The organism is uncultured Algoriphagus sp. (genome assembly GCF_963974835.1).
In the GTDB taxonomy this organism is placed as follows: domain Bacteria; phylum Bacteroidota; class Bacteroidia; order Cytophagales; family Cyclobacteriaceae; genus Algoriphagus.
This window is the reverse complement of record NZ_CAXBET010000005.1, coordinates 230,687-337,805: the sequence shown is the minus strand read 5'-3', so window position 1 is coordinate 337,805 and position 107,119 is coordinate 230,687. Positions and strand designations below refer to the sequence as shown.

The window sequence follows — 107,119 nt, the reverse complement described above, 5'->3', positions numbered from 1 at the left end:
ATATGGATTGCCATTCGTGTGGCATGCACTTCCAGGATACAAGAGCCTCATTTCCTTTTCCTCTTCCTTCCTTCAGTCTGAATCCCGGAGTTCTTTTTGCCCGCTGCTTATATGCATCATAAGTGATAGCAGCGATAGAATGAGGATGTCTCTTGTCCGAATCAGCGATGAGATAGCTAAGCCTTACACCGATTTGATTTTCGTGAATTTCGTATGGTAAAATCTGCATGGTTACTAGTGGTTATTGAGTGGTTATGCTATTTCCAGTACAGCCTTTAGTTTGGGAATTATATTCACACCCTTGTAGTGGCCATTGATGGTTTCATTTAGAACTTTTCGAGAGCAGCCAATGCGTTCTGCAAGCTCCTCCTGCGTTAAGCCTGACTTGAATACCTCTATAGAGAGATATTTATTTTCAGGATACTTGGGCTCTTTGATTTCCATATTTGTTGTTTACATTTGTAACTATTAACACAAAGTATGTGAATCAAATTCACATAAGCAAGTCATAATGTGAATTATTTACACAATTTTTAAGAATGGATTTTTTACGCCTGAATATCAAACACTTAAGGACTCTTAATGGCCTTACACAGGGTCAATTGGCTCAAGTTTTAGGAGTTTCAAGGGATAATGTCGCCAGTTACGAGCGCGGAACTACGCCTCCTGTGGATGTGATACACGTTCTTGTGAATCATTTTCACATCAAGTTTAATGATCTGATGGAAAAGGATCTTTCACTTTTTGAATCAAAAAATGTTGAGGGGGTTATAATCGATACGGAGAGAAAGAATGCTAATTCTCCAAATACTTCTAATGAGGTAAAGGATTCTCAAGATCCAGCTGATATATATAAAATCAAGAATATCCAATCATTGGAAAGGGTAATAGCTGCTCAAGAGATTACCATACAGTCCCAGAAAGAGACCATTCAAGCACTTAAAGAGGTGATTGATGGGAGAAAGGTTTCCCAATAAAAAAGACCACACACACTTTTTTTAAGTAAAAACTCTCAAAAATCAATTTAAATCTCTGATTATCAACTGATTAATGTTTTTTACTACGTGTTCAAATATGGTTTTATAGGGGCTCGAACAAGCTTTAATACTGGCTTTAAACTCATTATTTTGTGAATAAAGGGAGTTGAAAAGGATTTTTTTCACGCTTTTTTGTCACCCTAAATGTCACCCTAAGTGTCACCCATACCCACACAATCACCCGATTTACCTAATTTGTAGAAGTGAATTTTGGCTTTCCTTTTTGGCGATTCCAAGCACTTTAATCGGCTTTTAAAACCGCTTTATTAGCCCTTTAAATGCCTATAATGGAAGTTTTCTAGCCGTTTTGGGCTATCTTAGGCTTTGTGATGATAGCACGATGGAAGAGGATGGAAGAGATGGACGTTTCGATTTCAGCCGTTTGAATAGCTAAAAACACTAAAAAAGCCTCTCCATTTGCTAGAGAGGCCGTTTTTCTACCGTTTTATAAAAATGCCGTTTTAGTACGGTTTGTTTTGTGCCCTATACAAGAAATCCAGTCTTAATAAATCTTCTTTGTCAATTTCCCAACCTTCAAAATCGATTTCCCATCTTTCTTCTAGAAATGAGAGCATTTTTTTACCTCTGCTTTTAATTTCAGTTGGTGTCCAATGTTCATAGCTTGAAACTTCAATCTCACTATATGCTCCATTGAAAAAACCAACTTCATTATTGTCACTATTTCGGTGCTTTTTCTTAAAGTCGAAGCATTTGTTTTGAAATTCAGAGTTTTTGGACTGACCTAGCAAAACTAAGTTACCTAAAGTGTTTAACAGTATTTTCTTTTCCTTTTTCGAGTGTTTGTTGAAAACAGAAGTCCAACAATCGTCTTTTGGTGTTTGAGGATAGATATGCTCAATTGTATCTTCTTTTTTTCGTTTGTTAAAGTCTGACCAACTCACTTTTTGATTTCCATTGGCTTTTTGTTGAAGAAATAGTTCATATTCAAAAAGGAAATACCTTAAACCGTTCCAAGTATAAAAGCCATCTCCTTTGTTATATTGGTCTTTTACATAATTATCAAATTTTGCAAGGTCAAACCAACCATAATAAACATAATCGTCTCCTTTTCCTGATTCTCCTTGTGTCATCCAATCAATATTCATAATAGCGGATTGAATAGTTGTTGAGTCCTTATTGAAATAATAAGCGTTTGCAAGTCTATAAAAATGACTGTTTTTTGTGTTTGATGGTCGTTGTGAAAGTCTGAAAACAAGGAAAATAAATCGCTCCGCTGACTTTAAAAGTGGTAAGAAATCAGTTTCATCACATTTAGTCATAGCAGCCATAAGTAAAGGTGGAAATGCACTCATTCCTAAGCGATTGAGTTTCTGTATCCATTCTTTTGTTTCATCTAGATATTCAGAGAATTGTGGGTTAAATAAATAAAACCAAGATTTAACGCACTTTGAAAGACTATCTGTATAATCTTTAATATCAGAAATAAGAATGTTTCCTTTAATTGCATTTTTTGCAGTAAATTTTTCATTTAATAAAAATTTAGCGTAAGAAGCAGATTCTTTTCTATCGTACTTGAAGTAAACTATCCAATGATTACGTAAGAACTCGTCATCATCCATAGCGAGATATTTGTTCTTGCCTAAATACTCATAAATTGTTTTCCAAGTTTCGTTTATGTCCTTTCTTATCCGGGCTCTAGTTTGATTGTTAACATCCAAAAGAGTTGACAGGTAAATTAATCTGTTTTTTAGGAGTTCTAAATTTGATAATGGTTTCCCCCTGTTATTCATTGTCTCAAAGGTTACATAAACATCTAATTCATCATCTATTTCATAGAAATTGAATTTAAACTTAGCGGTAACTTTCTTGAATAAATCTTCAAGTTCTAGTTTTTGGAGTTTTTCTATTTTTTTTTGAAAAAAAAATTTTGCCGTTTTTAGATTGGAAGTATATAATGTTTGTTCTGGAACTTTATCGGCAGTTGAGGAATGTTGTTCTAAAATTTTGGTTTTAAAATACTCATCACTTGGATTGTCGCGCTCATAACCAAATATGTAAGATTTATAATTTTCTCCATATGCTTGAAATAGAAACTTGTTTACCCAATATGCCTTTTCCTTAAAGTTTATTCCTTCGCTATCAGTAAATTGGTTTAGGATTTCATTGATTAGGATAATTGAGGTTGTAAGTCTTTGTTGACCATCAATTAGATAATACGCTCCAAGTTCTCTTTCAAAAAGCCATAAGTCGTCTTGCCATTTTTCTATGTTCACAACACTTGATTTTGAAATTGGCTCAACAGTTAAAAGCCCTGTATAATGAATTTTGTCTCCTTTTAGATTTATTAGGTCTTCCCAAAAGTCTTCGAGTTGGTTTGTTTGCCAAGAATAACCCCTTTGAAAATCAGGTATTCTGAAAAATTTCTCGTTAAATATCTCCGTTAACGATTGAAGTTTATTGTCTGCCATTTATGTTGTTTATTAATGAATACCATCTTGAATTTTTAAATTTATCTTATCACTAGTATATTTGGTAGGCTAATTTCAGGATGATTAATTTTTATCCCTCAAAAAATTTCCGTTGTATTCTTCTATAAAGCTGCTGAAAATACTTCTATAATTTTAGGTTTGCAAGGCCAGTTTGAAAAGTCAGAAAGCTGAAAAGAAAATTCTGAAATATGAAGTCAATAATCTAAAAGCAGAGGAGGTATAGAATTTTTAGTTAAGCTCTATCCCCTTTTTTATTAAATTCATATTAGGTGTTCGCTCCATCAATCCATTCATTTATAATCATTGTTAATTCAGCTTTTCCATTTTCTATGTCTGTCAAACTTTTGAAAGTTGCGACAGCTCGGTCATTCTCTTTCCAGACTAGCAGTTTACTTTCATTGGCTATTAATCTAGCGCTTGGTTGTACTTGCTTTTTTGCACCTCTATGAAAAATTAATTGTGCTTGTTTCTTAGGTGGCTGAATCCTCATGGTGATTCTGTCTTCGTTGTCGAAACAGTAGTTAGGTCCGTTCCATTTAATATTTTCAGTCAAGCCCGAATTTGCAGATAAAATGCAATCCCGTAACTGGTCAATTTCGATTTTGAACGGATGGTTTTGCTCCTCCAGAAATTGGCTTACTTCTTCGCTTTTATTTAGCATTTGCTTAGTTGTTGAGGGATGTCTATGGTTTGCAGCCAAGTTTTATCTTCGATTCCAATAAATCTTCAAATTATTCGTAGCTCGGCCTGAAGCGATAATATCCAATTTTCCATCACCGTTAAGATCAGCAGCAGTTAGGCTCTCGGTTGCCATTCCGTTTTGATCAATCCAATGGGATTTAAATTCGGTATAGTTCTCGTTTACAGGTTCGTATAGTTTGATGCCTATATCTCCCGCTTCATTTGGCATGCGCCATGCAGCCACGATTTGGATAGTGCCATTTCCCAGAAAATCCCCTGTGACAAGTCCATGTCCTTCCTTCAAGCTTTTGTCCAAGACGATCCGCTGCGGCTCAGTTGATTCCTGGGTTGCTGTGTATGCTGTCACTTGATTGCCATGCATGGGTTCTATGCCAGCCAGCAGCATACCGCCTCCGGGTACAGCTGCAAGAGACAGTTCACCATAAGATTCATGTCCGGGAGGTGACTCGGTTGTAGGTCCGGCAAACCACTTGTCATCCTTAAATGAAAAGCTTTTTACTCCTTCTTTGCCACCAATAAAAATCGTCTCTCCTTCACCCACGCCTATTTCTGGGGTGATCATATTATGCGTCAGATGCATGGATTCATCGATCAAGGTTATTTTCCATGGATCTTTTGGATTGGCGGGTTTTTCATAGGCTAATACCTTTACTCCCGCACCTTCACCTGCTTTATTTCCCCGCCCGTGAAGGGGAAGCACGATAAGTTGATAGGCCGCACTCCCTGTTTTCACCCAATACATGCGATGCACTGTTGGCTCATGTGGAAGTTGCACTGGGGTCCAAAGTTGAGTAGGATCGTCTGGCCGGATCAGGTAATGTACAGAACCTGACTGGGCTTCATCGCTTGTTTCACCTGGATTCCATTGCGCTCCGACGGCTATCTCCACCATTCCATCCCCATCGATATCCCGCGCCGCTATGCAGACATTATCCCGCTCGGTCAGGTTTTCTGCCAGTACAAAGCGCTTCCAATCACCGTTACGGTACCACACAAATTGTTTTTTATCTGCCAAAATCAAATCCGGCTTTCCGTCTCCATCCACATCACCTACGACGATTCCATATCCTATGGAGACATTGTCGTCAATAAGTTGGGGTTCAAAGTTTGGGCTGCCTTGGGAAAATAAAAGTGCAAGCCATGGGAGAATAAGGAAGTTCATAGTTCAAAAATTTTGCTGTCTTCTAAAGTTATAAAAATTGAGTTGAATTTATTCGGTATGGAAATGTCATTGCTTCACCTCGGTCTGTGTCTCACAGACCGAAACAAAATAAACTTAAAAGTGGTCTGTGGGACACAGACCACGGGGACAAAAAAATGGCTTTTGGGACACAGGAGAAGTGTAAATGGAGGGTTTATCCGCAACTTTGCCTAGGTCAGTTCTGTTTAACTACCATGCATACGCTTGAGCCTTATTTTAACTGGAGACATCTTTACATCGCTTCGGAGGATCCTCAATCTCCATTTTTTGAATATCAGAACAGTGAAGTTCACTTTACGGATCAGATCTATAATTTTCTGATTCACCCGCAGTGGGATAGCATGGAATCTGAGACGCTTTTTCTGAAAGTTCTCTATGCAGACTATCACCTGGGTTTTGCTGTGATTGAATTTATCGGTGAGTGGAATGACCTGCTGAACAATGATATTATGACCTTAAAGCGGAATATCATCGAATTGATGATCGCAGAGGGCATCAATAAATACATACTGATTTGTGAGAATGTGCTCAACTTCCACGGTGATCTGGAGGCTGATGATTACTACGAAGAATGGCAGGATGAATTGGAAGACGGCTGGATCGTCATGCTAAACTTGCAGGATCATGTTCTGTCTGAAATGAGTAGGTTTGGTGTAGACCGGTACTTGGTCATGGGAGGGAAGCTAAACGATGTGAGTTGGCGTACCCGCCACCCCAAGCAACTTTTTGAAGCAATTGATAATGTGGTGATCAGGAGATTAGGTGGTTAGGATTTTAAATACCTCGGTCTGTGTCTCACAGACCGGAAGGAAAGTTTTTAAGTGGGCTGTGGGATAGACCATGGTCATAAACGGTCATGGTAGAGGACATAGACAATGGGATAATAATAGTGGTCTGTGAGACACAGACCACGGGGTAATTAGGCACAGACCACTGAGACAGGGTAATAACAATGGTCTGTGGGTTACAGATCATTGTTAAGAAGGACCATTTTTTTTAATCAATGTCACGAGATTAGATTAATTTTAGGATAGAGCGTATACACTTTATTTTTTTAACAATAAGACAGTGGAACATCAAGACAGCAAATACCGCAACTCCCGGATGGAATTTGATTCTGTATATTTTTGGACAGATACTATCAAGGACTGGAAATGTATTTTAAAAGATAATTACTTCAAAGAGATTATAATCTCATCGTGGCGAGAATTGGTTTCAAGAGGTATGGTGGTAGTTTATGGGTTTGTGATCATGCCCAATCACCTTCATGTGATTTGGGAAATGAAGGAGCCAAATGGTAAAGAAATGCCTAATGCTAGTTTCAATAAATACACAAGCCATATGATTATCAATCATTTAAATTCAGTTAGCCCAAATAGATTATCTGAATTTAAAATTGATGACAATGATCGCCTATTTAGAATTTGGCAGCGAGACCCACTGGCAATTTTGATGGACTCTAAAGAGAAATTGGAACAAAAGCTAACTTATCTCCACAATAACCCACTACAAGCACATTGGAATCTTGCTGATAGCCCTGAAAACTATAGATGGTCTTCAGCTATGTTTTATGAGAAAGGGGCTGATGATTTCGGCTTTATAACTCATTATATGGATAGGTTTTAGGTTTCAATGGTCTGTGGGAGATATATCACGATGCGAAATTCCTTCGCTGTCACCTCGGCCTGTGTCTCACAGGACGAAACGAAATGAATTAAACTGAAAGTGGTCCTCCACCCACCTCGGTCTGTTTCTCAAAGACCGAAATACAAAGTGGTCTGTGAGACACAGACCACGGTTGTGAGACACAGACCACGGTTGTGAGACACAGATCACGGTTGTGAGACACAGACCACGGTTGTGAGATACAGACCATGGCTGGGGAAGCTAAACGATGTGAGCTGGCGAACCCGTCACCCCGAGCAACTTTTTGAAGCAATTGATAAAGTGGTGATCAGAAGGTTGGGTGGTTGAACCTACTTTATAGACTATGCTTCTGTTTATTCACTTCAGTACTTTAAGCAAGGTATAAGGGGTATTTTCCGATTTTGCTGAATATACTTTTTGCATAGGTCGTTACGGAAGAGAATGGGACTTTAAATGTTTTTTTAAGAGGATTTTGACCATCTGGCAAAGTAGTATCATCCAGAACTGAAGATGCTGAAAGGTCATTAGGTCCGCAGTATGCTTGTTTTAATTTGTGACGATAAAATCTCGCGTCGATCTAAGGAGCGGTAGATTTATAAGCACGACCGAATCAATAAAACCCTAGTTTCCGATTCATTTTTTTCGTCCGAAACCGAGCGAAAGTCATCAAAGTCGGACAAAGGAAAAAATTGTAAATCCTTTTCTACATCGACCCAAAGGCATTTTCGCCTCATTGGCACTGGCTGTGCAACTGTTTGGGGGCAAGATGCATCTTTAAAGTGTATCAGGTGATAAGTATGAAGTACAAAGTATCTGGTAGAAAGTACCAGGTATGAAGTACCAAGTATGAAAATTATTATTCCACAGGTGACTCTATTCACACTCCCAACTGCCAACCATGATCAAAAACTACTTTAAAATCGCATTGAGAGGTTTTGCAAAGCATAAACTCACCTTTTTTATCAATCTTTTTGGGCTATCACTGGGTCTTTGGGCAGCGATTCTTATTGGCCTTTGGGTGACTTCTGAGATGAACGTAAATAAGGAGTTACCCGAGGTGGAGCGGGTCTATCAGATGATGGAGCATCAATCCTATGGAGCTGATATTTTTACCACGGCTTCCACGCCCGGTGTGCTGGCGGAAAGTATGAAGGAAACACTGGCTGATGTGGAATATGCTGCCACCTATACCTGGTTGCAGAATTTACTGTTTGTTCAAGGTGATAATCGGATCAAGTTGGAAGGCCTCTATGCCATGCCTGATTTCCTTAAAGTGTATGACTATGGAGTAGTAGAGGGAGATCTGAATTCCATGCTCACAGCCGACAACCATGTGGTCTTGACTGAGAGTGGGGCTATTTCGCTTTTTGGCAGAACGGATGTAGTGGGCGAGGATGTAGAGATAAAAGGAGGAACAGATTCGGAAAACTTTATAGTTCAGGGTGTGATCAAGGACTTCCCAAACAGTTCATCCTTGCAGTTTGATTTTGTGCTTCCCTATTCCATCTTTTTTGAGGAAAATGACTGGCTGGAAGAATGGGGAAATAACGGTCCCCAAACCGTCGTACGACTGCGTGATGGCGTAGATGGCGACAAGTTTTCTGCCAGCATGGAGAACTATATCAAGGATAGGAATGAAGAATCCAATGTGCGGTTGTTCGCTTATCCTTATGCTGACTACTACCTGCATGGTAGCTGGAAAGACGGTCAGAAAGTAGAAGGAAGAATCAAAAACGTGAAGTTGTTTGCGATGATAGGCATCTTTGTGCTGCTTATTGCCTGCATCAATTTTATGAATCTCAGCACAGCAAAATCCCAAAAGAGAGCCAAGGAAGTGGGGGTGAGGAAAGTGGCCGGAGCGGACAAGGGTTCCTTGGTTATGCAGTTTATGAGCGAGTCCTTATTGATCACATTTTTCTCGGCGATTTTTGCAGTGCTTTTGGTAGAGGCCAGCTTACCCATATTCAATAACCTCACTGGAAAATTGATGACCGTACCTTACGGCTCAGGTTTTTTCTGGCTGGAACTGGTCGGTATCATCCTTTGTACCGGGGTAGTTGCGGGAAGTTATCCTGCGTTTTACCTCTCCGCTACTAAGGTCGTATCCGTATTCAGATCATTTACCAAAGCCGGAAGAGGCGTGGTGATGGCCAGAAAGGGACTGGTGCTATTCCAGTTTATATTGGCTACTATCCTGATTGTTTCCACGCTGGTGGTGTACCAGCAGATCAATTTTGCGATGAACCAGGATTTGGGCTACGCCAAAGATCAGCTGATTCAGATTCCTCTGGAAGGAGAGCTGTTGGAGAGTTTTGATGTATTTAAGGCCGAACTGGAAAAGAATGAAAATATCGAATCTGTGAGCAGATCTTCCTTTGGATTTCTGGGAAGAAACTCAAATACCGGTGGCGTATCCTGGGAAGGAAAAGACCCTGAAAACGCAGCACTATTTGAAATCATCCGGGTGGATTATGAATTTCTAAAGACGGCAGGTTTTGAGTTGACAAAAGGACGGGATTTCGATAGAGTCAATGGTGCAGATTCTACTTCCGGCGCTATCCTAAATCAAACTGCTTATGAGCTGATGCAAAAAGACCACGAAGGATCTGAGTTTTTCAGACTTTGGGAAGATGAGCGGGCTATTACCGGAGTGGTCAAAGATTTTCATTTTGAGAGTTTCCGCCAGAACGTAGCCCCAGCCATTTTTCTGCTGGACCCGAAGAACACCTGGCAGGGCTATGTGAAAGTGAATACTTCAGATATTCAGGAGACGGTTGCCTTTATAGAAAATCTGGGGAAAAACATGAATCCTGAGTTCCCATTTGAATACAGCTTTATGGATGAGAATTATGCGAGGCTCTATCGGGAAGATGTGAGATTCCGGGATTTGGCGCAGTACTTCAGTATTCTGACGATCATTATTTCCTGCTTAGGTCTGTTGGGTTTATCCGCACATATCGCCGAGCAGAAAACCAAGGAAATCGGAATTAGGAAAGTGTTGGGAGCTTCCACTTTGTCTATTCTTCAGGTGATCAACAGGGAGTTTATCCTAATCGTATTCTTATCCATTCTCATAGGTTCCGGGTTGGCATTCTGGGTAATGCAGGACTGGTTGAATGGTTACCAATATAAGATCAGCTTTGAATGGTGGTTTATTCCCCTTGCCGCTATCACGATCATGGGAGTAGCGTTGATGACGGTAACTTTACAATCCTTGAAAGCCGCCAATTCCAATCCGGTGAAGGCGATAAAGAGTGAGTAGGGAATTGGTTTTGGGATTTTTGATACAGCTCTATATGATTATCCGCAATGATGGTAGTCACCTTAGATTCTTTGCTTATCAGGTTGGAAGGCCGATGACCGAAGACTCCCGCAGTGGCGGGACAGGCAGAAGTGGCCTCAATTCTTAAGTTTAGCATATCTTATTGCTTTTGACACCTTACTGGTAGAAAAGCGGATATACATATAGCTTTAAAATGTGATGTGCTGGGGCGAAAAATGTTTCGACCCTAAAAAGGAATGGTTACGACAGACTCAAATAATACGAATTGCATCCTTCCTCGCGATGACGTATTTTTAAAAATCCTGAAATAAACTTAACCAACTCATGAAATTCCTTTCACTTTTTGCCCTGAGCATAGCTTTTTGTTTTTGTACCACAAAGCTTCCTGCCAACCAGCCTGAAGCGCCCCTTCAAGAAATCGAAACAGGCGCGGAGCAAACTGAATTGTACCTGCCGCTTTTAAAAGGCAAACGTGTGGCTGTACTGGCCAACCAAACCTCAATTATCGGCAAAACCCATTTGGTGGATAGTCTGCAAACCTTGGGAGTTAACATCGTGAAAGTTTTTGGCCCGGAGCATGGATTCAGAGGTAATGCCAGTGCTGGCGCAAAAGTGAGCGATGAAAAAGACGAAAAAACGGGAATTCCAATCATCTCACTTTATGGTAGAAAAAATAAGCCAAGCAAGGAGGATTTGGCAGATGTGGATATACTGATCTATGATCTGCAGGATGTGGGAGTTCGATTTTATACCAATATCAATGCCTTGGCCCGTCTGATGGAGGCTTGTGAAGAGAATGGCAAACGCCTAATTATCCTGGACAGGCCAAATCCAAACGGGTATTTGATCGATGGTCCGGTGCTGGATATGAAGTATAAATCAGGGATCGGGATGTTTCCTATTCCCATGGCTCACGGCCTTACAGTAGGGGAGTTTGCGATGATGGCAAATGGGGAAGGTTGGCTGGCAAACAAGGTAAAAGCTGATATAGAAGTGATTCCTGTTGCAAATTATGCACATGATATGCCTTACGTTTTACCGGTTTCTCCTTCACCAAACTTGAATACTCCTCAGTCTGTCTTGCTTTATCCTAGTCTTTGCATGTTTGAGGGGACTTATATCAATCTTGGTCGCGGTACTTATTTTCCTTTTACAGTTTTGGGAAGTCCTGCTTACCAAGGAATCTACGAGTTCAGTTTCACCCCAACAGGCATCAAAGGAATGGCAGAAACGCCACTTTTTATGGATCAGGTTTGCTATGGAATTGACCTTCGGGAATACGATACAGAAAAATTAAGAGCTAGTGGGCAAATCAATTTTGAATGGATCCGTGAACTTTATAAAGCTAGCCCAGAGAAGGAAAAGTTTTTTGATTCGAAGCTCAGCAACCAGATGAATACCATCGAAATGCAGATAGGTAGGGGAGATTTCAGACAGCAAATCATTGATGGTGTTCCTATGGAAGAGATTAGAGCAGGTTGGGAACCAGGGCTTACTGCCTATAAGGAAATGCGAGAAAAGTATTTGCTTTATCCTTGAGGTTAATCTCCATAAAAACCTTTGTCTTTTTGCCCTCGGTCTGCGTCTCGCAGACCGAAATGAAATAAATTAAAGTGGTTTGTGGGACACAGACCATGGATTGTCCAAAAATTGTATTCGACCGATTGCGGACAAAAACGTTCGGTGAATATCTTGAGATTTTTTATTTTTTGGCTTTAATGTGCTGATTTAAGGGTTTTTGACTGGCACAGAAGTGGAAATAGTAGTTCCGTCATTGTGAACGACTTATGGGGAGGGCAATCTTATCGCCTCGGTAAATGTTTTCAGATATTGAATATGTGGTTTGTGGAGACACAAACCACGGCGGGAGACTGAACTTGTGGTTTGTGAAGATACAAACCAAGGCGGGAGACTGAACTTGTGGTTTGTGAAGATACAAACCAAGGCGGACTATTTCACTCACAGTGGCGAGAAGCGAATGATGAATATTGAATTTTAGAATGCGAGGAAGCTTCACATTATTTCAACTAAGAAACATTACAGCGTTATGTGGAAAAACTATCTTAAAATCGGCTGGAGAGTACTGAAGAAAAACAGGCTTTACACCATACTCAATGTACTCGGACTGACTATGGGTATTTCCGGGTTTCTGATGATCATGCTTTTCATTCAGGATGAGATTAGTTACGATCGCTTCTATCCTGATTCCGAGTCAGTTTTTAGAATCACCTCCCACTGGGGAGATTACAGTACTTCCAGTTATGCCACTGCGCCCCCATCACTTGGACCAAGGATACAGTCGGATATTCCAGAAGTTGAGGCGGTCACCAGATTGCTGAAATGGAATGATTTCACCATACAGCCTGGCTCCGGACAAAATAAGGATCAAGTATTCCGGGAAGAAAGTATCTTTTATGTAGAGCCAAATTTCTTTAAGGTTTTTGACCTGAATATGCTGGCTGGAAATAAGGAAACGGCACTTTCGGATTCCAAAAACGTGGTGATTACCGCGAGTTTGGGGCATAAATACTTCGGTGATCTCTCCCCAAATGAGATGGTTGGCAAGACTGTGATGATAGGAAGCAACGATCCCAATCCGAGGCAAATCGCAGGGGTGGTCGAAGATCTGCCTTCCCAGACGCATTTTCAGTTTGACATGCTAGTGTATGAGCCTTGGATGAATGCGGAGATTTTTGATATGGAGAGCTGGTCATGGCCTATTCTTTATACCTATGCGAAGTTTCCATCGGTTAAGCAGGATGTAGTCGCAGCAAAGCTGGAGAAGATCGTAGCCGATTATGCCATTCCCATGCTGGAGGCTGGCGATGAGAATTCGGATTACAATCTGAAAGTTATGCCCGTACAGGATATTCATCTCAACTCCCATTTACTTCGGGAGCATGAGGCAAATGGATACCAGAGCTACATTTACATTTTCTCTTTTGTAGCTGCATTTGTGCTGCTTTTGGCCTGTATCAATTTTATGAACTTGGCTACTGCCAAAGCTGGACTAAGATCTATGGAATTGGGTGTGAGAAAGGTGATGGGTTCACAGAAATCCCAATTGATATACCAATTCCTCACTGAAGCTTGGATTCTTGTGCTGATTAGTGTGGTCATTTCCCTAGTGGCGGTGACACTGTGTAATGGTGTTTTCAATCAACTTACCGGCAAAGAACTTCAATTTGAGCTTTGGAAGAACCCGATGATCCTATGGATGATACCATCTCTGGTGATTATCCTCACGCTTCTTTCTGGCTTTTATCCTGCATTTTATCTTTCCTCTTTTAAGCCACTTCAGATTATTAAGCGGCAATTGTCTTTTGGGAAAAACAGCAACAGTCTACGACATGGGCTGGTAGTATTTCAGTTTGCTACTTCACTTACCCTGATCATTTGCACACTGTTGGTGCAGCGGCAGATGAGTTTTATCCAAAATTCTGATCCGGGTTTTGAGCGTGATCAGCTGGTCATTATTCATAACGACGGAGAGATCCAGAACAACCAGAGGGAGGATTTCAAAGGGCAATTTACCTCAAGCACCAATGTGCAAACACTGAGTTTCTCCACAGGAATTCCCATGTCAGGTCAGTTTCAGATGCGTTCATTTTCGCTTCCAACCAGTGATCAGGAGCAGGGTATGAATTGGTACGAAGCTGATGCTTCCTATCTGGATACCTATCAGTTTAAGCTGATCGAGGGGAGGAATTTTGCAGAGACTGAGGGAGCTGATATTAACAAAATCATCATCAATCAGACGGCAGCCAGACAACTCGGGATTTTGGATGATCCTATCGGGCAGTTGGTCGTCAAAAATGCTGGAGCCAATGACGAGGCTACACAGGAGGTAATCGGCTTGGTGGAGGACTTCAATTTCGAATCTTTTCGGAATGAAATCAAACCTCTGGTGATTGAATACATGCACGATTATTTCCTGCGGGATTACATTTCGGTGAAAGTCCAAGGTGGAAATATCACTGCCGGAATCGCGGAATTGGAAACTGCCTGGAAGAAGTATGAGCCAAGAGTTCCCATGAATTACAGTTTCCTGGGTGAGGATTTCAACAGGGTTTATAGATCCGAATTGAAGATGGCGAATCTACTTCAGGTATTGACGGGCATTTCTATTTTGATAGCCTGTCTAGGACTGTTTGGATTGACTGCCTATACTACGGAGCGGCGATTTAAAGAGATAGGAATACGCAAAGTCTTTGGAGCGACTTTGTCCGAAATATTCCTGATGCTTTCTCTCTCTTACCTCAAATTAATCCTGATTTCCATGCTGATTGCGGTGCCGCTGGCCACGGTGTTTATGAATAAGTGGCTGGAAGAATTTGCCTATAAAACAGGAATAGAGATTTGGGTGATTGGAGTGGCTATACTGGCATGCTTTGGACTTGCTTTAGTGACGATCTACTTCCAAACCTATAAGAGTATCCGTGCGAATCCGGTGAAATCGCTGAAAAGCGAGTAGTCAGTTTACAGTGATCAGTAGCAATAATGAGTTGAGAGTCAGGAATCAAGAACCAAGAATTCGGATTATCAGATTGCTTCAGGGCAAGAATTCTGATGTGACACTAAGGATCGGGATGCTTTTCTCAATGAAGAATAGATGGAGGAAGAGAATATTTCAATCTTCAAATATTTCAATTTTTAAATCAGTAAAAAATGATAAAAACCTACATCAAACTAGCATTTAGAAACTTATTGAGAAATAGGACTTCGACCGTGATTCATATTGCTGGATTGAGTGTGGGGATTGTCTCTACTTTGATGATTTTGTTCTATGTGGATTTTGAACAGAGCTACGAGAACATGCATGCCAAGGCAAAGAACATTTATAGGATCACACTCGATATTTATAATGGAAATGAGTTTGTGCTGAATGACTCGCAAACCTACCAATTGATAGGTCAGGAACTGAAGGAGCAGATGCCTGAAATTCTGGATTACGTGCGTATGTATCCTATGGAGCCAATCGAGGTAAAAGCTATTTCAACTGATGTGAAAAGCTATGAGTCTAAGGGTTATCTGGTAGATGAATCCATTCTGGATATTTTCACTTTTGATCTGATTGAAGATAAAGGGATATCCAAGTTTTCGGAGCCTTTCAAAGTGATTGTTTCAAAGTCGTTAGCGGAAAAATATTTTGGAAAGACAGATGTGGTAGGAGAGATGCTAAGCTTTCCATATAGTACAACTCCCTTGGAAGTTGTGGCTGTAATGCAAGATTCTCCGCAGAATACCCATATCAAATATGATTTACTGATTTCGCATTCTACTTTGCCTATCACCCAAAGTTGGTATGATAAAAACCTCTGGAATGCCAATAACGAGTACACTTTCCTCCTGATGAGTGATGGAGTTAATCTCGCAGATTTCAATAAGAAATTGGCGAAATACTCTGAAGACAATGTGCAAATGGAAGATAGAATAGTGCTCGCTGAGCCTATGGAAGATATTCATTTGTATTCCAATAAAACCTATGAGCCTGAAGTGAACGGTAGTGCCCAGACGGTTAACTTCATGTTCGTGATTGGCATTCTCATCTTGGTTCTGGCCTGGATTAATTACATCAACTTATCCACTGCCAAAGCCATGGATCGTGCTAAGGAAGTTGGGATTAGAAAGACGATTGGTTCTTCTAAAAGTCAGTTGGTTTTCCAGTTTTTCACTGAAGCATTTCTTACGAATTTGCTAGCTGGAGTGACTGCATTATTGATTTTTATAATGCTACTGCCATATTTTAAGGAGTTTACCAAGCTGGATCTGAGTATTGCTCATTTCGGAGAGCTACGATTGATGCTCTTGCTTTTGGGAGTCATCATTTTCGGAACTCTATTCTCAGGTTTTTATCCTGCTTTGGTATTATCCGGTTTCAATCCAATATCAGTTCTAAAAGGCAAATTCAGCAATACGACCAAGGGAGTTGCACTTCGCAAAGGATTGGTTTATGTACAGTTTATTGCTTCTGTAGTTTTGCTTTGCGTCACCATGGCGGTTTACAAACAAATGGATTTTTTGAATTCCCAGGATTTAGGAGTGAAAATTGACAATTCCCTGGTGATCAGAACTCCTCAGGGGATTGAATCTGACTCTCTTAAACTTAGTTTGATGAACGCTTTTGAATCAGAAGCTTTACAGAATTCCTGGGTAAAAGAAATAACCAATGCTGGCTCGGTGCCTGGCTCAGAAACAAAGGATATGAGTTCATCTTCCAGAGTCAAAAAATTAGGAGCTGGTGAAAGTGACGCGAACTATACCTACTATCATTATTCCGTCAAGGAGAACTATCCCGAAGTGATGGGATTAGAGCTATTGGCAGGGAAATCATTTGAAGCAGAAACGCCTTTTGAAAGTGTTTTGATCAGTGAAAAGGCCATGGAAAATATAGGTTTTTCAACTCCTGAAGAAGCAATAGGCCAGAAAATTACTTTCTATAGAGGTGAGACCCCTTCTGAAATTCTTGGAGTTTTTAAAAATTTTCATCAACGGTCTCCTAAGGAAGCATATATGCCATTGATTTTATATCGAGGCAATAATCCAGACAATATCATTGTCAAACTGAATACTGCCGATTCAAAAATGGCTGTGGCTGGTTTGGAACAAATTTGGAATAAGGTGTATCCAGAGTCCAGCTATGATTATTACTTTCTGAATGATACCTATAACGCACAGTATCAGCAGGAACAGCAGTTTGCAAAAACAGTCTTACTCTTCACATTATTGTCTATCCTGATTGCAGGATTGGGCCTGTTTGGTTTATCTGCATTTATGGTTCAGCTGCGCACCAAAGAGATTGGAGTTCGCACAGTTTTAGGCGCTTCCAAGCTTTCGCTAGTATGGATTCTTTCCAAGGGATTTATGGGAATAGTTGCACTATCAGGATTGATCGCAATTCCGATTTCGTACTATTTTATACAGTCATGGCTGGGAAATTATGCTTCACAGTTTGATATCAACTGGCAGCTCTTTGCAATTCCGCTGCTGTTTATAATCATGGTAGCAATGCTGACAGTAGGCGCTCAGACGCTGAAGTCTGCTTATGCAAATCCGGTGGATAGTTTGAAAAGTGAATAACCAGTTTGCGGTGTTCGGATTACAGTGATCAGCCGCTTTAGTGAAGTGAAAATTAAAAATTTAGAACCAAGAAATTGGGTAATTAGATTTTGCTCTCGGAAGCTTTTGGTACAAAATTATAAAGCAAATTGAGTTGAGGAGATGAAATACTTGTCAGTCCGAGCGAAGTCGAGGACAAAGATTTCACCTGAAGTTAAAAGGGTTTCGATTTCGCTCAGCCTGATACCAACTTCGCTCTTTTGTAAACTCTAAATTTCACGTACCCGCAATGACGATTATATAAGATTTAATATTTCACGCCCGAGTAAAAGGGTGGAATAAAATAAAATTTCCAATGCTTGAATCAGTGAACTATGTGGAAAAACTACCTTAAAATCGCATTTCGGAGCTTGATCAAGCGACGGCTATTCACTGTGGTCAATTTGCTAGGGCTGGTGCTGGGTTTGGTTGCCTTTCTTGGTCTGTTCGCCTACGTAGCAACTGAATGGAGTTACAATGATTTCCATGCGAATAAGGATAGAATCTATAGGATTGTGGTCAATGATGGGGACGAATCATTTGAGACTTTCCTTCCTCCCGGTTATGCAGGGGTGTTGGAAACTAACTTTTCGGATATTTCTTCTGCAGCCAGAGTGGCTAACGATATTGCAGGTGGACTGATTGCAATTCCCGAAACAGATCTGGTTTTCAGAGAAGACGCGATAAACTTTGTAGAAGGCGACTTTTTTCAGACTTTCTCCTTTCCAATCGCAAGAGGAACTGCTGATCTAACTGCTACAAATACTGCTGTAATCACACAAGGTATGGCAGATAAGTTTTATGGTAATTCAGACCCAATCGGAGAGAGCTTTTTTCTAAGTAATCAATTTGGTAAACAGGAGTTTATAGTCACTGGTGTTCTTGAAGCGATCCCGTTTCGATCAGACATTAAAGGGAATGTTTTTTTATCGATCAGCACTCTGGAAAATCCTGACAATCGCTCTGGGAATGACTGGGCAGACCCAAATGGCTTTGATTCAGGCTTTGTCAATCTTTTTATTTTGGCTAAAGAAGGTGTGGATCAAAATAAATTGGCTGAACAGCTGACCAGTTTTATCCGCCAAACCCCTAATTCCGAGGAGACGACCATAATTCTTCAGGACTTGCCTAGTATCCACTTGGGAAATTCTATTTCTGATCCCTTACCTACGACCTCCGAGATGGGCGCAGTATTGGTTTTTCTTGCGATCGCAATTTTGATTTTGGCTATTGCTTACGTGAATTACCTCAACCTTTCTTCAGCGAATATTTTGACGAGGATTAAGGAAATCAAGATGAGAAAAGTACTGGGAGCACATGCTTGGCAACTTGCTCAGCAGTTTATGACCGAGACGCTTCTCATTCTGCTGGTTTCACTCTTTATTTCCATTATTGGCTTGAATTTATTGGCTCCTTTTGCCACTAGTATTTTTGGGAAAGAAATTTGGTTTGGAGCCTTGAAGACGCCTCAGACTATACTTGTGATCACTGCAATTATCGGGGCCTGCGCTCTGATTTCAGGGTTTTATGTGGTTGTTCTTTCGGGGAAATTTGAACTGCGATCCCAATTGAAATTTAAGCCTGAAAGCCAGTTGCTACGCAAATCCCTGGTTGTTTTTCAGTTTGTGATATCTATTGGAATCATCATTTGCACCATGGTCATCCGCGATCAACTTTCATTTATGCAAAGTCAAAATTTGGGAATGAATGTGGATCAGAAACTGGTCGTGTCAGGTCCAAATGACGTTGGAGAAAACCGATCCTCAAAAATGAATGCCTTCAAACAGGCTCTGGAATCTCAAACTTTTGTAAAGAAAATAGCCGGTTCTAATAATCTGCCGGGGCAGGGATATAATTTTTCTACAGGGGGAATTACCCCTATGGTTGCCAGACCTGAGGATAAGGAGAACAATTATTCCATGTTTATTATTGACGATCAGTTTATCCCGACCTATGAAATTGAGGTTTTGGCAGGGAGAAATTTCACTTCAGGTGAAGCCGTGCAGGGTTGGAGTGGAATTAATAAAGTATTGCTCAATGAGTCTGCCGCTGCTCAACTTGGCTTTGAAAATCCGGATGCAGCAATCGGTCAAAATATTCTCTGGGGAAAAACTTTTGAGGTTGTTGGGGTAACGGCAGATTACCATCACATGTCTTTGCGTGAAGCTATCAAACCTATGATTTTCCTTGCTTCCCAAGCTGATGGGTTTTTTACATTGGTCGTTGATCCCGCTAAGATGAAAGAAGCCATTGCTTCTACCCAGGAGACTTACGGATCCATATTTCCAGGAAATCCTTTTACCTATTCCTTTATGGATGAAAAGTTTGCTGCGCAATATGAGCAGGAAGCCCAATTGAGTTTGGCTTTTTCCATAGCGGGCATTTTGGCAATTATGATATCCTGCCTGGGATTATTTGGTTTGGCAGCTTATGCGGTGCAGCAGAGAATTAAGGAGATTGGTATAAGGAAAGTGTTGGGCGCAAGCACAGAAAGTCTATTAAGCCTGATCAGTAAGGATTTTGTCATACTGGTTTTCTTTGCTATGATCTTCGCTTTCCCACTAGCCTGGTATGCGATGAATTCCTGGCAGGCAGACTTTCCTTATAAAGCAGGTCTTTCCATTTGGACCTTTTCCTTAGCTGGGATTTTGACCTTGGTGATAACACTTCTCACTGTAGGATTCCAAGCTTTAAAAGCTGCCTGGGCTAATCCTGCGGAGACATTAATAAGCGAATGATGAATTTTAAAAAGTCGGTAAACTTGACAACCTACCAACTATAAACATTAAAACAAGATGTGGAAAAACTATATAATAATCGCTTGGCGTAATATTCAGAGAAGCAAGGTTTTCTCATTTATTAATATAGGCGGACTGGCGCTGGGTCTAGCTTGCTGTATGATGATTTTATTATATGTGAAGGATGAAGCGAGCTTTGATAGATTTCATGAAAACGGTGATAATCTTTACAGGATAAAAGTTACCATGAGCAATGCCGAAGGTTCCAATACCATAGCGAGCACCAATGCCATCCATGGACCTACGTTTCAGGAGGAAATTCCTGAAATCACCGAGGTCATCCGAACCCAAAGTCAGCCCTTTGTGATGAGAAAGGGAGATGAACTTTTGAATACAGATGTTTTATTCGCTGATCCCGAGTTTTTTGAGGTTTTCACACTTCCTCTGCTGTCAGGGGAACCCACTAGGGTGCTTGCTGATATTGGATCTATCGTAATTACTGAGGAAGTAGCAAGAAATTATTTCAACACCACTGATGCTGTTGGGAAAGTAATAGAGCTTAAAGTCAGAGATGAATTTATGCCATTTACGGTTTCAGGTGTGGCAAAATCCATTCCTCAAAATTCTTCCCTACAATTCGATTCTGTTATCTCTTTTGCTTTTCAGGAAGTAAATGGATGGACAGATAGCGAGTGGTTGGGATTTTACATGAATACCTTCGTGCAAGTGGATGAGCAGGCAAATATTGAGGAAGTTGCTGGGAAAATGGATAAGATCTTTGCAAGAAACGCTGCAAAGGAATTGGAAAACTCTCAAGGCTTTAAGAATGAGATCTCTTTTGGGCTACAGCCTTTTATGGAGATACATCTGGATACGGAAATCGGTAGTGGCAGAAATGGGATAGATAAAGCAAGCAGCCCAGTTTATTCATACATTCTATCCGGTATTGGACTGTTTTTGCTGACTATAGCCTGTATCAATTTTGTTAACCTGGCGGTAGCTAGGTCACTGAAGCGGGCAAAGGAAATCGGTATCAGGAAAGTAATCGGGGGACATAGAAAGCAATTAATATCCCAATTTCTAACTGAGTCCTATCTGATGACTTTCATCGCCTTTTTGCTGGCCCTTATCCTTACTCAGTTATGTCTTTCTGGATTCAATGAATTGGCAGATAAGCAGTTGTCGCTTTCCTATTTGCTAGATTTTCAATTAGTATCCGTATTTATCGCCTTGCTACTTGTGACAGGTTTGGTGGCTGGATTTTATCCGGCTTTGGTACTTTCCGGTTTCAGTCCTACGAAGAGCTTGTATAAGCGGGCGAAGCTTTTGCAGCAGAATTTCCTGACCAAAGCTTTGGTAGTCTTTCAGTTCACACTTTCTATTTGTCTGGTCGTCGGGACCATCGTAATCTTCAGTCAATTCAATTATCTGACGAAAGTAGATCTGGGGTATAATGATGATAATCTGATGAAACTTGGCGGTTTCAGGGGAATTGAAGGTGGGGTTAGCGGAATCAAACAAGAAATTCTTGCGCTTCCAGGAGTAGAATCTGTGGGGGCATTTAATGGAAATTATAATGGAACTGGAGCAAAAGTCGATGACGTGAGTATAGACTTTGGTTACATAGGCGTGGACGATGATTTCCTCAGTACGATGGAGATTCCGTTGGTGGAAGGAAGAAATTTCTCAGCTGAGCATAGTACAGATCCCACGGATGCCATTGTGGTGAATGAAGCATTTTTGAGGGAATTAGGCTGGACTTCCGGAGTAGGAAAAGAGGTAGACTTTTTTTGGAAAAACAAAAAGATGAACATCATCGGAGTGGTGGAGGATTATCATTATGCTTCGCTAAAAGAAAAAATTGCACCGCTGGTGATGACACAGGATCCCCAATATGGTCTTCAGTCGCTTTTTATCAAACTGAATCCCACTATGACGGTGGAGACGATCAAATCGATTGAGGAGATATTCAAAAAATTTGTTCCTTATATGCCATTCAGTTACAGTTTTGAAGATCTGAATAACCTCAATCGATACGAACGGGAGCTTAAGTGGAAGCAGATCACTACTATTGCGGCCTTGCTCTCCATTTTCGTGTCCTGCATAGGGTTGTTTGGCTTGGCAGCGTTCAATGCCGAATCCAGAGTTAAAGAAGTTGGCGTTAGAAAAGTGATGGGAGCTTCCGTTGGGAGCATTGTTGCCTTGCTATCCTCTGACTTTGTGAAACTGATCCTGATAGCCATAGTAATAGCTTTTCCTATTGCCTACTACGCATCACAAATTTGGCTGGAGGAATTTGCCTATCAAATTCAGCTCCAATGGTGGTTCTTTGCGCTTGCTGGTGTGATGGGAATTAGCATTGCTATGCTGACAGTAGGTATAGAATCCTTTAAAGCAGCATTGATGAATCCGGTGGATAGTTTAAAGAGTGAGTGATGGAATTTTCGATTCTTCCTTATGGGTTTAGCAATAAAATATGTTGAAGAAAAGGCGACAAATTCTTCATGATTTGTAACCTCATGCGGTAGTTTTTTATCTAAAAGAATATGCTCAAAAACTACTTAATTATCGCTTGGAGGAATTTGATCCGAAATAAGTCTTTTAGCTTGATCAATATCCTTGGATTAGCAGTCAGCATGTCTGTTTGCCTGCTAATTATCATGGTCATTTTGGATCAGTACAGCTATGATACTTATCATAATAATAAGGATAGGATATACAGAGTTCATACCACTCGCTATCAGCAAAACAATGGGGAATCAGCCAGTTCTGCTTTGCCATTGGCTGAGAAACTAAGAACTGAATATCCTGCTATCGAAGAGGCAGCTGCAATCAATAAGGAAATCGGCGGAGATATTATCTATGGTGATAAATTCGCTTCGGGTGGAGGTTATTTTGCTGATGAAAATCTCTTCAAAATTCTTGATTTTTCCTTCAAAGAAGGCAACCCAAATACTGCTTTAAAGGAACCGTTTTCCTTAGTGATTACCTCGGATTTAGCTGAGATACTTTTTGAAAACGAATCAGCGCTTGGTAAGGTGGTGGCTTTTCATGATAAGGATATTAAAGCCACTGATATTGAGGAGGGAAATATAGAAACAGACTTCGGGTATTTCACGATTACGGGCGTGCTGAATCCAACTCCTGGCAAAACACATCTTCCTTTTAAATTATTGGCTTCTTTGAATACCATGAAGTCTTTACCCCAAGGGGCCATTATGTCTACTGCGGAAAATGATTGGGATAACGTTTGGACCAATTACACCTATGTTTTACTGAAAGAGGGAAGCGGAAAGGAAGTATTACAAAGTGACTTGGATCAAATATCTGAGGAGATCTATGGACCAAAGTATGAGAATAAGCATTCGTTCAAAGCCATGGCTTTAGGGGACATTACTCCAATTGGGTTTATCGGAAATACTACCCACGTTTCCATTCCTAAAGTCGTCTTGTTGATTTTGGGTGTATTATGTCTGATTGTTATGTTTTCGGCTTGTTTGAATTACACCAATATGTCCGTTGCCAGAGCGCTGACAAGGGTGAAGGAAGTTGGTATAAGAAAGGTATCCGGGGCAAATAAGAAGCAGATATTTGCTCAGTTTATTACTGAAGCTGTGGTCATCTCTTTATTTTCCTTGGTTTTCGCTTTTATCATGCTGCTGGTTTTGGAAAGGGGTGTTGACGGATTGACATTCAATCAATATTTGAAAATTTCCTTTCAGCAAAGCCTGCCTGCGATGCTGATTTTTATAGGGTTTAGTATTCTGGTAGGAGTTGTGGCTGGATTACTTCCGGCTATGTATGTGTCCAAACTTAATCCGGTGAACCTCTTCAATAAATTAAGTGGAGTGAGGTTTTTTAAAAGCATGGGCATCCGAAATATTCTACTGGTAATTCAGTTTTCGATCTCTTTGATCTTTATCATTTCTGTGGTACTTATTCAGTCTCAGGCAAAGCACATTCTTAATTTTGATTATGGGTTTGACAAGGATAATATAGTTACGGTTAAACTCTTTAATCCTGACAATTACCAGCGCTTTGCCCAGGCAATATCTTCAAATCCCGCTGTATCAGAGGTTGGTGCTAGTTCTTTGATTCCAGGTGGTGGATGGAATTTTGGTGGAGAAGTTCTCAATTCTGATTTCCCACTTGACAGTATATATACCAATTTTTTCGATGTTAATAGTGGGGCAAAAGATGTGTTAGGGTTGGAAGTTATCGCTGGAGAAAATCTGCCTGTAGAGGGAAATGACAATCTAATCATGATCAATGAATTTGCTGTCAAAGACTTCAAGTTAGGGAGCAATGAGCAGGCTATCGGCAAGCAATTAGCAATTCAGGATGGGGATGATTTCAAAAATGCCCAGATAGCAGGTGTAGTAAAAGATTTTCAATTTCTCTCTCCGGATAGGGAAATGCAGAGTTTGGTTTTGCGCAATAGAAATGATGCATTGGGTTTTGCTTTGGTAAAAGTGTCCGGTGAAAACCAAGCACAGACACTTTCCGCTTTGGAGACCGCCTGGAAGGAAGTGAATCCAGCCTCCAAGTTCTCTTACAAGTACTTGGATGAAGAGCTTTTGTTTATACACCAAGTTCTTGGGGATGTAATGTCCGTCATTGGGTTGATTTCGTTTTTGGCGATTTTTGTTTCCTGTTTGGGTCTCTTGGGCATGGCTACCTACACTGCTCAAACACGCACCAAAGAAATTGGAATCAGAAAAACCTTAGGATCCAGTATTCCCCAGATTATTTATTTGCTTTCAAAGGGATTTCTAAAACTACTGGGATTCGCTGTCCTTTTGGCCGTGCCTGCAGCTTATTTTATCAATAACCTTTGGCTGGAATTCTTTGCATCCAGAGTAAGCATAGGAGTGATTCCTATTGGAATTGGCGTGGGTTCGATTTTGGTTATCAGTTTGGGGATTATTTTGTCCCAGGCTTATCGGGCAGCACAAGTGAATCCAATTGAAAGTTTGAAAACTGAGTGATGGGAGATTTCGGATTTATTGGACACGTTCCAAAACCAGCAACCGCACTTCGATAAATTCCGGGCCTTTTATTTCTGAAGCTTTCATGATAATAGGATGATGGCCTTTATCCAATTGAATTACTCCGATTTCCAAGGGTTTGTAATCCTTCTCATAGGATTCATCCCGAGGTGAACGATCATATTCCACGGCTAGATAGTCTGAGTCATGCGCTTCATTGATGAGAGTGCTGACTTCATTCGCTCCTTGTTTCAATTGTAGCGTCGAACCTACTGCTGAAGGCTTACAGGTATAATAAACGGTTGCTTTGTACTTACCTGAAGTCAGAATATCTGTATCCCAAGTGATACTATCGGTAGTAGATGTCCAATTGGTGAAAAAGGAGGAATTGGGATGAATGCTGGATCGCGCTATGCCGCCATGGGGAATCCCATCTCGGGCTGGTAAGAGTGTGTACTTGCTGTCTTTGAATCCTACTGGAAATATCTCCTGCCTGTCGCAATCAAGCTCTGATAACACAGAATTGATCCACTCTTCTTTTGCTTTGGATAATTCACTATAAGCAGCAGATGTATCCTGGGGAATAGGCTGATCCTGTCCAGGATCTGCTTTTAAGTCATACAACTGATTATCGCTATCCAGGATATAGTTTTGGTTACGGACACTGACTCTGCCATTCCAATGGCTATACACATTTCGCTCCTTCCATTCTTCCTCCGAACCCATAAGCAAGGGCTTCAAGCTTAGGCCGTCTAATGGTTTTTCAAAAGGGTTTGTGATGCCTGCCAAGTCCATTAGCGAAGGTAAAATATCGATGGTACTCGCCAGCTGAGAGATGATCTGTGGTTTTAGAGTTTCCTTCCAATACATGATAAATGGAGAACGAACCCCTCCTTCGTCAGTGCTTCCTTTAATGCCTTTTAGTCCATCATTCCATCTCCAGCCATTTGGGCCATTGTCAGATAGGTAGATCACTAGGGTGTTTTCAAGAAGCTTCAGGCTATCCAGTTTATCTACAACTCGACCTACATTCCAATCCAGGTTTTCACATAGAGCATAGGCTGCTCGAGTTTTATCCATCTTTTCTTTATCGGCATAGCGATGAGAAGTATCAATGGCCGCATCCTTGTATTTGTCCCACCAAACATCAGGAACCTGCATAGGACTATGAGGTGTATTGTAGGCCAAGTAAACAAAGAAGGGTTGATCAGAATTTTTCTCAATGTAGTGCATCGCATGATCCGTCAGATCATCGATAATAAAGCCATTACCTTGGGTTACCTCACCATTGTGCTCTAGCATTGGGCTGAAATAGTTGCCCCAATGCCCTGAGGCAAAGCCATAGTACTCTTCAAAGCCTCTGTTATTTGGGTGATAAGGAGGCTGGGAGCCATTGTGCCATTTCCCAAAAGCAGCCGTTTTGTATCCATTTGACTGGAAAATTTCGGCAATCGTTTTTTCATCCAAATCCAATCGCTCACCACCTCTGGAGGTAGAATAAACTCCGCCACGTGGATGATACCTGCCTGTCAAAATCTCCGCTCGGGTAGGTGAGCAAACCGGGTTTACATAAAACCTGCTGAACTGTACCCCATTGTTTGCCAGCTTATCAATATTGGGGGTGTGTACGTTTGGATTTCCATTAATACCCAGATCTCCCCAGCCTTGGTCATCTGACACGATTAGAACGATGTTGGGTTGTTTCTCTACTTTTTCCTCGGTCTGGCAGGATTGAAAAAGCAGAAGTCCAATACTAAGGATCAGATGAAAAATAATTTTTGGATTAAGTACCATTGATCTACGAAGGTTAAGTGGGCTGACGCTATTGAAATCCTTCATGCAACTTAAGTAGAAATGTCTTAATCAAAAAAAGCCCGGAATTGATCCGGGCTATATTAGAATTGAGATCTTCCGAAACTTAGAAAACGCCTTTGAATTCCTCCAGCTTCTGATCCACTTGGGTATCTACTTCGAACCACAGCATCACATCTGCCCACATGAAGGTTACCGTAGCTACTTTATTATCCTCAGCTGAAATGAAGTAAGCAAGCCTCTCGAATGTTTCAGGAGCTGCCATTGGAGTAACTTTGATAGCTACAGCATCGTCTTTTGCCATTGCTTCCTCGTCGATTTTACCATCTTTCATGTAAGCAAAAACTGCATTGGCTTTGCCGTTTAAATGTATTGTCCAATCACCAGATTCCTGCGGAGTAATGAATAAAGAGTATTTACCCGCAGCTAGGTTTTTGCCTCCAATACTTACTCCAGTACTGAATTCAATAATTGTTGGGCCATTTGCGCCAGCTCTCCAGGTAACGCCATATTTTTCAAGCTCGCCAAATACTTTTCTGCCTTTCACGGCAGGAGAAGAGTAGTCAATGCTGATTTTGGTGAAACCAACATTTGCAGATACATAGGCTGCGGGGCTAGGTGCGGGAGCCTGTAGCTGCGCAAATGTTGCTGTGGAAACTGAGAAAAACAGAATAAAGGCAAATGCCGATAAAAAGAGTTTGTTGTAGTTCATATGATTATAATTTGTTATTAGTAGGCAGGTGACGGTAGTTCTGAATTTACTTTTTCTGTAAAAGGAAAGCCTTGCTTCGATAAAGAATAAATACTAAGTACTTGGATGTCATTAAGGTGAAATTTTAACTTCCCTCCTTGACTCAATAAGGCTCTCTTATTTCAGAGGGTTTTTGATCTCCAGAATTTTACTTTTGATTGTTTTCATCAGGTTTTTGGGATAGCTTCTATTCCCTATGTATATATCTGTCATAAAGTTAATGGCATAATCACCATATTTTCGTAACAGCAGATTTCGGATAATTCTATAGCTATAAAACCATTTGGCAGCGACAAGTGAGGTATTAAGTTCTGGTAACAGTTCTTTTTCCAACTTTTGCTGGTAAAGCACTCCTGCTTTTACCGGATCCACCCCAGCCTCAATAATTGCCTGTGCTACCAATTCTCCGCTCCAGAGAGAATTAGATATTCCTTCCGCAGTGACTGCATCTGCAAATCCTGCAGCATCACCAATTAGAAAGACGTTTTTCCTGACAAAGCCATCGGTACGCGGGGAGATTGGAATCTGATATCCATGAGCTTTTTCGCTAATGATTTCTTTAATTTCCAGCTTCTCCAGATACTTTTTGTAATAGACTTTAAGGTCAATTTTCTTTCTTCTTGTCGAGGCTATCCCTAGTGAAAGGTGGTTTTCTTTAGGGAAACTCCATGCATAACCGTGAGGAATACTGTCCATATCGAACCGCACTTCTATGGATAATCTTGCGAAATCTTCAGCACTTACTTCTACCTCATATTCTAAAGCAGGAATGAGTTTGCGAGTTTCCTTCCAACCCGCAAGTTTAGCGGTGGGACTTAACGCTCCATCTGCGGCGATGATCAATTTAACATCAATATCACCTTGACTGGTGTGTAGGGTAGTGCTGTTACCAAAAGTGATGGATGTTAGCTTGTGTTCTTGTTTGAGAGTTGCTCCAGCCTCTATGGCTTTCTTCACAAGGAAATTGTCGAATTTGTCACGCATGACCATGCTGATCACCGGAACATCCCGAACAGTGGAAAGTACTTTTTCCTCCCCTTGCATATAAACTTTCATCCTGTCATATTCCCGCTCCACGACAGAGGAAATATCAAAAGGCAACCTTCTACGTCCTCTATAAACCAGTCCGCCTCCACAGGTTTTATATCTTGGTAAGGTTTCTTTTTCTATGATGACTGTAGAAATGCCTTTTTTCGCCAGAAAATAAGCAGCCAAAGCCCCTGCGGGCCCACCGCCTATTATTGCAACGTCGTAATGACTCATGTACTCAATCGAAAATCAATGAAAACTGATGTGCAAAGAAAGGCCAAAATAGAAGCAAAACTTCATCCTTCATGTAATTATCTCGGCCAGTCTTGGACTTGATATATCCGAAGGATAAAGTTGTCCTTAGTTTTTCTCCAGCTCTTTTTTGATAAATGCCACACTCAGAGGTATCTGGGTAACAGATCTGGAACTTTCATCTTCAATCGTTAAATATTCTGTTCCTTGTTTTTTGGCCTCTTTGATGATTCCTGCGATATCAATGTCTCCAGTTCCCAAGACCACATTGGTTTCTACATCTCCTTGCCCATCTTTAGATCCTGGAGTACCTTTTTTTCGGTCTTTGAGATGAAGAATTGGAAATTTGCCAGGATATTTTTTCATGATTTTCAGCGGATCTCCTCCACCCATTTTTACCCAGAACACATCCATGTTAAAACCAAAGTTTTTGGCATTGTCCAGCATGTAATCAAACCTGACTTTATTACCGTCTTTGGTAAATTCATATCCATGTGGATGATATAGAAAAGTAATTCCCTCTTTCTTCAGTTCCGCACCTACAGCATTGAACAGTGCAGTAGCTATTTTGATTTCTTCCATAGAGATAGGGCCTTCTGCGTGAGGTATCCAGTAGCAGATGGCGTATTCTGCACCATATTTTTTTGCCTGATCGATAATGGGTTGAATGTCTTTTGTGAGCTGCATATACTCAGCACCCACACCTATGACACGCAGATTGTTGTCAGCAAGAAGTTTTGAATATTCCTCATCTGACATCCCGTATCCGCCCCCACCTTCCAGTGCCGAAATTCCCCAATCCGATATAAGCTCATGATATTTAATAGGATCTACTTTCATTTCATTCCGCAAGGAATATAACTGCAGTGCCACTTCCTGAGCTTGAACACCTAGCGTACATCCAAGCAAAAAGAAGGTAAATAGAATTTTTTTGATCAAATTTTTCATATTTGGTTAACTTAGGTTTGACCTAAAATATGCATTATTCTGCAGTTTTCGATAGTAATTCTTAAATTGATGTTTTACCCTTTACCTATGAATTCTGATCGAAGAAAGTTTATCCAAAATACCTCGCTGATGGGACTTGCCATGTCAATTTCACCTACCTTTTCTTTTGCCAACAACCGTGATAAAGTAATTGGTCATGGAGAATTTCAGTATCAGGTGGACCCAAAATGGGGGATGCTTGATCCTGCTAAAATCCCTGTAAACAACTGTCACGAGATGGTGATGGATCGTAAGGGAAGGATGATCATGGTGACCGACGAACCAAAAAACAATATCATCATCTACGATCAATCAGGTAAGTTTTTGAAGGATTGGACTCTAAACATGGATCGTGCCCATGGCTTGACCTTGGTGGATGAAGGAGATGCAGAATACCTTTGGATTTCGGATAATGCAGGCAGAGTGGTGAAAACTTCCCTGGATGGTTCCATTGTCGCGGAAATAGCCGCCCCGGTAAGTGAGGGTATTTATACTGAGAAAATGTCTTATGTGCCTACAGAAACTACCGTTGCTCCAAATGGAGATTTGTACGTAGCAGACGGATACGGATCGCAATACTTTTTGCAGTACGATAAGAATGGGAAGTTTATCAAGAAATTCGGAGGAAGTGGATCCGGAGATGAGCAGTTCAGTACTGCACATGGCATCACTGTAGACCAGCGTGGAGGTAAGGCACCGACCCTCCTTTGTACATCCAGAGGTCATAATTCCTTCAAAAGATTTAGTATGGATGGTGAATATATGGAAACGATCTTTTTGCCAGGAGCATTTGTGTGTAGACCTGTGATTCATGGAGACCATCTCTATGCAGGTGTGTGCTGGTCTCGTCTTCGATATTTAGAGCAAACACCGGATTCTGGTTTTGTGACTATCCTAGACAAGGATAATAAAGTTGTTTCAAATCCGGGTGGCACGGCGCCGGAATATAGACATGGAGAACTGCAGCTTATGGTGCAATCCGAAGCTATCTTTAAGCATTGTCATGATGTGTGCATAGATCAGGATGAAAATATCTATGTGTGTCAATGGAATGCGGGCAAGACATATCCTATTAAGCTTACGAGAGTATGATAGATTACTGCAATTTTATTTAAGCTAATTTTTAAAAATAGAACGTATGAAAAAAGTTACTGTAGGCTGGTTTGAGATCCCAGTCAAAGAAATGGATAGGGCTTTAGCATTTTATCAAAAAGTCTTCGATTGCCAACTTCAATTGATGGACATGGGTGATTTTCAAATGGCAATGTTTCCCGGTGAAGGAGGAGGCCAAGGAGCAGAAGGTAGTCTGGTTTTCCACAAGGATTTTTATGAACCAAGTAGTTTGGCTGGAACTCTAATCTACTTTGTCTCTGAAGACGTCTCTATTGAGCTTGCAAGAGTAGAAGAGGCTGGAGGGACAGTTCAGATTTCCAAACGTATGATTTCACCTGATTATGGATTTATGGGTGTTTTCTTGGATTCTGAAGGCAATCGGATCGGCCTTCATTCCATGAAATAAAACCTCCCTAAGCTAGAATTACATTTGTTTTAGAAATGGAAACAAACTGATGTAGTCGCTCAATAAGAAATGATGAGCGACTACATCAGGTTTTACCTTTTACAGGAAATTGAGCTAGATAATCACTACTCTTAGACTCAAAGCTCCATGTGCTCCTACAACCAGGGATTGTTCAATGTCGGCGGTTTTGGAAGGTCCTGCGATAAAAATTCCAAAGCCGGATTTGGCCATTCCTATTCGATTATATGCTTCATGCATATTTCCCACGATATTTTCCTTCTTGATCACGATGACCAAGTGGGCAGTGATAAATGGGATTGCTCTTAGATTCAGGTTGCTTTCATCCAGCCAGATGGCGGCATTTTCAGCAGAGGCAAATTGCCCCTCAATAATTGCTAAGTCTAAGTCTGCGAAATCAGAAGGATGCTGAGGCAGGTCGCAATTGTTGAATTTTGCAAAAGTTGGACTTGAGCTATATATCTTTTTGAAAGTAGTCTCTGCGATCATTTGCTCAAGCTCTTTCTTACTTACCACCGAACCTTTATTTCCAGCCAGAGAAATGGTGTAAGTTTCTACTAGATCAGTAGCAACATCAAAATCTGGAATATCCGGAAGCGGTTTTTCCTCCAGCTTTAATCTTTGGATTGCTGCCAATATGGATTCTTTGCTGCTCATTTTCTATTCTTTTTGTACCAGGCTTTGAACGATTCTTCAGGTAGGTCAGGTAGATTTCTTCCTTTACCCCAAGCATTCAGTGGATTGTAGATGATGCTATCCGGCAAAGTTTTTAAGGATGCGCGCATCATTTTGCCGGATATTCTGTAAGCCAATGGGCTTTTAAAGATTCCATTTGCCATTTTCATGGAAAGACCCTTCAATGAGGTACCATGAGCTTTGGTGATTACCTGTCGCCACTCGTACAGTTGCTCGTGGATGTTGATTTTAACAGGGCAAACGTCAGAGCAGCTACCGCAAAGGGTGGATGCGAAGGGTAGTGTGCTATATTTTTTCAGATCAATGCCTGGTGAAAGTATGGATCCAATAGGTCCGGGAACTGTGCTTCCATAGCTGAATCCTCCGCTTCGTCTATAAATAGGGCAGGTATTCATACACGCTCCACAGCGTATGCATTTCAGGGAATTTCTGAATTTCTCCCTGCCAAGTTGCTTGGTCCGGCCATTGTTTACCAGGATTAAGTGAAGTTCTTTGCCTGGGGATGGACTTCTGAAGTGAGAGTTGTAATTCGTGATTGATTGTCCCGTAGCTGATCTAGCTAGTAATCTAAGGAATACTCCTAGGTCTTTTCTTCTGGGAATAAGCTTTTCTATACCCATACAGGCTATATGTGTATCCGCGAGATGCACACCCATATCTGCATTTCCTTCATTAGTACAGACCACAAATTCTCCAGTCTCGGCTACAGCGAAATTAACACCTGTGATGGCCACTTTAGCCTGAAGGAATTTTTCCCGCAGATGTAATCTTGCAGCTTGAGTTAAGTAAACAGGATCGATATTGTCTTTTTCTGTTTGTAGCTTCTCGTGGAAAATCTTGGATATATCAGCCTTTTTCAGGTGAATAGCAGGCATCACAATATGACTTGGTGGCTGCTTCAGAAACTGAATAATCCGCTCTCCCAAATCAGTATCCACTACCTCAATTCCCTTAGCTTCCAAAAATGGATTTAAGTGACACTCCTCTGTGAGAATGGACTTACTTTTGACTACAGTAGTGCATTTCTTTTCCTCCAGAATTTTCCCAATGATCTGATTATGTTGGTCCGCATTTTCAGCCCAGTGAACTTTGATGCCATTAGCTGTGGCTTTTTTCTCCAATTCTTCTAAATAAAAATCAAGCTTGGAAAGCGTGTGATCTTTAATTTGTGAAGCAAGCTCACGCAGCTTTTCCCATTCAGGAATCTGATGGATTGTGGCATCTCGATTTTGGCGTACGATCCATAGCGTGTCATCGTGCCATTTTGCACGTTCTTTATCTTTTAGAAAAACCGTTGCATTCTGAGGATGACTCATGAGATGACCTGGTTAAGAATTTCTGCAAAATGCATGAGTTGTACGTTGTCTTTATCGCGTGTCGCGATTCCCTGCATGTGCATGATGCAGGACATATCTCCACCTACGATGATTTCTACGCCCTTATCCAAGTGATCAGCTATACGGTCTTTGCCCATCTGCACGGATATGGATTCTTCGCTTACCGCGAAAGTTCCGCCGAAACCACAGCATTCATCTTTTCTGGTTAATTCTACTACTTCCAAACCCTCTAAATCTTTCATCAACCGCAATGTTTTATTATAAACTGGTTCGTTTCTTTCGGAATCGCTGGCAAGTCTCAATCCGCGCAATCCATGACAGGAAGCATGAAAGCCAATCTTATGAGGAAAGCAACCTTTGATTGAATCAACCTTCAACACATCTGTGATGAATTCACTGAGCTCGTAGATGATTGACTGTATGTGTTCCTGGTTTTTGTGAAGCTTATCTATTTTCGGGGAATGTTCCTTAACATGTAAAACACAGCTACCTGATGGTGCTACTATGTAATCAAATTCGGCAAAATCACGGATGAATTTGGCAGTAGTTCCTTGGGTGTCCGCCTCAAAACCCGCATTTGACATAGGTTGTCCACAGCACGTCTGATTCAAGGGATAGGTGACCCTGCAGCCTAATTTTTCCAGTAATTCTAGCGTAGCAATCGCTACATTCGGATAAAACTGATCTATGTAGCATGGGATAAATAGGCCGATATGTGGAGAGTCTTTAGTCATTGATGGGTAAATTAAGCGATCTAATCCATTGAAACCAGCATCGCCGCTCCTAATGCAGATCCATTTGGAAAATCACTCGGAATGATCTTTACTCCTGGTAGTTTTTTGCGAAGCATCTCTACAAAGATATCGTTGGCATTGAAGCCACCATCTATGAAAAGTCTTCCTACAGGCGCATTGTCCAATACAAGTTTTATAGCAGCAGTTTGAAGATCTGTGAGCTCATGGATAAAGGAATAATAGGCTTCAGTAAATTCCGGAATCAAGTGCCATGTTGATTCGGTGGGATGATCGATCCCATAATCTTCTGGTTTGAGGTGTTGAAAATGAATACGTTTTACCTCAGATTTTTTTACTTTTTCGTACAGCTCAGCACTAAACTTCAATTTCTTGTATGTTCCAAGAGGCATCTTAAAATGCTCGTAAAGCTTCTCTACCTGATATTTGTGCTCTTCACCTATAAACAATCTTGAGATTTTGATGGGATCACCTTTAATGCTTAAGAAATGAAGACAATCACATTTCAGCTCTTTTTTGGTGAGTTTTGTCTTATTAAATGGATTGATGCAAATCGACCAGGTACCAGTGGAAAGCAAGGCAAAAGGTTCTTTTTCCTGCTCTATATATGGTAGCAGTGCAGACGAAGAATCATGGACACCAATTCCACAAGGTATATTTCCCAGTTCAGGCTTGGTCTTCAACAGTGTATTACCTGGAACTATCGGTGGTAATAATTTTCTTATTCCTTCGCGATCCACCCACTCATGGTAATCATTTGCCTCGTAATCCCACAATCCTGTATGACAGCCAATGCTAGTGTAGTCAGAGACCATTTCACCTGTAAACAGAAAACTTAAGTACTGAGGAAAATGGAATGAGTGGGCAATTTTTTTGAATAATTCCGGCTTGGTGTATTTAATGAAATAAAGCTGTAGTCCAGAATTCAGCATGGCCAATGGAGGAGAAGATGTAGCACGACAGAAGGTCATTTTCCCACCATTCTCCTCATAAAACCTATTTAAAAGATCTTCAGGAAAAGGTTTGAGGTAATCATACAAGGGAGTTGCAGGGTTACCATTTTCATCTGTGTGGACGAAAGAAGCTCCATGACAGGAGAAATTCAGTAGCTTAATCTCATAATCCGGAGATTGTAGAGCTTCTTTAAAAGTGGTTAGCATCCATTCTTCAAGCGGTGCCAATGGTTCACTAGGGAAATTATCTTCATCAGGAATAGCATCCAGTCGTATGTATGAACTGTGAACTTCGGCTAACTTATCATCAAAAAGAAAGAATTTCTTGTTCGTCTTGCCAATGTCAAATACAGCCGTTACGGGAATTTTACTCATATCAACGCTATCAAAGCGATTTTCTAATGATCATCTTAAAAGGATTTTTTATAGGGATTCTATCCTCACCTCCCAGGATTTGATTTGCGATGGACTGACCCATCTGAATGAAATCTGTAGAAATGGTAGTAATTCCTTCCGCCAGAATCTCTTTCAGCGGAGTTTCATTGTATGAAATTATCCCAATGTCCTTACCTAATTCTAAATCCTGCTCGCGGGACTTTTTCACAATATTTGCCAAATCAGTTTCGGCTAATACTATAAATGAATCTCCTTCGTAAAGTGGTTCATCATCGATTCCATCCAAAATCACATTGGTGAAATTATGGAAAAAGCAAAAACGCTTAAATCCATCTATGATCTCTACCGGATACATTTCACCCTTGGGAAATACCAGAATCAACCTGGAGTACTTTCGCAGATGTGTAATTCCTGATTCCAGTGCTTCCAGTATATCTCTGGCAAAATCCTGATAAACTCCTGGAAATTCATTCTCGTGGTTTTTAACGTCACGGTCCATAATAAGGAGTTTATCTTTTGGAATTTGCTTGATCAAATCATAGCAGGTTTCAGGATGTGTATTTTCATCGAAGAAATGTGGCGCCAAGACGTAATAGTTGTAATTTCCCAAATTTCGCTCTAGTAGACTTTCGAAAATTGAGCGGTTGTAATGGTGAATTTGCAAATCTACGGTCGCCTGATTCCCCAATGTCTCCACTATAGAATAATAGATGATTTTCTTATATGAACTAAGTTTATTGAATATCAATAGCACCTTTACCTTATTAGCCATATTCGTCGAACTTATATAGAATCCTTTACCTCTTACAGAGGTGATGATCCCTCTGTCACGGAGTTCATTATAGGCCTTTTCTACCGTGTCCCTGGAAAGAAGAAAGTCAAAACTTGTTTCATTAATCGAAGGAATTCGGTCTCCGATTTTGAGTTTTCCCCGGTCTAGATCATCGAGGATAAGATTGACTACTTGCATATACTTAGGAGTACGTGAATCCGTGTGGATTTTTTCTGATTTGTCAACTAACATACCATTTTGGGTTATTGTTGGGGGTACTATAGGTAATCGAGGTTCATAATCTTAAGGCTATCTAGGGAATGCAGCAGCAAGGCCACCATCCACATTTAGCATATTTCCAGTGCTTTTGCCCAGTTGGCCGCTCACGAAAACAAATGCTGCATTTGCGATATCGCTGGTCTTCACACTTTCTTTTAATAGGGTGCGGTTAGCATAGAACTGAGGAAGATCTTTTACATTAATTCCATAAGCTTTAGCGCGGTTTTCTCCCCATCCACCTTCCCAGATGTTGGAGTTTTCAATCACAGCGTCGGGATTGACTACGTTAACTTTGATTTTGTCCTCAGCCAGTTCAGCTGCCATCAGTCTTGACATGTGAAGCTGCGCTGCTTTTGCAGTGCCATAAGCAACATTTTTGGGACCGGCTACTAAGCCATTTTTGCTGGCGATATTCACAATATCTCCACCATGACCTTGAAGTTTCATGATTTTGACTCCGGCTTTGGAAATGTGGTATTGGCCCATTACCAGGATGTCATTTAGTTTATCCCAATCTTGATCAGTGTGATCTTCAAAAGATTTGCTGATTGAGATTCCTGCATTATTCACCATAATATCCACTCCGCCAAATTGCAGACAGGTAGCTTCTATAGCAGCTTCCAGGCTTTTTCCGTCTGTTACATCAAGTTTTACGGCTAGAAATGAATCTCTTCCATATTTTTTGAGAAGGGAGTCGCTGGTTTGTTTTAATCTTTCTCCGTCAATATCAGTGACGACAACGCAAGCACCCTCTTTTATGAATTTTTCTACGATAGCCAAACCTATTCCTCCTGCACTTCCTGTTACCAAGGCTACTTTTCTGGAAAGGGGTTGCTCTTTTGGCATTCTCTGAAGTTTCGCTTCTTCCAATAGCCAATATTCAATGTTGAAAGCTTCCTGAAGTGGTAGCGAAACGTATTCGGATACTGCTTCAGCACCACGCATAACATTGATGGCGTTGATGTAAAATTCACTTGCCACACGGCTGGTCTGTTTGTTTTTTGCGTAGCTAAACATGCCCACGCCTGGCCAGATAATAATTACTGGATTTGGGTCCCTAATGGCAGGGCTATTCGAATGTTTATGGTTTTCGTAATAGTCAGCGTACATTTCTCTGTAAGCCTGAAATGCTACTTCCAATTTCTCCTTCAGCGCCGAAGGATCAGATAAATCCATATCAGCATCAATATCCAATACCAAAGGTGAAATTTTCGTTCTCAAAAAGTGATCAGGACAGCTGGTACCCATAGGCGCCAATTTGCCAAGATCATTACTGTTGATGAATTGTAGAACTTCAGGGGCATCGGTAAATGTACCGACCATTAGATTCTCAGAAGAAGCAAGACCTCTTAGCAGAGGAGCAAGCTTAGCTGCTTGACTTTTTCTCTGATCTTCAGGAAGGGATTTGACTTTTTCACCTCCAAAAACAGGACGTGTTTTGCCGTAATTCTGGGCTAAGTATTCTGAAGCAGTTTCAATCACTTCCAGACTGTTCATGTAACATTCGTATGATGTATCACCCCAGGTGAAAAGACCATGTCCGCCTAGCATGATGCCTCTGATTCCAGGGTTTTCGTCAAGTGATTGCTTTAACTGTAAGCCTAGATCGAAACCTGGCTTTTGCCAAGGAACCCAGGAAATCTGGCCGTTCCATAGTTCCTGAGTAATTTTTTCGCCATCCTTCGATGCAGCGATAGCAATGGCGGCATCTGGGTGAAGGTGATCAATATGCTTGAAAGGTAGAAAAGCATGCAAAGGTGTATCTATGGAAGGCGCCTTGGAATTTAAATCGTAAATACAATGATTGAAAAGCTCAACCATTTCATCTTCAAATTCCAGACCTCTATAAATACCTTTTAAAGCGCGTAGTTTGTCAACATATAGTCCTGCCAAACCAGATTTAGTCAAGGTTCCGATGTCCCCACCTGAGCCCTTTACCCACATGACTTCTACTTGTTCATTTGTCAGTGGATCTGCCTCGTAGGTTTTGCAGCTTGTATTTCCACCACCGTAATTGGTGATTCTCAAATCAGCACCAAGAATATTTGAGCGGTATATTAATAAGTCAACCTCTTTTCCTTCAAGCGATGAAGCTACCGCTTCATCCCATAGATAACTTACGTATTGAAATTCTTTAGTCGTTTGATTCATGTGGTTTGATGATTGTTCTGATAGTGAATATGAGGTAAAAGATTCCTTTAGGTATCCTGTGCTGTCTTGAATCTGAATGAATTTTCAGGTAGTTGACAGCCTATCAGTGGTTATAATATTTGGTTGATTTTAGTAAAGCAAATGAGATAATATTTTTGAAAATGATTCTAATTAGATATTCATAATTTTCCTCCAATTAGTTGCCGGAGATATCAAATAATTTAACGCATGTTAAAGTTGATCACTGATTAATTTAAGCTAAATCTAAAAAGTAAAACCCAGAATGCATAAACACAGAGAGGGTAAGTGTATATCGTAACCAAACTTTAATACACTAGTAAAGCTGGCCATTCTTTTGAATGATCAGAGAATAAATAAAAATTTTTGCTTATTCCCGGCGATCCTGTTTTTGGAGAATTTTTTGTGCGAACAAGAATTGGAACCTGCATTTATATCTGAAGAGCTAAGTAGGTAAAAAAGTAAAATCTGGCTTTTTCATTTAGTTATGGGCTAAATGGCTGGTTTCCTAAGCTGCAGTGATTTTTTGAAGGCATAAATTCGTTGAAAGTATGCCTACTAAAACTGGCCTGCTTTTCCACAAATCGTGTATATACGAAACAGGATCATCATACTATTATGAAAATATCCCCTGAGCAACTCTTATCTTTTTCTTCCACTGATTTTCATACCCGATCACTGGATCTTTTGCGGGAGCGCACTTCACAGCAGAATATTGACTTAGAAGAAATTATCCGCAGAATTGAGGTTTTTCAGATAGCAATTCCCAGTGCCGCTCTGGGAAATGGAAAGTCAGGAAATGGTAGATCCAGAACTGGCGGGGAACCGAGGAGCCTGAATGAGAAGCTAGAAGATATAGGCTTGCTTCAGCAATTGACACGTAAAACCAATGCTGTATCTATTTACATACCTTGGGATTTGCCTGAGGATTTTAAAGAGGTAAGAGGATTGGCAGATGAACTCAATCTGAAATTTGACACGATGAACAGCACTAGGTTTCAGGATCCAAATCAAAAGGAGCTTGCTAAGCTTGGCTCTTTGGGTAATCCTGACAAGTCTATACGCGAAGAGGCTGTCGCCCATAATGAAGAGGTAATAAACATCGGTAAAAAACTGGGAAGTAAAAGGCTTACTGTGTGGATGGCAGATGGAAGTAATTTTCCTGGGCAGTCCAACTTTAGAAGTACACTTGGATGGACTGAAGAGTCTTTACGGGAGATATATGAATTCATGCCTTCGGATTGGGAGTTGATGTTGGAGTACAAACCCTATGAGCCAAATGGATATCATACAGTAGTTCCGGATTGGGGCACGTCATCTTTGCTGGCAAAGCGGTTGGGAAGTAGAGCCAAAGTTCTGGTGGATTTGGGGCATCATTTACCAAAGACGAATATTGAACAGATTGTAGCTACACTGATGTATCAAAATCTCCTGGCAGGCTTTCACTTCAATGACAGTAAGTATGGAGATGATGACATGAATTCAGGTAGTATCAAGCCTTATCAGTTGTTCTTGATATTTTGCGAACTAATTGGTGGTGATCAGGATAAAGCACAGAATTGGGAAAGTATTTCTTGGTTGATCGATACGAGCTATAATACTCAAGACCCTTTGGTGGATTTAATCCAAGCTTTGGAAGCCATTACCATTGCTTATGCCAAAGCTCTTCTTGTGGATAGGAAGCAACTTCTTGCCTGCCAATTGAATGGGGAATTTTCACAGGCACAGGAGATTTTGCAGATGGCATATCTGACGGATGTGAGGCCTCTAGTTTGTGAAGCAAGAGTGAGAGTCGGTGGAGCCGCCGAACCACTGGAAGCTTACAGGATGTTGATGATAAGAAATAAATTAGTTCAGGAAAGAGGAGCCAGATCTTATCATTCTATTTTTTAGCCAGAGGTAAAACTTATTATCTTCGGGTATGTCTAAACGCACAATTTTACTTGTTGACTACCTGCTTATTTGCATTTCTTTAGTGTTCACTAGCTGCAGCTCCAAATCAGAAAAGACAGGGGAGAAAATAGAACCTAAGGAGAAGGTTAATATTATATTTATCCTTGCGGATGACCTCGGATATGGTGATCTGGGTTTTTTAGGCCAGGAATATATAGAAACTCCCAACATTGACCGACTTGCGAAGGAAGGCATGTTTTTTAACAACTTTTACTCAGGAGCTACAGTATGCGCTCCCTCCAGATCATCTTTTTTGACAGGCCTGCATACCGGTCATACTCCTATACGGGGAAATCTGGAAGTTATGCCCGAGGGCCAATATCCAATGCCAGATTCGATCCAATCAGTTGCTAAGGTGATGCAAAGTGCCGGCTATAGAACTGGAGCTTTTGGGAAATGGGGTTTGGGATTTATAGGTACTTCAGGAGATCCAAATAAACAGGGATTTGACGAGTTTTATGGTTACAATTGCCAGCGTTATGCGCACAGATATTACCCTTCACACCTATGGCATAACGACGAAAAAATCGTTTTGGAAGGGAATGGGTGGATGGAAAAAACGGTGTATGCGCCAGATGAGATACAGAAAGAAACAATTACATTTTTAGAGAAAAATAAGGAAAATCCTTTCTTTCTTTTTATGCCGATCGTGATGCCCCATGCTGAACTGGCATCTCCAGATGATGAGATTTTTCAAAAATATAGAGCAAAATTTACTAAGGAAAAATCATTTCCAGCAAGAGAAGGATCTGAATATGGTCCAGATTTGAATATATCGGGATATCAGTCGCAAGCGTATCCACACGCAACTTTTGCAGCGATGGTGGGGCGAATAGATCGGTATGTAGGAGAAGTGCTGACTAAGTTGGAGGAATTGGGATTAGTTGAAAATACACTGATAATTTTTGCTTCAGACAACGGTGCTCATCAAGAAGGGGGAGCCGACCCGGATTTTTTCAATAGCAATGGCCCGTATAGAGGCTATAAAAGAGATCTGTATGAGGGAGGTGTTCGTACTCCTATGATCGCTTGGTGGCCTAATAAAATTAAAGCAGGTTCACAAGGTGATCACATATCTGCTTTTTGGGATCTGTTACCCACATTTGCTGAAGTGGCAGGTGCCGAAATTCCAAAAAATATTGATGGTATTTCCTTTTTACCTGCGTTGTTGGGAAATAAAGATCAGCAAGAGCACGAGTATTTGTACTGGGAATTTCATGAGCAAGGAGGTAAGCAAGCGGTGCGGCAAGGAAAATGGAAGGCAGTAAAACTTCAGGTTTTTGGTATTGCGACTCCGGTGATTGAGCTATATGATTTAAGTGCAGACATAGGAGAAGAGCATGATATTGCTGATCAATATCCGGAAAAAGTAAAGGAATTGGAAGAGTTGATGAATTCGGCACATAGGCCCAATCCGGTTTTTGGATTGTTGCCCAATGAGCGCAAAGAATAAGAAGCAACTAAAAAAAGGCGAAGAATAGTCTCCGCCTTTCGGTACCCAATCTATTTACTGTAAAACCTTTGAATTATTAATTTACTTTATATACTAATTGTAGCTGTCCTTCTCTGTCCTGTATAAGTTTTATTCTTTGTGTAAATTATTGGTTGAGTTCTATTTTAAAGATGTTAGATGAAAAAAATTATCCTAAAAAACTCAAGTTTTATATTTCTCTTGGCTGGTGCTTTAGCATGTACTAATCCTAAAAGCTCTTTCATAGAAGAGGAAACAAGGCAACCTTATGAAACTGTAGGTTCCATAGAGAGGTTGGACTCGGCAATAAATTCATTGATACCTGCCGGAGCTGAGATCGAAGTTTTGGCCTCAGGATTTGAATGGTCAGAAGGTCCACTTTGGTTAAACGATCAAAGTGCAGTCATATTCACTGATGTGCCAACCAACAAAATATGGAAATGGTCAGAGGAGGATAGTTTGAGTTTGTACTTGGAACCGTCGGGCTATTTGGGGACGGAAACAAATAAGAAAGAGCCTGGGGCAAACGGTTTGGCTTTGGATGAAGATGGTAGTTTAATTCTTTGTCAGCATGGGGAGCGGAGATTAGCAAAAATGAATTCCCCACTTTCAGATCCAAAAGCTGAATTCACCGCCTTGGTATCTGAGTTTGAGGGTAAAAAATTCAATAGTCCAAATGATTTGGTTCTGAATAAATCAGGTCAGATATTTTTCACTGATCCGCCATACGGTTTAGACGACTGGAATCCAAAAGAGCTGGATTTTCAGGGCGTGTATAGATTGGATAAGGATGGTAGCCTTAGTTTGCTATTGGACAGCCTTACCCGACCAAATGGAATAGGCTTAAGTCCCGACCAAAAGATACTTTACATAGCTCAGTCTGATCCTCAGAAAGCCAGATATTATTCCTTCGATTTGAATGAAAACGGTGACATACTTGGAGGCAGAATTTTGCTGGATGCTACTTCCAGCGTTGGGGATAAGTTGCCTGGCCTTCCAGATGGATTGACTGTCCACAGCTCAGGAACTCTCTTTGCCTCCGGTCCAGGGGGAATATGGGTAATCAGTCCGGAGGGTAATCATCTAGGAACTATTAAGACAGGTCAGGGCACTGCGAATTGTACTTTTGATGCGGATGAGACTTATTTATACATTACTGCGGATGCCTATTTAATGCGGGTAAAGGTAAAGTGATTTTTTCTGTCTGAGATTTTCGAGTTAATTACTGTAATGTTCTTAAGTTGTTAACAACCATGTATTTAAGGTGAATAAGTCTGTTCGTTTAGAATAAAATTTTGTGGAAAGATGGTGGGGAAATAAGGCTTTCAATAATTGTAATTTGTTAAAATTTTAGAGAGATTTATTAAACCAAGTAAGAGATAAAAGATCGGAAATACGATTCCGGATTAAGATTGAAAGCTCGCAATTAAAACATGAATGGTCAAACTCCTTCGGGATTTGTCTGAAATGGATAACCACAAAAGTGTTGATTGAACAAAGCCTTAGGGCAGAGTGGTGGAGTGAATAGATCGAAATTTTGAATCTGGGAAACTAGATGAAAATCTTAAACAGTAGCTTGGCTCTTGATGAAGATCAAGGTCCTCATCAGGAGAAAGGGAAGCGTTCGAAAGAGGGTTTCCCTTTTTGCATTTAGACCATCTTACTCCAGTCCCAGATCACAATATTCCACTCATGCACACCGTCGTGAAAAGTATGGATCACCTCAAAACCTACTCTCAAGTGAGCACGCATAGAACGATGGTTTGAGGTGGAGATTTCTGTGATAGCAAAGTCATATTTATTCTCAAATGCCTCCCGGTATTTTGCGTAGCATTTGTCAAATAATCCTTCGCCTCGGTAAGATTTTCCAATACATACTTGACCTACAGCTATGTAATTGTATTCGCTAACTTTTCTCCCATTAAACATAATCTCATCAAACTGACGAAACATAGGCACTAACTGCGGAATGTCAGCTCTAGAATCTTTTGTCATAGCCAAAATATAGGCAGCAATGATATTGCCATCCAATGCAACAATATGGGCTTCAATGTCATTAAGTTTTTTTAAGTCTTCCAATGAATGCTGGACATATACAAAGCCTTGATTTGCTTTCTCATCTTCTGAAATCAATGTGCTTAAATTTGCCTTTTGTAGGTCTATGATGCCTTGTAAATCTTCTGTGGATTTACTTTGAACCAATGTTAACATGCTGAAAATAAATGAAGGTTTACTCTGATGACTTTCCCGAAGTTGAGTCCACTTTGAAAGATGGGCTGATGTAGTCTTCAGGCAAATAGGTGGAAGGAATGGTAATTTGATTTCCATCCCGTGCTGCCCGGTAATGAGGAGACATTATCTCCACGCCAGCCTCATTAAATGCATCCTGTATACGAGAATGTAATTCAGAGTAAATGGCTGCAGCTTTCTCCGGAGTAGTGGTGTAAGCATTGATTTGATAGCTCACATAAAAATCATCAAGACTTGTCTGTAACACAAAAGGAATAGGTGCCTTTAAAATCCTATCCGTTTTCATGGCTGACCCTATCAGTAGCTCGTGAACTTGCCTCCATGGCACATCATATCCTATGGTAACAGTGGAATGAAGAATAAGCCCGGGTCCGCTTGCTACAGAAGAATAATTAATCGTCTTTCCTGCGAGGATAGAAGCATTCGGGATGGTTACTTCTTCATTTTTGATTGTTCGAAGTCGAGTCACGAGCATAGTTTTCTCAATAACGTCACCAGTAGTATCTCCGATCTTTACGCGGTCTCCAAGCTTGAATGCTCTCATATAAATGATCACCAGCCCTGCAATGATGTTACTTATGGCAGATGATGAACCCAGTGAAATCAATAAACCCAAAAACACGCTCACTCCCTGAAATGCAGGTGAATCAGAGAATGGTAGATTATTGAATATGACTATAAATGAAAAAGCAATTACGAAAATCTTCACCAAGTTGAATGTCGGCTTTGCCCACTCAGGATAGAAGCCCGGAATTGAGAGTGTACCTTTTTCCACTTCCAAGGAAATGAAGCTGATTGCCTTAGTGATATAATAGGTGATAAAAACCACTACCAATATCATAAAGAGCTCAGGAAGGTATCCGATAAAACCAAAGACGATAAGTCTTACAGGGGAAGTGATGTAGTTAAGAAGCGTAGTAGCCAACCCTTTGGTCGCAGGAAAAATGCTGAAAATTATAGGCAGGGAAAGATAAAGCAGTAAAATGATCAGAAAGATCTTAGCTGCTCGCATTACGATAAAAAACATCCTTTCCTCTCGCTCAGCAGACAGAATCTCGTAGTTTTTAATTTTTACGCCTTTGAAGAATTTATGCCATTTTCGCAGGATAAAATCAATCAACTTATTGAAACCTTTGTTGATGAGTTTTACCAAAAAGAACAGGATTATAAAAATCCCCAATAAAAACCCTGTTCTTGTTAAATTAGTTATAAGATTTTTCTCGCTGTAATGAGCAACATAGCTGGCCTTTATCCTAGAAAGATATTCTTCCGCAATTTCCATTTTGCTTTTGCCCATGATAGTGGCATCCGCTTGGGTAATACTTCCTATCACCAAATCACCATGAGTTACTTCCACTGCCAGTTCGTCCTCAAAAACTGATAAGAGTAAGGTGTCGAACTCTTCATTATCAATAAGTGATTCCAGTTTTTTGCTTTGGTTTTCAGCTCTCTCTTTGGCTGAATAGGGGCCTAGATTGGCAGAAATATAATGCACTGTATCCGTCAAAAAAATCACTGGACTTTTCTCGATTTGGGAAAAAGTAGTTGTGTCCGAACTGGACTTTTGAACAGCAATGACTTTGATTATGGCTCCGCAAAACAGAATTGTAAAAAGTATAGTGAACCGTAATCTTTTTGACGAATTAAATTCAAAAGTCATGGATAACTGGGATAAAGCCTTTTCTCCAAATTTAATGGAAGTATTTGGTGGATTGTTTTCCAATCAATTTAAATTTAATTATTTGCTTTGCTGTAGTTTTGATCAAACCCTGAAATATCATGAAGTTTAATAAAATCTTTTTCGGGCTGTGGATTTTCATCTTCGCTCTTTTCGCATATTGGCAATTCAATGACCCTGATCCAGAGGTTTGGGTGAGTATTTATGGAGTTGCTATCATCTTCTGCATTTTAGGTACACGAGGGATTTTCCCAAAGATACCTTTGACTGTTCTTGCTGTTGCTTGTATTCTTGGAGCCATTTATTACTGGCAAGGAGATGTGGGTGGTTGGGTTTCCCAGGAAGTGGAGCAACATAATTTGAGCATGAAGACCCAGTCGATGGAAGAATCCAGAGAGACTTTTGGTCTTCTGATTATTCTTATAGTAATGCTTCCTGCGTTGTGGAAAGCATGGAAAAAATGAGAATAGCCTGAAAGTAAAACTTTTACCATAAATTGGCTTAAGTACTCAAACCCAATAATCATGAAGAAACTATTCCTAAGTATGATCGCAATGCTTTTTGCCTTTGGTGGCTTTTCCCAACAATTACTTGAAAGCAAGTCCACCTATTTCGAAATTAGAAAATACTATGCTAATGAAGGTAAGCTCCCGGACCTCATTAAGCGTTTCGAGGATCATACGATGGCGTTATTTGAGAAAAGTGGAATGGAAAATATTGCCTATTTCCTGCCTGCGGATAATACTGATAATTCTATGACTTATATACTGGGCTATCCTGATCAGAAATCCCGGGATCGTATGTGGGAAAAATTTAGTAATGATCCCGAGTGGCAGAAAGCTAAAAAGGAGTCGGAGATCAATGGAGGTCTTGTGAAAAGTGTTGATCAAACTTTCATGAAGCTTGCTCCAGGATTGAATGACACTTCCAAACCTCGACCAAGTGGAATTTTTCAGCTCAGAACCTACACTTGCTTTGACGGTAAACTGGATAATCTAATAACTAGATTTAAGGATCATACGCAGGACATATTTGAAAAGCAGGGTTTGAGAAATTACCCTTATTGGGTTACGGTAGAGAAAGATGGCAGTCAGCCCAAGTTAGTTTATCTTTTAGCAGATAAGGATCAGGCATCATTTGAAAAGGATTTTCAGAACTTCCTCAAAGATCCTGCATGGGTAAAAGCCAGAGATGCCTCTGAAGCAGACGGGAAAATAGTTGAGAAAGTTGATGCTCAGTTCTTTAAGACTTTGCCTTTCTCTCCTATGAAATAATACGGAGTGCAGCGGTTTGCCATTGATTTTCGTAGAGGGTAAAAGCTCATTTTCATTAAAATACCTTCTAATGAAAAAATCAATTCTACCTTTTTTATTATGTATCATTCTAGGTTTCGCCTGTCAGGACAATAATGACCCTGCCTCAGCCTGTGGCGTGAATGATCCTGTAGAAAATATACCTTGGTTGAAGCAATTGGCTGAAAATTCAGCGAATGAAAGCTCTGACGGATACTCGTATATCGCGCAGGCTAAATTCAATGGCAAAAGAGTTTTTTATTTAGGCAGCTGCTGTCCGTTCTGCAATTGGAGTTTGAGATTATTGGACTGTGAAGGGAATTTAATGAGTGATGAAGTCATATTTGAGGATTTGGAAGACACTGAAATTATCTGGAAACCTGATAATTCGCAATGTTCTTTTGATTAATAATTTTTTAAAATCCAGGTTTTATTTTGCTTTAATAAAAAACAAAATCCCGATTTGTCTGATCTTCAGAGTTTAGACGAATCGGGATTGTTTTTAAGGTTAGAAATCAAACTTGCTTTCTGCTTTTTTATTTGTAGAACTCAAAACTCTATAGGAGTATATCTTTCAAAAACCTCTGACCCAATACAATTTTCAAGTGGACCACATGGTGGATAGATCCAGGTCATTTTGTCATCGGTGATTTCTACTTCAATTTCCCTTGAGAAATGTTCTTCAACATAAACAAGACTGATACTTGGGACATATGGATTTTCTGATGATTCCGGAACAGTATAAATGTCTGTAGCCTTAATTGTGAGTTGGTTATTCAGGAGAATATAATCACCACTTGATCTTCCAGAATAGCCAAGTAATTCCTCTATATCAGATTTGATGTAAGCTGTTTGGGATTGGAACTTTCCATTTTCTGAAAAAGTATAGGAGCGAATCATTTGCTGGTTGTCGTCTAGATCTATGATATTTCTCCAATATCCTATGACTTTCGAAGAGTTGTCTATTGGTTTTTCGTCCTCTTGACATGAGGTAAATAATGCCGAAATCAAAAGGCTAAGTAAAAATATCCGTGGAAAATCTTTCATAAATGATATTATTTTGGTTTTAGTTATAGGACGTAGATTTAGTTTCAATGGCTACAAGTTTCCTGATAAAATCTTTTGTAAACTTTTTCTAACATTCTGACTTACTTCGAAATAGTGTGAGGAATCTATAAGATTAGATTGGTTTTTATGATTTCAGTGATTTTAAAACCAAAAAAAGCCATCCCGATTTCGGAATGGCTTTAATTTTTGATGATTTTGAAATTTTACTTTGCGTTGAAAGTTAAGCCAGCAAGGATAAATGTTCCAGCTTCACCTCCGTTTATGGTTTTGGTCGTGATGTATAGCTTATGGATCTTACCATCAGCTTGGCCAGTCACAGGAATAGTAAGCGATTCAAAAGCGGGAGCTCCAGCAGGTCCATTCATAGGACCTTGGTTATATTCCTTACTTCCCACCACTTCTCCAGTAGGACTATCCAGTCTCAATTCGAAAACGAATCCATCTGTCAACTTGGCTGTTGCTGCAGTATTCAAGGTAACTGAAGAGATATCTGTCAAATCCACTTTAGAAATCGCAAATGATGCTTCTGTAGCAGGAACCGTCAAAAGATTCTGACCTCCATACGTCATTTTGCTATATCCACCAGTCAGGTCTACTGTAGTGCCTAGGTCAACGGAATTGCTAGAAAGCAAATATGATGTAGAACCTGTCAACGGCTTGATGCCATCTCCACCCTTGTCTGTGTATGAAGCACTTATCATTAAGATACCTGTAGGGGTAGCAGTTTTGCCCATTGTGGAGTTTATGGAACCGTTGCTAGGAAGCGTAGCTTGAGCGACCTGGTCGAGAGAAAGTATATAGCTGATCAAAGCATTTAGTTCAGACTCCGGCAAATCAGGATTGGCAGGCATAACAGTTTCTCCCCATACTCCGCCACCACCGGTTCTGATTTTGTTTTTCAGATAAGGAATATCACTTTCAGAATACTTGCTAGCAACACTGGTATAATCGGGGCCTATTGAAGCCTCAGCTTCTTTATGACAGGTTTTACAAGTCAATGATGCTACCAATGATTTGCCCACCATGGCATCAGTCATGATTTTGTGACCTTGATTTGCTTCAGCCTGATCGATTCCTTCCAGATAATCAGCACTTACGAATAGATTATCAGTATCACTTGCGGCATCAGCGTGATCCTCATCACTTACAGTTACTTCATATGCTACCTGCTTTCCTGGGAAGTAAAATGCTTTATTTCCCTGAATAGCAATAGACACTTCCGGTGCAATGTTTCCGGAATAAACAGAAACTGGAATTCCAGAGCCTTTTAGTCCTGCAGGATCATTTGCAGTCACATTCACTTCATATTCTCCTATATTATTGAACGTATGAGTGAGTGTTGGCTCTTCAGTAGTTTTGCTTTCTCCATTTCCTAGATCCCAGGTATAAGTAATTTGGTCTCCTTCAGGATCTGAAGCTTCAGCGGTGAAAGTTGCCGTAAGAGGATTTGAACCGGAAGTTTTGTCAACTGTGATCTCACTTACGACTGGCGCTCTATTTCCACCATTGTAATCAATTCGGAAAAGACCCGAATCGGCATTTTTAGAAAACCAGCCATTACCGTATTCCAACCCATAGATATGTCCATCAGGACCCATTTCCATATCAATAAGGGCATTGAACTTGGTGCCAGGCATAAAAGGATCCATTTTATCATAATCGCCAGCTTCGGTCATAGAAACCACTTTGATCCAGCCTCTCACCCAATCGTAAATGATCAGTTTGCCATCAAAATAGTCAGGTAGTTTATTCTCATCCGAGTACATATCGGAATAATAAATAGGGCCAACCATGGCATTTCTACCACCAGTACCTAAATCAGGGAATTCAGCAGATTCTCCATATGGATACCATATGAACGCTGGTTGGGTAGGAGGTAATTGCTCAATGCCGGTATTGTTGGGAGAAGTGTTTTTAGGACCGTTTACATCAAACAAATCCCCTGATGATCCATCAGAATAATCATACTGACGGTAAGGGAAGTTATTTGCGATCACGTATGGCCAGCCAAAATTTCCAGCTTTACGGGCTTGGTTTATTTCATCGTACCCACGTGGGCCGCGTGTATCTGTACTGTCTCCACTAGCATCTGGTCCTACTTCACCCCAGTACAAGAATCCAGTCTTCTGATCCACGGATATTCTATATGGATTTCTTAGTCCTTGCACATAAATCTCAGGCTTTGTTCCTTCGGTACCTTTAGCGTAAAGATTTCCTTCCGGCACATCATAAGTACCATCTTCTTTAACTTTAATTCTTAGGATTTTGCCTCTTAGGTCATTGGAATTTCCAGAGCTTCTTCTTGCGTCAAATTGCTTATTTCCAGCTCTAGCATCTAAAGGTGCATATCCACTGTTTTTAAACTGAGTATTTGACTGGTTAAACGGAGTTGAATTATCACCTGTAGAAACAAATAGATCCCCGTCAGGACCAAATGCAATTGATCCTCCCGTATGACAGCAGATCTGTCTTTGAGAATATAGCTCAAGAATGATTTGCTCAGAGCTCATATCCCATACACCGTCTTTGAACTTGAATCTGGAAAGTCTGTTTACTTCCTTATCGGTAGGAGAATAATATACATATACCCAATTGTTGGAAGCGTAATTAGGGTCTTTTTGTAGACCTAATACTCCTTCCTCCGCATTAACACCCTTTACTGAAGTTTTCCAGTAAACATCTAGATTAGCTACTTCAGCTATTTCTTTCGTCTGGCTGTTATAATATAAGATTTCCCCTCTTCTCTGCGCAACCAATACGTCCAAATTAGGAAGTACGGTTAATTCTGTAGGCTCTGTGAATTCACCTACAGCTAACATAGTTTTAGAAAATCTATTTTCTTCCGGGACTTTTTTGCTTTTCGCTTTGGAGAAATCCAAAGCATTGTTTCCTCCCATTGCATACTCAATTCCAGCTAATAGGTGCTTCAAATAAAGCTCCTCAGTATACGATTCGTTGGTATGACCACCGCCGGTGTAGAACGCGCGACCACCATCGTAATCATGATACCAGGCGATAGGATGTTCGCCCATATCGAAACCACCTTTATAGGAATCTTCGTCCAGCGAAAGTAATACATGTACGTCCGGATTCATTTTCTGGTAAGAATACCACTCATCTGTCCTTTCCCAAGAACTTGGAAGGAAGGAAGTAGAAGTGTTTTCCGAATCTACAACAGTCACCTTACCAGCTTGTACATTAGGATTTGGATCGTTGATGCCAGGGTGGTCTACAAAATATCCACCAACTAGGCGATTATACCAACCCCAGTGATACTCCGTATCAGCCGCAGCATGAATACCCACAAATCCTCCGCCCGCTTGAATATATCGCTCAAATTCCGTCTCCTGGACATGATTGAGCACATCCCCGGTTGTACTTAGGAAAATTACAGCAGCATATTGAGCTAGATTTTTTTCGGTGAAGCTTGTGCTTTGTGTGGTCGTATCGACTTCAAAGCCGTTCTCCGATCCTAATTTTTGTATAGCTTCAATTCCTTGTGGAATGGATTCATGGTAAAATCCTGCTGTTTTGCTAAATACAAGCACTTTTGGTTTTCCAGAGCGGGAATTACAGCTCCAGAAACTTACACTCGCAATCAATCCAAGAAGCAGTAAGCTTCTTAGGTTTTTTGGAAAATTCATGGTTATCAAATTTTTGGGTAAATAGGTAATAAGTCTTAATATAGCGTTGGGACTACAAATTGGGGATTTTTTTGATAAAAATAATATTAATTGTCTTTTTGAAACAATAGTAGGAGCCCCAAGGGATTTTATCCGACTATTTCAGCGCCCTTAGAAAGTGAAACTGGGATAAAATCAGCATCTATGTCAAATTTCTCTTTGTAGGCTGTAGACAGAGTATTTTGGAAATTTTGAAGTTCAGCATTTGCAATAAGATTTATAGTACAACCACCAAATCCTCCTCCCATCATTCTGGAGCCTATAATACCAGGTAAAGTCCATGATTTTTCCGCAAGAAAGTCAAGTTCTTCACAGCTAACTTCGAAATCTTGACTTAGGCTTCTGTGTGATTCTTTAAGTAAGTTTCCAAAAACTTTGAGATCACTTGCATGGAGTGCGTTCGACGCTAAATTGACCCGGTCGATTTCTGTGATTACATGTTTCGCCTTAGTGAATAGCTCTTCAGGTAAAATCTGTTTTACCTTATCCAGGTCTTTCACAGGTATATCTCTTAGTGTAGTTGCTTCGGGGTAAGTTGGCTTTAGAAGGGCGACACTTTCTTCACAAGCTTCCCTGCGTTTGTTGTAAGCAGAGTCTGCCAGATTGTGTTTCACCTTGGAGTTGACAAGTAGGAGGGAGTGGTCTCCGAAATCCACCTCAACCTCAAAGTGAGTGTTGGTGCGACAATCCAACAACAATGCTTTGTCTTTGACTCCAAATGCAGATGCATAAGGATCCATTATTCCACACTTCACGCCAGCGAATAAATGCTCAGCCTTTTGGGCATAAAGTACAATTGATTTTTTGGTGATCGTCAGTTTAAAAAGTTCTGTCAATGCCGTTCCTATTGCTACAGAAAGTGCAGCTGATGAAGAAAGTCCGGAAGCAGGAATATTTCCTCCAAATACCATATCAAAACCATGCAGCTGATAACCTGCCTGCTGGAACTGGGAAACTACTCCCATGGTGTAGTTTGCCCAATGACCTTTTTTAGGAGAAAAAGAATGAACATCAAAGACAAACTCTTCTTTGTAATCGTAAGAGTATAGCCTGCATGAATCAAGTCCATTTTTTTGAATCCCAACCCAAATTCCATGCTCTACTGCGGCTGGAAATACTAAACCATCCTGGTAATCGGTATGCTCTCCTATGAGATTGATTCGGCCCGGGGCAAAAGCCAAGATTGGCATTCCGCCAAAAAGTTCTTTAAAGGTTTTGGTGATTTTACTTATCATCTATTTAAATACTTTTGAAGATTGCCGAGGTATCAGAGTTGTTTCGAGCACAATGGAGATTGGGTCATCAGAAGCGATACCGTCTAACTGATCCAGCAAGTGAGTTACAGCTAATTTTCCCATTTCATAACCGGGTTGAGCGACAGTGGTGAGTGGTGGTTCCACCACGGCTGAGGTGGGATTATTTGTAAACCCTGCTAGTGCCATGTCTTCCGGAACTTTGATACCGATGGATTTCCAGTAAGATAGGATGTCCAGCGCGACTGGATCAATCATACAGAATACGCCGTCCGGTCTGGTTTTCATCTCAGCTATTTCTTTACCCACTTGGATGTTTCCCTGCGTGGTGAGGTCAGAGATTTTTACCAGTTCCGTTTCAGGAGCGATCCCAAATTCTTTCAGTGCATTTAGATACCCCTCTTTTCTTTTTTTACTGATATACAAGTCTTCCGGTCCTGATACATACATCACTCTTTTGCACCCAGTTTCGATAAGGTGCTTGGTTACTTGGTAGGCTCCTCCTTCATCATTGAAAGTGACGCGTGAAACAGGAATATCCTCATTCACCCTGTCAAATAGTAAAAATGGAATTTCTCGATTATATAGGTCTAAAAGGTGCTCGTATTGATTTGTTTCCCTGCTAAGTGAGATCAGCAAACCATCCACCTGAGAAGCTACTAAGGTCCTGATATTGGCTTTTTCCAACTCCAGCGTCTCATTCGACTGGCAAATCATGACATTGTAGCCACGCTTATTAGCATAATCCTGAATACCGGAAATACACGAAGCGAAAAAGTGAGAGGTTATCTCAGGGACGATAACACCCAAAGTATTTGTTCGGCTTATTCTAAGACTTTGGGCAAGGAGATTTGGCTGATAATTCATTTCCTTCGCCATCTCAACTATTCGTTTTTTAGTGTCAGGATGAAGCTCGGGGGAGTCTTTCAGTGCCCGGGAAATAGTTGATACAGAAACGCCCAATTTCTTGGCAATTTCTTTCATCGTGACCTGATGACCTTTTTTCATATGTTTTCAATTGTCTTTTCAGTGTTCATCCTTTCCCGACACTTCTCGGGATCTCTCGGGAGGAATCTCGCAACTGATGTTCACCTCACAATAAAGCCTTATAATAACTATTTGCCTAAGGAAAGCTAGATTTCTTAGCTAAAATCAATTTTACCTGCAGCTTAGAACTTTTCAAATTGTAAAATTCCAAGCTGGAAAGATAAGCTTTTACTCTTGGTAAATTGTAAATAAAACGGTTTCTCCTACAGCCTGTAATGTTCTACGATTGATGACCTCCATATTGTCTGAATGCTTATGATGGTACTGAGCAAAACCGAAATCCGGGGAAAACTCAATAATATCAATCATAGGAATTTTGGCGAATTCATTTACAAAAGCATGATCGTCAAGAATCTCTGGCGCATCTTTGTAAATAAAGAAGTCACCTTGGCCTATCTGATGGGCATTATCCCATACTTTTTTCAAAATACCTGAGGCATATTGGCGGGAGTATCCTTCCCTATAAAATCTTGCTCCTTGGGCACCTACCATGTCCACCAATATGCCATAATAAGCTGAGTAGTTAGGTTTATGCTTGTTTTTGGACCAATGCTGGGACCCTAGACACCACCAAAAATCCTGGTCTTTGTTTCTAGTAGTTGTTCCTTCCGGCTCACCATCATCTTCTCCGTCAAACAAGATAATATCAATCCCAACATTGGGCTTTAGTTCTTGGGAAGAAATAACTCTTGCAATTTCCATCAAAACAGCCACGCCGCTGGCACCGTCATTTGCACCTTCAATAGGTTGATCGATACGCTCAGTGTCTTTGTCAGCTATTCTTCGGGTGTCCCAATGTGCTGCCAAAAGGATTCTTTTAGTGGCTTCAGGATTATGGGAAGCTATGATATTACTTAAGTTCCAAGTCAGGCCATCGTAAGTCTTCGCTTCGAAATCCTGTGATTCCACTGTAAAGCCAAAACCCTCAAACTTGGCCAGAAGCCAGTTTTTGGTGGCCTCATGAGCTTCTGTTTCTGGTACTCTTGGCCCGAAATCCACTTGTTTTTGCACATAAGCATATGCCGAATCCGCAGAGAAAGTAGGGTAGGGCTTAGCCGGAACTTCCGCTACTGTTTCAGCTTTCTTTTCAGGACTAGAACATGCCCAGGCAAGTAGGAGTAAGCTTAGCAGCCAAAATTTATTCTTCATAAGCCCAGTCAATTTTATCTTTCATGTCTTTTACCACAAATCCTATCCCTTTCAATCCAGCCCTGATTTCATCTACTTTGGTATAATCTCGGGCAGTTTTAGCTTCAGTGTATAATTGCAAAAGCAAGTTTAACATTTCATTTTGGTTGTCTGATTTCTCCTCTATCAATCCGAGAATATCCGAAACGAATGTGTTAAATGTATTGATCAATTTGTTGAAAATCTCTTCACCAAAGACAGCGGACTTCAATTGTCCGGTGTACATGGAGTTGATTTTCTTCAACAAATTGAATAAGTGCCCAATTGCTTGCGCTGTGTTGAAATCATCATCCATCGCCCGGTAGGCATTGGTGATGATTTGTTCTACTTGAGCGATTTGCTCTTCATCTTTTTCAGCCTCACCTGCCTCATATTTCAATAGCTTAGAAATTCTAAGACCATTGATAAGTTTCTTATAGCCTTTTTGCGCAGCCTGAAGTGCATCGTTAGAGAAGTCCAGCGTAGAGCGGTAATGGGCAGTTAGGATAAAATAGCGGATCGTCATCGGGCTGTAAGCCTGATCAAGCAGCTTATGATCTCCATTGAATAATTCCTGTAGCGTAATGAAATTGCCCAGGGACTTACCCATCTTCTGTCCGTTGATGGTGATCATATTGTTATGCATCCAATACTTCACAGGATCCTGATGATTGCATGCGTTTCCTTGCGCAATCTCACATTCATGATGTGGGAACATCAAGTCCATTCCACCACCGTGGATGTCAAAAGTTTTTCCTAAATATTTTGAACTCATGGCAGTACACTCCAAATGCCATCCTGGAAATCCAACTCCCCATGGAGAATCCCATTTCATGAGGTGTTCTGGAGATGCATTTTTCCAAAGGGAAAAGTCTACTGCATTCCGCTTTTCTTCCTGCCCATCCAGTGTACGGCTGCCTGTCAGCAAGTTTTCCAAGTCCCGGCCAGAAAGCTTACCATAGTCGTTTGTTTCGTTGTATTTCATCACATCGAAATACACCGATCCATTTACTACGTAGGCAAAACCTTCTTTCAAGATGGCTTCAACCAAAGCAATTTGCTCTGGAATGTGTCCGGTTGCTCTTGGTTCGATATTAGGTTTCCAAGTATTCAGCAAAGCCATATCTCTATGGTAGGAATCCGTGTATTGCTGGGCAATCTCCATAGGTTCCAACTGCTCTAGTTTGGCTTTCTTAGCGATTTTATCTTCTCCCTCGTCTGCATCTCCCTGCAAGTGACCGACGTCAGTAATGTTGCGAACATATCGAACACGATAGTCCAGATGGGTTAGATATCGATTAACAGTATCAAATGTGACTGCGGGACGAGCATGTCCCAAATGTGCGTCTCCGTAGACAGTCGGTCCGCAGACATATAATCCTACAAAAGGAGGGTTGATTGCTTCGAAGTTCTCCTTCTTGCGGGAAAGAGTGTTGTATAGCTTTAAATTATGCGGTTTCATTTATAGAATCAAGATATAAATATCAAGAAGCAACAACGGAAAAAGCCCGAAATTGATTCAGGCTGCAAAATAGGGGATTCAAACCGGGAAATGAAAGGGAATTAAAATTAGGTTATTGACAGGTCAATTCGATTGGCCGTAGCTGTAAATGGTTTTAAATAGTAGCGAAAAGCCATATTCAGTATAAAGCTCCACTTCTTCTATCATTCTAACTTGATCATCATAGAAATAGAAAAACAGGGGTTCGAGATTGTTATCAGAAAAAATGGGAATAGACTCGGGTGCGGAAAGTGAGATAAAAATCCAGTAACTCTGATTTTTAAACACCATTGTAAAGCAAAAGACCTTCGAAAATTTGAATTCCGAAGGTCTTGAGAACCATCTTTTGAGGTTTATAAACCTCGAAGAATTAAATATGAAAGAAAAATCTTCGGGGTTGGAAAAACCCCAAAGGTTAATAAATCAATGCTTAAAGTGTCTCACGCCGGTCATCACCATTGCGATTCCGTTTTCGTCACAATAATCAATGCTTAATTGATCCTTAATGGATCCACCAGGCTGAACCACCGCAGTGATTCCAGCTTTGCCGGCAATCTCCACACAGTCTGGGAATGGGAAGAAAGCGTCGGAAGCCATCACGGCACCGTTTAAGTCAAAGCCAAATGCTTTTGCTTTGTCAATTGCCTGAAGCAATGCATCCACTCGGGAAGTCTGACCTACTCCGCTGGAGAATAATTGATTATCATTGGAAAGAATGATGGTATTTGACTTGGTGTGCTTACAGATTTTAGCTGCAAAAACCATCGCATCCATCTCCCTATCAGAAGGTTCCTTCTGAGTTACTACTGTAAAGTCAGCTTTAGTTTCAGTTGCCAGATCCTTGTCCTGCTCGATTACGCCATTTAGCAATGTCTTGATCATCTTAGTGCCAGGAAGGTCCATCTTCTGATGAAGCAAAATTCTATTTTTTTTGCGTGTCAAAATTTCCAAAGCATCATCAGTAAATTCAGGAGCAATTAAAACTTCAAAGAAAAGTGAGTGCATTTCCTCAGCAGCTTCTTCGTCCACGGTTTGGTTTGTGATCAATACTCCGCCGAAAGCCGATGTAGTGTCTGCTGCAAAAGCTTTTTGGTATGCTTCTTTCACTGTTGGAGCTAAGGCCACACCGCAAGCATTGGTATGCTTTAAGATGGCGAATGCAGTTTCACCTTTGAATTCAGCAATCAGGTTGACTGCTGCATCCACGTCCACAAGATTATTATAAGAAAGTTCTTTTCCGTTGAACTGATCAAAAAGTGCTTCCATATCGCCGTAGAAGTGGGCATTTTGGTGTGGATTTTCTCCGTAACGAAGAGCTTTTGCCTTGGTCTCAGATACTTTTAAAGCTGGAATATTCTCGGCTTCATTAAAGTAATTGAATATGTGGGTATCGTAATTGGAAGAAACCTGAAAGGCCTGAGCTGCAAAATAACGACGGTCGGCAAGAGTCGTAGCTCCTTCTTGCTCTATCAGTCTACCTTCCAATTCTGTGTATTGATTTTTGGAGGCAATGATAGTCACGTCCTTAAAATTTTTCGCCGCTGCACGGATCAGGGAAATCCCTCCTATGTCAATTTTCTCGATAATATCAGCCTCAGGAGCACCTGAAGCAACTGTTTCCTCAAATGGATACAAATCGACAATCACCAAATCAATCGCCGGAATGTCGTATTCTCCAGACTGGGCCACATCGCCTTCATTATCTCTTCTATATAGTATCCCTCCAAAAATCTTCGGGTGCAAGGTTTTAACCCTGCCACCGAAAATAGAAGGGTAGCTGGTCAATTCTTCCACAGGAATTACTTCAGCACCTTGCTCTTCGATAAACTTTTGAGTACCGCCGGTAGAGTAGATTTTTACGCCATGTTTTTTTAGAAGGGCTATAATAGGTTCGAGATTGTCTTTATAATAGACAGATATCAGGGCAGATTGAATTTTTTTCGTAGCCATTTGGGAATGGATTTGTTTGATTTTTGGGAAAAGGCAAAGGTAGGCAAAAACACGTTAAGACAGGGAGTTTTAAAGACTGTGATTTGTACGCTCGCTCCATTTGTAAACATTGGTTGCGGCTATATGAATCTAATTTTCTTTGTTTTTTTTATTTGAAATCCCCACTAAACAGTAACTTTCAGTAAGTTATCATGGAATTATTTTTCCAGCTCCATCAAAAATTTTACAGATTCAATCCTCAAATTTCGCTTGTTTAAAATCCCACATAATTCAATTTAAAAATTTTTCAATCCTTGGAATCATGTTTAAAAATTACCTAAAAATTGCGCTTAGAAATCTTCAAAAGAATAAAGTTTATACAAGCATTAACGTACTGGGACTCACACTGGGATTTATGTGTTGCATGTTGATTATGCTTCATGTAAAAGATGAAATGTCATACGATAAGTTTATTCCTGATCATGAGAATATTTATCGTGTTGCTTTGAAGCGTATCTATCCAGATCATGTTAGTTTTTATGCTATTATTCCACAAAGTTTTTCGGAAGCCATTCAGAGGGAAATTAAAGGTGTGAAAGAGTCTACCAGAATATTTTATTTTGGCAATGGAAATATGGTTTCCTACCAAGATCAACTTTTCGAAGAAGATTTCATGTCCGCTGCAGATTCTAATTTTTTCGATGTTTTTGATTTTAGATTAATCTCAGGGAATAAAAATTCAGCATTAAAGGATCCATTCACTGTTGTGATTTCAAAATCAGCATCCCATCGGATCTTTAAGGAGGAATCAGCTCTTGGCAAATCCATAAAGCAAGGAGATCAGGAATTTGAGATTACTGGCGTAATGGAGGATTTACCTGAAAATTCCCATATGAAATTGGATTATCTTTTTTCGTCAACTTCTTATCCTTTTATCAAACAGGATAATTTCACCTCCTTTTCAGCTTTTACCTATTTAAAACTAGATCCAATGGTGCGCTCAGAAAGTGTGGAAGCAGAAATCCCGAACTTGGTCACCAAATATGCGTCCGGACAGATAGAGCGTGATCTGGGTGTCAGCTATGCTGATTATACCGCTGCCGGAAATGGGTATACTTATTTTCTTCAGCCATTGGCAGATATACATTTACATTCAAATCTCGAAGCAGAGATGCGGGCAAATGGGAATTATCTCTATGTCTATATTTTTATATGTATCGCTATTTTTATTCTGGTCCTTGCCTGCATCAATTTTATAAACCTTGCCACCGCAAGATCAGCTGACAGAGCCAAAGAAGTTGGAGTGAGAAAAGCGATGGGGTCCGAACGAAGCCAAATAATTACCCAATTCCTTTTGGAAGCAGTTTTGCTGACTTTTGTGAGCTTATTAATTGGGATCGTACTTGTGAGTTTTGTGGTACCATTTTTTAATAATCTTGCACAAAAGTCTTTAGTTTTTGACGTTAAGGCGATGTTAGCATCAGTTCCTCTACTGTTGCTTTTCGGCGTAATCGTAGGCCTTTTAGCTGGATATTACCCTGCTTTCCATATATCAAAATTCAATACTATAAGCATTTTAAAAGGTAAGCTTCAGACAAGCAAAGGAAATTGGCTAAGGAATGGATTGGTGATTTTTCAGTTTGGAATTGCCATCGTGTTGATCTCTGGAACCTTAATAATCAATAAACAGATAAATTTTATTCAGTCTACAAGTTTAGGTTTTGAAAGAGAGAATGTGCTTGTATTGAGGCGCTTTGGAAACCAGCAAAATCACGACGCTTTAAAGCAGGAGATAGAAAATATGGCAGGGGTGATTTCAGCTGGTAAGACTAGTACTATGCCTGGCCAGGGAACTTTCGGAGTACAATTCACTAAGCCTGGTGGAGGAGATGTATTGACTACCAAAGGTTTTGCTGCCGAGGCTGATTTTTTCCCAGCTATCGGCTTGAAGCCAAAAAGAGGTAGGTTTTTCGATTTAGATTTTAACGATTCCCTTTCTCTGATATTGAATGAAGCAGCTGTTAAAGTGTTTTTTGGTCAAGAAGATCCTATCGGTCAACATCTCACTACTACCAATAACATCGGGGATGAAACAGTGGCTTCGGAGTTAACAGTAGTAGGAGTGGTAGAGGATTTTAATTTTGAGTCGCTTCATACTAAAGTTACTCCTCTTGCTATTTTCAATACGAAGAATCCTACGGGCTTCACTAATTTTTTGGCGATCAGATATGAATCGAATAGGCAAAGTGAAGTGGTAGAATCAATAGAAAATAAATGGGCTGAGCAGTCTGATGGTATGCCGATTTCTTATTATTTCCTAGACAATAGCTTAGCTGAGCTTTATAAAAATGAGCAGATTTCAAGTAAGATTCTCGGCATTTTTTCGATTTTGGCTATCGTAATTGCCTGCATTGGTTTGTTTGGGTTGGCAGCTTACACAGCCTTCTTACGAACGAAGGAAATAGGGGTAAGAAAAGTCTTAGGAGCTTCGGTGGGAAGTATCGTGCTATTACTTTCGTTGAATTTTGCCAAATTAGTTGGCATCGCATTTTTGATTGCAGCACCTATCGCCTGGTTTGCGATGTCCGGATGGTTGGAATCCTTTGCTTTTAAGATTGACCTAGGGATTAGCGTATTCTTAGTTGCTGGTCTAATAACCTTGGCTATTGCGCTACTGACAGTAAGCTATCAGGCGATTTCTGCTGCTATTGTCAATCCAGTAAAGAGTTTGAAAAGCGAGTAAGAATGGAATGATTCCGCGGAAAAAAAAAGGTGTAAATCCCGGAAGCTTTGGGACCACACTTTTTATATGAGTTCAGAAATCTTCTTATTGAATTCAAGATTTATTTCCTTGCAGCCTTATAGATGGCATCCAATAAACTGCCTTCTTCTTTGGTGTCGTTGCCTAATTCCCAAAACATTATTCCACCTATTCCTTTTTCCATGGAATACTTTGTTTTCAATGCTACTGAAACTGTATCATCGTAAGATACAAGCAAGCTATCAGTAGCATTATACATATATGGTGCTTTGGCTTTATCATCCCAGTAGCGTGTAAAACTACTATCTGCTTCATATTTACTGCGAATTTGATCATAGGACATCCAGCCTATATGAAGTCCGCTACTCAATTGGTATAAGCCGTTGTTTGTTGGAGGAACGCCTTTCCAAACCCTTCCATAAAAGGCACCCCCGATTACAATCTGCTTTGGATCCACACCTTTCTCAATGAGAAAATCGACTATCTTCTCTGCAGAACGAGGATCTGCATCCGGGTTTTCTCCGCTTGCAAATAAACTATCCAGATGAGCTTGAAATGGTGTTCCCTGAATATCTGAACTATTCATATTTCCTAATGGCGTATGATGTCCCGTGTATATGGACACCCCGGAAACCTGATCATAAGTCATTACATTGGTATAGTTGGCATATTTCATCACTTCATTTATTTCAATGAAATCGTAATAGCGCTTCCAGCCAGCCGAAGCGAATGTCAATACTTTTGGAGTTTCAAACTCATCGAGCATCTCTCTCAAGCCCTTCATTAATGCCGTAAAATTCTTAGTGTCTTCGGGTCGGGCCATGGTTCCGGCACCTGAAATACCTGGATATTCCCAGTCCATGTCCATGCCATCAAGTTTATATTTTGTGATGAAATCGGAAGCACTTTTGATGAATTTTGCGCGACTTTCTTCAGTCAATGCCATATCAGAAAATCCATCTGCACCCCAACCACCACAGGCAATCATGACCTTCAGATCAGGATTGCGTTCTTTTTGCTTCACCAAAGCTTCAATTTTAGGACCTGCCTCTTCCTCATTTCTAAACTTCATTTCCCCATCAATCACATTTGTAAATGAGTAAATGATATGAGTCAATTTTTCCACCGGAATCTTCTCAGGCTGATAATCGCGCTCAGCTACATAGTAAGCCATAATTACCCGATCGGGGGTAAGTAAGGTTTCTACTTTTTCTTCAGACTGCTTTTCTTCAGGAGCTGAGCAACTTATTAAGCCTAACAGCAGAAATAAATAGGATAGAGTGGAGGATTTCAAAATTTGGAGGATTTAAATAGCTTATAAGATTTTTTTTAATAAGTTGAAGATACTTAATTTAAAATATCTAGTAATATTAATTGCTGAAAAATGCTCCTATTTCGATTAAATTTTAATTAATATTTTGATGGTGAGGTAGGAGTAATCACTTATTTTCATTTTGTTGCCGTAACTGAATATCTTTTCAGCCTACATAAATAACTTGATGATTTCCAAAAAAATATCCTAATTGAGATGTTTTTGTCAAGAAACAGTATTTTTTAGATTTAATACAGTTTGTTTTTGCAATTCTAATGAGGGAAATTAGAGTATTCCTGTTTTAGCTTAAATCTCTTTAGCAAAACAATTGCACGTATGAGAAGATACTCATGAATTGGATTTTCTCTTAGTGACTGTTTTCCATTAGCTGAAATAATTATATAGGAATTTATATGTTGCATTTGTAGTATGATGCAAGATGATTTTAATATTAACAAAACCCAATAAGCCAATGAAGAATCAAGACCTCCTTCATCTCATTCGAGATCCATCAAATTCTAATTTATATACCTTATTTTTTTGAACCTGAATCATATCTATCTGATAATTAACTGATAGAAGGTTTGATGTGATCACTTCTAGTCCTTAGAGATTAACAGTGGCCGATTTGAATTAAAATCGGTAAGCGTATATCTATTGTGTAATCGGTACTTACATATTTTATGTAAGGTGGAATACTATTGTGTTTAAATGAGTATCAATTATTAATTAAACCCATAATAAATATGAAAAATAATTCTTTACAAAAGAATGCCTTATTTATCTGTTTGGTGTTGTTGTTTAACGTTTCTTTTATGTCAAGATCTAATGCACTTATAATAAATAAGGCTTCGAAGATTTTGGAATCAAAAGAAGTTGAAGTAACTGGCACCGTACTAGATTCTCAAGGGCTACCATTGCCTGGGGTTTCCGTAATCGTTAAAGGAACGACAACTGGTGTGGCTACGGATTTAGATGGAAGGTTTTCACTTTCTGTACCAGGCCCGGAAAGTATACTGGTTTTTACTTTCATTGGATTTAACAGTCAGGAAGTAACGGTAGGAAATCAGACTTCAATTAATATAACTCTATCGGAAAATCTTGCCAATCTGGATGAGGTTTTGGTGGTAGGTTATGGAGTTCAAAAGAAAGGAACTATCACTGGAGCTGTAGGAGAAGTTAAGGCAGATGAACTTTTGCGAACTCCCGCTGTGACTACTTCAGGAGCATTAGTCGGTAAAATTCAAGGGGTAACGGCCCGTCAAGGAGACGCCAGACCCGGTGCAAGTACATCAATACAGATCAGGAATATGGGGACACCGTTGTTTGTAATTGATGGAATACCTTCGGATGCGGGACAATTTAACAACTTAGGACAGTCAGACATAGAAAGCATTACTGTGCTTAAAGATGCTTCTGCTGCAATATATGGAATGCGTGCAGCTAATGGAGTGGTTTTAGTTACAACTAAAAGAGGTAAGAGTAACCAGAAACCTGAAATTAATCTTTCAGGATATTACGGACTTCAAAACTTCACTAGATATCCTCAGCCTGCAAATGCATATCAACACATTCGAGCTAATGCTGAGTCTGAGGTAAATCTAGGAGGTTCGCCCACCATTTCTCAGGATGAGCTAGCTAAATGGGAGCAAGGAACAGAAAAGGGCTATCAAAGCTTTGACTATTACGACTTCATTATGAAGCCCAACGTACCCCAATATTCATTAAATGCAAGTGCCATCGGGGGGTCAGAAAACACAAAGTACTTCTTTTCTCTTTCGCATCTTAATCAGGATGCTCTAATAGACGATTACCTTTTCCAACGAACCAACTTCCAATCTAACATTGACATGACATTAGCGGATGGTCTGACGGTGGGTACTCAAATCTCGGGTCGTTTGGAAAACAGAGAGCAAGTAGGTGTGCCGGGTCTGGATGATTACTTCAATCCTTTCCTGAGTATTTTCACAATGTGGCCTACAGAGCGTCCTTACGCTAATGATAATCCGAATTATGTAAATGGAGATGTTCATAATATTAATGTGAATCCAGCTACGTACACGAAGGAAGTAACAGGTTACGTAGATGAGGTGTGGAGAGGAATTAAAGGAAACTTCTACGCTCAATATGAATTTGATTTTGGGCTTTCAATGAAAGGAACTTATTCTTACAATTTCACAAATCTTGATTTTGATGGCTTTGAGTATACCTACGACGGATACATCTATAATGAGGATACAGATGTATATGAAACCCGACCAGAGTGGGGCAATCAAAACCCGTGGAGAGAGCGAAGGAAGCGAAATACAATTGATCGGGTGGGGCAGTTCCAGATCAATTATGGTAAAAACTGGGGAGATCATTTTCTATCGGCAATAGCTGCATATGAGAAGTGGGATCAAAATTCCCATTATATGGTCGTACACACAGTTCCACCAAATAACTATATTCCAATTATGTCATTTGCAGATCAGGATCTTTTGATCGATGAAATCTATCAAGAAGCCAGAGAGGGGTATTTGGCAAAAATCAATTACAACTATAAAGAGAAATACCTACTCGAAGTTTTTGGCAGGTATGACGGTTCTTTCCTATTTGATGAAGAAAATCGCTACGGTTTTTTCCCTGGAATATCAGCTGGATGGCAATTATCGGACGAGGGTTTTATGGATAATGTAAAGGGGAAATTTTTAAGTGGAGTAAAGCTAAGAGGCTCTTGGGGACAGACAGGTAATGATAGATTTATAGGCAGCAATGATTTTATTGTGGCACCATTCAGTTATTATTCTGGATACAATTTTATTTCCACCGCAGGAGGAAGTGCTATTCTAGATGGCTCTTTTGTTCCAGGTGTTGACCCGAGAGGACTTCCTGTAAGGAACTTATCATGGATTACCAATACCAATATAAATTTTGGAATAGATTCCTATTTCTTTGACAATAAGTTGTTTTTGCAGGCAGACATATTTGAAAGAAGAAGAACTGGACTTCCAGCAGGAAGATACGATGTATTGCTTCCTACAGAAGTAGGGTATGGTCTACCCTCAGAAAACCTGGAGTCTGATGCTCACCGAGGAGTGGAAGGAATTTTAACCTACGCAGGAAATGTAGGAGATCTAAACTTCACGCTAAGTGCAAATGGAACAATCTCCAGATTGAAAATCATCGAAAGATATAAGCCCAGATTTGGAAATTCCTGGAATGAATATCGTACGGACCAAGAAGGACGCTGGGCAAATATCAACTGGGGATATGAAGTAGAAGGTAGATTTGAAAATCAGGATGAAATAGATAATTATCCAGTAAATATTGACGGGCAGGGCAACAGAAATCTTTTGCCAGGCGACTTTATATACAAGGATGTGAATGGCGATGGAGTGATCAATGGAATGGATGAGCGACCTATTGGTTATTCTGAAGGAGCTAACCCCTACATGAGTTTTGGTTTTAATGGCTCAGCAAACTATAAAGGATTTGATTTATACTTCAGTTTTGCGGGAGCTTCCATGCAGACATTTACCAGAAACTGGGAATTAAGATATCCTTTTCAGAATAATGGTACCTCGCCTGACTTTATGTTTGAAGACAGATGGCATCACGAAGACCTGTACAATTCAGACAGCGAGTGGGTAGCTGGTACTTATCCAGCAATTAGGAGATTTGGCGCGGATCACCTGTATAGACACAATACTTTTTGGCTTACCAATGTGAAATATATGAGATTGAGAAACCTGGAGTTGGGATATAGATTACAACCAGCAGCATTGGACAAAATCGGTATTACGAACCTGCGGATTTATGCTTCGGGAACCAACCTATTCTCATTCGACAATGTAAAAGAGTTCGGAATTGATCCGGAAATCGGAGCTGCAAACGGCTTGGTATATCCACAGCAACGTTTGTTCAATTTTGGATTTAGCATCACCCTGTAAACGTTACTATTATGAAACTATTTAAAAGATATATATTAGGATTGGTGCTTATAGGCGCAGTATTTACTTCCTGTGATTCGGATTGGCTAGAGCGAGAGCCACCGAATATTCTCCTCGACGAACAAGTATGGAATGATACAAAACTTGTCACCGGAATACTATCTAATTATTATGACCGTCTTCCTGCGCATACTACCTTAACCGCAGGATGGGTTGATTTTGCTGCCTATGACGAAGCCATGTGGTCTGGGTATTCCGGAAATGATGGGTTAAATAATATCTTCTCCTATGATTTCGCACGCTGGGGACTATGGGATTATGGTTTAATACGCGATATCAACCTTTCCATCAACAAGCTCAATACGATTTCAGAGCTTCCAGATGATCAAAAAACACAGTTTCTAAGTGAACTTAGATTCATACGTGCATTTGTTTATTTCGAGCATGTGAAGCGAATGGGAGGGGTTCCTATTATTACTGAGGAACTGGTCTATGATTTTAGTGGTGATCCTACTTATTTACAATATCCTAGAAATACGGAGGCAGAGGTTTATGATTTCATAATATCTGAGATGGAAGCTATCAAGTCTACTCTGGGAAATAATGGAAGCAATACTAGGGCAAATAGTAATACAGCTATGGCAGTAGTCAGTAGGGCTGCATTATACGCAGGCTCTTTAGCTAAATACAACGCTGAAATGAGTTCTCCCATTCAATTGCCTGGAGGTGAAGTGGGAATAGATCCTTCAAAGGCAAATGCTTATTATACTAAATCACTTGAAGCCTCAAAAGCTATTTTAGAAGGTGGAAGTTATAGCCTATATACCGCAAATCCTGATTTGGGTGAGAACTTCTATGAAGCCATAATTACCAAAAATGGCAATCCAGAAGTTATTTGGGCCCAGGACTTCTTATTAGCTGCAGATAAAAGACATGGTTTCACTTATGATAACGTGGCAAGATCAGCAAGAGAGGATAATTTAGGATCCTCTGCAATTACGCCAGGGCTTAATTTAGTAGAAGACTTTCAATATTTAGATGGAAGCTCTGGAGAATTAAAAACCCGTACAGCCGATGGCTCTGATTATATCTATTATGATGAGGTGGATGAAATCTTCCAAAATAAGGATGCTAGAATGTATGGGACGATAATCTATCCAGGTGCCTCATTTCGGGGCCAGGAAATCTTTATGCAAGCAGGTGTAATGGTATGGAACGGCAGTAGCTATGACCAGATTGAGTCTGATGGGCTAGCTACCGAATATACTGATGGTGGCGTGCTTGTAGCTGCCGGAGGCCCACATAGGTCTATCCAAGAAGTTAGCAATACAGGTTTTTATCTACGGAAATATGTAGATAACGCAGTTGGTGCCAGTACAAGAGGTATTCGAAGTGAGGTTTGGTGGGTGAGATTCCGATTAGGTGAAATTTATCTGAATGCCGCCGAAGCTGCTTTCGAATTAGGTCAAGCTGATGCTGTGGACTACATCAATCTACTTAGAGAAAGAGCTGGATTTGGACCAAACAGCCTAAGTGGTCTGACTTTAGAAGACATTATGCATGAGCGGCGGGTTGAGTTAGCTTTCGAAGATCATGTAGTATGGGATTATAAACGCTGGAGAGTAGCTCATGAGAAATGGTCTGGTAATCCTAGCAATCCAGAAAGTATGATATACAGTCTTTATCCATATCGAGTCGTCAGACCAGGTGATTCCCGTGATGGTAAGTTTGTTTTTGTCAAATCTGTGGCTCCTAGATTCCGCGCGCCAAGATTCTTCCAGATGGGAAATTATTATTCCCTGATAGGTCAGAATATTATTGACGCAAATCCTAAAATTGTAAGAAACCCATTCCATTAAACAGGAGAAGCTATGAAATTGAAATCCATAAATACGTATTTAATTCTACTAATTGCTATTGCTTTAGCCAGTTGTGAATTTGATAATTTCGAAGAACCGAAATCTACGCTATCAGGAAGATTAGTATATAACGGGGAGACATTAGGTCTTAGAAGTAATGGTGTTGAGCTTGAGCTTTGGCAGCGCGGTTATGATCTTTTTCAGAAGATCCCTGTGTATGTTGCTCAGGATGGGACTTTTTCCGCAGTCCTCTTTGACGGCGATTATAAAATGACTCTTATCCGAGGAAACGGTCCTTGGATGGACAGAACTGACTCCATTGATGTGCAAGTGAGAGGATCACAAATGATAGATGTAGAGGTACAGCCATACTATGTTGTGAATAATACAAGTGTAAATGTAAATGGAAACAACTTATCCGTAACATTTACCATTGATGATATCAATCCAGATCGTAATCTTGAATTTGCAGCAATCTATATGGGCAGAACGAGTATAACAGATGCCGTTCGCAATGAAGGGGTGTTCAATATTCCTGCAGATCAAATAGTATTGGGAACTCCCCTAACAGTTGAGTTTCCTATCCCTGAAGCATTGGCTGGGCGTAGTGAGATCTTCGTTCGGGTAGGGGCAAAAACTGTAGGTATTCCAGAGTTAGTATATACGCAGGTAGAAGGAAAAACATTGTAAAACTTTAGCATAGGGATGTAATGTTTGGCAAGTTGCTGTAAGGTGACTTGCTTTTTTTTAGTCTTTTTCTCCCAATTCGATTGAATAGGAGCTCTACGTCTTATGTCAAGTTTTTTGGATTTATTCGTCCGTCTCCGCACAAAACAGATCTTGCTCGGACAGAAAGGAGATGCGAAATACTGTTAAATCGAGCTTAAAGGCATTTTTTACCCTTGGCACAATCTCTGAAAACTAGCTGGTGGAATAAAATTTAAACTAATACGCTATGGCCTTCTCTAAAATATCCGCATTTGTCCTTCTACTATTTTTGATGGGGACAACAGCTCAGGCACAAACTGAAACACGTACTCCAGGCAAATTCACAGGTGTAGAATCCGATGGAAGCTGGGACGTTTATGTTACCATAGGATCCAAAGACGAAGTTCGATTGGAATCAAAAGGTTTTGATCTGAACAAAGTAATAACTGTAGTAAAAGATGGGAAACTTGAAATAAGGCTAGAAAAGGGAAACCACCGAGATGTCAATTTTGATGCTTACGTGACAGTTCGTGAGTTGGAAAATATAGGTTCTGGAGGTTCTGGAAATATGATTGTAGAATCAGATATCAACTCAGATAAATTAAATATTGGGCAGTCTGGAAGTGGCATTATGAGGCTAAAGATGATAAATGCCAGTTCGCTTAATGTAGGAATGAGTGGTTCGGGAAATATGTACGTGGCTGGTGGAAACGTGGATACAGTCAATATTGGACAGTCAGGATCAGGTGATTTCGACGGATTGGATCTATTGGCTACCTCTGTGAAAATAGGAAAGTCAGGCTCAGGAACCACTTCAATTGGCGCTAGTGAAAACCTGACAGTTGGCTCCTCCGGTTCAGGAAATGTTTACTACAAAGGCAACCCAAATAACAAGAAAATTGCCAGTTCTGGATCCAGTAAGGTGATTAAAAGGTGATCCTCTAATACCTTTTAAGGTAAGGACTTTTCACTTTCTATTTTAATACCGTGCACCTTATCAAATTTTCACTTTACCAATCTTCGAACTCATGCTGAGAAATTATTTTAAAATACTCATCCGGAATACCAAGAAAAGTCCTTTGTACATGTTTATCAACGTGTTTGGCTTGGCAGTAGGCATGGCAGTGAGTATTCTGATATTTCTATTTGTGCAGCATGAGCTTAGCTATGATAAGTACCACGCCAATGCGGACCGGATTTATAGGGTTTCCAGAGCTTGGTTCAATCCTGATGGTGCTATTAGTTTGCATCTTGGACATGCAGCGGCTCCATTTGGACCTTTGATGAAGTCTGATTATGGTGATGATATAGAAGCTGTAGGTAGATTTTTTCACTACGAGCCTTTGGTTAAATACCAGGATAAAGCATTCGAAGAGGGCAATTTCTTCTTTGCTGACCCTGAGGTATTCGATATTTTTTCATTTCATATGATAGAAGGAGAGGCAAAAGACGCCTTGGTAAACTCAGATGGATTAATCATTACAGAATCAATGTCCAAAAAATATTTTGGGCAGGAGAACCCAATTGGTAAAGAATTGGAATTGAATCTGGCGGGTCAGGAAGCTACTTTTCAGGTCCGAGGTCTTATGGAAGATATGCCGGATAACTCCCATTTTCATGCAGAATTCCTCGCTTCAATGGCCCCAGTTGTTGCCTTTTATGGAGGTCAGGATGCTTTTATGAGCGATTATGGTGGAAATAATTTCTCTACCTATGTCTTGCTTAATGAAGGTGTGGATTACAAAGCTTTCGAAGAAAAGCTTCCAGCATTGATTGACCGCAACATGGGAGAAGCTCAGGCAGGCATTCCCATGTCCAAAACTACCGCCTTGACCATGTGGCCATTGGAAGATATCCATCTTTATTCTAACCTGGATTCGGAGATTGAGGCGAACAGCAATATTGATTATGTCTATATCTATTTGGCAGTAGCAATCTTTATCCTGCTTATCGCTTGCATCAATTTCATGAATTTGTCCACTGCCAGATCATCCATGCGATCTATGGAAGTGGGCTTACGCAAAGTGATGGGAGCTGACAAGGGTCGCCTGATCAGACAGTTTTTGGGGGAGTCATTTATGCTTACCAGTATTTCTATGGTTTTCGCATTGATTTTCGTTTACCTGTTTTTACCTAAATTCTCCAATTTCACTGACAAGGATCTTAGTCTAAACTTCTTTCAAAACCCAGAATACATTTTAGGTTTGGTTGGATTGGTGTTTTTTGTAGGCCTGATTTCCGGTAGTTATCCAGCATTGTTTCTTTCAGGTTTTTCTCCTGTGAAAGTGTTAAAGGGAGCTTTTAAAGCGGGAAAAGGGCATGAGAATTTTCGATCTGTCTTGGTTGTGGGACAGTTTGCTATCTCAGTGGTTCTGATCGTGGCAGTTCTGGTAGTAGTCAGGCAATTGGATTTTATGCAGAGCAAAGATTTAGGATTCGAAAAAGAAGATATCGTAGTCTTACCAACCAGCCCTGCTATTCTTCAAAATTATTTGATATTAAAAGATAGACTGGAAAGGCATCAAGGCATCAATTCTGTCAGCATATCTAGCCGGGTTCCATCTGGAAGGCTTCTGGATAACCAGGGGAGTACTGCCGAAATTGACGGAGAGATGACGCAGCTAAATCTTCGAATTGCGGATGTGCATGTAGCCCATAATTTCCTGGATACTTATGGCATTCCAGTAGTTGCAGGTCGTGATTTTGATTTTAACCTGGCAAGTGATTCTACCGAAGCATTTATCCTGAATGAAGCAGCGATTAGAGAGATTGGTTGGGAGAGTCCTGAGGAGGCTGTAGGCAAAAAGTTCTTATATGGCGATAGACGCGGGTTTGTGACAGGTGTGATGAAGGATTTTCATTTTGAATCACTGCATCAGCCTATCGTGCCCATCGTTTTTATGATTTCACAGGATAGAAATAATCAGATTAGTCTAAAAATAGATGCGGAAAACAAGGAGCAAACCATGGCTTATCTCAAAGAAGAATGGTCTGTTTTAAGACCGGATTTTCCTTTTGAGCCTATTTTTGTCGACGAGGGATTCAATAGACAATACGAAGCTGAGGAGCGTGTCAAAACTATTTTCACATTCTTCTCTGGATTGGCAGTCGTTATTTCCATTCTTGGATTGCTTGGCTTGACCACCTTTGCTACGCAGCAAAGAACCCGGGAAATCGGTATCCGAAAAGTAATGGGAGCAGAAACGGGAAATATCCTGGTGTTACTGGGGAAGGACTTCTTGAAACTTGTAATGATAGGCTTCCTTATCGCTATACCGATTTCCTGGTTTGGAATGTCCAGTTGGCTGGAGGATTTTGCATATAAGATTGGCATCAGCTGGACGGTATTTCTTTGGGCAGGATTGATCGCTGGAGCGATAGCCGCACTTACAGTGATGTCTCAGTCGCTCAAGGCTGCTTGGGCAGATCCCGTGAAGAGTATTAAAAGCGAATGAATTAAAGTAAAAAGTATTAAGTAGTAAAAAGTATTAAGTACAAAGTACCAAGTATAGGGACGATTACTTAAGATTTTAGAATCAAGACAATTAGGGATTTAAGGGCTATGCAACCTATTCGACGTTTCCTGCATCTAATAAAGGAGGCTAGAATTTTAATGCGCTATGCCGCTTTCCAATTTTTACCACCAAGAATCCAATTTTAAAATGTTTCAATCTTTCAATACAAATATTATGAAAACTTATTCTAAAATATTAGCATTTACATTCACTGCGATGGTGATGGTATCATGCGTGCAAGCACAATCAACGGAAACAAGAACTCCGGGCCATTTCACAAAAGTACATTCTGGCGGAAGCTGGGAAGTAGTTCTGAAAGAGGGCAACACGGAAGAAGTCAGAATAGAAGCCAGAGGGGTAGACATGGACAAAGTGAAGACTGAAATCGATGGAGATGTTTTGAGTGTTGGCTTGGTGAATGGAAACTATAACAATGTCAAGCTCAAGTTCTACATTACCTACAAGGATTTGGAAGGAGTGAAATGCTCCGGTTCCGGTACCATGGAAGTGACTTCACCTGTAAGATCAGAAGAGTTTTATGCAGGTCTTTCCGGTTCTGGAAACATCACTATGGGCAAGCTGGAAGCTCAGGAACTGTCTGTTTCTATCTCAGGATCTGCTGATATTAAAATCGAAGATGGCGCTGTGGATAAAGCTGAAATCAAACAGTCAGGTTCGGGAGATTTTCATGGAGAGAATCTGGCAATTGGCGAATTGGAAGTAAGTAAGTCAGGCTCTGGCGATACACATGTGGGTGACTTGGGTAAAGTATCTGTTAGTGCTTCCGGATCCGGAGATGTGACATACACTGGGTCACCAAGATTAGGAGAAGTTAGAACTTCTGGTTCCAGCAGTTTAAGAAAAAGATAAGCAGGTAATATTTAGTCTTTTAATCTCTCAGACAAAAGTTTGAGGGATTTTTTTTGATCTACTACTCCCCAATCTATTGTTGTGGGACCTGATTACATTAAAAATCCATTTTCAACAGCATATGGTTTGGGGATGTTTTTTTCTTCCAGCATTTCTAAAAGATCAATTTCAATAGCTCGGGCAATAGATGAAATCGGCACATCATTATAGCCTCCCTCAAATGGATTTTCTGAGTAATCACCTATTCTATCCACTACAAAGAATGTCCAAATAATTACCGCGGAAAAGGGTATGGTAAGCCAATAATGTAATGCACTCGACTGTTCAAAAATATCCAATAAGCCAAATGGAATCAATGCACAAAATATATAGGTGATCCATAAACCGGTTGAAGCATATTCTCTCGGGAATGGGAAGTTTTTGATTCGTTCGCTCATTCCTTGGTGGGTGTATAATCTACCGATCAGTTCATGTAGCCAAACCTGCTTATAATCAGAAATGAATGCCTCTTCATTGAGAATTCCTATTTCCTTGCTTTGATTTTTAAGTAATTGTGAGGGGACATTGGATATTTTTTTCATTCTGGAGAGTTCCTCTTCCGATAGATATTTTTCAATTTCTTTAAAAATCCCATCGTAATATTCCTCTATGAAACCCGGGATGAAATTTAGTTTATTCACCGGTAGGTTATGCTCCCAACTTTTTTCGTTTCTCATCACATGTTTTAGAGACAGTAGCCAGGCAAGATGCCTGTGTATTAGTTGCCTTTTAGTTTCATAAGGCAAATCCTTGCTTGGTAAGCTTAGAATCCCTGTGGCAAACGTTCTGCTGTCATTCACTATAGCACCCCAAATCTTTCGGGCTTCCCATGTTCGGTCGTATGAGCTGTTGTTTTTAAAACCTAAAAAGAAAGCCACAGCTATACCTATCACAGATATTGGTTCCCAAGGAAGGGAAAAAGGAATACGGGTAATTTCATAAAGAATGATGATCAAAAAGGAATATAAAAATCCATATATCAAGGAAAATTTGGACCAACGGACTGTCATCCAAAAGCTGTAGTATCTCTTAACGTACATAAAAGCTTGTTTACAATTAAGTTATCAAAAAAGATATTGAATATATAAAATTGGACAATAGAATTTATACTGAACAATTCGGAAAGCTCAGGCTTGAAATTCCGATTAATACAAGCTTGTTCACATTTTGGTTAAGTCATAGTAGAATGGATGTTAGAGATTTTTGCTACTAATAAAAAGAAATGCCCGAGAGCGAACAAAACTGTCCGAGCAAGATTATTCCGAAATGATAGAATCCCCTTTTTTTGGTGAAAAGAGGCTGTTTTTAGTGGCATAAAAGTGGAATTGACGAGTCTATACTTTCTGAACAATTCCAAATCCAGATTATGAAAAAGCTGATTTATTCACTTGCCCCGCTAGTATTATTACTCTTCTCATTTTGCATAGCTGCTTCAGCTTTCGAGGCTGACCCTTATCTCACAAAGAAATTTACACTCAATGGTTCAGGGAATCTCAAAGTAGAAACTTCCGGATCATCTGTAGCCGTAAGTGGGACTGCTGGGAATCAGGTAATCGTAGACATGTATGTGAAGTACGAAGGAAAGGAAATAGAAATCGAAGATGCCCAGGTAGAAAATGAACTTGAAAATTATTCATTAGATATCAGCCAAAGTGGAAATACAATTTCCTTGATCATTAAAAAGAAAAACAATACGGGAAGAAACAAATTGAACCTATCATTTAAGGTACAAGTGCCCACTGAGATGTCTTCGAAGATTCAATCCAGCGGTGGTTCCATAGCATTTGATGGAGTAAAAGGTGAACAGGAAATTGCCACAAGTGGCGGAAGTATCCAAGTCGTAAACAGCTCTGGATATGTTAATACGCACAGTTCAGGAGGTTCACTAAGAGTAGAAAATTTTGAAGGAAATATCGACGTGCAAAGCAGTGGTGGATCAGTAAAAGTCAGTCAGTTAATCGGGGATTTGAAGGTGAATACTTCTGGAGGAAGTGTGAATTTAACGGAGATCGAAGGAAGCATTTCTGCCAACACTAGTGGAGGATCTATCAGAGCCGAGCTTTCTAACCTAGAAAAAGAACTAAGCATGAAAAGCAGCGGCGGAAGTATCACAGCAGTTGTTCCTGATGGTTTGGGGCTTGACCTTGACCTAAGTGGAGGAAGAGTGAATTCCAAACTTTCCAACTTCAGTGGAGAAGTAAAGAAGGACAGGATTCTTGGCAAAATCAATGGAGGCGGAGTTCCTGTCACCATGCAGAGTTCTGGTGGAAGTATCAATCTGGAGTTTAATTGATTAAGAGTACTTAGTATCCAGACATAAGTATCAAGATAACAGAACCAAGAATCAAGAGTCAAGACTTTACAACCTTAAAACCTTTCAACTTTAACTTTCATGCTCAAAAACTACTTTAAAATCGCCTGGAGAAGCCTAAAGAAGAATAGGTTGGTTTCGTTTATCAATGTCTTGGGACTTGCGTTGGGTATTGCCACTTGCACGGTGATTAGTCTTTATGTGATCGAGGAGTTTAGCTACGATCGTTTTTTTGCTGATTATGATCGAATCTACAGAGTAACCTTGGATGCCAAAATAGGAGAGCAGACACTTAGTGAAGCGAGTGTGATGGCACCTGTCGCAGAAACTTTTAAGGAGGAAATCCCAGATGTGGAGATAAGTACTCGGGTGTTGAATATTCATTCCAATACAAAAGTTAGGATAGGTGAAAAGGTAATTCGAAAAGGAAATACAGCCTTGGTGGATCCTAATTTCTTTGAGGTTTTTGACCTTCCTTTTATCAGTGGAGATCCTGCGACAGCACTTTCTAAACCGAACACAGTTGTGCTCACCCAAGAACAGGCAACTGCTGTTTTTGGTAATGAAAACCCCATCAATCAGGCTGTAAAACTGGAAGGGATAGGCTATTATACCAGTCAATACATAGACTTTTCTGGTGATTATACCGTCACGGGCGTGATTGAAAATATTCCGGAAAACTCCCATTTTGATTTTGCGATGCTTGCCTCTATGTTGGGTAATCCAGATGCCAAAAATCAAAGTTGGCTATCAGGAAATTACATAACCTATCTGCTGCTGAATGATGGCTCCACAGCTGATCAAGTGGAGGCTAAATTCCCTGCCATAACCAGAAAGTACATGGAGGATCAGATGAAGCAAGGTATGGGCATGGACTTCGATGAGTTTTTTGAAAAAGGAAACCATGTTTTCCTCAAACTTCAGTCACTTACAGATATTCATCTGCATAACCAATTTGCTGGAAAAGGCGATTTTGAAGCCGGCGGAGATATGCAGAAAGTGCTGATTTATTGCGCTATAGCAATCTTTATGCTGCTGATTGCCTGCATCAATTTCATGAATCTTTCAACTGCCGGAGCTTCGCAGCGTGCTAAGGAAATCGGAGTTAGAAAGGTCATGGGTTCGGGAAAGCAGGATCTAGTATTTCAGTTTTTGTCAGAATCGTTGATAGCAGTCTGTATTGCAATGGTTTTGGGCATTCTAATGGCAAAATTAGCGCTTCCATTTTTTAATAATTTTGCGGATAAATCTCTTTCACTTGTATACTTAATTCAGCCAGTAGTACTCATTTCTCTTTTAGCACTCGTTGTTTTGGTCACCCTAATGGCGGGAGGTTATCCAGCATTTTTCCTTTCTGCATTTAGACCGATTGAATCCTTAAAGAAAAAGATCAGTAGGAGCAATAGAAGCGGATTTAGAAGTAGTTTGGTCGTATTCCAATTTGCTGTTTCTGTGGTCTTGATCATCGGGACGATCGTGGTTTCCCAGCAGATGAATTACATCCAGAATAAGGATCTTGGTTATGATAAAGAGCAATTGATTGTGCTACGTGATGCAGGACTTTTGGGAGAGCATCTGGATGTATTTAGGGATAAATTAAAGGCTGACCGGCGGATTAAAAATGTTACCAAATCCGCATATATACCATCAGGGCCTACGGATACGAACAGCCAAAATCTGGTCATGGATGAATCTTCTTCTGGAACATTGAGGATGATACAATTTGGAATTGATGAGGAATATATTCCCACCATGGGAATGGATCTAATAGCAGGCAGAAATTTCTCGTTGGATCTCGGCTCAGAAGAGAGTAACATTATCATCAATCAAACTGCCGCTAGAGCATTGGGGATCGAGGATGATCCTATTGGTCAGGTCTTTGAAAAAATGACTGACAATCAGGGGGGAAGGGAAGATGTGAAAGTTGTAGGTGTGGTAAAGGATTTTGTGGCCAGATCACTAAGAGAGCCTATCAAACCACTGATGATGGTTTATAATCCGTATTACAGTTTGATTTTGAAAGCAGAAAAGTCCGAGTTGGATCCATTGCTTGCAGATATGGAATCTAGCTGGAATAGCTTTAACACAGGCGAGGCTTTTCATTATGCTTTTTTGGACGAATTATACAATGAGACTTACATACAGGAAGCGAAGATGGGGTCATTCCTAACAGTGCTTTCATTGATGACAATTTTTGTTGCTTGTCTCGGATTATTCGGTTTGGTGACTTTCACTGCAGAGCAGCGGATAAAAGAAATAGGAATCCGAAAAGTACTGGGGTCTAGTGTGAATCAAATTGTGGCTATGCTTGCCAAGGACTTCATTAAACTGGTTGGTATTTCCTTGATTATAGCCTTTCCAGCAGGTTATTTCTTTATGGATATGTGGCTTGAGAATTTCGCATATCATATTGATATAGCATGGTGGATTTATGCCTTGGCTGCTGGAATGACACTTGCGATTGCTTTTGGGACCATCTGTCTTAGAAGTGTGAAAGCTGCTCTAATGAATCCGGTAGATAGTCTGAAAAGCGAGTAAGAGAAGTATTATAGTTAATATCAAGACCTATAGATTTAAGAACTAAGAATTCAGAAGAAACCTCAGCAATGCATCCAATCCAACTTTACCACATTCAAACCTTTCAACTTTCATGATCAAAAACTACTTTAAAATCGCCTGGAGGAATCTCCTTAGAAGTAAAGGATTTGCTTTACTGAATATTGGCGGACTGGGAATCGGGATGGCTGCAGCTATTTTGATCTTGCTATGGGTACAAAATGAGGTTAGCATGGATCGGGATCATCCTAAGTCCGATCGTATATACAAAACATTCAATCGGGATACATTCAGTGGTGAGCGCTGGGTTTGGGGTTCCTCTCCTAAAATTCTGGGACCAACTCTTGAGAAGGATTATCCTGAGGTGGAGCAGGCAGTGCGTCTCAATACTACGGGCTTCCTATTTACTGTAGGAGATAAAAAATCGAATGAGTCAGGTGTCTTCGTGGATCAAGAATTTTTCGATGTTTTTGATTTACCAGTTCTACAAGGAAATAGCACTACGGCACTTGAAGATCCTTATAATATAGTGGTCACCGAAGATTTTGCCAGGAAGCTTTTTGGAGATGAAGATGCAATCGGTCAGTCTGTTAAGATTGATAGTACTGATATTTTTACTGTTACGGCTGTATTGGAAAACATACCTAATAATACGCGCTTTCAGTCAGACTACTTTCTCTCTTGGGAGTATATGAAAAAGCTTGGCTGGGATGATGAATGGTGGGGAAATAACTCGGTGGAGACATTCGTGTTGCTTACAGAAAACTCTTCTGCTGAATCATTCAATGACAAAATAGTCAATATCACCAAGGATCACACGAACGGGGAGTCTTCTACTGAGGTGTTTATTTATCCGCTTTCCCAAGTTCATCTTTATGGAAAAAGTGAGAATGGCAAGCTAGTAGGAGGCAGAGTTGTGACAGTGCGATTATTCGCTTTTATAGCTGTATTTATTCTTGTAATTGCCTGCATCAACTTCATGAATCTGAGTACAGCCCGAAGCGAAAAAAGAGCCAAGGAAGTAGGATTGAGAAAGGTAGTAGGAGCAAGAAAATCCTCCCTTATTGCGCAGTTTATTGGAGAAAGTACATTGATTGCATTTATTGCTGGTGTTTTAGCAATTCTGGTTGTTGAGCTGACGCTGCCGTCTTTCAATAAATTGGTGGATAAACAGCTTTCCATTTCATATGGCAGTGTTGTTTTTTGGCTCCAGCTGATTGGTTTTATCCTACTCACAGGTCTTTTGGCAGGAAGTTATCCGGCGTTCTTCCTTTCTTCATTCAGTCCGGTTAAAGTATTGAAAGGTACTTTCAAATCTGCTGCCTCTGCGGTAAATCCTCGAAAAGTACTGGTAGTGCTGCAGTTCAGTTTTGCCATTGTACTTATTGTTTCCACCATTATTATACAGCGGCAGATTAGCCATGCACAGAATAGGGAGCTGGGCTATAATAAAGAGAATCTCATCTATGTAATCATGCAGGGCGATATTGACAAGCATTACAGTGCTATCAAGCAATCGCTACTAAACACCGGTGCTGTGGAAGCAATGACGAAGTCCATGAGCCCGATTACCCAGCGCTACAGTGATGGTTGGGGTTATTCTTGGGAAGGCAGTACTCCTGAAGATGAGAAACTTGATTTCATCAGATTCAGTACGGATGCGGATTTTATGAAAGTAATGGGAACTGAACTGGTTGAGGGCAGAGATATCGATATTAATCAGTTTCCAAGTGATTCAACAGCTATTTTGTTAAATGAGACGGCAGTGAGAAAAATGCGTCTGGAAAATCCGCTGAGGCAAGTGGTGACTGATGGAGAGGAGAATTTTACTGTAGTTGGGATCATCAAGGACTTTATTTTTGAGTCTCCCTATGATCCAGTGAATCCTTTGATGGTATTCGGTCCATCATCTTGGTATAAAGTACTTCATATGCGTCTAAACTCGGGTCAGTCAGTGGCGAATAATATCGCTGTTATCCAAGAAGTATTCGAAGATTTCAATCCTAATTTTCCTTTTGAATACAGCTTTGTAGACGAGCAATATGCACGGAAATTCAATGATACAAGGCGTACGGCAAGTCTCTCAATCTTATTCACAATCCTGACCATTATTATTTCTTGTTTAGGACTATTTGGGCTTTCTACTTACATGGCGGCAAATAGAATTAAAGAAATCGGTGTGCGAAAAGTATTGGGAGCTAGTGTGGGAAGTATTTCGATGTTGCTGTCCAAGGACTTCCTAAAGCTGGTTGGTATTGCATTTCTATTTTCAGTTCCAGTGGCTTGGTATGTTATGAATCAATGGCTTCAGAATTATGATTATAGCGTGGGAGTCGAGTGGTGGGTCTTTGTGGCTACTGGTACAGCAACGATGCTTATCGCGCTTTTTACGGTAGGTTTCCAATCGATCAAAGCGGCATTGACTAATCCTGCCAGGACCTTAAAGAGTGAGTGAGGCTTATTTCAATGTATTGAGTACATAGTATCAAGATAGCACAACCAAGAATTACGAGTCAAGACTTTACAACTTTCAAACCTTTCAACTTTCATGCTCAAAAACTATCTAAAAATCGCCTGGAGAAATCTTTTGAAAGCAAAAGGTTTTGCATTTATCAATCTAACAGGATTGAGTATTGGAATAGCTGCATGCATCCTGATTTCAGTTTACATCATTCACGAAACGAGCTATGATAAATTTGTGCCTAACTCAGCTAATATTTATCGGGTAGTTTCCCAAGTTGATTTTGGTGAAGGAGCTGAGAAAGGAGTTCATTTTTCAGCCAATTTGGCTAGAACTGGTGAAGCTGATTTTGATGAAATCGAACAAGCTGGAAGGATCATGGCTAATGACCTTTTTTATGGTGCGGGCACCAATGAAATCCAGATTGACGATGAGTTGATGCAGCATCATGAAGATGGGTTTGCCTATGCAGATCAGGCTATACTTGATATTTTCTCTATACCGATGGTGTTCGGTGATGCAAAAACTGCATTGGCAGAACCAAAAACCATCGTGATTTCACAGTCCGTTTCCCAAAAATATTTCAGAAATGAAAATCCAATTGGGCATGTTATTTACCTGAATGGTAATAGAGATGACCCAAGAAAAATCACAGCTGTAATGCGCGATTTTCCAACCAATTCCCATTTAGATTTTAACTATTTTCTGACGCTAAAAGGAGTGGAATTTGGAAAAGGCGAGCAGGATCGCTGGATTCAATCAAATTATTTTACCTACGTCAGTTTGCAGCCTGATACCGATGTAGCCGCTTTTAATAAGACATTTGGAAATACCATTATCCTTAAATATTTAAAGCCCGCTTTACTTGCAGGAGGCTATACAATGGCAGAGGGTCTTGAAAATAAAGCATCAATCTATTTTCAGCCAATGACTGATATCCAACTCTATTCTGCCGATATCGGTCATGAGTCTGGTTTTAGAAATGATATCAAAATAGTCTGGATTTTTGGAACGGTGGCCTTGTTTATTCTTCTGCTTGCCACAATTAATTTTGTGAATTTATCCACTGCCAAATCTGCAAACCGGGCAAAGGAGGTAGGCCTGAGAAAGGTGGTAGGTTCTGGCAGAAAGAACTTAATCCTACAATTCTTAACTGAATCCCTATTACTAACTCTTTTCGCTTTCATACTTGGCGTTGTACTGGCGCAGGTTTTATTGCCTGTGTTTCAGGAAATGACTGGTATTGAATTAGCAATGCCTTGGGAAAACCAGTTTTTTGTTCCGGTTTTACTTTTTTCAGTCTTACTGGTCGGATGCTTGGCAGGCTTTTATCCTGCTCTGTATTTATCAGGATTTTCTCCGATCAATGTCCTCAAAGGGAAACTTCGCCTAGGTGGCAAATCAGGAGGTTTTCGCAGTGGATTGGTCGTTTTTCAGTTTACAATTTCTATAATACTGATTATTGGGACGCTCATAATCAATGAGCAAATGTCATTTATCCTTAATTCCAAAGTAGGGTTTGATAAGGATCAGGTAATTCAAATCTATGGAACAAATATGCTGGGAGATAAAGATGTGACCTTTAAAGAGGAGCTTGCCCGGCTGCCTGAGGTGGAATCTGCCAGTATAAGTGATTATTTGCCTATAGAAAACACCAAGAGAAACGGAAATCAATTTACCAATGAAGGAAGAGACAAGATAGATGAAAGTATCTCGGGTCAAGTATGGCAGATAGATGAAGATTATTTTGAGACGCTAGGTATTGAGTTAATAGCAGGTAGAAACTTTGACCCAACCATTGCCTCAGACAGGAGTGCTACCATCGTGAATGAGCAAATGGTGGCGGATTTGGGACTTATTGATCCCATAGGAAAGAAGATTTCCAGATCAGGTCAACTCAATGAAATAATCGGTGTAGTCAAAGATTTTAGGTATGATAACATGAAGCAAAGAGTAGAGCCTTTGGCTATGTTTTTTGAAAAAAGCAATACCATTACCTCCATCAAAGTGAATACCGCAGACATGCCTGTCTTGTTAGAAGCACTAGAGAGTAAATGGAATGAATTTGCTCCAAATCTTGCATTTCGCTATGCTTTCATGGATGATTCATTTGCCCAGATGTATGACAACGTATTTCGGATAAAGGTCATTTTTAGCAGCTTCGCAGTGCTTGCAATATTGGTTGCATGTTTGGGATTGTTTGCCCTTTCTGCTTATATGGTGGAGCAGCGTAATAAGGAAATGAGCATCCGCAAAGTATTGGGAGCCTCTATTGCTGGGATCTTCAGAATTCAAACCCAAAACCTTATATTCTTAATCCTGATATCCTTTGTGCTGGCAATTCCAATCGCATACTACTTGATGGAAAACTGGCTGAAAGATTACGATTACAAAATCGATATAGGCTGGCAAACATTTCTAGTCTCAGGCTTCATTTCAATTGGGATAGCCATACTTACCGTGAGCTATCACGCGATCAAATCAGCTCAAACTAATCCGGTCCATAACTTAAAAGGTGAATGATGAAAAAGGTACTGAGATGTAAGTATCGAAATTCAAGATTTCGATCCCGAAAGCTAAGCTGTACGCTTGGGCTGATAGACATTTAAACCTTTCAACCTTAACACTTTCCAACTTCTGAACACCTAATCTTTCAACCCGCCACGGCGGACAAGTAATTAAAATCTTCAAATTCCAATGCTTAAAAACTACTTCAAAATCGCCTATAGGAATCTTCTCAAAAAGAAAGTTTATTCCTTTATCAATATCGTAGGGCTCGGAATAGGAATGGCCTGCTGTGTGCTCATTTTTATGTTTGTGCAGGATGAGCTTTCTTATGATAATTACCATGAGAAAGGTGATCAAATATATCGACTGACACATGGTTCCGGTTCACCTGAAGGGGTGGAAGAAGGAGCAGAGGCTGAGCCTTTTTGGGTTTGGCACAACGCACCTGTTGGTCCGGCTATGAAAGAGGAATTTCAAGAGATTGAGAAGATTGTGCAGTTCTCTGGTCGATCAGATTTATTACTTACCTATGGAGAAACTACCCAGCAGGAAGACGGCGTGTTTTTTATGGATTCCACTGTGTTTGATGTGTTTTCCTGGAAGATGCTCCAAGGTGATCCGAAGACGGCATTAGTCGCACCCTTTAGCATAGTACTTACAGAAAGCACCGCCAAAAGATATTTTGGAGAGGAAGATGCATTGGGAAAAACGCTGAAGGGAAGTGAATCGGCCGGAAGGGCAAATGCCGGAGATTACACTGTCACGGGAATTATGGAAGATGTCCCTGAAAATTCCCACTTCAAATTCAATGCGCTTCTTTCATTAAGCACTTTTAAGTTATCGCGTCCTCAGGTTTTTGACCAATGGGGGTATGTAGATTTTTACACCTATTTCTTAGTTAATGAAGGATTTGACCAGTTGGCTTTTGAGCAAAAGATTCCTGAGTTTTTGGAAAAGAACTATCCTTATAAAGAGGATCCATATACAATTCATGTAGAAGCGCTCAAAGATGTTTATCTCCGGACAACTGCAGACCGTCAGCCAGGGGAAACAGGTTCACTTTCCAATATCTATGTGTTTTCCATAATAGGACTTTTTATTCTTGGGATAGCAATTATAAACTTTATGAACTTATCCACTGCCAGATCCTTGGAGCGGGCGAAGGAAGTGGGAATACGTAAATCCATCGGTGCGGATAAAAGCAGTTTGGTTTTTCAGTTTCTCGGGGAATCATTGATCATCGTTTTTCTTTCCGGAATTGTGGCGATTATTTTCGTCACGATATCCATTCCTTTGATGAATAACTTGACAGGCAAAGTTTTGGAAGTCAGCCATATCATTAATTGGCAGACTATGCTTTTATTTTTTGGCATTGTTGTGCTAGTTGGTCTTTTGGCTGGCTCATATCCTGCATTGGTGCTATCCAGCTTCCGTCCAGTGATGATATTGAAAGGAATCAATAAATCAGATGCCCGAGGAGTTAATCTTCGCAAGGGCTTGGTGGTATTCCAGTTCAGCCTTTCTATTGCCTTAATCGCAGGGACAATAATCGTGTATTCGCAGATGAGTCACCTGCTTGACAAGGAAATGGGATTTGACAAGGAGCAAATGCTGGTGTTGGATTATAATTACGATGAGGATGTAAATACCGCTTCTTCTGCACTGAAAACAGAAATGGAGAATATCCCTTCAGTCACATCAACGGCTTTTTCCCGAAGCGTCCCGGGGAGCTATTTCCCAAATGCTGGAACGGGCATAGAAGGCCCTGAAGGAGAAATGATTTACGAAGGCCAGGCTATTTTCCAGGTGGGGATCGATTTTATCAACCATTATGATCTGGAATTGATAGCGGGGAGATCCTATTCCAGAGATTATCCTTCGGATTCTTCCTCAGCTATTGTCATAAATGAAGCTGCTGCCAGACAATATGGATATGCATATCCTGCAGATGCAGTCGGAAAGAAATTTGAGCAATGGGGAAGAGCTGGTGAAGTAATTGGAGTCGTAAAAGACTTTAACTACATCTCCCTGCATCGGACTATTGAGCCTTTGACTTTGCCATTTGAAGCCTACGCAAGCAGGTATATGACCTTAAAAGTAACGGGTGAAGATCTTCCAAGTACAATCGCTCAGATAGAGCAGGTTTGGAACAGAATAGCTCCGCATAGACCATTTCTTTACAGCTTTCTCGATGCTGATTTCAACAAGCAATATGAGTCAGATTTCAGGTTTAGACAGATTTTCACTACGTTTTCTGTTTTGGCGATACTGATTGCCTGTTTGGGCTTGCTAGGCTTGGCGACTTACACCGCGGAGCAAAGAACCAAAGAAATCGGAATCAGAAAGGTATTAGGCGCAAACATCGGAAGTATAGTAGGATTACTATCCAAAGACTTTATCAAACTGGTTTTGATCGCGATTGTAGTTGCTACTCCTGTAGCTTGGTTTGGAATGAATAAGTGGTTGGAAGGCTTCGCTTACCAGGTACCAGTTCATTGGTGGGTATTCTTGATCTCTGGACTTTTATCTGTTATTGTGGCTTTGGTGACGATCAGTTTCCAAGCTATAAAAGCAGCTATGCTGAATCCTGTGAAGAGCTTGAAGAGTGAGTGATGTACAGATTAGAAAGTACAAAATATCAAGTAGAAAGTACAAAGTATCAAGGCTAGGAGCGAAGAATCAAGACTTTGACCTCACTCAGGGTGACATCATGAAACTTTACCACTCTAGAGCATCTAATTTTCCAATAGTTAAATTTTAAAATCTTGCAATCATTCAAACAATGCTGAAAAACTATCTAAAAATCGCCTGGAGAGGTTTGCTGAAAAACAAGGTTTTTTCATTCATAACTATTTTTGGATTGGCGATAGGTATGGCGGCATGTTTGGTGATTTTTCAATATGTCATTTTTGAAAAGAGCTACGATAATTTTAACGAAAATGCCCGTAGGATTTATAGAGTTGATCTGAAACAATATAAAAACGGTGAGCTGGAGAATAGTTTGGCTACCACGTTTCCTGTGGTAGGAAGAACCTTACAGGAGAGCTTTCCTGAATCTGTAGAAGCTTTTGTGAGACTTATGCAGCAGCCTGGAGTCTTCTCTGTGGAAAGAGGAAGTGAACAGTTAGTTTTTGAAGAGAAAAAGGTTTTTTATACAGATAACTCTCTCTTCAAGATCTTTACTTTTCCAATGATTTTGGGAAATAAAGATGATGCTTTAGTATCTCCTAATACTACCGTCATTACAGAGTCGGTGGCTAAAAAATACTTTGGGGAAAATTGGAAGTCGTTAAATCCAGTGGGAAAAAATCTCCAGTCCAAAACTTACTTTGGTACTACCGATTTGCAAATTACAGGAGTAGTAGCAGACCCTCCCGTTAATTCACATTTACAATTTGATTTTCTTGTTTCGTACCCCACTATGTATGACTGGAATGATGGGCAAACGGATTATCGCAATGAATCGGAAAACGCCTGGTTTTGGGAGAACTTTTATACTTACGTCCTTCTCGAACCGCATTCAGATCCGCGGCAATTAGCTTCCTCTTTTCAGTCAATTGTAGATTTTAATACTAGCGAAAGAAAAGAACAGGGCTTTGCTTACAAGATGGATTTCCTGCCGGTCACTGATATTCATTTGCATTCCCATCTTAAAAATGAATTGGAGATCAATGGTAATGAGCAAACGGTTTATAGCCTTTCCGTAATTGCCATCTGTATTCTTGTTTTAGCTTGGGTGAATTTTGTGAATCTTTCCACCGTACGGTCTATGGAACGTGCCAAAGAAACGGGACTTCGAAAAACTGTTGGTGCTTCGCGCATCCAACTCGTATTCCAACATATGATGGAGGCATTTCTGTTTAATATTTTGGGTTTCGTTCTGGCATTTTTTATCTATTATGTGAGTATGCCTGTTTTTTCAACCTTGTTCGGCATCCAGTCGGACATTTCCTTGATGCGGGACACCAAGGTTATTTTGGGAATTGCATCTATTTTTCTTCTAGGAGTTTTATTGAGCGGATTATATCCAGCATTCATCCTGTCAGGGTTTAAGCCTATTTCGGTTCTGAAGGGAAGGCTAACTTCGGCGGGTGATGGATTATGGTTGAAGAAAAGCTTGGTTGTATTTCAATTTGCCATTGCCTCCGTTTTTATCATGGTGGTGTTTACCATCAATAGGCAACTTTCCTTTGTGCGAAATTATGAACTTGGTGTTGAGCTGGAACAGAAATTAGTAATTGAAGGGGCGACTTTTGCGAGTAGTTTAGCAGAATCTCAGTCTAAAATGGCGGCTTATAAGAGCGCTCTGAAAGGTCATACTCTGGTAAAAAATGCTACTCTTTCACGTAATATCCCAGCCACTGAGATCAGGGGTAATAATTTTGTGCGAAGACAGGACCAACCGGAAAGCGCTAAGTTTTTTCACGTCATGGGAGTGGATTATGATTACACTTCCACATTCGGATTGGAGCTGGTAGCCGGACGTTTTCTGCTGGAAGATCAACCTGTCAGTGGTGAATCCATACTCAAATCCAATGAAGGCGCGCCGGATTTTGGAACGCAAGATCACTCGGTCCTAATCAATGAAACTGCAGCAAAGAGGCTAGGATACAATGATGCTGAAGACGCTATACACCAACAGATAGCTGTATTTGGGGGGACTAAGGAAATTGTAGGAGTGATCAAGGACTATCATCACAAGTCACTCAAAAATAGTTTTGAACCTATTATTTTCTACCTGCAGCCCAATTACAGCGATTATATTACGGTGGATCTAAACTTTGCAGAAGATGCGTCCCAAAATTTAGCTGCGGTGATTGATTTTGCCGAAAGCGAGTGGAAAAGGATTTATCCAGAAGAGCCTTTTAATTTTTTCTTTCTGGATGACTTTTTCAATGAACAATATGCAGCTGACCAGCAGTTTTATTTGATCTTCAACTTCTTCACTGGACTGGCGATATTCATTGCTTGCCTAGGATTGTTTGGGCTTTCATCTTATGAATCAATCAAGAGAACTAAGGAGATCGGGATCAGGAAAGTCAACGGAGCAACTGTCTCACAGATTTTCACACTGCTTACCAAAGATTTCTTGAGGCCAGTATTAGTTGGATTTGTGATTGCATTGCCTGTTGCCTGGAAATTTATGGAATTCTGGATTACAGATTTCGAATATAGGATTAGACTAGAATGGTGGATGTTTGTAGCGTCTGGTACTGTAGGATTGCTGATAGCTCTTTTTACAGTCAGCTTTCAATCAATGAAAACAGCTAGGATGAATCCTGTAGAAAGTTTGAAAACCGAGTAGAGATGATAGTATCAAAACATATGTAAAAACCTTTCAATTCCTAAAATCATGCTGAAAAACTACCTTAAAATCGCCTTCAGAAATATCGGGAAGAACAAGCTTTTTTCCTTTCTGAATATTGCCGGACTGTCCATAGGAATGGCGGTTTGTATTCTAATCATGCTTTTTGTGAATTATGAGCGGAATTTTGATAGCATTCACGCCAAGAATATCTATCGTTTGGACGAGGTACAGAAATGGGAAGGTATGGTGGCACCACAGAAAGTAGCCTTGTCCATGTATCCTATGGGACCGACTTTGCTGGAGGAATTTCCTGAAATCACGAATTTCACAAGAATCAGACGGGGTGGTGAGCTCAGGTTTAAGGCCCAAGGTAAGGAATCCATGCTCTCAGATACCTTTTGGGCTGATTCGTCATTCTTTCAGATTTTCGATTTTAAACTGAAAGAAGGAAATCCAGCTACTGCATTGTCCGAGCCTTACAGCCTAGTACTGACGGAGAAGAGTGCCGAGAAGATTTTTGGCGAAGAGTCCCCTGTAGGTAAAACCCTCACACTATCAGAGCAAGATACGATCTCGTATACTGTGACGGCTGTATTGGAAAATATTCCTGAAAACTCCCATCTCAAATTTGAAGGGTTAACTTCCTTTAGTAGTTATGTAGGTCCTCAGGCTATGGAAAATTGGGGAGGAAATTGGCTGACTACTTACTTGGAATTGAGTGAAGGAGCGGATATTGAAGCAATGGAATCGAAATTCCCTGCTTTTTTGGTTTCCCATATGGGAGAAGAAAGAGCAGGTGGGTATGAGCTTTTTCTTCAACCTCTAAGTGAAGTCCACGCTGGCTCTACAGACATTACCCATGATTATATCAATTATCAAAAATTTGACGGTGCATACACCCGCATATTTTTCTATATCGCCTTGATCGTACTTTTTATCGCTGGGATCAATTTTGTCAATTTATCCTCAGCCAAATCAATAAGTCGTGCCATGGAGATCGGTGTGAGGAAAGCTTCAGGCGCATCGAAATCCCAGTTGTACTTACAGTTTATTGGAGAATCAATTATGATAAGTTTGATGGCGATGGTGCTGGCGGCGGTTTTAGTATCTTTTGCTTTACCTTTTCTAAACCAATTCAGCCAGCGACAGTTGGAATTCCCATTATTTAGTAACCCTTTGTTCCTTGTGGCAATGCTCTTAGGAGCTGTCATGGTAGGTGTTCTCTCTGGATTGTACCCTGCACTTTACCTTTCTAATTTTAATCCAGTGAAAGTATTGAAAGGCTCTCCAGTCACTGGTAAAAGGAAGGCTGATTTCAGAAATGTTTTGGTAGTCGTACAGTTTAGCTGTGCTATTTTCTTGATTATTTCTACATTGTTCGCTTCTCGGCAGGTAAAGTTCATGCAGGAAAAAGACCTTGGATTTACCCATGAGCAAATAATCACTATCCCATTTGGCCAGCGTTTTACGGATAGGTATGAAACCCTCAAACAGGCTCTTTTGGGGAGTTCGCAAGTGGAAGAAGTGACGGCTTCCGGCCACAGACTTGGCAATAATCTTCACCAGACAGGAATTACATTTCACGGAACAGGACCTGCAGTAAACCTGGCTACGTCGCAGGTTGTGGTAGACCCTAATTTTTTAGATGTGTATGAAATTGAATTGATAGCGGGGCGAAATTTTAACGACAGTGAGGCAGACAATGGAAATACCTATCTGATCAATGAGTCCCTCGCCAAAGAGCTTATTCTGAAAGACGGAGAGGGTAGGGATATCGAGTCATTGATAGGTTCGCAATTTGGATTCAGCGGAATGGACTCGGCTGGTAGGATAGTAGGAGTGGTAAAGGATTTCAACTTTAATTCCCTGCATCATAAAATAGAGACCTTGACCATTTTTAATCAGCGCAATTGGGGTTTTGAGGAATTATCTGTGAAAATAAGTGGTGAGAATATTCCTGAAGCTCTTGCCCAAATCGAAGCCATCTGGAATACCCAGATCCCTGAGCGGGAATTTGAATACCAGTTTTTGGACGATCACTTTACAGAATTGTATAGAGCTGACCAAACGGTAAATACCATCGTTGGTATGCTGACCGGGCTTTCCATTCTGATTTCCTGCTTGGGGCTTTTTGGGTTAGTCTCATTCACTTTAGAGCAGCGCGTAAAGGAAATAGGAATCAGAAAAGTGCTGGGGGCATCAGTGACCACGGTGGTCGCTATACTTTCAAAGGACTTTATAAAACTGGTATTGGTTGCTATCGTCCTTGCCGTTCCGGTTTCCTGGTATGTAGTCAATCAGTGGATTCAGGATTTTGCCTATAGAATCGACATTGAGTGGTGGGTATTTGCAATTTCAGGTTTGGTAGCGATACTGATAGCCTTAGCAACTGTGAGTTCACAGGCGTTCAAAGCAGCTTTGATGAATCCTGTGAAGAGCTTGAAAAGTGAGTGAAAAGATTTTGAATTTACGAAATACAAGGCCATCAAAGTGATGAAAACTGAGATAAGAGTATTGAATGATAATTGTTGAACAGACAAAATTTTAACAACCTTCTTATTGCTAAGCATTCCAACTATAGATCACAATATATGCATCATTAATTACACACTAAAAAGTCTAAATCCATGAGTCACATTGCTATTCCTATTCCTAGCTTGCCAGGCAAGCAGAATATTGACATTCAGGTTATCATCAATAATGAAGTGAAGTCACTTCATTACAAGGTGGAGCTTTTCTACTGGGATGATTGTAATAATCCTACAGCCCACCGAGCAGATTGCATTTCCGAAATGCTGACTAAGCATGATCCAAACTGGACAGTTTATTACATCGGCGCTCCTACAGATAAGTTTGTGCCGATTACCTTTGTGGATCGGGAGAGTAAAAAGTGGATGCAGGTAAGATAATACTTCTACTTCACTCAGTAAAAGTTTTCGAGATACCAATTCTTCATCCGGGATTTACCGGATGAAGAAATGCCTATTGTGGGCGAAGGTATTATTAATCAAGCTTTGCTATTTATTTCAAAATTTAGCTCCAGAGTTTTGAACATGTTTATTTGTCGGCTTGCTTGGCAAAACCAAAAACTTTTTCGAGCAATGGGGAAGATCTGGCGGAAATGTTTTCCCTTATTTTTAATTCCTCTTTTGCTATTTCTATAAATAAACCGTCAATCGCTTTTTTAGTCACATAAGCTGTGAGATCGGTATTTACTTTTTTCACAAATGGGACCTTATTATAACTGGTCATTACATCTTCCCAGTATTTAGTAGCGTCGGTTTTCTTTAGACTACTATCAAAAATAGGTGAAAATTTTTCTGTGAGCGCAGGGGAAGTGGTCGTATTGAAATAACTCGTAGCCGCATTATCTTCTCCTAAAAGAATGGTTTTTACATCGGCAATGCTCATTTGCTTTATTGCATCGGTAAAGATTGGTTTTGCTTCCAAAGCTGCATCTTCCGCAGCGCGGTTGACGCTGTTGATCACCTGATCTACCATGTTGTCCAGCCCAAGTGAACGAAGGGTTTTCTCAATGTTTTTTGCTTCTTCAGGGAAAAGGATTTTCACATCCAGATTCCCCAGATATCCGTCTTTTGCTCCCAAACGCTCGGCACTTATCCCGGTGGCTTTTTCCAATGCTTCCTTAATACCTGAGTTAATTTCTGCATTGCTTGGAATAGTAATTCCCTGTGCCTTGGCTTCAATAAAGTATGAAAAGCTTATAATCGATACCATGATGATGGTAACAATTTGGCCGAATGAAAGGAGGGATTTATAATTCATAGGAAGTGTTTGCGGTGACATTATACAAGTATTTTTGAATAGGAAGTTGGTGCCTCAACCTCGCATTTTTATACCTCCAGAGCCTTGGGCAACCAGAGTTAAGTGACCTAACGGATAGTTTCTCCTGCAGTTCCGATAGCTTAAGTTTTATTAAAAAATTAACTTTTGAACCTACATCAGCATGAATTTGGATTCAGACAAAATCTCCTTTCATCTCTTTACAACAATCTTTCGATCACCTCAGGAAAGTGCTTGTGCTCTAAGGCATGCACTTTCTGGGCGATAGAGTCAGGTGTATCATCTAAAGTAAGTGGGGTGGAAGCTTGGAAAACTATTCTTCCTTCGTCATAATTTTCATTGACCAAATGAATGGTAATACCGGTTTCGGTATCTCCAGCTGCTTTTACAGCCTCATGCACAAAGCTTCCATACATTCCTTTTCCTCCGTATTTTGGCAAAAGTGCAGGATGTATATTTACCATTCGATCAGGAAAAGCTCTTGTCAATTCAACCGGGATTTTAAGTAAGAAACCTGCCAAAATCACCCAGTCAATCTTTTCTTCCTGTAGTTTTTCTAATAACACTCCTGCGTCCATTTCCTTGCGGGAAAAAGTAAAAGTAGGAACATCAAATTTCTTAGCCCGATCCAAGACAAATGCATCAGTTTTATTGGAGGCGACTAATGCGATTTCTGCAATTTCTGAATTCTGGAAATGCTCCATGATTTTTTCTGCATTACTACCAGATCCGGAGGCTAGGATTGCGAGACGTTTCAAATGATATCGGGTTTTGGTGGGTCGATGCGAAATTAATGCTTATCTAGTGGATGCTTAAAATCTTTAAGGTTTTTTTCTAATACAGAAGATTCTGATTTGAAGAAAGTGTGTTTCGTTGCGGCTCAAAGTTGCTTAACAATAGATTTTATCTATACAATACAGACAAAGCCCTGCCTCCAACTGAATGAAAACAGGGCTTTTAAATTATTCGCAAATCTTAAATCTGCTGCTGTAATTATTTCGACCAGATGGCTTCGTATTTGGCTACGGATCCTTGATGATATCCGGTGACGCAGCGGGTCAAATATCCATTTTCTAGCATACTTGTATATTCGTTCTGATATTCTGCTGAGTCCAAGTTGTATTTTTCATACCATGAATTGAAATCGGGGGCATTTTTGTACCAGATGCCGCTGAGTCTTGGCTGGTTCCCTTCCATATATGCATCCAGATACACAAGTTTGAATTTTTCTTTGTTGGTATATTGGTCAAAATATGTTTTGAAACTTGACAGACTCATGGCAGGTCTTAGGTAAAATCCTCCGGTGGATTTCTTTTCCCACAAGGCAGTGACGTAGGTTTTTCCAGCCAGAATCACACAGGATACGTTAACAGGTACATAGCCAGCTTTGTGGTGCTTCTCAAAATTGGATTCGTGCCATTCCAGCGATTGCCCATGATAAGCAAAACTCGATACGCTACTGTCTTTGATCCAAACAGCCGCATAGCGTACTTTTCCCGAGGATACATACGAGTTTACATTGATCAGCCTATAGCCAGCATCTTTCCATTTGTCAAACTCATCCTGATATTTATTACCGTCCATTCCGTGGCGGGCTACCCAGGAGATAGATTTGGATGGTCTAAAAATCATGTTGAAATATGTTTTACCTGAGACTTCGTAGCCGTCCACCCACACTGGATAGTACCCACATGGCCAGATCTTATCAAATTCAGTTTGGTACTTGGCTGCTGGTACACCATGTCTGGCTACCTCACCCCAGTTGGTAGGATAAGAGCAATAAGGATGGGTGGCTGATGGATAGATGAAGCAGGCTTTGCTTTTCAGCCCCGGGATTCCCTGATTGGTAAGCTTGGACCAATTGACGTTTGACCCCGGTTTTGGATAGTTTGCCTGTCCGATTGCATATCCAGTGTTAAACACTAATGGTCTGAAAATTCCACCTTCAGGTTTATCATCACTTTTATAGGTCTTTAGATGAACGTGAAGGTGTGGGCCTGTAGAGTTTCCGGAGTTTCCCGCCTTGCCGAGGATATCGCCCTTCTTCACTGCCGCCCCTATTGAAAGAAACTTAGACGGGATCGAGCCTTTTTGGAAATGTGCATATAGGGCCACAACATTTCCGTGTCTAACATACACATGGTTTCCGCCATGTCCCTGATCATAATTCCCCCAGAGTTCATCCTTCTGTTTTTTCATACCGGCATCCGAACCGTCAGGCTTCCAGTTGTTGGGTATGTTGTTTTGGAAATGGATCACGACTCCGTCAGCCATTGCTCTAACTGGCTTGCCCCAAATTCTGAAGTGTTCATTTTCACTTCCGTTCTTACCCGGAAGTAGGTCACTCCATTTGTCGTCTTCATATCGCTGCACTCCCATGTCGTAGGCGAAAACCTGTGAGCCGCCGCCGTGCATCGAGTATCCGGTGACAAATTCATCCGATTTGAAGTCCACAGAAGAAAATGGAAACGCCAATCCCGCTGTGTAGTTTTTCAAGCTTTTGCTCAATGTGACCGGCCCTACGTATCCTTTAAAATAGAAACTCAATTTCACCACGGTAGGAAATGGAGTTGTAAGAAAAACTACATCACCGTTTTCGTGATAATCCCTGCTGTTTTGCCAGTACCAAGCTTCATTTGGATTAATTTTAAGTTGGTCTGAGGGAAGATACACCTCTTTTTTAGTGGTCTGGCTACCGATTTTGTATTCCAAGATCACTTTGTCCAAATCCACAGATTCGGCTCCTTTATTGTGAAGCAGCGACAAAACTGAAAGCTGAGCCATTGGGGACTCCTGACTGGTAAATCCAGGTGTGTGGTGCAATACCAGCTTGCCTTCTTCCATCGGTTCCAAACTGATCTCGATATTTTTGGGAGAGGAAGAGCTCATTTCCAGCCTCTCAGGTCTAAAAGTAACAGGCAGCTCACTCACAGGCTTGCGGACTGTGAAGTCAAAATGTCGAATCTCGGCAATTTTTCCCGGAGATACTTTTTTCACTGTACTAACTCTGGTCGGCTTGGTCAACGTACTTGTCATTGTTGATCTTTTGGCTACGACCGGGCGGGAAGGATCGATTTTTGAATCTTCGGATTTTGTTGATTCAGTAATTTTGGGTAAAACTCTTTTTAGTGCCATCGCATTGAAAAATTTTTGGTTAGAAATAGTGTACAGATTATCTCTATCAATAGAAATCTACATTGATAAAGATTTTTCAAATGTATTTTTCAAAAAGTAACCTTCTAACAGTCAATCAATAATAAATCGAAGTAAAATTATGGGAAATCAATTATGGGCAAGGTAAAGCCTTTCGCTTCCCGTGGTTTTCGCATAAAGTATATTATCACCCCTGTATTATAGGCGATTTTGCAAAGTATTGTTTCAGGCAAAAAATGTAGGATTTTACCCATGATCTTGACGTGAAAACGATCATGATTATTCAACGATGAATTTTGATTTACTGAAAGCTGATCCCCAGCTAACTGATCACGGCAAATTAACTTCTAACCTGTCCATTTCCCCTTACTATCCACTTGTAGCTGCAAAGCTCTTTCAGTGCCATAGGGCCACGTGCGTGAAGTTTTTGGGTGCTAATGCCAATCTCTGCTCCCAAACCGAATTGGGCGCCGTCGGTGAAAGCGGTAGAAGCATTCGCATAAACGGCCGCTGCATCCACTTCAAGTAGAAAGCGCTCAATTATCTCCTGATTTTCTGAGACAATCGCCTCAGAATGTTTGGATGAATACTCCGCAATATGATCTAACGCTTCATCAAGATTTGCTACAGTTTTGATAGCAAGTTTAAACCCAAGAAATTCTGTTCCGAAATGAGACTCATTAGCTCTTGAAATCAGCTCATTTTGAGCTAAGGCTTCAAAAGCTTTTTCATCAGCAAAAACCTGAACCTTGCTTTCCAGCATAGGTTGGATTAACTCATTTAACTTAGGCAGAAGAGATTCGTGAATAATCAAACAGTCCAATGAATTACATACACTTGGTCTTCGGGTTTTGGAATTAAAGGCGATCTCTTTTGCTTTTTCCAAATCTGCGGATTCATCTACATAGGTGTGCACGATTCCAGCTCCAGTTTCGATCACGGGCACTTTTGCATTTTCCCTGACGAAATTGATCAGGCCCTGAGATCCTCGTGGAATGATTACATCCACGAAACGAACAGCTTCCAACAGCGCTTTGGTAGCAACTCGGTCTGCCGGTAAAAGTTGAAATGCGTCAGTCGGCAACCCATTATTTTCCAGGACCTGATGAATCAAACTCATGATGGCACGATTGGAATGGTCAGCATCCGAACCGCCTTTTAGCACGAGACCATTTCCGGATTTTAGAGCTAACGTAAACACATCAAAAGTTACATTTGGTCTGGCTTCATATATGATCCCAATCACCCCAAGAGGTACAGTAGTTTTCTCCAATGAAAGACCATTTTCCAGGGTTTTGCTTTCCAATACATGGTGCAATGGGCTTGGCAACGCACTTACTTGGATGATATCCCCGGCGATATTTTGGATTCTCTCTTCAGTGAGCAACAATCTATCGTACATAGGATTGCCCTGATCCATGAGATCCAGATCCTTTTGGTTTTCCTCTAGAAGGAAATACATGTTTTCCACTGCTGAAATTGCAAGGTTATGCAGGACTTGATTAATCTTCTCATTGCTGAGGCCGGTCAGTTTCCTAGCTCCTTTTTTTACTCCTTCAAATATATCCTGGTACTCAGTCATGATCGAAAATATAGAGGTAATCGTAATGTATTAATGCTTTTTGGTTTTTTAGGCCAATGCGTTCATTGGCGACTTTTGAGGAATACTCAGCGCGACCCAAGCCTATTTTAAGGCCTTTCTCATCGCGAATTAATAAAATATCCCCTTTGGAAAACTCTCCTTCCAATTTAATAATTCCAATTGGCAAGAGGCTTCGGATTACCTCGGCGGTGAGTGAGTTTTTTGCTCCATCATTAATAGTGATCTCACCCACATAATAGTGCTCTCCGTGAGCCAGCCATTTCTTTGCCCCATGCTTCGCTTTTTGTGGTTCAAACCAGGTGCATTTCAGGCTTTTGTCTGCAAATTCTCCCAATACATTTTCCCGCTTCCCGTTTGCGATAATAACCTGAATACCCAGATCAGCAGATTTCTTTGCCATGGCATATTTGGTGAGCATGCCACCACGTCCAAAGGATGACTTGGAGGCGGAGATGTAATTGGATACTTCTGGCATACTAGAGGATACTTTTTCTATCAGCTGTGACCCTGGATCTGATGGATTTCCAGTGAATATTCCATCCACATTTGTAAGTAACATCATCGTATCTGCATTGATCATCGCAGCAGTGAGGCTTGCCAGTTCATCGTTATCAGTAAACATCAGCTCGGTGATAGTAACCGTATCATTTTCGTTAATGATGGGCAAAATACCCTGGGAAAGTAAAGCCTGAACGCAGTTTTTCATATTTAGAAAATGCTTTCTGTCACGAAAATCTTCTTTAGTTACTAAGATTTGAGCCACTGCCTGCCCATGTTTTTCAAAGAAGTTTTGGTACTGATTTATCAGCCGGATTTGTCCTGTAGAAGCCCAAATCTGCTTTTTGAAAACCGGGTTGAACTTTTCAGGAAGAGGAATAGCCTGTCTCCCAAAAGCAACTGCGCCTGAGCTGACAAGAACAACTTTCTTTCCCAAAGATGTCAACTCATGGATTTGGGCCACAAGCTTTTCCATGCGCTCCAGATCAGGAAGTCCGTTTTCCTGAGTCAGTACATTCGACCCAATCTTGATTACAAGTAATTTGCTTTCTAGCATGATTGAAAAATTTGGGTGAAAATAGGGAAGAAGGGCTGGAATAGCTAAAAATGATTCTACGAAGTACAATTGCAAAAGCAAACTTCATCATTCAATATTTATCATTCCTCATTCGAAATTAAATTTCAAAAGTGAATGAAGAATGTTGATTAGTGAAGTTACAAGAACCCCATGCTTAGTGTGCCTACCAGCATCAATATCTTTGCAAATGTGCTAAGTTGGGTGAAGTGGTCTTTTCGATCAGCAATGTAGATTCGGTGCATGAAGTACATGAAAAAGACACCAAGACCACCGAAATAAATAAAAATTACCGGACGGTCGAGCTTGAACATCACAATTAGGATTGCGCAAATAAATACGCCTGCGATCAGAAAAATCACCGCCTTGGTTTTGCGAAACCCGAGTACAATAGGGAGCGTTCTACAGCCATGTTTTCTATCACCAGGTCTATCCTCGATGTCTTTAATTATTTCCCTTATCAAATTAAGGAAGAAGGCGAAAATGGCATAGGTCAACACAAGTAGCTCAGATTTCTGAAAGTAGAAACCAATCAGATAAATCGATACTCCTGTAAGAAATGCGACCGTAAGATTTCCTACAAAAGGTTCTCGTTTGAGCTGATTACTGTAGATCCAAAGTAGAAAGGCAGCGGTGAAATTGATTATTGCGAAAATTGGACTTACCAGAAATCCAAGACCGATAGCTGTAAAATTCAGAACTGTGTGAAGGAAAATAACTACCCGTCTTTTGATTCCTTTTCCTACCACAACATCGCCAGGCCGGTTGACATAATCGATTTTAACGTCGTAGTAGTCATTAATCATGTAGCCTGCTGCAGTGATGATCAGGGTTGAGATAATAATCAAATACAGTTTATAATCCTGTAGAACAGGCAAGCCAGAATTTGTCGTTTTCACTAAAAAGTACGCTGTCATAAGCTGTGCGAATCCCACCATCAGCAGATTAATAGGTCTGCTGATCCGAAAAAGCCCTCGGATCGAAATGGTTCTCTCCACAGTCATGGTATTCATCTGTTTCTAATTTTGTTTTTTATGTTCAGATGGAATCTCGCATGGTTTAGATCATGCCAGGGTGTGACTTTTTGTAGTCATACTCTATTTCATCTATCAAAAATAGATTCAATTCCTTTCACATCTAGGGAAATAGCTAGGTATATGGAAATTAAAGGAGATTCGTGAAGGTTTTGCGGGTAATCATAATCTATATATTATTATCCGCAGTGATGCCGATCGCCTTAAATTCTTTACTTTTCTGGTAGGAAGACCGAGCACTCCTACAGTGGCGGGACAGTCTGAAGCGGTCTTAACTCGTAAGTTTAATATATCCTACATTGCTTTTTCAAATTACAAAAGAGGTATGAGGGTATTAGACAGAAAGAAGACGAAGTTATAATGGGAATTCAATTTGTCCGCAGATATTTTCTATTCAGCTCAGCTGTTAAAATACTTTACACTCGCCTGCCTCTCCCGGTTCACGCTGAGCTTTAGCACATCCGGTCGGGAATAATGTCCCACTGGATCAAAGTTCTGCCGCTCTTCCAGCACACGGTTAAAATCCAGCGTCTCGATCAAAAGGCCTTCCGAATTTGCTACAGGTTCTAAAATCCATTTACCATCCGGTCCTGCGATACAGGAACCGCCATCGGCTAACACATCAGGAGCATTTTCAAGGATCACATCTATATGAGGCATGTCCGTCGGAAAGTCGGATTTCCGCATCAAACTGGAAACAGAAATTACAAATGACCTGCTTTCCTGGGCTATCATGCGCGTGATATTTTCTGTGTTTCTGACAGCTCCAGGCCAAACTGCTATATGAAGATTTTCACCAAACCCATACAAGGCCGTTCTTGCCAACGGCATCCAGTTTTCCCAGCAATTCAATCCACCCACAGTAAACTCCTTCAGCGGATGTACTTGAAGACCGTTTCCATCACCAGGAGCCCAAGTAAGTCTTTCTTCGTAAGTAGGTTGCAGTTTGCGGTGCACAGACTTAATCTCCCCTTCAAAGTTAATATATACCAAAGAGCAATAAATGCTATGGCCACCTCTGTCTATAGGCCGCTCGATGATTCCCAAATAAATAGCGATTTTAAGACTTTTTGCAAGTTCTTGTATTTCCTGCAAATCACCTTTTTCGATCTGAACTGCATTCCTCAAGTAATGTGCGTGAATCTCTTTTTGCACTTTGTCGTCCCAGGCTGAGCCATTAGTTATCGACAGCCAAAAAGGATAGCCGGGTACTAGACCTTCTCCAAAAATAATCAGTTCGACTCCTTGGGCAGCAGCCTCTGATATCGATGATTTAACTTTCTCAAGCGTTGCGGACTTATTCAGCCATACCGGAGAAATCTGAGCTAATGCTACTTTGAGAAAATTTGACGGGTTCATGAGAATCAAGTTTGATCGGAAATTACCAGAAAGGAATGTTGGATCAAAATATTAGCATTCGCAGCAGGAAAGGTGGATTCGATTATTATCAATGACTTATAATCCCAAGACGGATTTCTAATGTTAATCCAACCGACTTATTGGCTAGCTGTTGGAGTTTGATTTTCCCTTGAATTTATTCCAGATATTTTCTCCCCATACACTTAGAAAGCCTTTCTTATCCGAATTGCCGGTATCTTCCTCACCTAAGGCATAACCAAGTGGTTTAAGCCCGTCGGTGGCATCAAAAACTATCTTTAAAATCCCGGCAATAGGTATACTCAGGATCATGCCTGCCACTCCCCAGATAGAACTTCCAAGAACCACTACCACGATAGATACCAGTGGGTTAAGATTTACTTTATCTCCCACCACATATGGCTCGAGGATATAAGATTCGATAAACTGTGCAAGACCGTATGTAAACGAAACTACAATCAAAGACCAGGTCTGTGCGCCGCTGAAGATGGTCATGCAAATCGCTAATACATAGCCTATCACCACGCCAAGATATGGCACCAAAGACAGTAAAGCCGCGATGGCACTGATCAGAATAGCATTTTCCACTCCTGCTATCATCAGCCCCACTGAGTAAATAATTGCAAGGAAAAGAATTAGTGTAAGTCTGCCAACAAGGAAATTTACAGCGAGTTGAATGGATTGTACCATAACTTCCTGCGCCTGTTTTCGCTTTTCTGGATCGAAGAATTTCAAGATAGAAAGCTTAATTTTCCTTCTGTAGAACAGCATGAAAAACAGGTAGATAAATGTCAGCATTGCGCTGCCCAGAAAACCGAAAAAATCCATTACGATTAGTCCGATTTTCTTTTTGGCATCCTTTGTCAAGATTTCGGAAGGATCCCCATCAATTTGTTCTGAAGCAGAATCACTTTTATTTTCTTCAGATGAGTTTCCATAGATCATTTCCATCTGCTCTTGGGTGCTGATTCCTGTTTTTTCTCTGATAAATTCCTGAGCAGATTCTAATTTAGGTTTAAGGGCTTTCTTTGCCTCTGGCCATCTTTCTGAGATATTACTGATCTGTGCAGAGATAATCCAGAAAAAAGCTAAGAAAGTGACAATACTAAGAATGACACATAAAAATGAAGCAAGCCCTCGGGAAATCCCCAAACTCTCCATTTTGCGGGAAAGCGGAATGCAAATTAGTGTGAGAAGGCAAGCAAATACGATAGGAATAAGAAATGTGGTGGATAGTACCAGTCCATCTATTAGGAAGTAAGTGCCCAGAATCAATAAAGCTGAACTGAGTAATATTTCCTTTGATTTCATAATTAGTTGGTTTCGGGATGTATTTTCTTAATGAGTAAGTATATGGAGTTTGATAATTCTTGGTTAATGAAGTTAGCCATTCAATTCTTGAGAATCTTCAACTTGTGTGGAGTCAAGGATAGAGTTACTTCTGGTGTGCCTTCGTAAAGCGTATTGTGATGATAAAACTCATCATCTACATGGAATGGTAGATGGGTTTTGATTTTGATTTTTTTGGCCTTGATAGTTTTAAAAGGGCTAGGTGAGAAAGCTTTTTTCTGACTCTTTAGGAAGTCTTTTAATTCAGATTTCTGACTCTTTTCTATCAGCATCACATCCAAATATTCATCACTATGATCTGCATCAGGAGCCAGTTCCAATTGCGGCCCCAGTCTTTTGGTATTCATGACTTCCACCCATAGGTATTCTCCTGAATAGTCTTTTCCGTCCAACTCAATTTTGTAATTATTGGTCGGTAATTCATCGGGAAGCTTCCGGAGGTTTTTTAGCCCAAATTTTACTTTTGAGGATGAGTCAACAGTCTTTTTCTCTTCTCTTTCAATTTGCAAAAGGAGAGCCGTGAATATACCCCAACCTACACCTTCTATGAACCAACCTTTTTCTTCAGGAGTTACAAATTTTCCAATACTGAGTTGGTGAAATTTCTTATCGTTGAATTTCTGAACAATGTTTTGATAGTCAGTTTTTAGACCTAGGCTTCCAGCAATATTGTTTGCGTTACCAAAGGGGAGAATTGCGATAGGGATATCTGTGTCGCGCAATTCCAGCAATATTTTCTCTACAGTGCCATCACCTCCAGCAATGACGATGAGATCGAAAATCAAATCGAATACTTTTTCGAATTTTTCCTCCTTAGTACTTTGGGCCAAGACACGACCTCCTTGCTCCTCCAGGGAGTTTACAATTTTTTCCAGAGGGAAATCTTCGTCACCTGCAGTTGGATTATAGAGTAATATGATTTTCATAAAGTAGTTGGCTAAAAGTCCTGCTTGTTATTTGTATACAAAAAGATGACTAATCTGAAAGACTATGAAAATTTTGATCACAAATGACGATGGGGTATATAGCCCTGGGATTTTAGAGTTGGCGCAAGTGGCGTCAGAATTTGGTGATATCCGTATCGTGGCCCCAGATGTGGAGCAGTCCTCGATGGGTCATGCAGTGACTGCCACCAGACCTCTATCTTATAAAAAAACTCAGATAGGCGAATTCGATGCTTATCGGGTTAATGGAACTCCTGCAGATTGTGTGTCACTCGGAAGCTTCCACTGGGATAAGGTGGATGTGGTCCTTTCAGGAATAAATTTAGGACCAAATCTAGGCAATTCGATGTGGCATTCGGGGACACTCGCAGGGGCAAAACAAGCCGCATTATTGGGCATTAAAGGTATTGCGTTGAGTACTCCCACTCAAACTGAGGAGTATGACTTCTCTAAAATGAGACCTTACATCAGACAGGTATTGGAGTATCTGATCAGTGAAAGAGGACCACAATTAGTCAATGTCAATTTCCCTTTTGCACCCGTAGGCATCGCATGGACAAGGCAGTCTGTACGTCAATACGACGGTTTGGTAAAGCCTTCGGAGGATCCTATGGGTAGAAAGCACTATTGGTTTACGGTGGTGCCATTAGAAAATCCGGACGAAGGAACTGATAGGTATGCGATGGGTCAAAATTTGGTGTCGATGACTCCACTTAGATTGGATCTGACTGACGAAAAGCAACTGAAAAATTTAGCAGAAATGAATATTTTCAGTTGAAGGATATAATGGATTCCTTAATTTCTGGGGTAGAATTTTCCTTATTTATGGAATCCATGCTACATGGTTTATTTTTATTTGTAAAAACTAACTCGGAGTAGCTATAAAAATGGGAATGAAATTGACGCTGTAGGCTTTTTTCATTCCCATTTTTAATCAGAAAATCTTAAATTTTTTATCCACCAACTATTTCACCTCCATTCACATGGATAAATTGTCCGGTGATGTATGAGCTATCCTCGCTAGCTAGGAATACGTAAGCTGGAGCAACTTCGCTGGGTTGACCTGCTCTTCCCAAAGCCGTGTCCTGACCAAATTCTGTCACGTCATCGAAAGTTGCGGGGATCAATGGTGTCCAAATCGGGCCAGAGGCCACACCATTAACGCGTATCTTATCTTTGGCTACCATAAGTGCAAGTGATCTGGTAAATCCGACTATAGCGCCTTTGGTACTTGCGTAGTCCACCAAGTGCTCACTTCCACGATAAGTGGTCACCGAACTGGTGTTGATGATCGTGTCTCCAGGGGAGAAGTGATCCATAGCGAGTTTAGACAGATAGAAGAAGGAAAATATATTTGTTTCGAAAGTTTCCTTTAACTGCTTGCCAGTGATTTGCTGAAGAGAATCCTGAGGAAATTGGATAGCAGCATTGTTTACAAGGATATTCAATCCTCCAAGTTTTTTCACACAGGAATCAACTGCTTTTTTGCAGAAAGCCTCTGACTTGATATCGCCTTTCAATAGAAGGCATTTTCTTCCTTCTTTTTCCACCATTTTCTGGGTGTCTTTAGCATCTTTTTCTTCGCTGATATACACTATTGCCACATCTGCACCTTCTCTGGCGAAATACACTGCGACACTTCTTCCTATGCCGCTATCGCCTCCCGTGATGAGCGCTACTTTATCTTTCAGCTTGTCAGAGCCCTTATAGCCTTCCCGGATGACTTCCGGTTCCGGTACCATTTTAGATTGCTGCCCGGGAAGGGACTGTTTTTGGTCTTTAAATTCTGTTGGTTTTTTCATGGTTTGAGTGGTTTAGTTTTTAATTATTTATTCAGGAATTCCGTAGGGCGGAGATTAATTGCTGTTTACTCATTTTACTTCTGCCTTCTATTCCGATTTCTTTGGCTTGGTCATAGAGTTCCTGTTTGCTCCGCTCATTATATTTGTCAGCCTTGCCGCCTTTTTTTCCCGAGTTGGGGTCGTTTGCTATGCGTGCAGCCTTTTGCTTACTCATTCCTTCTTTCCGTAGTGCCTCATATTTTTCATCATTTTTGATGCTTGGTCCATGGTCCTTTGTCATGATAGTGTACGTTTAAGAGTTAAATAATTGATTTCTAGTTTTATCAATGCGCCAGTATTTATCTGATTCATTGGTGGCTGATATAGTAATTCCAAAAAAAACGCCGAGATTTTATTTACTTCTCATAGGAATAGCATTTGAATAGATCTGTGGCTATATGCAGGTACAATCAGGATAAAATTGACTGGAAATATGAAAATCAAATTATTTAAAGAGTTTAAAGAATTTGCCATCAAGGGCAATATGATCGATATCGCAATAGGTGTGATCATCGGTGCGGCATTTAATAAAGTGGTCGATGTGCTTGTAAAGGAGATTTTCCTTCCGCCCTTATCATTCCTTACCAACGGGATTAATTGGGAAAATAAAAAGATTGTCCTACGTGAAGCCGTGACTACGGAGGGTGTAGTGCATCCTGAGGAAATAGCGATAGGTTACGGGAAGTTGTTTGAGGCATCGGTCGATTTCCTGATTATCGGATTTACAGTCTTCTTGGTAGTAAAACTGATGAACACCATCCGGAAGAAAGCGGAAGATCCTAAAAATGAAACGGTCACTACCCCGAAAAATATTGAGCTACTGAATAGGATCTCTGAACTTATGGAAAGGCAGGTGCAGCTGCTGGAAAGAAATGGGAATAATTCTGATTTGAAAAAGACTGATTAAATTAGGTATGTCTGAAATTGATTTCTTACAATCATATATTTCTAAACCTTACCCACAATGAGCTCAAAGTCTATTTCAATTCTACTTGTATTTTTTTTCATTTCTCTGATTTCTTACGCTCAGTCCACTAATCCTGCAAAAGTGATATTTGATACGGATATGGGACCTGATTATGACGATGTCGGGGCTATAGCCTTACTGCATGCATTTGCTGACCAAGGCAAAGTAGAAATTCTGGCTACTATGGCAAGTACAAAATACGAGGGAGTTGCCGGAGTATTGAATGTGCTGAACACCTATTTCTTAAGAGAAGATTTGCCGATCGGGGTTCCTACAGGAAATGCCATCACAAAGCGGGATTGGCAGCACTGGACAGATACATTATTGGCAAAACACCCTCATCAGATCCTCAGCAATAGCGAAGTGCCAGATGCAGTTGAGCTATATAGAAGGCTGCTTGCCGAGCAGCCGGATGGAAGTGTGACCCTGATTACAGTAGGATTTTTTACAAATATTTCGAATTTACTTCAATCGGAAGCTGATGAGTATTCCCCTCTTGATGGAATTGAATTAGTGAAAAAGAAAGTATCTAAAATGGTCAGTATGGCTGGTTATTTTCCTGAAGGTTCGGAGTTCAATGTAAATCAAGACCCTGAAGCATCGATTTACGTTGTAGAAAATTTTCCAAAACCAATAATTTTTAGCGGATTTGAAATAGGAAAGCAAATTCACACTG

Annotated in this window: 73 protein-coding genes (1 of these 73 only partly in view); 36 read left to right on the top strand and 37 right to left on the bottom strand. The window is 40.5% G+C overall.

All coding sequences use genetic code 11. From position 1 onward, the window contains the following. The coding region (locus AACZ73_RS12710) for a hypothetical protein (protein WP_339878327.1) at positions 1-229 on the bottom strand (229 nt) is incomplete at its 3' end. Positions 230-252: 23 nt separating this feature from the next. Next, positions 253-444 (bottom strand): helix-turn-helix transcriptional regulator, encoded by a 192-nt coding sequence (locus tag AACZ73_RS12705; RefSeq protein ID WP_339878325.1) that lies wholly within the window; start codon positions 442-444, stop codon positions 253-255. A 95-nt stretch (positions 445-539) separates the two neighbouring features. Here AACZ73_RS12705 and AACZ73_RS12700 point away from each other — a divergent pair, with 95 nt between their 5' ends. Next, positions 540-977: a helix-turn-helix transcriptional regulator gene (locus tag AACZ73_RS12700; protein WP_339878324.1), complete on the top strand. Its 438-nt coding sequence runs from the start codon at positions 540-542 to the stop codon at positions 975-977. Positions 978-1,498: 521 nt separating this feature from the next. Here the strand turns inward: AACZ73_RS12700 and AACZ73_RS12695 are convergent. The 3 genes from AACZ73_RS12695 to AACZ73_RS12685 all read right to left on the bottom strand — a co-directional run bounded on the left by AACZ73_RS12695 (position 1,499) and on the right by AACZ73_RS12685 (position 5,351). Further along, the gene (locus tag AACZ73_RS12695; protein ID WP_339878322.1) at positions 1,499-3,466 is read right to left on the bottom strand and encodes a DUF262 domain-containing HNH endonuclease family protein; all 1,968 of its coding nucleotides are present in this window, start codon (positions 3,464-3,466) and stop codon (positions 1,499-1,501) included. 286 nt (positions 3,467-3,752) lie between these two features. Next, positions 3,753-4,148 carry a DUF1801 domain-containing protein gene (locus AACZ73_RS12690; RefSeq protein WP_339878320.1) on the bottom strand — a complete coding sequence of 132 codons (396 nt, stop codon included), beginning with the start codon at positions 4,146-4,148 and terminating at the stop codon, positions 3,753-3,755. Positions 4,149-4,190: 42 nt separating this feature from the next. Then, positions 4,191-5,351, bottom strand: coding sequence for a VCBS repeat-containing protein (locus AACZ73_RS12685; RefSeq protein WP_339878318.1), 1,161 nt, complete (start codon positions 5,349-5,351; stop codon positions 4,191-4,193). Positions 5,352-5,584: 233 nt separating this feature from the next. Here AACZ73_RS12685 and AACZ73_RS12680 point away from each other — a divergent pair, with 233 nt between their 5' ends. The 9 genes from AACZ73_RS12680 (at position 5,585) to AACZ73_RS12640 (ending at position 25,144) form a co-directional block, all read left to right on the top strand. Further along, positions 5,585-6,160, top strand: a complete 576-nt coding sequence (locus AACZ73_RS12680) for a hypothetical protein (RefSeq protein WP_339878316.1) — start codon at positions 5,585-5,587, stop codon at positions 6,158-6,160. Between the two features lie 298 nt (positions 6,161-6,458). After that, on the top strand, positions 6,459-7,016 hold the full coding sequence (locus AACZ73_RS12675) for a transposase (RefSeq protein ID WP_339878315.1): 558 nt from the start codon (positions 6,459-6,461) through the stop codon (positions 7,014-7,016). Positions 7,017-7,935: 919 nt separating this feature from the next. Then, positions 7,936-10,299 carry an FtsX-like permease family protein gene (locus AACZ73_RS12670; protein WP_339878313.1) on the top strand — a complete coding sequence of 788 codons (2,364 nt, stop codon included), beginning with the start codon at positions 7,936-7,938 and terminating at the stop codon, positions 10,297-10,299. 345 nt (positions 10,300-10,644) lie between these two features. After that, entirely contained in the window at positions 10,645-11,859 is a 1,215-nt protein-coding gene (locus AACZ73_RS12665) for a DUF1343 domain-containing protein (RefSeq protein ID WP_339878312.1), read from the top strand. Between the two features lie 508 nt (positions 11,860-12,367). Beyond that, positions 12,368-14,794, top strand: coding sequence for an ABC transporter permease (locus AACZ73_RS12660; protein ID WP_339878311.1), 2,427 nt, complete (start codon positions 12,368-12,370; stop codon positions 14,792-14,794). A gap of 194 nt (positions 14,795-14,988) precedes the next feature. Continuing rightward, the gene (locus AACZ73_RS12655; protein ID WP_339878310.1) at positions 14,989-17,400 is read left to right on the top strand and encodes an ABC transporter permease; all 2,412 of its coding nucleotides are present in this window, start codon (positions 14,989-14,991) and stop codon (positions 17,398-17,400) included. Between the two features lie 353 nt (positions 17,401-17,753). Then, positions 17,754-20,156, top strand: a complete 2,403-nt coding sequence (locus AACZ73_RS12650; protein WP_339878308.1) for an ABC transporter permease — start codon at positions 17,754-17,756, stop codon at positions 20,154-20,156. Between the two features lie 57 nt (positions 20,157-20,213). Next, complete coding sequence (locus AACZ73_RS12645; protein WP_339878306.1) at positions 20,214-22,592, top strand: ABC transporter permease; 2,379 nt, start codon at positions 20,214-20,216, stop codon at positions 22,590-22,592. 110 nt (positions 22,593-22,702) lie between these two features. Continuing rightward, positions 22,703-25,144, top strand: a complete 2,442-nt coding sequence (locus AACZ73_RS12640) for an ABC transporter permease (protein ID WP_339878304.1) — start codon at positions 22,703-22,705, stop codon at positions 25,142-25,144. 15 nt (positions 25,145-25,159) lie between these two features. On the opposite strand, the gene AACZ73_RS12635 is transcribed toward AACZ73_RS12640, so the two are convergent. The 4 genes from AACZ73_RS12635 to AACZ73_RS12620 all read right to left on the bottom strand — a co-directional run bounded on the left by AACZ73_RS12635 (position 25,160) and on the right by AACZ73_RS12620 (position 29,936). Continuing rightward, a complete protein-coding gene (locus AACZ73_RS12635) occupies positions 25,160-26,983 on the bottom strand; it encodes an arylsulfatase (RefSeq protein ID WP_339878302.1) in 1,824 nt (607 codons plus the stop codon). 79 nt (positions 26,984-27,062) lie between these two features. Then, positions 27,063-27,668 (bottom strand): DUF2911 domain-containing protein, encoded by a 606-nt coding sequence (locus AACZ73_RS12630; protein ID WP_339878300.1) that lies wholly within the window; start codon positions 27,666-27,668, stop codon positions 27,063-27,065. Positions 27,669-27,824: 156 nt separating this feature from the next. Beyond that, the gene (locus AACZ73_RS12625; RefSeq protein ID WP_339878298.1) at positions 27,825-28,970 is read right to left on the bottom strand and encodes a geranylgeranyl reductase family protein; all 1,146 of its coding nucleotides are present in this window, start codon (positions 28,968-28,970) and stop codon (positions 27,825-27,827) included. 126 nt (positions 28,971-29,096) lie between these two features. Further along, positions 29,097-29,936: a sugar phosphate isomerase/epimerase gene (locus AACZ73_RS12620; protein ID WP_339878296.1), complete on the bottom strand. Its 840-nt coding sequence runs from the start codon at positions 29,934-29,936 to the stop codon at positions 29,097-29,099. A gap of 87 nt (positions 29,937-30,023) precedes the next feature. Here AACZ73_RS12620 and AACZ73_RS12615 point away from each other — a divergent pair, with 87 nt between their 5' ends. Both AACZ73_RS12615 and AACZ73_RS12610 read left to right on the top strand, forming a co-directional pair. Then, positions 30,024-31,067 (top strand): 6-bladed beta-propeller, encoded by a 1,044-nt coding sequence (locus tag AACZ73_RS12615; RefSeq protein WP_339878294.1) that lies wholly within the window; start codon positions 30,024-30,026, stop codon positions 31,065-31,067. Positions 31,068-31,113: 46 nt separating this feature from the next. Beyond that, positions 31,114-31,494: a VOC family protein gene (locus tag AACZ73_RS12610; protein WP_339878293.1), complete on the top strand. Its 381-nt coding sequence runs from the start codon at positions 31,114-31,116 to the stop codon at positions 31,492-31,494. A 114-nt stretch (positions 31,495-31,608) separates the two neighbouring features. On the opposite strand, the gene AACZ73_RS12605 is transcribed toward AACZ73_RS12610, so the two are convergent. Genes AACZ73_RS12605 through AACZ73_RS12580 form a run of 6 tightly spaced genes read right to left on the bottom strand, consistent with a single transcriptional unit; the run spans position 31,609 to position 38,848 of the window. Continuing rightward, a complete protein-coding gene (locus AACZ73_RS12605) occupies positions 31,609-32,169 on the bottom strand; it encodes an LUD domain-containing protein (protein WP_339878291.1) in 561 nt (186 codons plus the stop codon). Next, positions 32,166-33,524: a lactate utilization protein B gene (locus tag AACZ73_RS12600; protein ID WP_339878289.1), complete on the bottom strand. Its 1,359-nt coding sequence runs from the start codon at positions 33,522-33,524 to the stop codon at positions 32,166-32,168. The genes AACZ73_RS12605 and AACZ73_RS12600 overlap by 4 nt, the downstream gene beginning before the upstream one ends. Further along, complete coding sequence (locus tag AACZ73_RS12595; protein WP_339878287.1) at positions 33,521-34,279, bottom strand: (Fe-S)-binding protein; 759 nt, start codon at positions 34,277-34,279, stop codon at positions 33,521-33,523. Before AACZ73_RS12595 ends, AACZ73_RS12600 begins: the two co-directional genes overlap by 4 nt. Before the next feature lie 20 nt (positions 34,280-34,299). Then, the gene (locus AACZ73_RS12590) at positions 34,300-35,625 is read right to left on the bottom strand and encodes an FGGY family carbohydrate kinase (RefSeq protein WP_339878285.1); all 1,326 of its coding nucleotides are present in this window, start codon (positions 35,623-35,625) and stop codon (positions 34,300-34,302) included. Between the two features lie 10 nt (positions 35,626-35,635). Further along, a complete protein-coding gene (locus AACZ73_RS12585; protein WP_339878283.1) occupies positions 35,636-36,670 on the bottom strand; it encodes a GntR family transcriptional regulator in 1,035 nt (344 codons plus the stop codon). 57 nt (positions 36,671-36,727) lie between these two features. Further along, positions 36,728-38,848 carry a bifunctional aldolase/short-chain dehydrogenase gene (locus AACZ73_RS12580; protein WP_339878281.1) on the bottom strand — a complete coding sequence of 707 codons (2,121 nt, stop codon included), beginning with the start codon at positions 38,846-38,848 and terminating at the stop codon, positions 36,728-36,730. A 636-nt stretch (positions 38,849-39,484) separates the two neighbouring features. On the opposite strand from AACZ73_RS12580, the gene AACZ73_RS12575 reads away from it, so the two are divergent. From AACZ73_RS12575 to AACZ73_RS12565, 3 genes are all read left to right on the top strand, one after another. Continuing rightward, positions 39,485-40,759: a TIM barrel protein gene (locus AACZ73_RS12575; protein WP_339878279.1), complete on the top strand. Its 1,275-nt coding sequence runs from the start codon at positions 39,485-39,487 to the stop codon at positions 40,757-40,759. 28 nt (positions 40,760-40,787) lie between these two features. After that, positions 40,788-42,272: an arylsulfatase gene (locus AACZ73_RS12570; RefSeq protein ID WP_339878278.1), complete on the top strand. Its 1,485-nt coding sequence runs from the start codon at positions 40,788-40,790 to the stop codon at positions 42,270-42,272. Positions 42,273-42,449: 177 nt separating this feature from the next. Beyond that, positions 42,450-43,484 (top strand): SMP-30/gluconolactonase/LRE family protein, encoded by a 1,035-nt coding sequence (locus tag AACZ73_RS12565; RefSeq protein ID WP_339878277.1) that lies wholly within the window; start codon positions 42,450-42,452, stop codon positions 43,482-43,484. A gap of 456 nt (positions 43,485-43,940) precedes the next feature. On the opposite strand, the gene AACZ73_RS12560 is transcribed toward AACZ73_RS12565, so the two are convergent. Then, positions 43,941-44,501 (bottom strand): GNAT family N-acetyltransferase, encoded by a 561-nt coding sequence (locus AACZ73_RS12560; protein WP_339878276.1) that lies wholly within the window; start codon positions 44,499-44,501, stop codon positions 43,941-43,943. Between the two features lie 19 nt (positions 44,502-44,520). Continuing rightward, a complete protein-coding gene (locus AACZ73_RS12555; protein ID WP_339878275.1) occupies positions 44,521-46,263 on the bottom strand; it encodes a mechanosensitive ion channel family protein in 1,743 nt (580 codons plus the stop codon). A 56-nt stretch (positions 46,264-46,319) separates the two neighbouring features. On the opposite strand from AACZ73_RS12555, the gene AACZ73_RS12550 reads away from it, so the two are divergent. From AACZ73_RS12550 to AACZ73_RS12540, 3 genes are all read left to right on the top strand, one after another. Continuing rightward, positions 46,320-46,682, top strand: a complete 363-nt coding sequence (locus AACZ73_RS12550; RefSeq protein ID WP_339878273.1) for a transmembrane 220 family protein — start codon at positions 46,320-46,322, stop codon at positions 46,680-46,682. Between the two features lie 60 nt (positions 46,683-46,742). Next, the gene (locus AACZ73_RS12545) at positions 46,743-47,492 is read left to right on the top strand and encodes an NIPSNAP family protein (RefSeq protein ID WP_339878272.1); all 750 of its coding nucleotides are present in this window, start codon (positions 46,743-46,745) and stop codon (positions 47,490-47,492) included. A gap of 70 nt (positions 47,493-47,562) precedes the next feature. Continuing rightward, positions 47,563-47,919: a hypothetical protein gene (locus AACZ73_RS12540; RefSeq protein WP_339878271.1), complete on the top strand. Its 357-nt coding sequence runs from the start codon at positions 47,563-47,565 to the stop codon at positions 47,917-47,919. A 140-nt stretch (positions 47,920-48,059) separates the two neighbouring features. Here the strand turns inward: AACZ73_RS12540 and AACZ73_RS12535 are convergent, their stop codons facing one another. The 7 genes from AACZ73_RS12535 to purH form a co-directional block, all read right to left on the bottom strand. Further along, positions 48,060-48,557: a hypothetical protein gene (locus AACZ73_RS12535; protein ID WP_339878270.1), complete on the bottom strand. Its 498-nt coding sequence runs from the start codon at positions 48,555-48,557 to the stop codon at positions 48,060-48,062. A gap of 224 nt (positions 48,558-48,781) precedes the next feature. Continuing rightward, positions 48,782-52,222, bottom strand: a complete 3,441-nt coding sequence (locus AACZ73_RS12530; RefSeq protein ID WP_339878268.1) for a ThuA domain-containing protein — start codon at positions 52,220-52,222, stop codon at positions 48,782-48,784. Positions 52,223-52,350: 128 nt separating this feature from the next. Continuing rightward, on the bottom strand, positions 52,351-53,496 hold the full coding sequence (gene galK / locus AACZ73_RS12525; protein ID WP_339878266.1) for a galactokinase: 1,146 nt from the start codon (positions 53,494-53,496) through the stop codon (positions 52,351-52,353). Further along, positions 53,497-54,522 (bottom strand): LacI family DNA-binding transcriptional regulator, encoded by a 1,026-nt coding sequence (locus tag AACZ73_RS12520; protein WP_339878264.1) that lies wholly within the window; start codon positions 54,520-54,522, stop codon positions 53,497-53,499. A gap of 207 nt (positions 54,523-54,729) precedes the next feature. Further along, the gene (locus tag AACZ73_RS12515; RefSeq protein WP_339878262.1) at positions 54,730-55,710 is read right to left on the bottom strand and encodes a M28 family peptidase; all 981 of its coding nucleotides are present in this window, start codon (positions 55,708-55,710) and stop codon (positions 54,730-54,732) included. After that, positions 55,700-57,190, bottom strand: coding sequence for a cysteine--tRNA ligase (cysS, locus tag AACZ73_RS12510; protein ID WP_339878261.1), 1,491 nt, complete (start codon positions 57,188-57,190; stop codon positions 55,700-55,702). Before cysS ends, AACZ73_RS12515 begins: the two co-directional genes overlap by 11 nt. Before the next feature lie 462 nt (positions 57,191-57,652). Further along, positions 57,653-59,179 carry a bifunctional phosphoribosylaminoimidazolecarboxamide formyltransferase/IMP cyclohydrolase gene (gene purH / locus AACZ73_RS12505; protein WP_339878260.1) on the bottom strand — a complete coding sequence of 509 codons (1,527 nt, stop codon included), beginning with the start codon at positions 59,177-59,179 and terminating at the stop codon, positions 57,653-57,655. A 301-nt stretch (positions 59,180-59,480) separates the two neighbouring features. Between purH and AACZ73_RS12500 the strand changes: the two genes are divergently transcribed. Next, a complete protein-coding gene (locus AACZ73_RS12500; protein ID WP_339878258.1) occupies positions 59,481-61,901 on the top strand; it encodes an ABC transporter permease in 2,421 nt (806 codons plus the stop codon). 100 nt (positions 61,902-62,001) lie between these two features. Here AACZ73_RS12500 and AACZ73_RS12495 read toward each other — a convergent pair whose 3' ends face one another. Then, entirely contained in the window at positions 62,002-63,213 is a 1,212-nt protein-coding gene (locus AACZ73_RS12495; RefSeq protein WP_339878257.1) for a glycoside hydrolase family 18 protein, read from the bottom strand. A gap of 764 nt (positions 63,214-63,977) precedes the next feature. Between AACZ73_RS12495 and AACZ73_RS12490 the strand changes: the two genes are divergently transcribed. The 6 genes from AACZ73_RS12490 (at position 63,978) to AACZ73_RS12465 (ending at position 74,115) form a co-directional block, all read left to right on the top strand. Beyond that, complete coding sequence (locus AACZ73_RS12490; protein WP_339878255.1) at positions 63,978-67,163, top strand: TonB-dependent receptor; 3,186 nt, start codon at positions 63,978-63,980, stop codon at positions 67,161-67,163. Positions 67,164-67,174: 11 nt separating this feature from the next. Further along, positions 67,175-69,022, top strand: coding sequence for a RagB/SusD family nutrient uptake outer membrane protein (locus AACZ73_RS12485; RefSeq protein ID WP_339878253.1), 1,848 nt, complete (start codon positions 67,175-67,177; stop codon positions 69,020-69,022). 12 nt (positions 69,023-69,034) lie between these two features. After that, a complete protein-coding gene (locus AACZ73_RS12480; protein WP_339878252.1) occupies positions 69,035-69,712 on the top strand; it encodes a DUF3823 domain-containing protein in 678 nt (225 codons plus the stop codon). Between the two features lie 265 nt (positions 69,713-69,977). Next, positions 69,978-70,667: a head GIN domain-containing protein gene (locus AACZ73_RS12475; RefSeq protein ID WP_339878251.1), complete on the top strand. Its 690-nt coding sequence runs from the start codon at positions 69,978-69,980 to the stop codon at positions 70,665-70,667. 91 nt (positions 70,668-70,758) lie between these two features. Further along, positions 70,759-73,185 (top strand): ABC transporter permease, encoded by a 2,427-nt coding sequence (locus AACZ73_RS12470; RefSeq protein ID WP_339878250.1) that lies wholly within the window; start codon positions 70,759-70,761, stop codon positions 73,183-73,185. A 234-nt stretch (positions 73,186-73,419) separates the two neighbouring features. After that, positions 73,420-74,115, top strand: a complete 696-nt coding sequence (locus AACZ73_RS12465; protein ID WP_339878248.1) for a head GIN domain-containing protein — start codon at positions 73,420-73,422, stop codon at positions 74,113-74,115. A 92-nt stretch (positions 74,116-74,207) separates the two neighbouring features. Here the strand turns inward: AACZ73_RS12465 and AACZ73_RS12460 are convergent, their stop codons facing one another. Beyond that, positions 74,208-75,194, bottom strand: coding sequence for a bestrophin family ion channel (locus AACZ73_RS12460; protein ID WP_339878247.1), 987 nt, complete (start codon positions 75,192-75,194; stop codon positions 74,208-74,210). A 326-nt stretch (positions 75,195-75,520) separates the two neighbouring features. Here AACZ73_RS12460 and AACZ73_RS12455 point away from each other — a divergent pair, with 326 nt between their 5' ends. From AACZ73_RS12455 to AACZ73_RS12420, 8 genes are all read left to right on the top strand, one after another. After that, entirely contained in the window at positions 75,521-76,447 is a 927-nt protein-coding gene (locus AACZ73_RS12455) for a hypothetical protein (RefSeq protein ID WP_339878246.1), read from the top strand. Between the two features lie 99 nt (positions 76,448-76,546). After that, positions 76,547-79,003: an ABC transporter permease gene (locus AACZ73_RS12450; RefSeq protein ID WP_339878244.1), complete on the top strand. Its 2,457-nt coding sequence runs from the start codon at positions 76,547-76,549 to the stop codon at positions 79,001-79,003. Positions 79,004-79,115: 112 nt separating this feature from the next. After that, positions 79,116-81,476, top strand: a complete 2,361-nt coding sequence (locus tag AACZ73_RS12445) for an ABC transporter permease (protein ID WP_339878242.1) — start codon at positions 79,116-79,118, stop codon at positions 81,474-81,476. Between the two features lie 93 nt (positions 81,477-81,569). Further along, positions 81,570-84,005 carry an ABC transporter permease gene (locus tag AACZ73_RS12440; protein ID WP_339878241.1) on the top strand — a complete coding sequence of 812 codons (2,436 nt, stop codon included), beginning with the start codon at positions 81,570-81,572 and terminating at the stop codon, positions 84,003-84,005. 174 nt (positions 84,006-84,179) lie between these two features. Then, the gene (locus AACZ73_RS12435; RefSeq protein ID WP_339878239.1) at positions 84,180-86,603 is read left to right on the top strand and encodes an ABC transporter permease; all 2,424 of its coding nucleotides are present in this window, start codon (positions 84,180-84,182) and stop codon (positions 86,601-86,603) included. 169 nt (positions 86,604-86,772) lie between these two features. After that, entirely contained in the window at positions 86,773-89,295 is a 2,523-nt protein-coding gene (locus AACZ73_RS12430; RefSeq protein WP_339878237.1) for an ABC transporter permease, read from the top strand. Between the two features lie 48 nt (positions 89,296-89,343). Then, on the top strand, positions 89,344-91,752 hold the full coding sequence (locus tag AACZ73_RS12425) for an ABC transporter permease (protein WP_339878235.1): 2,409 nt from the start codon (positions 89,344-89,346) through the stop codon (positions 91,750-91,752). Between the two features lie 173 nt (positions 91,753-91,925). Then, positions 91,926-92,207 carry a hypothetical protein gene (locus AACZ73_RS12420; RefSeq protein ID WP_339878233.1) on the top strand — a complete coding sequence of 94 codons (282 nt, stop codon included), beginning with the start codon at positions 91,926-91,928 and terminating at the stop codon, positions 92,205-92,207. A gap of 148 nt (positions 92,208-92,355) precedes the next feature. On the opposite strand, the gene AACZ73_RS12415 is transcribed toward AACZ73_RS12420, so the two are convergent. The 9 genes from AACZ73_RS12415 to AACZ73_RS12375 form a co-directional block, all read right to left on the bottom strand. Continuing rightward, positions 92,356-93,105, bottom strand: coding sequence for a DUF4197 domain-containing protein (locus AACZ73_RS12415; protein WP_339878232.1), 750 nt, complete (start codon positions 93,103-93,105; stop codon positions 92,356-92,358). Between the two features lie 197 nt (positions 93,106-93,302). Beyond that, positions 93,303-93,860, bottom strand: coding sequence for a phosphoribosylglycinamide formyltransferase (gene purN, locus AACZ73_RS12410; protein ID WP_339878230.1), 558 nt, complete (start codon positions 93,858-93,860; stop codon positions 93,303-93,305). 235 nt (positions 93,861-94,095) lie between these two features. Further along, positions 94,096-96,237, bottom strand: a complete 2,142-nt coding sequence (locus AACZ73_RS12405) for a peptidoglycan DD-metalloendopeptidase family protein (RefSeq protein ID WP_339878228.1) — start codon at positions 96,235-96,237, stop codon at positions 94,096-94,098. 358 nt (positions 96,238-96,595) lie between these two features. Then, the gene (locus tag AACZ73_RS12400) at positions 96,596-97,837 is read right to left on the bottom strand and encodes a glutamate-5-semialdehyde dehydrogenase (protein ID WP_339878226.1); all 1,242 of its coding nucleotides are present in this window, start codon (positions 97,835-97,837) and stop codon (positions 96,596-96,598) included. Next, positions 97,830-98,912, bottom strand: a complete 1,083-nt coding sequence (gene proB, locus AACZ73_RS12395; RefSeq protein WP_339878225.1) for a glutamate 5-kinase — start codon at positions 98,910-98,912, stop codon at positions 97,830-97,832. The genes AACZ73_RS12400 and proB overlap by 8 nt, the downstream gene beginning before the upstream one ends. Before the next feature lie 158 nt (positions 98,913-99,070). Continuing rightward, entirely contained in the window at positions 99,071-99,943 is an 873-nt protein-coding gene (locus tag AACZ73_RS12390; RefSeq protein ID WP_339878224.1) for a geranylgeranylglycerol-phosphate geranylgeranyltransferase, read from the bottom strand. Positions 99,944-100,363: 420 nt separating this feature from the next. Beyond that, positions 100,364-101,323 (bottom strand): carbon-nitrogen hydrolase family protein, encoded by a 960-nt coding sequence (locus tag AACZ73_RS12385; RefSeq protein ID WP_339878222.1) that lies wholly within the window; start codon positions 101,321-101,323, stop codon positions 100,364-100,366. A gap of 144 nt (positions 101,324-101,467) precedes the next feature. Continuing rightward, positions 101,468-102,652 (bottom strand): AI-2E family transporter, encoded by a 1,185-nt coding sequence (locus AACZ73_RS12380; protein ID WP_339878220.1) that lies wholly within the window; start codon positions 102,650-102,652, stop codon positions 101,468-101,470. Positions 102,653-102,732: 80 nt separating this feature from the next. Then, positions 102,733-103,617 carry a diacylglycerol kinase family protein gene (locus AACZ73_RS12375; RefSeq protein ID WP_339878219.1) on the bottom strand — a complete coding sequence of 295 codons (885 nt, stop codon included), beginning with the start codon at positions 103,615-103,617 and terminating at the stop codon, positions 102,733-102,735. 64 nt (positions 103,618-103,681) lie between these two features. Between AACZ73_RS12375 and surE the strand changes: the two genes are divergently transcribed. After that, complete coding sequence (gene surE, locus AACZ73_RS12370; protein WP_339878217.1) at positions 103,682-104,413, top strand: 5'/3'-nucleotidase SurE; 732 nt, start codon at positions 103,682-103,684, stop codon at positions 104,411-104,413. A 175-nt stretch (positions 104,414-104,588) separates the two neighbouring features. Here surE and AACZ73_RS12365 read toward each other — a convergent pair whose 3' ends face one another. Then, positions 104,589-105,437 carry an SDR family oxidoreductase gene (locus AACZ73_RS12365; RefSeq protein WP_339878215.1) on the bottom strand — a complete coding sequence of 283 codons (849 nt, stop codon included), beginning with the start codon at positions 105,435-105,437 and terminating at the stop codon, positions 104,589-104,591. A 31-nt stretch (positions 105,438-105,468) separates the two neighbouring features. Continuing rightward, a complete protein-coding gene (locus AACZ73_RS12360) occupies positions 105,469-105,717 on the bottom strand; it encodes a Rho termination factor N-terminal domain-containing protein (protein ID WP_339878213.1) in 249 nt (82 codons plus the stop codon). A gap of 192 nt (positions 105,718-105,909) precedes the next feature. Between AACZ73_RS12360 and mscL the strand changes: the two genes are divergently transcribed. Both mscL and AACZ73_RS12350 read left to right on the top strand, forming a co-directional pair. After that, positions 105,910-106,383, top strand: coding sequence for a large conductance mechanosensitive channel protein MscL (gene mscL / locus AACZ73_RS12355; protein WP_339878211.1), 474 nt, complete (start codon positions 105,910-105,912; stop codon positions 106,381-106,383). Positions 106,384-106,440: 57 nt separating this feature from the next. Continuing rightward, positions 106,441-107,119, top strand: partial view of a nucleoside hydrolase gene (locus AACZ73_RS12350; protein ID WP_339878209.1) — the 5' portion only. The gene runs 308 nt beyond the window's last position; 679 of the gene's 987 nt are visible here — the first part of the coding sequence; it begins with the start codon at positions 106,441-106,443; the stop codon falls past the right edge of the window.

What these genes read in the sequence shown, in the direction of transcription:
- AACZ73_RS12705 (WP_339878325.1), bottom strand. Translation starts at nt 444, where the DNA reads ATGGAAATCAAAGAGCCCAAGTATCCTGAAAATAAATATCTCTCTATA.
- AACZ73_RS12700 (WP_339878324.1), top strand. Translation starts at nt 540, where the DNA reads ATGGATTTTTTACGCCTGAATATCAAACACTTAAGGACTCTTAATGGC.
- AACZ73_RS12695 (WP_339878322.1), bottom strand. Translation starts at nt 3,466, where the DNA reads ATGGCAGACAATAAACTTCAATCGTTAACGGAGATATTTAACGAGAAA.
- AACZ73_RS12690 (WP_339878320.1), bottom strand. Translation starts at nt 4,148, where the DNA reads ATGCTAAATAAAAGCGAAGAAGTAAGCCAATTTCTGGAGGAGCAAAAC.
- AACZ73_RS12685 (WP_339878318.1), bottom strand. Translation starts at nt 5,351, where the DNA reads ATGAACTTCCTTATTCTCCCATGGCTTGCACTTTTATTTTCCCAAGGC.
- AACZ73_RS12680 (WP_339878316.1), top strand. Translation starts at nt 5,585, where the DNA reads ATGCATACGCTTGAGCCTTATTTTAACTGGAGACATCTTTACATCGCT.
- AACZ73_RS12670 (WP_339878313.1), top strand. Translation starts at nt 7,936, where the DNA reads ATGATCAAAAACTACTTTAAAATCGCATTGAGAGGTTTTGCAAAGCAT.
- AACZ73_RS12665 (WP_339878312.1), top strand. Translation starts at nt 10,645, where the DNA reads ATGAAATTCCTTTCACTTTTTGCCCTGAGCATAGCTTTTTGTTTTTGT.
- AACZ73_RS12660 (WP_339878311.1), top strand. Translation starts at nt 12,368, where the DNA reads ATGTGGAAAAACTATCTTAAAATCGGCTGGAGAGTACTGAAGAAAAAC.
- AACZ73_RS12655 (WP_339878310.1), top strand. Translation starts at nt 14,989, where the DNA reads ATGATAAAAACCTACATCAAACTAGCATTTAGAAACTTATTGAGAAAT.
- AACZ73_RS12650 (WP_339878308.1), top strand. Translation starts at nt 17,754, where the DNA reads ATGTGGAAAAACTACCTTAAAATCGCATTTCGGAGCTTGATCAAGCGA.
- AACZ73_RS12645 (WP_339878306.1), top strand. Translation starts at nt 20,214, where the DNA reads ATGTGGAAAAACTATATAATAATCGCTTGGCGTAATATTCAGAGAAGC.
- AACZ73_RS12640 (WP_339878304.1), top strand. Translation starts at nt 22,703, where the DNA reads ATGCTCAAAAACTACTTAATTATCGCTTGGAGGAATTTGATCCGAAAT.
- AACZ73_RS12635 (WP_339878302.1), bottom strand. Translation starts at nt 26,983, where the DNA reads ATGAAGGATTTCAATAGCGTCAGCCCACTTAACCTTCGTAGATCAATG.
- AACZ73_RS12630 (WP_339878300.1), bottom strand. Translation starts at nt 27,668, where the DNA reads ATGAACTACAACAAACTCTTTTTATCGGCATTTGCCTTTATTCTGTTT.
- AACZ73_RS12625 (WP_339878298.1), bottom strand. Translation starts at nt 28,970, where the DNA reads ATGAGTCATTACGACGTTGCAATAATAGGCGGTGGGCCCGCAGGGGCT.
- AACZ73_RS12620 (WP_339878296.1), bottom strand. Translation starts at nt 29,936, where the DNA reads ATGAAAAATTTGATCAAAAAAATTCTATTTACCTTCTTTTTGCTTGGA.
- AACZ73_RS12615 (WP_339878294.1), top strand. Translation starts at nt 30,024, where the DNA reads ATGAATTCTGATCGAAGAAAGTTTATCCAAAATACCTCGCTGATGGGA.
- AACZ73_RS12610 (WP_339878293.1), top strand. Translation starts at nt 31,114, where the DNA reads ATGAAAAAAGTTACTGTAGGCTGGTTTGAGATCCCAGTCAAAGAAATG.
- AACZ73_RS12605 (WP_339878291.1), bottom strand. Translation starts at nt 32,169, where the DNA reads ATGAGCAGCAAAGAATCCATATTGGCAGCAATCCAAAGATTAAAGCTG.
- AACZ73_RS12600 (WP_339878289.1), bottom strand. Translation starts at nt 33,524, where the DNA reads ATGAGTCATCCTCAGAATGCAACGGTTTTTCTAAAAGATAAAGAACGT.
- AACZ73_RS12595 (WP_339878287.1), bottom strand. Translation starts at nt 34,279, where the DNA reads ATGACTAAAGACTCTCCACATATCGGCCTATTTATCCCATGCTACATA.
- AACZ73_RS12590 (WP_339878285.1), bottom strand. Translation starts at nt 35,625, where the DNA reads ATGAGTAAAATTCCCGTAACGGCTGTATTTGACATTGGCAAGACGAAC.
- AACZ73_RS12585 (WP_339878283.1), bottom strand. Translation starts at nt 36,670, where the DNA reads ATGTTAGTTGACAAATCAGAAAAAATCCACACGGATTCACGTACTCCT.
- AACZ73_RS12580 (WP_339878281.1), bottom strand. Translation starts at nt 38,848, where the DNA reads ATGAATCAAACGACTAAAGAATTTCAATACGTAAGTTATCTATGGGAT.
- AACZ73_RS12575 (WP_339878279.1), top strand. Translation starts at nt 39,485, where the DNA reads ATGAAAATATCCCCTGAGCAACTCTTATCTTTTTCTTCCACTGATTTT.
- AACZ73_RS12570 (WP_339878278.1), top strand. Translation starts at nt 40,788, where the DNA reads ATGTCTAAACGCACAATTTTACTTGTTGACTACCTGCTTATTTGCATT.
- AACZ73_RS12565 (WP_339878277.1), top strand. Translation starts at nt 42,450, where the DNA reads ATGAAAAAAATTATCCTAAAAAACTCAAGTTTTATATTTCTCTTGGCT.
- AACZ73_RS12560 (WP_339878276.1), bottom strand. Translation starts at nt 44,501, where the DNA reads ATGTTAACATTGGTTCAAAGTAAATCCACAGAAGATTTACAAGGCATC.
- AACZ73_RS12550 (WP_339878273.1), top strand. Translation starts at nt 46,320, where the DNA reads ATGAAGTTTAATAAAATCTTTTTCGGGCTGTGGATTTTCATCTTCGCT.
- AACZ73_RS12545 (WP_339878272.1), top strand. Translation starts at nt 46,743, where the DNA reads ATGAAGAAACTATTCCTAAGTATGATCGCAATGCTTTTTGCCTTTGGT.
- AACZ73_RS12540 (WP_339878271.1), top strand. Translation starts at nt 47,563, where the DNA reads ATGAAAAAATCAATTCTACCTTTTTTATTATGTATCATTCTAGGTTTC.
- AACZ73_RS12535 (WP_339878270.1), bottom strand. Translation starts at nt 48,557, where the DNA reads ATGAAAGATTTTCCACGGATATTTTTACTTAGCCTTTTGATTTCGGCA.
- AACZ73_RS12530 (WP_339878268.1), bottom strand. Translation starts at nt 52,222, where the DNA reads ATGAATTTTCCAAAAAACCTAAGAAGCTTACTGCTTCTTGGATTGATT.
- galK (WP_339878266.1), bottom strand. Translation starts at nt 53,496, where the DNA reads ATGATAAGTAAAATCACCAAAACCTTTAAAGAACTTTTTGGCGGAATG.
- AACZ73_RS12520 (WP_339878264.1), bottom strand. Translation starts at nt 54,522, where the DNA reads ATGAAAAAAGGTCATCAGGTCACGATGAAAGAAATTGCCAAGAAATTG.
- AACZ73_RS12515 (WP_339878262.1), bottom strand. Translation starts at nt 55,710, where the DNA reads ATGAAGAATAAATTTTGGCTGCTAAGCTTACTCCTACTTGCCTGGGCA.
- cysS (WP_339878261.1), bottom strand. Translation starts at nt 57,190, where the DNA reads ATGAAACCGCATAATTTAAAGCTATACAACACTCTTTCCCGCAAGAAG.
- purH (WP_339878260.1), bottom strand. Translation starts at nt 59,179, where the DNA reads ATGGCTACGAAAAAAATTCAATCTGCCCTGATATCTGTCTATTATAAA.
- AACZ73_RS12500 (WP_339878258.1), top strand. Translation starts at nt 59,481, where the DNA reads ATGTTTAAAAATTACCTAAAAATTGCGCTTAGAAATCTTCAAAAGAAT.
- AACZ73_RS12490 (WP_339878255.1), top strand. Translation starts at nt 63,978, where the DNA reads ATGAAAAATAATTCTTTACAAAAGAATGCCTTATTTATCTGTTTGGTG.
- AACZ73_RS12485 (WP_339878253.1), top strand. Translation starts at nt 67,175, where the DNA reads ATGAAACTATTTAAAAGATATATATTAGGATTGGTGCTTATAGGCGCA.
- AACZ73_RS12480 (WP_339878252.1), top strand. Translation starts at nt 69,035, where the DNA reads ATGAAATTGAAATCCATAAATACGTATTTAATTCTACTAATTGCTATT.
- AACZ73_RS12475 (WP_339878251.1), top strand. Translation starts at nt 69,978, where the DNA reads ATGGCCTTCTCTAAAATATCCGCATTTGTCCTTCTACTATTTTTGATG.
- AACZ73_RS12470 (WP_339878250.1), top strand. Translation starts at nt 70,759, where the DNA reads ATGCTGAGAAATTATTTTAAAATACTCATCCGGAATACCAAGAAAAGT.
- AACZ73_RS12465 (WP_339878248.1), top strand. Translation starts at nt 73,420, where the DNA reads ATGAAAACTTATTCTAAAATATTAGCATTTACATTCACTGCGATGGTG.
- AACZ73_RS12460 (WP_339878247.1), bottom strand. Translation starts at nt 75,194, where the DNA reads ATGTACGTTAAGAGATACTACAGCTTTTGGATGACAGTCCGTTGGTCC.
- AACZ73_RS12455 (WP_339878246.1), top strand. Translation starts at nt 75,521, where the DNA reads ATGAAAAAGCTGATTTATTCACTTGCCCCGCTAGTATTATTACTCTTC.
- AACZ73_RS12450 (WP_339878244.1), top strand. Translation starts at nt 76,547, where the DNA reads ATGCTCAAAAACTACTTTAAAATCGCCTGGAGAAGCCTAAAGAAGAAT.
- AACZ73_RS12445 (WP_339878242.1), top strand. Translation starts at nt 79,116, where the DNA reads ATGATCAAAAACTACTTTAAAATCGCCTGGAGGAATCTCCTTAGAAGT.
- AACZ73_RS12440 (WP_339878241.1), top strand. Translation starts at nt 81,570, where the DNA reads ATGCTCAAAAACTATCTAAAAATCGCCTGGAGAAATCTTTTGAAAGCA.
- AACZ73_RS12435 (WP_339878239.1), top strand. Translation starts at nt 84,180, where the DNA reads ATGCTTAAAAACTACTTCAAAATCGCCTATAGGAATCTTCTCAAAAAG.
- AACZ73_RS12430 (WP_339878237.1), top strand. Translation starts at nt 86,773, where the DNA reads ATGCTGAAAAACTATCTAAAAATCGCCTGGAGAGGTTTGCTGAAAAAC.
- AACZ73_RS12425 (WP_339878235.1), top strand. Translation starts at nt 89,344, where the DNA reads ATGCTGAAAAACTACCTTAAAATCGCCTTCAGAAATATCGGGAAGAAC.
- AACZ73_RS12420 (WP_339878233.1), top strand. Translation starts at nt 91,926, where the DNA reads ATGAGTCACATTGCTATTCCTATTCCTAGCTTGCCAGGCAAGCAGAAT.
- AACZ73_RS12415 (WP_339878232.1), bottom strand. Translation starts at nt 93,105, where the DNA reads ATGTCACCGCAAACACTTCCTATGAATTATAAATCCCTCCTTTCATTC.
- AACZ73_RS12405 (WP_339878228.1), bottom strand. Translation starts at nt 96,237, where the DNA reads ATGGCACTAAAAAGAGTTTTACCCAAAATTACTGAATCAACAAAATCC.
- AACZ73_RS12400 (WP_339878226.1), bottom strand. Translation starts at nt 97,837, where the DNA reads ATGACTGAGTACCAGGATATATTTGAAGGAGTAAAAAAAGGAGCTAGG.
- proB (WP_339878225.1), bottom strand. Translation starts at nt 98,912, where the DNA reads ATGCTAGAAAGCAAATTACTTGTAATCAAGATTGGGTCGAATGTACTG.
- AACZ73_RS12390 (WP_339878224.1), bottom strand. Translation starts at nt 99,943, where the DNA reads ATGAATACCATGACTGTGGAGAGAACCATTTCGATCCGAGGGCTTTTT.
- AACZ73_RS12385 (WP_339878222.1), bottom strand. Translation starts at nt 101,323, where the DNA reads ATGAACCCGTCAAATTTTCTCAAAGTAGCATTAGCTCAGATTTCTCCG.
- AACZ73_RS12380 (WP_339878220.1), bottom strand. Translation starts at nt 102,652, where the DNA reads ATGAAATCAAAGGAAATATTACTCAGTTCAGCTTTATTGATTCTGGGC.
- AACZ73_RS12375 (WP_339878219.1), bottom strand. Translation starts at nt 103,617, where the DNA reads ATGAAAATCATATTACTCTATAATCCAACTGCAGGTGACGAAGATTTC.
- surE (WP_339878217.1), top strand. Translation starts at nt 103,682, where the DNA reads ATGAAAATTTTGATCACAAATGACGATGGGGTATATAGCCCTGGGATT.
- AACZ73_RS12365 (WP_339878215.1), bottom strand. Translation starts at nt 105,437, where the DNA reads ATGAAAAAACCAACAGAATTTAAAGACCAAAAACAGTCCCTTCCCGGG.
- AACZ73_RS12360 (WP_339878213.1), bottom strand. Translation starts at nt 105,717, where the DNA reads ATGACAAAGGACCATGGACCAAGCATCAAAAATGATGAAAAATATGAG.
- mscL (WP_339878211.1), top strand. Translation starts at nt 105,910, where the DNA reads ATGAAAATCAAATTATTTAAAGAGTTTAAAGAATTTGCCATCAAGGGC.